The organism is Paraburkholderia humisilvae (genome assembly GCF_902859855.1).
Classification (GTDB): domain Bacteria; phylum Pseudomonadota; class Gammaproteobacteria; order Burkholderiales; family Burkholderiaceae; genus Paraburkholderia; species Paraburkholderia humisilvae.
Genome location: NZ_CADIKH010000020.1, coordinates 1 through 115,343 on the forward strand (window position 1 = coordinate 1; position 115,343 = coordinate 115,343).

99 protein-coding genes, 1 tRNA gene and 2 riboswitches (1 of these 102 running past the window's edge) are annotated in these 115,343 nt (G+C 63.4%); of the genes, 34 read left to right on the forward strand and 66 right to left on the reverse strand.

Translation table 11 applies throughout. From position 1 onward, the window contains the following. The first annotated feature begins 973 nt into the window (after positions 1 to 973). The 6 genes from HV796_RS21240 (at position 974) to HV796_RS21265 (ending at position 7,508) form a co-directional block, all read left to right on the forward strand. Positions 974 to 2,536 (forward strand): class I adenylate-forming enzyme family protein, encoded by a 1,563-nt coding sequence (locus tag HV796_RS21240; RefSeq protein ID WP_175228480.1) that lies wholly within the window; start codon positions 974 to 976, stop codon positions 2,534 to 2,536. Positions 2,537 to 2,578: 42 nt separating this feature from the next. Then, positions 2,579 to 3,424 carry an enoyl-CoA hydratase/isomerase family protein gene (locus HV796_RS21245; protein WP_175228481.1) on the forward strand — a complete coding sequence of 282 codons (846 nt, stop codon included), beginning with the start codon at positions 2,579 to 2,581 and terminating at the stop codon, positions 3,422 to 3,424. A 67-nt stretch (positions 3,425 to 3,491) separates the two neighbouring features. Further along, entirely contained in the window at positions 3,492 to 4,598 is a 1,107-nt protein-coding gene (locus tag HV796_RS21250) for a CaiB/BaiF CoA transferase family protein (protein WP_175228482.1), read from the forward strand. A 148-nt stretch (positions 4,599 to 4,746) separates the two neighbouring features. Continuing rightward, on the forward strand, positions 4,747 to 5,061 hold the full coding sequence (locus HV796_RS21255) for a hypothetical protein (RefSeq protein WP_175228483.1): 315 nt from the start codon (positions 4,747 to 4,749) through the stop codon (positions 5,059 to 5,061). 125 nt (positions 5,062 to 5,186) lie between these two features. Then, the gene (locus HV796_RS21260) at positions 5,187 to 5,717 is read left to right on the forward strand and encodes a TonB family protein (RefSeq protein ID WP_175228484.1); all 531 of its coding nucleotides are present in this window, start codon (positions 5,187 to 5,189) and stop codon (positions 5,715 to 5,717) included. 483 nt (positions 5,718 to 6,200) lie between these two features. Beyond that, on the forward strand, positions 6,201 to 7,508 hold the full coding sequence (locus tag HV796_RS21265; protein ID WP_175228485.1) for an MFS transporter: 1,308 nt from the start codon (positions 6,201 to 6,203) through the stop codon (positions 7,506 to 7,508). Positions 7,509 to 7,682: 174 nt separating this feature from the next. On the opposite strand, the gene HV796_RS45425 is transcribed toward HV796_RS21265, so the two are convergent. Next, entirely contained in the window at positions 7,683 to 7,814 is a 132-nt protein-coding gene (locus HV796_RS45425) for a hypothetical protein (protein ID WP_281369812.1), read from the reverse strand. 654 nt (positions 7,815 to 8,468) lie between these two features. After that, positions 8,469 to 9,569 carry a lipopolysaccharide heptosyltransferase I gene (gene waaC, locus HV796_RS21270; protein WP_175228486.1) on the reverse strand — a complete coding sequence of 367 codons (1,101 nt, stop codon included), beginning with the start codon at positions 9,567 to 9,569 and terminating at the stop codon, positions 8,469 to 8,471. 309 nt (positions 9,570 to 9,878) lie between these two features. Here waaC and HV796_RS21275 point away from each other — a divergent pair, with 309 nt between their 5' ends. After that, positions 9,879 to 11,348, forward strand: coding sequence for a chloride channel protein (locus HV796_RS21275; protein WP_175228487.1), 1,470 nt, complete (start codon positions 9,879 to 9,881; stop codon positions 11,346 to 11,348). 432 nt (positions 11,349 to 11,780) lie between these two features. Here the strand turns inward: HV796_RS21275 and HV796_RS21280 are convergent, their stop codons facing one another. The 17 genes from HV796_RS21280 to HV796_RS21360 all read right to left on the reverse strand — a co-directional run bounded on the left by HV796_RS21280 (position 11,781) and on the right by HV796_RS21360 (position 33,197). Continuing rightward, entirely contained in the window at positions 11,781 to 12,104 is a 324-nt protein-coding gene (locus HV796_RS21280; RefSeq protein ID WP_175228488.1) for a YXWGXW repeat-containing protein, read from the reverse strand. 275 nt (positions 12,105 to 12,379) lie between these two features. Further along, positions 12,380 to 12,634: a cell division topological specificity factor MinE gene (minE, locus tag HV796_RS21285; RefSeq protein ID WP_175228489.1), complete on the reverse strand. Its 255-nt coding sequence runs from the start codon at positions 12,632 to 12,634 to the stop codon at positions 12,380 to 12,382. A 13-nt stretch (positions 12,635 to 12,647) separates the two neighbouring features. Continuing rightward, entirely contained in the window at positions 12,648 to 13,463 is an 816-nt protein-coding gene (gene minD / locus HV796_RS21290) for a septum site-determining protein MinD (RefSeq protein WP_175228490.1), read from the reverse strand. An 86-nt stretch (positions 13,464 to 13,549) separates the two neighbouring features. Next, on the reverse strand, positions 13,550 to 14,362 hold the full coding sequence (minC, locus tag HV796_RS21295) for a septum site-determining protein MinC (protein WP_175228491.1): 813 nt from the start codon (positions 14,360 to 14,362) through the stop codon (positions 13,550 to 13,552). Between the two features lie 224 nt (positions 14,363 to 14,586). Continuing rightward, a complete protein-coding gene (locus tag HV796_RS21300; RefSeq protein ID WP_175228492.1) occupies positions 14,587 to 15,120 on the reverse strand; it encodes a GNAT family N-acetyltransferase in 534 nt (177 codons plus the stop codon). A 215-nt stretch (positions 15,121 to 15,335) separates the two neighbouring features. Then, the gene (map, locus tag HV796_RS21305; RefSeq protein WP_175228493.1) at positions 15,336 to 16,121 is read right to left on the reverse strand and encodes a type I methionyl aminopeptidase; all 786 of its coding nucleotides are present in this window, start codon (positions 16,119 to 16,121) and stop codon (positions 15,336 to 15,338) included. A gap of 103 nt (positions 16,122 to 16,224) precedes the next feature. Continuing rightward, a complete protein-coding gene (locus HV796_RS21310) occupies positions 16,225 to 17,457 on the reverse strand; it encodes a monovalent cation:proton antiporter-2 (CPA2) family protein (protein ID WP_175228494.1) in 1,233 nt (410 codons plus the stop codon). A gap of 73 nt (positions 17,458 to 17,530) precedes the next feature. Then, positions 17,531 to 18,163, reverse strand: coding sequence for a PqiC family protein (locus HV796_RS21315; protein ID WP_175228495.1), 633 nt, complete (start codon positions 18,161 to 18,163; stop codon positions 17,531 to 17,533). A 35-nt stretch (positions 18,164 to 18,198) separates the two neighbouring features. Next, the gene (locus HV796_RS21320) at positions 18,199 to 19,815 is read right to left on the reverse strand and encodes a PqiB family protein (protein ID WP_175228496.1); all 1,617 of its coding nucleotides are present in this window, start codon (positions 19,813 to 19,815) and stop codon (positions 18,199 to 18,201) included. Continuing rightward, positions 19,799 to 21,133: a paraquat-inducible protein A gene (locus HV796_RS21325; RefSeq protein ID WP_175228497.1), complete on the reverse strand. Its 1,335-nt coding sequence runs from the start codon at positions 21,131 to 21,133 to the stop codon at positions 19,799 to 19,801. The genes HV796_RS21320 and HV796_RS21325 overlap by 17 nt, the downstream gene beginning before the upstream one ends. Further along, a complete protein-coding gene (locus HV796_RS21330; protein ID WP_175228498.1) occupies positions 21,130 to 22,701 on the reverse strand; it encodes an efflux transporter outer membrane subunit in 1,572 nt (523 codons plus the stop codon). The genes HV796_RS21325 and HV796_RS21330 overlap by 4 nt, the downstream gene beginning before the upstream one ends. A gap of 1 nt (position 22,702) precedes the next feature. After that, on the reverse strand, positions 22,703 to 26,038 hold the full coding sequence (locus HV796_RS21335; protein ID WP_175228499.1) for an efflux RND transporter permease subunit: 3,336 nt from the start codon (positions 26,036 to 26,038) through the stop codon (positions 22,703 to 22,705). Between the two features lie 13 nt (positions 26,039 to 26,051). After that, on the reverse strand, positions 26,052 to 27,380 hold the full coding sequence (locus HV796_RS21340; protein WP_175228500.1) for an efflux RND transporter periplasmic adaptor subunit: 1,329 nt from the start codon (positions 27,378 to 27,380) through the stop codon (positions 26,052 to 26,054). A gap of 310 nt (positions 27,381 to 27,690) precedes the next feature. After that, positions 27,691 to 28,077 (reverse strand): response regulator transcription factor, encoded by a 387-nt coding sequence (locus HV796_RS21345; protein ID WP_175228501.1) that lies wholly within the window; start codon positions 28,075 to 28,077, stop codon positions 27,691 to 27,693. A gap of 164 nt (positions 28,078 to 28,241) precedes the next feature. Next, on the reverse strand, positions 28,242 to 28,916 hold the full coding sequence (locus HV796_RS21350) for a response regulator transcription factor (RefSeq protein ID WP_175228592.1): 675 nt from the start codon (positions 28,914 to 28,916) through the stop codon (positions 28,242 to 28,244). 8 nt (positions 28,917 to 28,924) lie between these two features. Then, positions 28,925 to 30,100 carry a two-component system sensor histidine kinase NtrB gene (locus HV796_RS21355; RefSeq protein WP_246355968.1) on the reverse strand — a complete coding sequence of 392 codons (1,176 nt, stop codon included), beginning with the start codon at positions 30,098 to 30,100 and terminating at the stop codon, positions 28,925 to 28,927. Positions 30,101 to 30,827: 727 nt separating this feature from the next. Then, complete coding sequence (locus HV796_RS21360; RefSeq protein WP_175228502.1) at positions 30,828 to 33,197, reverse strand: PAS domain S-box protein; 2,370 nt, start codon at positions 33,195 to 33,197, stop codon at positions 30,828 to 30,830. A gap of 591 nt (positions 33,198 to 33,788) precedes the next feature. Between HV796_RS21360 and HV796_RS21365 the strand changes: the two genes are divergently transcribed. Continuing rightward, positions 33,789 to 34,484, forward strand: coding sequence for a DUF3800 domain-containing protein (locus tag HV796_RS21365; protein WP_175228503.1), 696 nt, complete (start codon positions 33,789 to 33,791; stop codon positions 34,482 to 34,484). A 56-nt stretch (positions 34,485 to 34,540) separates the two neighbouring features. Here the strand turns inward: HV796_RS21365 and HV796_RS21370 are convergent, their stop codons facing one another. Then, complete coding sequence (locus HV796_RS21370; RefSeq protein WP_175228594.1) at positions 34,541 to 34,921, reverse strand: transcriptional regulator; 381 nt, start codon at positions 34,919 to 34,921, stop codon at positions 34,541 to 34,543. Between the two features lie 340 nt (positions 34,922 to 35,261). Here HV796_RS21370 and HV796_RS21375 point away from each other — a divergent pair, with 340 nt between their 5' ends. The 11 genes from HV796_RS21375 (at position 35,262) to HV796_RS21425 (ending at position 44,383) form a co-directional block, all read left to right on the forward strand. Beyond that, positions 35,262 to 36,662, forward strand: coding sequence for a replication initiation factor domain-containing protein (locus tag HV796_RS21375; protein WP_175228504.1), 1,401 nt, complete (start codon positions 35,262 to 35,264; stop codon positions 36,660 to 36,662). Then, complete coding sequence (locus tag HV796_RS21380; RefSeq protein WP_246355969.1) at positions 36,586 to 36,840, forward strand: hypothetical protein; 255 nt, start codon at positions 36,586 to 36,588, stop codon at positions 36,838 to 36,840. The genes HV796_RS21375 and HV796_RS21380 overlap by 77 nt, the downstream gene beginning before the upstream one ends. Before the next feature lie 2 nt (positions 36,841 to 36,842). Beyond that, positions 36,843 to 37,046, forward strand: coding sequence for a hypothetical protein (locus tag HV796_RS21385; RefSeq protein WP_175228506.1), 204 nt, complete (start codon positions 36,843 to 36,845; stop codon positions 37,044 to 37,046). Between the two features lie 108 nt (positions 37,047 to 37,154). After that, the gene (locus HV796_RS21390; RefSeq protein ID WP_175228507.1) at positions 37,155 to 38,216 is read left to right on the forward strand and encodes a ParB/RepB/Spo0J family partition protein; all 1,062 of its coding nucleotides are present in this window, start codon (positions 37,155 to 37,157) and stop codon (positions 38,214 to 38,216) included. A 295-nt stretch (positions 38,217 to 38,511) separates the two neighbouring features. After that, complete coding sequence (locus HV796_RS21395) at positions 38,512 to 38,673, forward strand: hypothetical protein (RefSeq protein WP_175228508.1); 162 nt, start codon at positions 38,512 to 38,514, stop codon at positions 38,671 to 38,673. 47 nt (positions 38,674 to 38,720) lie between these two features. Next, positions 38,721 to 38,966: a hypothetical protein gene (locus tag HV796_RS21400; RefSeq protein WP_175228509.1), complete on the forward strand. Its 246-nt coding sequence runs from the start codon at positions 38,721 to 38,723 to the stop codon at positions 38,964 to 38,966. Between the two features lie 158 nt (positions 38,967 to 39,124). Further along, entirely contained in the window at positions 39,125 to 40,597 is a 1,473-nt protein-coding gene (locus HV796_RS21405) for a hypothetical protein (RefSeq protein ID WP_175228510.1), read from the forward strand. Positions 40,598 to 40,605: 8 nt separating this feature from the next. After that, positions 40,606 to 40,899: a DUF2523 family protein gene (locus HV796_RS21410; RefSeq protein WP_175228511.1), complete on the forward strand. Its 294-nt coding sequence runs from the start codon at positions 40,606 to 40,608 to the stop codon at positions 40,897 to 40,899. A 7-nt stretch (positions 40,900 to 40,906) separates the two neighbouring features. Next, complete coding sequence (locus tag HV796_RS21415) at positions 40,907 to 42,016, forward strand: zonular occludens toxin domain-containing protein (RefSeq protein ID WP_175228512.1); 1,110 nt, start codon at positions 40,907 to 40,909, stop codon at positions 42,014 to 42,016. Beyond that, on the forward strand, positions 42,013 to 43,386 hold the full coding sequence (locus HV796_RS21420; protein ID WP_246355970.1) for a type II secretion system protein GspD: 1,374 nt from the start codon (positions 42,013 to 42,015) through the stop codon (positions 43,384 to 43,386). Before HV796_RS21415 ends, HV796_RS21420 begins: the two co-directional genes overlap by 4 nt. Positions 43,387 to 43,816: 430 nt before the next feature. Continuing rightward, the gene (locus tag HV796_RS21425; protein ID WP_175228513.1) at positions 43,817 to 44,383 is read left to right on the forward strand and encodes a hypothetical protein; all 567 of its coding nucleotides are present in this window, start codon (positions 43,817 to 43,819) and stop codon (positions 44,381 to 44,383) included. Positions 44,384 to 44,624: 241 nt separating this feature from the next. Here the strand turns inward: HV796_RS21425 and HV796_RS21430 are convergent, their stop codons facing one another. From HV796_RS21430 to HV796_RS21445, 4 genes are all read right to left on the reverse strand, one after another. After that, entirely contained in the window at positions 44,625 to 45,209 is a 585-nt protein-coding gene (locus tag HV796_RS21430) for a recombinase family protein (protein ID WP_175228596.1), read from the reverse strand. 94 nt (positions 45,210 to 45,303) lie between these two features. Further along, positions 45,304 to 45,394 (reverse strand) — tRNA-Ser (locus HV796_RS21435). 238 nt (positions 45,395 to 45,632) lie between these two features. Then, complete coding sequence (serS, locus tag HV796_RS21440) at positions 45,633 to 46,931, reverse strand: serine--tRNA ligase (RefSeq protein WP_175228514.1); 1,299 nt, start codon at positions 46,929 to 46,931, stop codon at positions 45,633 to 45,635. A 104-nt stretch (positions 46,932 to 47,035) separates the two neighbouring features. Then, positions 47,036 to 48,349, reverse strand: coding sequence for a replication-associated recombination protein A (locus tag HV796_RS21445; RefSeq protein WP_175228515.1), 1,314 nt, complete (start codon positions 48,347 to 48,349; stop codon positions 47,036 to 47,038). Positions 48,350 to 48,505: 156 nt separating this feature from the next. Between HV796_RS21445 and cytX the strand changes: the two genes are divergently transcribed. Further along, positions 48,506 to 49,822 (forward strand): putative hydroxymethylpyrimidine transporter CytX, encoded by a 1,317-nt coding sequence (gene cytX / locus HV796_RS21450; protein ID WP_175228516.1) that lies wholly within the window; start codon positions 48,506 to 48,508, stop codon positions 49,820 to 49,822. 95 nt (positions 49,823 to 49,917) lie between these two features. Here cytX and HV796_RS21455 read toward each other — a convergent pair whose 3' ends face one another. Beyond that, positions 49,918 to 51,060: an acyltransferase family protein gene (locus HV796_RS21455; protein WP_175228517.1), complete on the reverse strand. Its 1,143-nt coding sequence runs from the start codon at positions 51,058 to 51,060 to the stop codon at positions 49,918 to 49,920. Positions 51,061 to 51,542: 482 nt separating this feature from the next. Continuing rightward, entirely contained in the window at positions 51,543 to 52,538 is a 996-nt protein-coding gene (gene speB / locus HV796_RS21460) for an agmatinase (RefSeq protein WP_175228518.1), read from the reverse strand. A 159-nt stretch (positions 52,539 to 52,697) separates the two neighbouring features. Between speB and HV796_RS21465 the strand changes: the two genes are divergently transcribed. Then, the gene (locus HV796_RS21465) at positions 52,698 to 53,630 is read left to right on the forward strand and encodes a LysR family transcriptional regulator (protein WP_175228519.1); all 933 of its coding nucleotides are present in this window, start codon (positions 52,698 to 52,700) and stop codon (positions 53,628 to 53,630) included. 7 nt (positions 53,631 to 53,637) lie between these two features. Here HV796_RS21465 and lolA read toward each other — a convergent pair whose 3' ends face one another. Both lolA and HV796_RS21475 read right to left on the reverse strand, forming a co-directional pair. Further along, complete coding sequence (gene lolA / locus HV796_RS21470) at positions 53,638 to 54,390, reverse strand: outer membrane lipoprotein chaperone LolA (protein ID WP_175228520.1); 753 nt, start codon at positions 54,388 to 54,390, stop codon at positions 53,638 to 53,640. A gap of 77 nt (positions 54,391 to 54,467) precedes the next feature. Beyond that, complete coding sequence (locus tag HV796_RS21475) at positions 54,468 to 56,783, reverse strand: DNA translocase FtsK (RefSeq protein ID WP_175228521.1); 2,316 nt, start codon at positions 56,781 to 56,783, stop codon at positions 54,468 to 54,470. Positions 56,784 to 57,270: 487 nt separating this feature from the next. Between HV796_RS21475 and trxB the strand changes: the two genes are divergently transcribed. Next, positions 57,271 to 58,272 carry a thioredoxin-disulfide reductase gene (trxB, locus tag HV796_RS21480; RefSeq protein WP_175228522.1) on the forward strand — a complete coding sequence of 334 codons (1,002 nt, stop codon included), beginning with the start codon at positions 57,271 to 57,273 and terminating at the stop codon, positions 58,270 to 58,272. Positions 58,273 to 58,447: 175 nt separating this feature from the next. Here the strand turns inward: trxB and HV796_RS44205 are convergent, their stop codons facing one another. Further along, complete coding sequence (locus HV796_RS44205; protein ID WP_377692267.1) at positions 58,448 to 58,624, reverse strand: methyl-accepting chemotaxis protein; 177 nt, start codon at positions 58,622 to 58,624, stop codon at positions 58,448 to 58,450. A gap of 171 nt (positions 58,625 to 58,795) precedes the next feature. Here HV796_RS44205 and HV796_RS21490 point away from each other — a divergent pair, with 171 nt between their 5' ends. Beyond that, complete coding sequence (locus HV796_RS21490; RefSeq protein ID WP_175228523.1) at positions 58,796 to 59,077, forward strand: DUF4148 domain-containing protein; 282 nt, start codon at positions 58,796 to 58,798, stop codon at positions 59,075 to 59,077. A gap of 97 nt (positions 59,078 to 59,174) precedes the next feature. Here the strand turns inward: HV796_RS21490 and HV796_RS21495 are convergent, their stop codons facing one another. Both HV796_RS21495 and HV796_RS21500 read right to left on the reverse strand, forming a co-directional pair. Next, positions 59,175 to 59,732 (reverse strand): cytochrome b/b6 domain-containing protein, encoded by a 558-nt coding sequence (locus HV796_RS21495; protein ID WP_175228524.1) that lies wholly within the window; start codon positions 59,730 to 59,732, stop codon positions 59,175 to 59,177. Between the two features lie 37 nt (positions 59,733 to 59,769). Further along, entirely contained in the window at positions 59,770 to 60,033 is a 264-nt protein-coding gene (locus tag HV796_RS21500; protein WP_175228525.1) for a PepSY domain-containing protein, read from the reverse strand. A gap of 261 nt (positions 60,034 to 60,294) precedes the next feature. Here HV796_RS21500 and mdtD point away from each other — a divergent pair, with 261 nt between their 5' ends. Further along, positions 60,295 to 61,689 carry a multidrug transporter subunit MdtD gene (gene mdtD, locus HV796_RS21505; RefSeq protein ID WP_175228526.1) on the forward strand — a complete coding sequence of 465 codons (1,395 nt, stop codon included), beginning with the start codon at positions 60,295 to 60,297 and terminating at the stop codon, positions 61,687 to 61,689. Between the two features lie 10 nt (positions 61,690 to 61,699). On the opposite strand, the gene HV796_RS21510 is transcribed toward mdtD, so the two are convergent. Both HV796_RS21510 and HV796_RS21515 read right to left on the reverse strand, forming a co-directional pair. Further along, positions 61,700 to 62,908 (reverse strand): hypothetical protein, encoded by a 1,209-nt coding sequence (locus HV796_RS21510; protein ID WP_246355971.1) that lies wholly within the window; start codon positions 62,906 to 62,908, stop codon positions 61,700 to 61,702. An 8-nt stretch (positions 62,909 to 62,916) separates the two neighbouring features. Beyond that, positions 62,917 to 63,168, reverse strand: coding sequence for a hypothetical protein (locus HV796_RS21515; protein WP_175228479.1), 252 nt, complete (start codon positions 63,166 to 63,168; stop codon positions 62,917 to 62,919). A gap of 204 nt (positions 63,169 to 63,372) precedes the next feature. Here HV796_RS21515 and HV796_RS21520 point away from each other — a divergent pair, with 204 nt between their 5' ends. Then, positions 63,373 to 63,876: a universal stress protein gene (locus HV796_RS21520; protein WP_175228527.1), complete on the forward strand. Its 504-nt coding sequence runs from the start codon at positions 63,373 to 63,375 to the stop codon at positions 63,874 to 63,876. Positions 63,877 to 63,917: 41 nt separating this feature from the next. Here the strand turns inward: HV796_RS21520 and HV796_RS21525 are convergent, their stop codons facing one another. From HV796_RS21525 to HV796_RS45430, 8 genes are all read right to left on the reverse strand, one after another. Continuing rightward, positions 63,918 to 64,625 (reverse strand): DUF899 family protein, encoded by a 708-nt coding sequence (locus HV796_RS21525; RefSeq protein WP_175228528.1) that lies wholly within the window; start codon positions 64,623 to 64,625, stop codon positions 63,918 to 63,920. Positions 64,626 to 64,717: 92 nt separating this feature from the next. Further along, positions 64,718 to 65,377 carry a glutathione S-transferase family protein gene (locus HV796_RS21530; RefSeq protein ID WP_175228529.1) on the reverse strand — a complete coding sequence of 220 codons (660 nt, stop codon included), beginning with the start codon at positions 65,375 to 65,377 and terminating at the stop codon, positions 64,718 to 64,720. A gap of 182 nt (positions 65,378 to 65,559) precedes the next feature. Continuing rightward, positions 65,560 to 66,810, reverse strand: coding sequence for a Zn-dependent hydrolase (locus tag HV796_RS21535; RefSeq protein WP_175228530.1), 1,251 nt, complete (start codon positions 66,808 to 66,810; stop codon positions 65,560 to 65,562). Positions 66,811 to 66,850: 40 nt separating this feature from the next. Further along, positions 66,851 to 67,561, reverse strand: coding sequence for an MgtC/SapB family protein (locus HV796_RS21540; RefSeq protein ID WP_175228531.1), 711 nt, complete (start codon positions 67,559 to 67,561; stop codon positions 66,851 to 66,853). Positions 67,562 to 67,744: 183 nt separating this feature from the next. Continuing rightward, complete coding sequence (locus tag HV796_RS21545; RefSeq protein WP_175228532.1) at positions 67,745 to 68,620, reverse strand: SDR family NAD(P)-dependent oxidoreductase; 876 nt, start codon at positions 68,618 to 68,620, stop codon at positions 67,745 to 67,747. Between the two features lie 100 nt (positions 68,621 to 68,720). Continuing rightward, a complete protein-coding gene (locus HV796_RS21550; protein WP_175228533.1) occupies positions 68,721 to 69,626 on the reverse strand; it encodes a ketopantoate reductase family protein in 906 nt (301 codons plus the stop codon). A gap of 70 nt (positions 69,627 to 69,696) precedes the next feature. Beyond that, positions 69,697 to 70,659, reverse strand: a complete 963-nt coding sequence (locus HV796_RS21555; RefSeq protein ID WP_246355972.1) for a YihY/virulence factor BrkB family protein — start codon at positions 70,657 to 70,659, stop codon at positions 69,697 to 69,699. A 150-nt stretch (positions 70,660 to 70,809) separates the two neighbouring features. Next, on the reverse strand, positions 70,810 to 70,935 hold the full coding sequence (locus HV796_RS45430) for a hypothetical protein (RefSeq protein WP_281369814.1): 126 nt from the start codon (positions 70,933 to 70,935) through the stop codon (positions 70,810 to 70,812). Positions 70,936 to 71,136: 201 nt separating this feature from the next. Here HV796_RS45430 and HV796_RS21560 point away from each other — a divergent pair, with 201 nt between their 5' ends. Further along, positions 71,137 to 71,652, forward strand: coding sequence for a Dps family protein (locus HV796_RS21560; RefSeq protein WP_175228535.1), 516 nt, complete (start codon positions 71,137 to 71,139; stop codon positions 71,650 to 71,652). A 157-nt stretch (positions 71,653 to 71,809) separates the two neighbouring features. Here the strand turns inward: HV796_RS21560 and HV796_RS21565 are convergent, their stop codons facing one another. The 3 genes from HV796_RS21565 to HV796_RS21575 are packed head-to-tail and all read right to left on the reverse strand — an operon-like array spanning position 71,810 to position 77,676. Further along, positions 71,810 to 73,312 (reverse strand): efflux transporter outer membrane subunit, encoded by a 1,503-nt coding sequence (locus tag HV796_RS21565; RefSeq protein ID WP_175228536.1) that lies wholly within the window; start codon positions 73,310 to 73,312, stop codon positions 71,810 to 71,812. Then, complete coding sequence (locus tag HV796_RS21570) at positions 73,305 to 74,504, reverse strand: efflux RND transporter periplasmic adaptor subunit (protein ID WP_175228537.1); 1,200 nt, start codon at positions 74,502 to 74,504, stop codon at positions 73,305 to 73,307. The genes HV796_RS21565 and HV796_RS21570 overlap by 8 nt, the downstream gene beginning before the upstream one ends. Beyond that, the gene (locus HV796_RS21575; RefSeq protein ID WP_175228538.1) at positions 74,494 to 77,676 is read right to left on the reverse strand and encodes an efflux RND transporter permease subunit; all 3,183 of its coding nucleotides are present in this window, start codon (positions 77,674 to 77,676) and stop codon (positions 74,494 to 74,496) included. Before HV796_RS21575 ends, HV796_RS21570 begins: the two co-directional genes overlap by 11 nt. An 886-nt stretch (positions 77,677 to 78,562) precedes the next feature. Between HV796_RS21575 and HV796_RS21580 the strand changes: the two genes are divergently transcribed. Both HV796_RS21580 and HV796_RS21585 read left to right on the forward strand, forming a co-directional pair. Next, positions 78,563 to 80,431, forward strand: a complete 1,869-nt coding sequence (locus HV796_RS21580) for a phospholipase C (RefSeq protein WP_175228539.1) — start codon at positions 78,563 to 78,565, stop codon at positions 80,429 to 80,431. A gap of 183 nt (positions 80,432 to 80,614) precedes the next feature. Beyond that, a complete protein-coding gene (locus HV796_RS21585) occupies positions 80,615 to 82,057 on the forward strand; it encodes a cytochrome-c peroxidase (protein WP_175228540.1) in 1,443 nt (480 codons plus the stop codon). A gap of 106 nt (positions 82,058 to 82,163) precedes the next feature. Here HV796_RS21585 and HV796_RS21590 read toward each other — a convergent pair whose 3' ends face one another. The 4 genes from HV796_RS21590 to HV796_RS21605 all read right to left on the reverse strand — a co-directional run bounded on the left by HV796_RS21590 (position 82,164) and on the right by HV796_RS21605 (position 84,379). Further along, complete coding sequence (locus HV796_RS21590; protein ID WP_175228541.1) at positions 82,164 to 82,604, reverse strand: DUF3331 domain-containing protein; 441 nt, start codon at positions 82,602 to 82,604, stop codon at positions 82,164 to 82,166. Positions 82,605 to 82,632: 28 nt separating this feature from the next. Further along, a complete protein-coding gene (locus tag HV796_RS21595) occupies positions 82,633 to 82,818 on the reverse strand; it encodes a hypothetical protein (protein WP_175228542.1) in 186 nt (61 codons plus the stop codon). A 46-nt stretch (positions 82,819 to 82,864) separates the two neighbouring features. Next, complete coding sequence (locus HV796_RS21600) at positions 82,865 to 83,827, reverse strand: helix-turn-helix domain-containing protein (protein WP_175228543.1); 963 nt, start codon at positions 83,825 to 83,827, stop codon at positions 82,865 to 82,867. 291 nt (positions 83,828 to 84,118) lie between these two features. Then, positions 84,119 to 84,379 carry an H-NS family nucleoid-associated regulatory protein gene (locus HV796_RS21605; RefSeq protein ID WP_175228544.1) on the reverse strand — a complete coding sequence of 87 codons (261 nt, stop codon included), beginning with the start codon at positions 84,377 to 84,379 and terminating at the stop codon, positions 84,119 to 84,121. Between the two features lie 1,190 nt (positions 84,380 to 85,569). Here HV796_RS21605 and HV796_RS21610 point away from each other — a divergent pair. Continuing rightward, positions 85,570 to 87,705 (forward strand): PAS domain-containing sensor histidine kinase, encoded by a 2,136-nt coding sequence (locus HV796_RS21610; RefSeq protein ID WP_246355973.1) that lies wholly within the window; start codon positions 85,570 to 85,572, stop codon positions 87,703 to 87,705. Continuing rightward, the gene (locus HV796_RS21615; RefSeq protein ID WP_175228546.1) at positions 87,702 to 88,400 is read left to right on the forward strand and encodes a response regulator transcription factor; all 699 of its coding nucleotides are present in this window, start codon (positions 87,702 to 87,704) and stop codon (positions 88,398 to 88,400) included. The genes HV796_RS21610 and HV796_RS21615 overlap by 4 nt, the downstream gene beginning before the upstream one ends. A 33-nt stretch (positions 88,401 to 88,433) precedes the next feature. On the opposite strand, the gene ptsP is transcribed toward HV796_RS21615, so the two are convergent. The 10 genes from ptsP to HV796_RS21665 all read right to left on the reverse strand — a co-directional run bounded on the left by ptsP (position 88,434) and on the right by HV796_RS21665 (position 99,484). Continuing rightward, on the reverse strand, positions 88,434 to 90,395 hold the full coding sequence (gene ptsP / locus HV796_RS21620) for a phosphoenolpyruvate--protein phosphotransferase (protein WP_175228547.1): 1,962 nt from the start codon (positions 90,393 to 90,395) through the stop codon (positions 88,434 to 88,436). 73 nt (positions 90,396 to 90,468) lie between these two features. Then, a complete protein-coding gene (locus HV796_RS21625) occupies positions 90,469 to 90,846 on the reverse strand; it encodes a PTS glucitol/sorbitol transporter subunit IIA (RefSeq protein WP_175228548.1) in 378 nt (125 codons plus the stop codon). Positions 90,847 to 90,865: 19 nt separating this feature from the next. Beyond that, positions 90,866 to 91,924, reverse strand: coding sequence for a PTS glucitol/sorbitol transporter subunit IIB (gene srlE, locus HV796_RS21630; protein WP_175228549.1), 1,059 nt, complete (start codon positions 91,922 to 91,924; stop codon positions 90,866 to 90,868). Positions 91,925 to 91,964: 40 nt separating this feature from the next. After that, positions 91,965 to 92,519 (reverse strand): PTS glucitol/sorbitol transporter subunit IIC, encoded by a 555-nt coding sequence (srlA, locus tag HV796_RS21635; RefSeq protein WP_217477971.1) that lies wholly within the window; start codon positions 92,517 to 92,519, stop codon positions 91,965 to 91,967. A gap of 156 nt (positions 92,520 to 92,675) precedes the next feature. Next, positions 92,676 to 93,137: a transcriptional regulator GutM gene (locus HV796_RS21640; RefSeq protein WP_175228550.1), complete on the reverse strand. Its 462-nt coding sequence runs from the start codon at positions 93,135 to 93,137 to the stop codon at positions 92,676 to 92,678. A gap of 217 nt (positions 93,138 to 93,354) precedes the next feature. Continuing rightward, entirely contained in the window at positions 93,355 to 94,707 is a 1,353-nt protein-coding gene (locus HV796_RS21645; RefSeq protein ID WP_175228551.1) for an acetoin dehydrogenase dihydrolipoyllysine-residue acetyltransferase subunit, read from the reverse strand. Position 94,708: 1 nt separating this feature from the next. Beyond that, positions 94,709 to 95,707, reverse strand: coding sequence for an alpha-ketoacid dehydrogenase subunit beta (locus HV796_RS21650; RefSeq protein WP_175228552.1), 999 nt, complete (start codon positions 95,705 to 95,707; stop codon positions 94,709 to 94,711). Then, a complete protein-coding gene (locus HV796_RS21655; RefSeq protein ID WP_175228553.1) occupies positions 95,688 to 96,752 on the reverse strand; it encodes a thiamine pyrophosphate-dependent dehydrogenase E1 component subunit alpha in 1,065 nt (354 codons plus the stop codon). Before HV796_RS21655 ends, HV796_RS21650 begins: the two co-directional genes overlap by 20 nt. Positions 96,753 to 96,780: 28 nt before the next feature. Further along, on the reverse strand, positions 96,781 to 98,112 hold the full coding sequence (locus HV796_RS21660) for an NAD(P)H-dependent oxidoreductase (RefSeq protein ID WP_175228554.1): 1,332 nt from the start codon (positions 98,110 to 98,112) through the stop codon (positions 96,781 to 96,783). 382 nt (positions 98,113 to 98,494) lie between these two features. Then, positions 98,495 to 99,484: a sugar-binding transcriptional regulator gene (locus HV796_RS21665; protein WP_217477973.1), complete on the reverse strand. Its 990-nt coding sequence runs from the start codon at positions 99,482 to 99,484 to the stop codon at positions 98,495 to 98,497. Positions 99,485 to 99,639: 155 nt separating this feature from the next. Between HV796_RS21665 and HV796_RS21670 the strand changes: the two genes are divergently transcribed. After that, positions 99,640 to 100,518: a hypothetical protein gene (locus HV796_RS21670; RefSeq protein WP_175228555.1), complete on the forward strand. Its 879-nt coding sequence runs from the start codon at positions 99,640 to 99,642 to the stop codon at positions 100,516 to 100,518. A 63-nt stretch (positions 100,519 to 100,581) separates the two neighbouring features. Further along, entirely contained in the window at positions 100,582 to 101,250 is a 669-nt protein-coding gene (locus HV796_RS21675) for a hypothetical protein (protein WP_175228556.1), read from the forward strand. A 54-nt stretch (positions 101,251 to 101,304) separates the two neighbouring features. Here the strand turns inward: HV796_RS21675 and HV796_RS21680 are convergent, their stop codons facing one another. The 7 genes from HV796_RS21680 to HV796_RS21710 form a co-directional block, all read right to left on the reverse strand. Next, entirely contained in the window at positions 101,305 to 103,698 is a 2,394-nt protein-coding gene (locus tag HV796_RS21680; RefSeq protein ID WP_175228557.1) for a xanthine dehydrogenase family protein molybdopterin-binding subunit, read from the reverse strand. After that, positions 103,695 to 104,183 (reverse strand): (2Fe-2S)-binding protein, encoded by a 489-nt coding sequence (locus HV796_RS21685; protein WP_175228558.1) that lies wholly within the window; start codon positions 104,181 to 104,183, stop codon positions 103,695 to 103,697. The genes HV796_RS21680 and HV796_RS21685 overlap by 4 nt, the downstream gene beginning before the upstream one ends. Beyond that, on the reverse strand, positions 104,180 to 105,592 hold the full coding sequence (locus HV796_RS21690; protein WP_175228559.1) for a cytochrome c: 1,413 nt from the start codon (positions 105,590 to 105,592) through the stop codon (positions 104,180 to 104,182). The genes HV796_RS21685 and HV796_RS21690 overlap by 4 nt, the downstream gene beginning before the upstream one ends. A 143-nt stretch (positions 105,593 to 105,735) precedes the next feature. After that, a complete protein-coding gene (locus HV796_RS21695; protein WP_175228560.1) occupies positions 105,736 to 108,882 on the reverse strand; it encodes an autotransporter family protein in 3,147 nt (1,048 codons plus the stop codon). 315 nt (positions 108,883 to 109,197) lie between these two features. Continuing rightward, positions 109,198 to 109,614 carry a universal stress protein gene (locus HV796_RS21700; protein WP_175228561.1) on the reverse strand — a complete coding sequence of 139 codons (417 nt, stop codon included), beginning with the start codon at positions 109,612 to 109,614 and terminating at the stop codon, positions 109,198 to 109,200. 12 nt (positions 109,615 to 109,626) lie between these two features. Continuing rightward, entirely contained in the window at positions 109,627 to 110,838 is a 1,212-nt protein-coding gene (locus tag HV796_RS21705) for a cation:proton antiporter (protein WP_175228562.1), read from the reverse strand. 219 nt (positions 110,839 to 111,057) lie between these two features. After that, a riboswitch (Fluoride riboswitch) is annotated at positions 111,058 to 111,118 on the reverse strand. Between the two features lie 68 nt (positions 111,119 to 111,186). Beyond that, positions 111,187 to 111,510 carry a DUF190 domain-containing protein gene (locus HV796_RS21710; RefSeq protein ID WP_175228563.1) on the reverse strand — a complete coding sequence of 108 codons (324 nt, stop codon included), beginning with the start codon at positions 111,508 to 111,510 and terminating at the stop codon, positions 111,187 to 111,189. A gap of 447 nt (positions 111,511 to 111,957) precedes the next feature. Continuing rightward, positions 111,958 to 112,026, forward strand: a riboswitch (Fluoride riboswitch). Positions 112,027 to 112,048: 22 nt separating this feature from the next. Between HV796_RS21710 and HV796_RS21715 the strand changes: the two genes are divergently transcribed. Together HV796_RS21715 and HV796_RS21720 are read left to right on the forward strand one after the other, a co-directional pair. Next, positions 112,049 to 113,638, forward strand: a complete 1,590-nt coding sequence (locus HV796_RS21715; protein ID WP_175228564.1) for a MutS-related protein — start codon at positions 112,049 to 112,051, stop codon at positions 113,636 to 113,638. A 107-nt stretch (positions 113,639 to 113,745) separates the two neighbouring features. Further along, positions 113,746 to 115,164 (forward strand): MutS-related protein, encoded by a 1,419-nt coding sequence (locus HV796_RS21720; protein WP_217477974.1) that lies wholly within the window; start codon positions 113,746 to 113,748, stop codon positions 115,162 to 115,164. Between the two features lie 127 nt (positions 115,165 to 115,291). Here HV796_RS21720 and HV796_RS21725 read toward each other — a convergent pair whose 3' ends face one another. Next, positions 115,292 to 115,343, reverse strand: the 3' end of a protein-coding gene (locus HV796_RS21725; protein WP_175228566.1) for an FUSC family protein. The gene runs 1,133 nt beyond the window's last position; 52 of the gene's 1,185 nt are visible here — the last part of the coding sequence; its start codon lies beyond the right edge, outside the window; it ends in the stop codon at positions 115,292 to 115,294.

Sequence of the window (115,343 nt, forward strand, 5' to 3'; positions counted from 1 at the left end):
ACAGGCACCCGCATAGCGCGTTGAAATACCGCTCGCCGCGCGAGTTCCGACGTAGGACCGATTCATCAACCTTAGTGTGAGATGGTGTCCGGAAGTACGGGGGCAAATCCAGTCGGTGCTGCGTGGGTGTACCTGCTGATGGTCGTATCGTTTTGATTGTTGCATTGCGTTGCTAGTCCCAAACACGGACACCTATCCCAATTCGGGACTAGTCGGAATGGCCGCTTACCGTCACTCCACCGTTACCGAAACGTTCCTTAACCGTTATCGCAGTAATATCAGCGTGACAGCCCCAACCCTTCACCGATGCCTACACTCGCCCACGCCCAACGCATAAACAGACGAACATCGATGAAGCTGTGGCCTAAGGCGGCCAATTCGCGAAATTAATTGCAAATACGCAACTGGCTCACATCGGCAACGCCGCTCAATTTGACAAGACCAACGGAACTGGACGGGTAGACAAGATAAATTCAGGCCAGTACGCACAAGACGAGCGCGTCATGCATGCTTCGTTCGCGATCATAGTTGCTGCCACTCTCACCGCACTATCGAGCACAAGGGCACTCGGACTTCTGTCAGCCCGATCGTATGCAAGGAACCAAGACCCATACCGCGTGCCTCGCCGTTACACATGTACCGAAAGAGGCACATCTTGCTCCGCGCTAGTAATCTGCGATTAGAGACTGTCGCCGGGCAAGCCTAGCTTCGTCGACTATGCGAGCTTCACCTGACTTGCCCTCGGAAGAACGCCGCGCTCTCACCCGCCGCACGTCCCAGCCACGCAACGCGTGGCACTCCACCTGAACTTTCGCGTGCCACCGCACCCGATCCCAATCGGCAGCACCACGCTACCCCCCATTGTTCATCGATCACGATAAACCCACACAAACAATTTGATTCTCGTTATATACGGCCGGATATAACATAAAGCTCTTCATGATCAGCAGAGACACAATGAGGAGATAGACTCATGACGCAACTGCGAGTGGGCGATCTGGTCATTCGGAATGCAGAATTAATTCCGGAATCAGTCGCGCTCATCGAGGACGAACGCAGCATCAACTGGCGGCAACTGAACACCGACACGAACCGCCTCGCCAATGCATTAACGAGGCTTGCGCCAGGCAAAGGCACGCGAGTCGCCACGATCATCCGTAACGGCGGCGCCGCGATCGAAACGATCTTCGCGCTATCGAAAGCGGGATGTGTGTCGATTCCAGTCAACTACGGCCTCACCCCCGCCGAGATCGGCGTGCTGCTCGACGATTCGCAACCCGCGCTGCTCATCGTGGACGCGGAGTTCGTCGAGCGCTTGCACGACGTGATCGCGCGTCCTGGCGTGCGAATCATCGTGCGTAACGACTACCCGCTATTACCCGGCTGGCTCGCGTACTACGACCTGATCGAAAACGGCGCACCGCATAAACCCGACGTAGTGATCTCTCCCGACGACATCCGGATGATCCGCTACACGAGCGGCACCACGGCAGCGCCCAAGGGCTGCCTTGGCACCCATCGTCAGATTCTTTCCAGCATCGACAATTTTCTGACACAGATTTCGGTACCGGCAAACGGCCCGTTCCTGCAGATGCTGCCGCTTTTTTCCGGCGCCGGTATCTGGATGTCGCTCGCGGCCGCACGCCACGGCGTAGGCAACGTGATGCTGCCCGAGTTCAATCCGCAAGCGGCGCTGCGCAAGATCGCACAGCACAACGTCGCCCACGCGTGCGGCGTGCCGACCATGCTGAGCCGCCTCGCCGACGAGCTTGGCCAGAACCGCTATCGGATCGATTCGCTGCAACTGATCGGCTACACCGGCTCGAAAATGCCGCCCCGCATCATCCGGCGCGTGCTCGAACGGTTCTCCTGCGACTTTTACCAGGGCTTCGGCGGCGGCGAAATGGGCGGTCTCGTCTCCTACCTGATGCCCGAAGATCACCGTGCGGCGCGCTCCAACGCAGGCGCCGAACCCCGACTCGCGTCGGTTGGCCGCCCCGCGCGTTACGCGGAAATCCGCATCCGCAGTCTGCAGGACGGCACACCGCTGCCGGTCAACGAGCCCGGCGAGATCACCGTGCGTTCGCCGAGCAATTTCTCCGGCTATCTGAATCGCCCCGAAGACACCGCGAAAACACTGCGCGGCGAATGGGTCCATACCGGCGATGTCGGCTACCTCGACGAACACGGCTATCTGTTTGCCGTCGACCGCGCGAAAGACATGGTCGTCACAGGCGGCATGAACGTGTCATCGGCCGAAGTCGAAGCCGTGCTCGTCGAGCATCCCGCAGTCAAATCGGCCGCCGTGATCGGCCTGCCCAGCGACGAGTGGGGCGAACAGGTGACCGCGGTCGTCGTGCTGCGCGAAGGACAGCAAGTCACCGAAGCCGAACTGATCCGCTTTTCGCGCCAGCAACTGGCCGGCTACAAGGCACCCAAGGCGGTCCATTTCGTCACGTCGTTCCCGATGAACAGCGTCGGCAAGATCCTCAAGCGCGAACTGCGCGACACACTTGCTGCGCGCAAGCCGGCCTGACGCCGCTTGCACCCCGCTTCCCCATTTCTCACAGGAGACAACATGCAGTGGCAACTGAACCGCGCCGCCGGTCCGCGCGGCTACCTGATTGAAACAGACGCCTTCGAAACGATCGAGATCACCATGCCCGAGGAAGGCGTCGCGAAGTTGACCCTCAATCGCCCCGACAAGCTGAACGCATTCAACTCGGCGATGATCGGCGAGATCCGCGCGGCGATGTGGCGGCTCAACTACGACGACAGCGTTCGCGTGATCGTGATCACCGGCGCGGGCCGCGGCTTTAGCGCCGGGCGCGACGTGAAGGAACTGCAGGGCGAGCGCGGCATGCCGCTGCCGCAATACCGCGCGTATGTGCGCGCCAACCACGACATGCTCAACGATCTCGAGGCGATCGAGAAACCGGTCATCGCGGCCATCAACGGTGTCTGCGCGGGCGGCGGTGTCGAACTGGCTGCGTCGTGCGACTTCCGTTTTGCGTCGACGCAAGCGACCTTCCTGCTGCCGGAGATTTTCATCGGCGTGATTCCGGCGTCGGGCGCCTGCTCGCGCATGATCCAGATGATCGGCATCGAGAACGTCAAGGATCTGGTGATGACCGGCCGCACCGTCGACGCCGCCGAAATCCGCGAGATGGGTTTCGTACGTCGCGTGGTCGAACATGACGAACTCGAAGCAAAGGTGGTTGAGTTCGCCCGGATGCTGATGCGCGGCGCGCCACAGGCGATCGGGATCGGCAAGCACGTCACCAACACCTGCCAGAACGTCGATACGGAAACCGGCCGCATGATCGAACGACTCGCCCAATCGTCGCTTGTCGGCACCGCCGATTCGACCGAAGGCGTGCGCTCGTTCCTCGAAAAACGCCCACCCAGCTTCACGGGTCGGTGAACCCCTGTCGCGTCGGCCGTCAGCACAAGCGGCCGGCCCCTCTTCTTTTCGCTACAAGGTCGCTTCGTTGAAACTTTCCGGCATCCGCGTTCTGGACTTCTCCCGCTTCATGGCCGGCCCGCTGGTCTCGTCGATCATGGCGGACCATGGGGCCGAGGTCATCAAGATCGAAGCCCCCGAGGGCGACCCCGTACGCGCCGGGCGGCGCAGCCGTGACGGACAGATCGCGGGCGACTCGTTCGCGGTGCTCAATCGCGGCAAGCAGAGCGTCGTGCTGGATCTGAAGCAGGCATGCGACCGCGATGCCGCACGCCGGCTGATCGCCACGGCGGATGTGCTGGTCGAATCGTTCAGCCCCGGCGTAACCGCGCGTCTTGGCATCGACGCGCCGAGCGCACAGCGTCTGAACCCACGCCTCGTCTACTGCTCGATCAGCGCTTTCGGCCAGCATGGGCCGTTACGCGACACCGCGGCGCACGACCCCGCCGTCCAGGCGTTGACCGGCATCCTGCCGCGCGACCGCGACGGCCGGCCGGTCATTCCGACCGTATCCGTCGCGTCATGGTGCACCGCGCACAGCGCGCTCGCCGGCATCCTGATGGCGCTGATGACCGCGCGTGCGACTGGGCTTGGCGATCATCTCGACATATCAATGCACGATGTCGCATTAAGCGCACGGCCGAATGCGGCATTCGCCGCGCTATCCGGCAATGCGCAGACCGGCGAAATGACGCTCGGCTACGCGATGCTCGAACCGTACGAAACAGCCGACCGCGCGTGGCTCTGTCTCGGCGCAGGCGAAGCGCGCTTCGCTCGCCCGTTGCTCGACGCGTTGCAGCGGCCGGATCTGATCGATATCGCACTCGGCAAACCGGGCGGTGCGCAAAATCCGCTGCGCGAATTTCTGACGCAGCGCTTTCGCGAACGCGCGCGGGTCGACTGGCTGGGCTGGCTCGACGCGCACGGCATTCCCGCGATGCCGGTGCTCGACTATCGGGAAGCGCTCCAGCACCCGCACGCCGAAGCACGCGGCATGCTGCTGACCGACGCCGACGGGCACCGTCATCTGAACACGCCGATCCGCTTCTCTCGCGAACCGGGCACACCGGCACTGCAGGCGCCGATGCTCGGCGAGCACACGCAGTCGGTGCTGAACGCGCTCAACGACACCTGAGCCGATCGGGCGGACGACGCCCACACGTTGCCAAATCACGCCAGCCAGCCGTTTGCAGCCGCCCCGGCAACGTCAGCCAACCCCCTATACAATTGAAGCAGAACCCTTCCTTGCATCGCCTTTCCCAGTCAAAAGGAAGGAGGCTGCAATGCTCAAACTTCTTCTCATTGCCGGCGCTGCCGCGCTTCTGACGGGCTGCGTCGCCGCCCCTCCGTACTATGGCTATCCGTATGGTCCATACGGCGCGTACGATCCCTACTATGGCTACGCGTATGGCCCGTATCCGTATTACTACCCTTACTATCCGTACCCCGGATACGGCGCCGTCAGCATCGGATTCTGGGGCGGCGGACATTGCTGCTACTACGGACACGGCGGTTACTACCATCATGGCGGCTATTGGCATGGTGGCGGCGGGGGCACCGGCTGGCACGGCGGAGGCGGGGGCGGCAGTCGTCACTAGCGCGATCCGGCGCGACGCGGACCATCGTTCGCTGCCCCTCATATCCGTATGAACATCAATTGAATCGCCGTGCGTGTCGACTACGATCCTGATACCGGCTGTCCGCCGCCCGTCAGGTGCCGAAGATGTCCGATCGCATCCATCACCGCCGCGCAACCCTGCCCGGCACCCGCTTCGTCACCGCATGCGCGCTGCCCGTCGCGCGGGGCGCGGCGTTGCTGCTAGGGCTCGCAATCTGCGCCTGCACCATTACGCCGCCGCAAAGACCCACTGCGAGCGTGCCGCTCGAAGCGATCAACAGCGGCACCCTCGACCAATACCGCGTCGCCGTTGCACGACGCATTCTCGAACGCAATCCGTCGTACGTGCTCCAGGGCCATCCTCAGGCGATGCTGCGCTCGCTGGTGGTGGTGTCGTTCGTCGTCGACAGTCGCGGGCAAATCGTTTCGTCGTCGGTCTATCGCACGAATGGCGACGACGAGGCGGAAAGCACCGCGCTCGCGACGCTGCGTCGCTCCGCACCACTGCCACTACCACCGGCAAAATTGCTTGACCGGGCAGGCCACCTCGAATTGTTCGAGGACTGGCTCTTCAACGACAACGGCAAATTCCAGTTGCGCACCTTCGCTGCCCCGCAAGCGCAAAACTTCGAGTGACACGAGTAAAGCAAGCGAAGGAAAGCCAACCGAAACCCGGTGTTTAATGTGCCGACGCTTCGCTGTCGATATAATTTCGCCACGCCCCGCCGGAGCTTTCCGGCACCGCTTTCGCCGCACGGTCATCCGCCCGCGCCGAACAGCCCGGTCGCCGCGTAGCGCGTTATCCGCGCGTTCGCCCGCCCGACTTGCATCGACTGGCATGCTGCCCGAACCGGCAGTAGTCCGACACGGTTGCCGTGCGGCAATGGCACCCGCGTTGCAAGCTGCGTGACTCACGCGTCGGCGTCGCACGAGCGCTGCCTGCGCACAACCTGTCGCCGTCCGGGTTGGAGGCTTCTTCGGCCACCTCATCAGCCCCATCCGGTATCGCCACACTAACAAAAGGTGCATCGAAGCCAAGGCCGGCACCGCGCGTATCGTGAACCGCAAACCGAGCGGGCGCGCACGCGGTCGCACCATCAATATTGGAGAGTGTTAAGCATGTCCTCACCGCCGGTTTCAACCGCAGGCCCGCAACTCGGGCAACAGCAACGCACGGCGCGCATCATTTTCGCGAGCTTCATCGGCACGGCAATCGAGTTCTACGATTTCTACGTGTACGCAACCGCTGCGGCACTGGTGATCGGGCCAGTCTTTTTTCCGCACGGCTCGGCAACCGCGCAGGCACTATCGGCATTCGTCACTTTCGGCATCGCGTTCGTAGCGCGGCCAATCGGCTCGTTCCTGTTCGGCCACTTCGGCGACCGCATCGGCCGCAAGTCGACGCTCGTCGCGTCGCTGCTGGTGATGGGCGTGTCGACCACGCTGATCGGCTTCGTGCCCGGCTACGATTCGATCGGCAGCCTCGCACCGATCCTGCTGTGCGTGCTGCGCTTCGGGCAAGGTATCGGCCTCGGCGGTGAATGGGGCGGCGCCGCGTTGCTCGCCACCGAAAACGCGCCGGCCGGCAAACGCGGCTGGTTCGGCATGTTTCCGCAACTGGGGCCGTCGGTCGGCTTTCTCGCATCGAACGGCCTGTTCTTCGGGCTTGCGTTATCGCTTAGCGACGAACAGTTCCGTAGCTGGGGCTGGCGTGTGCCGTTCATCGTCAGCGCGGTGCTGGTCGCGCTCGGCCTCTACGTGCGGTTAAAGATCGCGGAGACGCCGGCCTTTCGCGCGGCGATCGAGCGGCGCGAACGGGTACGCGTGCCGGTTGCGACGTTGCTCGCGCGCTTCTGGTGGCCGACGCTGCTCGGCGCGCTCGCGATGGTCGTGTGCTACACGCTGTTCTATATCTCGACTGTGTTCTCGCTGTCGTATGGCGTGTCCTCGTTGCATTTCACACGTCAGGGCTTCCTCGGCATGCTGTGCGTCGCCGTCGTCTTCATGGCGCTCGCGACGCCGTTGTCCGCATGGGCGAGCGACCGGTTCGGCCGCAAGCCGGTGTTGATCGTCGGCATTCTCGCCGCGTTCGCATCCGGCTTCGCGATGGAACCGCTGCTCGGCAGTGGTTCGATGCCGCTCGTGCAGCTGTTCCTGATCATCGAGCTGTTCCTGATGGGTGTCACGTTCGCGCCGATGGGCGCGTTGCTGCCGGAACTGTTCCCGACCAACGTCCGCTACACCGGCGCCGGTGTGTCGTACAACCTCGGCGGGATACTCGGAGCGTCGGTCGCGCCGTATATCGCACAGCTGCTTGCGGCGCACGGCGGTCTCGCATGGGTGGGCGGCTATGTATCGGTGGCCGCGCTCGTCAGCCTGTTTGGCGTACTCTGCATGCGCGAGACGCGCGATACGCGGCTCATGTAAAACGCGGCTTTACAGAGGCTTCACCCGATGTTTTGCAAACGGCCTCGCAGGCTGATGCGAGCTTGAAGAAAAAACCGGGCGCGTCTTCGCGCCCGGAACCACGCATCGCCGCCGCAGCCGGCATTACGCCGCCTCCCTGTCGGTCGTTACGCCAGCCGCGCGCGATGCACTGCATCACCGGTAGTCGTAGTCGTGGTGATGATGGTATCCGTCGTCGTACGGCACGAAGATGCAACCTCCTAGTGCGGTAGCCAGCAGCGCACCAGCAATCAGCGTGGCAATCAAGCGCTTCACTTCGCGTTTCACGTCTTTCTCCTGTCGAGTCAGTATCGTTATTCGAGCGGACCTCGAATGCTTCCGATTGAACACGAACACCTGAAGCAGGACCGTTGCAATTTGTAAGCAGCTTGGGGGCATCTGTTACACGGCCGGCGCTCTTCAGGAACCTCATTGCGAAGCCCATGCAAAACGACGCTTGCAACTGACCCAGCAGCATGCCTCTGCCGCTATCGACTCGGATCGCAGCGCCGCGCGACCATGGTGTGCGCGTCAAACAAAAGCGACAGATTTAACAAGCCTGTAATGCGCATTGACGCGTCTTGCGCGCGCCGCGAAGGATGCTCATGTCAGATTGAACTTGGTGCGCGCGGCGCAGTCTGTATCCATGCAGTGCCTGATTGTTTGTTCATTGCAGTGTTTCCTCTCCGCCCGCGTGACAACGCGAGCGTTCATGGGGCGTAGCGATTCAGTCGCGCGACGAATCAGGCGACTGCGCGTTACGCCTCTTTTTCTTGCCTCTTTTTATTTCTGGCGTGCGCGCGAAGCAACGTCGCGCGAAACGTATCACGTGCGATTGCCGGTTAGCGACTCGTGCTTAGCGATTCGTGTGATTGGCGTGCGCCAATCGGCACACAAGAGCTGACCTACTACGACGGCGGCTGATCGGCTGACGGCCGGAGCTCAGGTGGCGGCAACCGGGCGCACCGGCCCGCCGCCCGGTTGGCCTGGTTCGCCCGGGTGGCCAGACGGTGAATCGCCTGGCTGCTTGCCAGACGCGTTGCCCTGGCCGCTTTGCTCACCCTCACCGCCCGCAGGCGGGCTGCTGTGCACGTAGTCGATCGCCTCGATCGCGCGCTCGACCGGTGGCACCGAGTGGCCATCTCCGATCGACGTGGAACGATAGGGCGCTTCATTGCCGAAGTGCGTAGGCGACGTCGCGATAAAGATCATCACCGTGCGTTTGCCGAGCGCGTGCGCGAGATGCACGAAGCCGGTATCGACGCCGATCACGAACGACGACGCATCGATCAGCTGCGCGACACCGGTTACGCTCAATGGCGGCAGCACCCGCGCCTGCGGCACCTGCTCGACGATCTGCTGTGCTTCGTTGCGCTCACTGTCCGACCCCCACGGCAGCACCACATCAAAGCCGCGCTGCACGAGTTCGGCGGCCACCGCGACCCAATGCGCGATCGGCCATTTCTTGTCATCCTTCGAGGTCGCGTGAAACAGCACCGCAATCGGCTTGCCGCCTGAATCGACGACAGGCTGCGCGGCAGGTGGAATACGCAGGTTATAGACCGCGGGGCCTTCGGCTTTATACCCGAGCGCATCGGCGACGGTATCGCGCATCCCCTGCCAGGCATTGACGTCGCGACGCGGCACGAAGCGGCCCGTGTACGCAAACGCCGCGCCCTGCTCACCGAGATTTTTCGAGTGATAGCCGAGGCGTGCTTTCGAGCGCGTGAGGAACGCGATGATCGCGCTCTTGTAGACGCCGTGAATGTCCAGGACCACGTCGTAGCGGTACGCGCGCAATTCGGCGATCGATACCGCGATCGCCTTGAAGTCGGCCCAGCGCCGCGCCTTCTTGAAGCGTCGCAGCGGTGCGCATAGCACGCGATCGACGCTCTGGTTCCAGCGCGCCACTTCCGCGTGCGCTTCGTCGCAAGCCCAGTCCACCGCCACGCCCGGAAACGCGCGCTTCAGATCGGCCACGACCGACTGCGCCTGAATGACGTCGCCCAGTGACGTGACCTTGACGACAAGAATTCGCTTCATTGATAAAAGACCCGCCCTGTTTCCTGCGGTGATTGCGGCCATATTGAGCGCGAAATCGCTCGCTGTGTAAAGGTAACCTTGAATTCTAGCCGACCCGCGACGGCAGGTATCGGTAGCGCGGCACGCGCATGCGCGATCACGAGCAGCGCATGCGCAATGGGCAGGCAGCGGGCAGGCAGAGCCATTTGACGCGCCCTGTGCGCCAGTCCATTCTATTTCAACCAGCTTTCACCCACGCGAAACAGATCGTGCGCCGCTATAATTCACGCTCCGCAACCGTACGCCTGCTCACGCATCCGCGTTTACGCCATGCTTAGGACACCCACGCCGCTGTCCTCGAACGTTGTCCGGCACACGAAGCGGCTGTGGCGCCAGTTCGGGATCTTCTGGCTCGGCGCAATCGCCGTCGGGCTCGCCGCGGTGTACTACGCGCGGTTGATCGACTGGGGTTACCACACGTTCATCGAGCAGCAGCGGGAACGTCCGTGGCTGCCGCTGCTGGTCACGCCGGCACTCGCGGCCGCTGCCTCGTGGCTCACGCGGCGTTTCTTTCGCGGCGCGGAGGGCAGCGGCATCCCGCAGGTGATCGCCACGCTGCACACGAGACCCGGTGAAACGGGCGCGCGGCTCCTGACGTTCCGCATCCTGTTCGGCAAGATTCTCGTGTCGTTCATTGGCATTCTCGGCGGCTTCACGATCGGCCGCGAAGGCCCGACCGTCCAGGTGGGCGCCGCGCTGATGTTCAACCTGCGGCGGCTCTACCCGCGCTCGACCGCCCTGATCGAACGCCAGCTCGTACTCGCCGGCGCCGCCGCGGGCCTGTCGGCCGCATTCAATACGCCGCTCGCCGGTATCGTGTTTGCGATCGAAGAACTCACGCGCAGCTTCGAAGCGCGCGCGAGCGGCGTGCTGATCACGGCGATCATCATCGCCGGCGTGATCGCACTCGGGCTGAACGGCAATTACACCTATTTCGGCACGATCAATGTCGGCACGCAATTCCCCGATTCGCTCGCACTCGCGGTACTGCTCACCGCGGTGGTAACCGGTATTGCGGGCGGTGTCTTCGGCTGGCTGCTGCTGAACACCTCGCGTTGGCTGCCTGCGCCGCTGTGCAAGCTCAGTGCCGAGCGTCCGGTCGCGTTCGCCGCGCTATGCGGGCTCGTGATCGCCGTGGTCGGTCTGATCTCCGGCGGTACGACCTTCGGCAGCGGGTACTCGGAAGCGCGCGGGCTGCTCGACGGCCACGAGCAGTTGTCGATGTTCTATCCGCTGCTGAAGATGGTGTCGATGGTCGGCTCGTATTTGCCCGGCATTCCGGGCGGGATTTTCGCGCCGTCGCTGTCGATCGGCGCGGGGTTCGGCAACGTGCTGCATACGGTCTTCAACAGCATGCAGTTGCAGATGTTGATCGCACTCGCGATGGTCGGCTATATGGCCGCCGTCACGCAATCGCCGATCACGGCGTTCGTGATCGTCGTGGAAATGATCAACGGGCACGCGCTGGTCATCGCGCTGATGGCGACTGCGCTCGTCTCGAGCCGCGTGTCGGCGTTCTTTACGCCGCCGCTGTACGAGTCGCTCGCGCGGCGCTATATGGCGCCGCTGCCGTCTGCTGCTGCTGCGGCGGCGGCCGGACACCATCAGAACCTGCCGGAGCCGCTCGAACACGCGGTATCGGACACGACCGACGACCAGGCATCGGCGGATAACGCCACGACAAGCGATCAAGGCACGGATACGCACGCAGACGCGGATACCGACCCGCCACGCCGGTGAACGGCGACGGGCAGCGGGGCTCAATACACGACGACTGCCGCAGGCCGGTAATAGACAGGTCGCGCCGGTACGACGACGCAACCTGCGAGCGTCATCGCCAATAGCGCGACCGCGATGAGTCGGGTTTTCATCGAAGGGCTCCTTGAGTGCGGGAATCGAGCACTGCATCGGTTGCGGCAGTGCTCGCGATATCGCCCGAACGAACCTGAGTGAGCGATATCGCTCGACCCGCCGCGCCGCGTCAAGCGAGCCGGCAGGATCGCGCGTAACGCTTGCGAGCGGCGAGGCAGCGCGGCCGGCTGGCGATGCACGACCGCTCGCGCGATGATGCACGGGGCAGCGCATGACGTGCCTTCACGCGAGCCGTCAGACGAGCCATGCGGCGCGCCGTATGGCAAGCGGTTCGGCGCGCCATGCTTCGCCGCCGCCCGCTCAGGCCCAGCGTCCGGGTATCCATCGCCAGTTCGGGCCATGCGCGACCCAATGTCCAGGAATCCAGTGATAGCCGGCTCGCGCAACCTGCCAGTGCCCCGACACCCACACATAGCGGTCGCCCTGCCAACGCCAATGGCCGTGATCCCATACATATCCGGCACGCGGCGGCGGCAATGGTTCATAGCGCACGGGCGGCGGCGCGCCCGGCGCAACCACGACGACCGCCGCTGACGCGGCTTGCGGCAACGCCAGTGCGGCAGCCGACGCGCCCGCTGCGGCGAACGCGAACTGGACAAGCAGCAAACGATAGGACGTTTTCACTTTTCACCTCTCCCGGTAAGCGCCGAATCGCGGCGTTATCGCTTCAATGCATGAGGTGACGTCGAGGCTGACAGCGCGCGTGTTACCGCATGCGCTGAAGTGCAACGGATTATTTCGACTGCTGACGAATTGGCGAGCAACGATGAATCGCCGTGTCAGCAAGAGGCTTGCGAGTCCGGCTTGCGGCGCGCTCGCGCCGCAAGCCGGAGGCAATGTATGAAAAAAAGAGGAACGGACGCAACGCGGGGTGAGCCCACCGGGCCCAACCCGACCGATCAGGCCTGCGGGATCTCGATCTTGACCTCGAGCACTTCAAGGTCATCGTGACGCTCGAGATTGACGCGGATATCTTCGTCCGAAATTTTGACGTACTTCGAAATCACGGCGACAAGCTCACGTTGCAACGCCGGCAGATAATCCGCGGGCGCACGACCGCCAGCACGTTCGTGCGCGATGATCAACTGCAGGCGTTCCTTCGCTACCGACGCGGATTTCTTCTTCTCGCCCAGCAAAAACGAAAGAATCGACATACGTGCGCCTCCCTTACTTGGTGCCGAAGAGGCGCTGCAGCAGGCCTGGCTTCTGGTAATCGGTAAAGCGAAGCGACTTCTGTTCGCCGAGGAAGCGCGACACGATGTCCTTATAGGCTTCAGCGACGTCGGTCCCGTCAAGATGCACGGCCGGCAAGCCCTGGTTCGACGCGTGCAGCACCGCTTCAGACTCCGGAATCACGCCGATCAGCTCGATGCGCAGAATTTCCTGGATGTCCGACAGCGACAGCATTTCGCCCTCGCTGACTCGCTTCGGGTTGTAGCGCGTGATCAGCAGATGCTCCTTGATCGGCTCCTTGCTTTCGATCGCGCGCTTCGTCTTCGACGACAGAATGCCGAGAATACGGTCCGAGTCACGCACCGACGACACCTCCGGATTGGTCACGACCAGCGCTTCGTCCGCGAAGTGCATCGCGAGCAACGCGCCCGACTCGATGCCCGCCGGCGAATCGCATACGATGAACTCGAAGTCCATCGCGATCAGGTCGTTGATGACTTTCTCGACGCCTTCCATCGTCAACGCGTCTTTATCGCGTGTTTGCGAAGCCGGCAGGATGAACAGGTTCTCGCACTTCTTGTCCTTGATCAGCGCCTGGTTCAGGTTGGCTTCGCCATGGATCACGTTAATCAGGTCGTACACGACGCGGCGCTCGCAGCCCATGATGAGGTCGAGATTGCGCAGGCCGACGTCGAAGTCGATCACGGCGGTCTTGTGGCCGCGCAATGCGAGGCCCGACGAAAAGCTCGCGCTCGTGGTCGTCTTGCCTACGCCACCTTTGCCCGAAGTCACCACAATGATTTTTGCCATTGGCCTTTACCCTGTATCCGTCGATTTCGTGAAATGAGTTGTCCGGCATCCACTGACGCACGTGTTGCGCGCCTACCGCGGCGCCCCTACGTGAGACGCAGCGGCTCGATCATCAGTTTCTCTTCGTCGAGCCAGATCTGCACCGCCTTGCCATGCACATCGCCCGGCAGCGGGTTCTCGGTCGTACGGTAGATGCCCGCGATCGAGATCAGCTCCGGCTCGAGACAGGTGCAGAAAATGCGCGCGTTGTGATTGCCGTGCACGCCGGCGAGCGCGCGGCCGCGCAGCGGTGCATAGATATGAATGTTGCCTTCCGCGATGACCTCCGCGCCGTGGCTCACGAGACCGAGCACGACGAGGTCGCCCTTCGCGTAGATGCGCTGCCCCGAACGCAGCGGCTTGTCGATGACCATCGTCTGCGACGCAGCACTCGCCGGACCGATTTGCACAGGCTCCGCCGGTTGGCTGGCCGCCGGGGCGGCATCGCCCGACGCCGGCGTGGCGACCGGCGCGGATGAAGCCAGAGCCGTTGTTTCCGGCGCGTGCGCGGCTTCGTCGCCTGCCGCCTTCGCGGTCGGACGCCGGTCGCGCGCTTCGAGTAGCGGCAGACTGCTGTCGCTGGCCCAGTCGTGCTGCGCCGCATCGGCCACGACGCCAATCGGCCGCATCCGCACGCTGTCGAGCAGCGCGGCGATCTCGGCAAGCGGCACGCGCTCGTTTGCGGCGAGGCGGCGCACGTCGATTGCGACGACGTCATGGGCGAAAAATTCGGGGGTCGCCTCGAAGCGGCGCGTCAGCTCGGCGCGCATTTCGCCGAGGTCGGTGGTTTTCACCACGAACAGAAGCGTGTCCACCGTACCGCTGCGCAATTCGAAAAATGGCGATTTCCTGGGCGACATAGCGTTCGGCAAAAAATTTTGCGTATTTTACAGGGGTCCTGGCGCGCGTCGAACATTTTTGCCAATAAACGGCGCACGCCGCGAAGCAACGCGAGCGACGCACGTGGGACGACGCACGCGATCGCCGTACAGACACTGCGGTCGCCAAAAAGAACAACGAATGGAGAAAACGCACGGACCGCACAGCAGACGACGCCCCAACCGCGCGCCGCCGGGCACTCCGCTTACCCGGCCGGCGGCGCGGATGCGGACGTCACATGGCGCACCAGTTGCGTTTCCCACTGGTTCTGAGCGCGTGCAGTCGGCCGGTGATCGCCGGTGGGACCGAAACCAAGGCGCTCATAAAAGCGCATCGCGTTGCGGTTGCTGTCGGCGATCCATGCGTACACTTCGGTCGCGCCGCCGAGCGCGAGCCACTCGCTCGCGGTATTGACAAGCAGCTCGCCGCCGCGCAGATGACGCACGGCCGGCGCAACCCACAGGTCGCTCACGAACGCGCGGCGCGCGAGTGTATCGTCGAAGCACGCATCGATCAGGCCCGCCGGATGGCCCTCGGTGTAAAGAATGAAAGTCGTGGATGTGGTGGAAGCCGCATTCAGCGCGGCCTTTGCATCGAACGTGGTGGCGTCCGCGGACAAGGTTTCCTCGAGCGTATCCCCGAACGCGTAAGGCGCCTCCCGTAACGATGCGGTACGGAGTTCGCGAAAGACATCGCCCTGCCTGGCGGCAATGCGCGCAACGGTGAGTGACGGACTCATGCAGACGTAGATTCCCGGACCTGAAAGCGTAAAACCATAAACCCCAACCCAAACCCGATCGTACCCGCACGAACGAATCGCGCGAAGCCGCACCGCCCGCTTCGACCTGACCCTTTCCGCTCAACGGTATAGCCTAACTGAACCGCCGTACGAGTCAAATCCTTATTTGAGACATCGGCGCACGCACTCACACCGCCGCCGCAGCGACAGACAGATCAAGGCGCATCGTAGCGGCCGGTGCCGTCAGGCCACGGTGTCAGCACTTCAAAGCCGTCTCCCGTGACTGCAATCATATGCTCCCATTGCGCGGACAACGATCTGTCCTTGGTCACGACCGTCCACCCATCGCGCATCACAACGGTGCCGGCGCGGCCCGCATTGACCATCGGCTCGATCGTAAACACCATGCCCGGTTTCAGGCGCACCCCCTGTCCCGGCTGGCCGTAGTGCAGGACTTGCGGGTCTTCGTGATACACCTTGCCGATGCCATGGCCGCAGTAGTCGCGCACGATCGAAAAGCCGTCGCGTTGCGCGACCTTCTGGATGGTGTGGCCGATATCGCCCAGCGTCGCACCGGGCCTCACCTGACGAATCCCCGCCACCATTGCCTCGTACGTGGTGTCGATCAGTTGCTGCGCGACCTTGCTCGGCTCGCCAACCGTATACATGCGGCTCGTGTCGCCGAAATAGCCGTCCTTGATCACCGCGACGTCGATATTGACGATGTCGCCGTCCTTCAGAATCTCATTGCGGTCCGGAATGCCATGGCATACGACCGAGTTCACCGACGTACAGATGGTTTTCGGAAAGCCCATGTAACCAATGTTCGCCGCAATCGCATGCTGCGTATCGACGATGAATTCGCGGCACAGCGCGTCGAGCTCGTCAGTCGACACCCCGGGTTTCACGTGTTCGCCGATCATCACGAGCACGTCGGCCGCGAGACGGCCGGCAATGCGCAGCTTCGCGATGTCATCAGGAGTCTTGTAGGTAATGGCCATGTGCACAAAATCGGGGCGGTGCGCGCCATACGGCCTGCGGCTCGCGCGGCGCGCACCCGGTTATCGATCAGCCATTGTACCGAGTCTCAACACGGCGCATTTCCTAGCGCGGCGCATCCGGGCTATCCGGAGGGCTCACCTGGGCCGTCCCGTTTTGTCCTATGGTTGCGCCCGCAACCGTCGACGGCGCCGGCAGCAGGCGCCGGAACGGCAACAGTAGCAGCGGCGTCGTGATCATCGACAGCACGACCGCAAGCGTCACGATGGCCGACGCGCGCGGCTCGACAACCCGCACCGCAAGCGCCGAAGACATCACGACAAACGCGAACTCGCCACCCTGAGACAGCAGCAGCGCGAAGTACGCGCGTTGCTCGCGCGGCACGTCAAAGCGCCGCGCGAGCAACCAGAGCGCCGCGGCCTTGATGCCCACCACCGCCGCGACGACAATCAGTACACGGCGCGTGTCGTGCGCGAGCACATTGAAGTCGATCGACATGCCGATCGCGATAAAGAACAGTCCGAGCAACAGGCCCTTGAACGGCGCAATATCCGCTTCGACCCGCTGCTGATAGCCGGAATCGGCGAGCAGCACGCCGGCCAGAAACGCGCCAAGCGACGCCGACAGATGCACGCTGTGAAAGAGCAGCGCGACACCGATCACCCAAAGAAGCGCGAAGGCGGTGAAGATTTCCGGCGCGCCGGTGCGCGACACGATGCCCAGGCCGCGCCGCAGCGCCACCCGGCCCACCACCACGACCGCCGCCAGCATCGCGAAGGCTTTGCCGGTCGCGAACCAGTTCTGCGCCGCGCTTCCGCCCAGCTCGAGCGGGCTCAGGAGCGGCATCAACGCGATCAGCGGAATCGCCGCCAGATCCTGAAACAATAGGATGCCGAACGCGGCTTCACCTGCGGGCGTGCTCAATTGCCCGCGCTGCTGCAATTCCGACACCGCCATCGCGGTCGACGAGAGCGCAAGCGCGAGACCCGCCGTCAGCGCGATTTGCCAACGCGAGCCGAACAGCAGAAAGATTGCCGTCAGCAGCCCGGCGCATAGCACCATCTGCATGCCGCCATAGCCGAAAATCGTCCGTCGCATCGCCCAGAGCCGTCCGACATGCATCTCGAGGCCGATCACGAACATCATCAGGACGATGCCCAGTTCCGAGAAGTGCAGGATCGCATCGACGTTACTCACCAGCTTCAGCACTGCCGGGCCGATCAGCACACCCGCAAGCAGATAGCCGAGTACCGCGCCAAAGCCAAGCCGGATCGACAGCGGCACGACGACGAGCGCCGCGCCCAGGAACACGACGAGATGGAAAATCACGCTTTTCATGGGCGTGGACCGGTAGGCACAGCCGCTTGATCGGCAACGCCGGGGTACGCGCGGCGCGGGCGCGGCATGCGCATCAGGACGGCAGTGCGCTACGGATAGCCGCCGCTATATCGCGACTCACCGCCGCCAGCGCGCGGCTGTGAGCGGCGACCAGCGCGTCATTGCTGGCCGTTCCGACCGGCTCGCGCGCGACGGTTCGGCCGGACACCGGCAACGGCTTGCCGGGCACGCGCACCACCCACTGCGCATCGATCGTCACGGCGTCGCCCGGCACGGAATCGAACCGCACGATGTCCACCCGCACGCGGCAGGCCTCCTGGACAAGTGCCGCTTGCGCCGCGATCGACACGCGTTCGGCGCCGAGCAGTTGCCCGAGGTCGGCCGCGATCGTGCGCGCAATGCCGCTTTTCAGCGGCTCGCCCCAACGCGCGAACTCGTTGACTGCGACTTCGTTATCCGACACGCGCGTGACGAACTGCGGCCGGTCCACCAGTTCGGGCACCGTCACGGGCCCGACCACGACGGCTGTGCGCAGCGGCGCGCCGGTGCGCTCGAGCGACGCGTCGGGGCTGAGCGTGTAGAACGACGAATTCGGCGACTTGCAGCCGCCGAACGCCACCAATGCCACCGCCGCGATGAGTGCGAGTACCGGCGCCGCCGCCCGTTCACGCGCCCCGCGCGGACCACGCGCACGAGTGCCTGTCATCCGTTCACTCACACGACGCAAGCGCATCGAACGCATCACTTTCCGTCTCCCGCTTTGCCCCGGAGCAAGGCCTCCGGATGCCGTTCGAGATATTCCGCGAGCGAACGCAGCGCCGCCGCCGTGCGCGACAGCTCGCGAACCGCATCGGTCGTATCCTGCTGCAGCGCCGAATCGGGCTGCAATGCGGAATTCGCCGAATCGAGCGTGGTGCGCGCCGCTGTCAACGTGTCGCGCGCCTGCGGCACCAGGTCCGTGTTGAAGCTTTGCAGCAGCGTATCGGCACGCGCAAGCGTCTGCTGCGCGTTCTTGCCGATCGACTCAAACGGAATCTTGTTCATCCGCGCCATCAGTTCCGAGACCGATTCCTGCAGCGATTGCAGGCCGCTCGGCACGGTCGGTAGTTCGGGCGGGTCGCGATCCCAGTTCACTTCCGCTTTCGGCGCGTTCGGGAAGAAATCGAGCGCGATATACAGTTGGCCCGTGATCAGGCTGCCGGTCTTCAGTTGCGCACGCATGCCGCGCGACACGAGGAAGTCGGCCATCTCGCGCGGGGAGCGCGTCAGCCTGCCGCCACGCGGCTCCGACTCGTAGCGCGACGTAAAGCGCTCCGGATAGAACTTCACCTGGACCGGGATGCTGAACTGCCTCGTGACCGGATCGAAGCGCGTATGGATCGCCGCCACCTCACCGATCTGAATACCGCGGAAATCGACCGGCGCACCGACCACGAGCCCGCGCACTGACTCCTTGAAATTGAACACGTAGTCCACGACGATCCGATCGTGCGTCTTCATCGCTTCGGTACGGTCGCTAAAGAGCTGGAACGTCGTATGCGCGGGCGCCGGTGACTCGTCGGGCGCGTCGGGTGGCGACTGGAACGCGAGGCCGCCGATCAGGATCGACACAAGCGACTGGGTATTGACTTTCACGCCCTCGGTATTGAGCGATACGTCGACCCCGCTCGCGTGCCAGAAGCGCGTGTTGGGGGTGACGAACTTGTCGTACGGCGCGTTGACGAACACGCGCAGCGTGACGCCCTTGCCGTTCGGGTCCAGTTCGTACGCGACCACCTGTCCGACCTGCAGGCGGCGGAAATAGACCGGCGTGCCGACATCGACCGAGCCGAGATCGTCGCTCCTCAGCACATACTCGTGCCCCGGCACATCGCTGGCGAACACCGGCGGCGTCTCGAGACCGACGAAATCGCGCCGCCCGCCTTTTGCCTTGCCGATATCCATGCCGATGTAGGCGCCGGACAGCAGCGTGCCGATACCCGACACGGTGCCGCCCGATACGCGCGGGCGCACGACCCAGAAGCGCGTATCGTCGACCAGCATGTTGGATGCATCTTGCGTGAGTTCGGCGGTTGCCACGACGCGCGAGTAGTCCTTCGACAGCGCGACAGATTTCACGACGCCGATATCGACGTCCTTGAACTTGATCTTGGTCTTGCCCGCCTCGAGGCCTTCGCCGGTCTTGAAGCTGATCGTGATGGTCGGGCCTTGCTCCAGAATTGCCCGCGCCGCGAGCCAGACGCCGATCAGCACCGCGATCAGCGGCACGAGCCAGATCCACTGGACGCGCCAGCGCGAACGCGGCACGGCGAGCGCGTCCGGAAGGTCGGGCGGCGGTGAGTCAGGAGGATGCGCCATGAGCGGGTTGCCTCGTATCCCAGATCAGCCGCGGATCGAACGACATCGCGGCAAACATCGTTAGCACGACGACCGCGCCGAACGCGATGGCGGCCGGGCCTGCGGTGATCGTCGCAAGGGCATTGAACTGCACGAGCGCGGTCAGGATCGCGATCACATAGATGTCGAGCATCGACCAGCGGCCGACCAGCTCGACCAGCCGGTAGATCCGCGCACGTTGCACCGGCTGCCAGCGCAAACCCAGGTTCGCCGAGCCGGCGAGAAAGGCGATCGCGAGGATCTTCAGCATCGGCACGGCGATGCTCGCTATGAATACCAGCACCGCGAGCGGCCACGAGCCGGACGTCCACAAATAGACGACGCCGCTCATGATCGTGTCCTTCTGTGCACCGAACAATGAACTGGTGTGCATCACCGGCAGCAGATTCGCCGGCAGATACAGCACCAGCGCGGCGAGCAGAAACGCCCATGTGCGCGCGAGGCTGTTCGGTTTGCGCACGTGCAGACGGCTGCCGCAGCGCGCGCAGCGCACGTCGTGACGATGCGCACCCGCGAGCGGCGGGGACAGCAAGCCGCAGTCGTGGCACACGCAGCGTCCGCAGCCGGCGGCGGTGCGCGCGGGAAACGCCGGCGCCGCCGCGTTGCCGCGCGCGACGATCTCGGGCTCCGCTACTTCGGGCGGCCCTTCGAGACGCGCCCACAGATCGCGCGGATCGAATGCGGCCGCTGCCGCGGCCAGCAGCAGCATCAGCGCAATGAACGACCACAGCGCGATATCGGGAACGACGCTCGCGATATGCGCGAGCTTCACGAGCGCCACCAGCAGCCCGAGGATCAGCACCTCGGTCATTCCCCACGACTGCGCGATATGCAGCAGCCGGAATACCCGATCCGCGCGATACGGCCGGCGCCCGAGACGCAGCGGCAACAACAGCCAGACGATGCCCGCCGCCTGCAGCGCGGGCATCAGCAAGGTCGTGACGAATATGAGCAGCGCGAGCGGCCACATCCCATCGCGATACAACACGTGGACCGAGCCGAACAGCGTGGTCTCGACAAGATCGCCGTTCACCGACAGCCCGACAATCGGAAATATGTTCGCGAGCACAAACAGCGCGAGCGCGGCAATCGAGTAGGCCAGCGCGCGGTCAAGGCTGCCCACGTGACGCCGGTACAGCGCCGCGCGGCAGCGGCAGCAGTGCAACACACCGTTAACCGGCAACGGCCGCTCACGCTGCAGCAGATCGCACTCGTGACAGGCGATGACACCGCTGGAACGAGCGAGGTCGACTTCCGGCACGCCGCGCGGCGTGTTCATTTGACGTTCTCCGCAGGCGCTGCGCCGGATGCCGGCTGGGTGCCATTGCCATTGCCATTGCCATTGCCATTGCCATTGCCATTGCCATTGCCATTGCCATTGCCATTGCCTGCACCGGCACCGGCGTCGGCGCCGGTGAGCGACGATTGTTGCGTCGTCATCTTTTCCGCATCGACGACCCATCCGCCGCCCATCGCCTGGTACAGCAACACATACGAGGTCAGCACCGCCTGGCGGGTTTGCGTCTCGCTCAGCTCCGAGTTGAAGAGACTGCGCTCCGCATCGAGCACTTCGATGTAGCTGGTATAACCGCCCTCGTAACGCAACCGCGCCATGGTCGAATAGGTGCGCAGCGCCTCGACCTGGCGGCCCTGAACCACCAGTTGTTCACGCAGCTTCTGCGATGAGATCAATGCATCGTCGACTTCCTGGAACGCGGTCTGGATCGCCTTCTGATACGTGTATAGCGCCTGTTGCTGCAGCGCTTCGGCCTGTTTCACCTGCCCGCTGATGTTGCCGGCGGTGAAGATCGGCTGCGTGACCGAGCCAGCGAACGCCCATATTTTCGACGGCCCCGTGAACAGATTCGAGAACTGGCTGCTCTCGGTGCCGAAAAATCCGGTCAGCGAAATCGACGGGAAATACAGCGCGCGCGCGGCGCCGATCTGCGCGTTCGCGGCAATCAGATTCTCCTCAGCCTGACGAAGGTCCGGGCGCCGCTGCAGCAGGTCCGAAGGCAATCCCGCCGGCACCGGCGGCGCGCCGAGCGCCGCCAGTTCCCGGCCGCGCAGAATCGGCCCCGGGTTATGGCCGAGCAGCACGGACAGCGCGTCCTCCTGCTGCGCAATCTGTGCCTCGAGCTGCGGAATCGTCGCTGCGGACGCTTCATATTCGGACTGGCTTTGTGCAAGTTCCATCTGCGACACCTCGCCGCCATGGAAACGCAGCTCGAACACGTGCACCGACTCGGCGCGGCTCTGTGTGGTTGCCTTCGCAATTTCCAGTTGCCGGTCCAGACTCAGCAGGGCGATATACGATTGCGCAACCGATGCGACCAGCGCCAGGATCGTCGCGCGTCGACCTTCTTCGGTCGACAGCAGATTCGCGCGCGCCGATTCGGTCAGGCGTCGGTTGCGCCCGAACAGATCGATTTCCCAAGACGCGTTGATCTGCCCCTGGAAGTCGTTGAAAATCGCCCCATTCGAAAACACCGGCGTCGGCCCGGACTGGGTCACACGCTCGCGCGCCGCACTAAAGCCGGCGCCGACCTGTGGAAACAGCGCAGAGCGCGTGCTCCAGAACTGGCCGAGGAACTGGTCGACGCGCGCGGCGGCGACCTTCACATCCTTGTTGTCGGCGAGTGCGGTCGCGATCAGGTCGTTGAGCACCGGGTCGTCGAATTGCGTCCACCATTCGGTGTTCGCGAGATCGGCGGCTTCGCCTTCCTGGAAGCGGAACGTCGCTGGCGTGTCGATCGCCGGCCGCTGATAGTTCGGACCGAGCAGACAGCCGGACAGGCTGAATGCAAGCACCGACGCGGCGGTAAGCGTATGTAGTGAATGTCGCATGTCATTCACCCTCGCGACGGGCAGACGGCGTCACGTGCGAACCGCCCGGCCCGGCCGCGCCCGCTGACCCGGCATGACCGCCCGTACCCGGCTCCGCAGGCGGCGCAGCCGGGCCGCCGGAGCTCGGGCCGCCCGAGGCTGGACCGGCACCTGGGCCAGACGTTGGGCTCGAAGGCGGCCCCGACGGCGGCACATCGCCCGCCGTGCCGGCCTTCTTCTTGCCTTTACGCTTGTCGGACAGCGTCTCGAGCACGTAGTAGAACATCGGGATAAAGAACACTGCGATCGCCGTCGCACCCAACATCCCGCCGATCACGCCGGTGCCAATCGAATGCCGGCTGTTCGCCGACGCACCGGTCGCGATCGCAAGCGGCACGCAGCCGAGAATGAACGCGAGCGAGGTCATCACGATCGGACGCAGCCGCTCTTCCGCCGCGGTCATCGTCGCATCGAACACCGACTTGCCGGTATGCCGGTTCAACACCGCAAACTCGAAAATCAGAATCGCATTCTTCGCGGCGAGCGCGACCAGCATCGTCAGGCCGATCTGGAAGTACACGTCGTTGTTCAGTCCGCGCAGCAGGATCGCGAGCAACGCGCCGAAGATCGCGAACGGCACCGCCATCAGCACGCCGACCGGCAGGTTCCACTTCTCGTATTGCGCGGCGAGGATCAGGAACACCATCACGAGGCCGAACACGAACACGAGCCCCGACGTGCCGCCCGCCTGCTTCGCTTCAAACGCTTCACCGCTCCACGCGAGGCTGTAGCCCTCCGGCATCTGCGCACCGATGTCCTCGAGCGCCTGGATCACCTGCCCGGAGCTGTAGCCTGGCGCCGCGTTGGTCGTGATCTTGACGGCCGGATAGTTGTTAAAGCGCGTGATCAGGTCCGGTCCGGTCACGTACTTGTAGGTCACCACCGACTTCAACGGCACCATTTCATTCGAGCTGCTGCGCACGAACACCTGTGTCAGGTCTTCCGGCCTCAGGCGATAGGTCGGTTCGGCCTGCAGGATCACCTGCCACAGCCGGCTGTTGCGATTGAACTGCGACACGTACAGCGAACCGAACATCGTCTGCATCGCGCTGTAGACCGCCTCGACCGGCACGCCGAGCGTGGTCGCCTTGTCGCGGTCGACGTTCACCAGCAATTGCTGCGACGACGCATTGAACGTCGAGGTGACGCCGGACAGCTCGGGCCGTTGCTTCGCCTTCTCGACGAAGTCGTTGACGACCGCCGCATACTGCGCCACCGTCGCATCGCCCTTGCTCTGGATCCACACCTCGGTGCCGCCGGTCGTGCCGAGGCCCGGAATCGCAGGCGGATTCAGCGGCACGATAATCCCTTCCTTGACCTGCGACAGCGTCTTGTATGCGTTGATCAGCACCGCCCGCGCATTTTGCGTGCGGATGTTCGCCCGCGTATAGCGTTCGTCGAACGGCTTGAAGCCGATAAAGAACGTGGACGAGTTGTTCTTCGTCTGACTGTCGAGCAGGCTGTAGCCGTCGACGATAGTCACGCTGTCGACCGCGGGCTCTTTCATGAAGTAGTCAGTCACGTGTTGCGACACCTCGCCGGTGCGGTCGAGGCTCGCCGCATCGGGCATGATGATCGCGCCGAGCAGATAGCCCTGGTCCTCCGGTGGCAGGAACGCGCCCGGAATCGTGCGCATCATCCATATCGCGAGCACGATCACGCCGGCAAAAATCAGCAGACCGATCGCGAAGCGTTTGATGATCAGTTGCACTGCACGCGTGTAGCCGGCCGTCATCCGCGCAAACTGGTTGTCGAACCAGCGGAAAAAGCCACGCTTTTCACCGTGCCCGGGCTTAAGGAGCAGCGCGGCGAGCGCCGGCGACAGCGTCAGTGCGACGAAGCCGGAGATCACCACCGAAATCGCGATGGTGATCGCGAACTGCTTGTACATCTGGCCGGTAATGCCGCCGATAAACGCAACCGGCACGAACACCGCGCACAGCACCAGCACGATCGCGACGACCGGCCCGGCCACCTCGTCCATCGCCTGCTTCGCGGCAGTCTTCGGATCGAGCTTGAGCACGGTCATGTTGCGCTCGACGTTTTCGATCACGACGATCGCATCGTCGACGACGATGCCGATCGCGAGCACCATGCCGAATAAGGTCAGCATGTTGATCGAGAAACCGAGCGCGGACATCCCCATGAACGTGCCGACGATCGACACCGGCACTGCAAGCACCGGAATCAGTGTCGCGCGCAGGCTCTGCAGGAACACGAACACGACAATCACCACCAGCACGACTGCTTCGAAGAACGTGTGGACCACGTCCGAGATCGACGCGCGCGTGAACTCGGTCGTATCCATTGCGATCTTGTAGTCGATCCCTTCCGGGAACGTCTTTTTCATCTCCTCGAGCGTCTTGCGCACCGCCTTCGAGACGTCGAGCGCGTTCGCGCCCGGCTGCTGATAGACGGCGATCACGGTGGCGGGCTTGCCCTGGAACCTGCTGCGGATCGAATAATCTTTCTGCCCGAGCTCGGCGCGGCCGATGTCTTTCAGACGCACGATCGCGGCGCCGCCGCTTTGTGCGCGGATGATGATGTTCTCGAACTCCGACGGCTCCGTGAGCCGTCCGGTGGTCGTGACCGCGAACGACTGCTCGACCGGACCGCCCGTCGGCGACTGCCCAAGACGGCCGACCGCGTACTGCTGGTTCTGGTTGGCCACCGCGGTCTGCACATCGGCGGCGGTGATGCCCAGTTGCGCCATCCGGTCAGGCCGCAGCCAGATGCGCATCGCGTAGTCCGGCGTGCCGAAGATGCTCGACTGGTTCGCGCCGGGAATGCGCTTTAGCGCATCGAGTACATAGATGTTCGCGTAGTTCGCGATGTAGGTCGAATCGTAGCGCTCGGTCGGCGAATAGATCGCGATCACCATCATGAACGCCTGCGACTTCTTCTGCACGGACACGCCCTGTGCCTGCACGGACTGCGGCAATTGCGGCAGCGCGAGGTTCACGCGGTTCTGCACATCCACCTGCGCGAGCTCGGGGTTCGTGCCGATCTCGAAGTACGCGTTGATCGTCAGGTTGCCGGTCGACGAGCTCGACGAGCTCATGTAGATCATGTTGTCCGCGCCGTTGACCTGCTGCTCGATCGGCGCGGCGACGTTGTTCGCCACCACGTCGGCGCTCGCGCCCGGATACGTGGCGGTCACCGTGATCTGCGGCGGCGTGATGTCCGGATACTGGGCGATGGGCAGCGATAGCATCGCCAGCGCGCCACCCAGCGTGATGATGATCGAAAGGACCGATGCGAAGATCGGCCGGTCGATACAGAAGTGGGAGATATTCATCGGGTCGGCTCGCTCACCTGATCACGCTGTCGCCTGCTCTGTTTCGTGCGCCGCCGTCTGGCCGCCGCTGGGCGAGCTGCACACGTGGCGGCTGCTCATGCGGCGCCAGGCTCGCCCCCGCGGCCGATGCCGGCGCGCTAGCTGCCGGTTTGTCCGCGCTACCGCCGGGCGCCGCTGTGCCGACGACCTTGATCTGCGAATCCGTGTTCACGCGAATCGCGCCGTCGACGATGACCCGCTCGCCGGTTTGCAAGCCTTGCGTGATGAACCAGTCGTCGCCGTGCCAGTCACCCACTTCGACGACCCGCTGATGCGGCTTCGATTCCTTGTCGAGCACCCACACGAAGTGGCTCTTCGAACCCTGCTGCACGGCGCTCTGCGGGACAAGGATTGCGTTTGGCCGCACCGCGCCGGACACCCGCGCACGTACGAACTGGCCTGGACGCAATACGCCCTTGGGATTCGCAAACACCGCGCGCACCAGGAACGTGCCGGTCTCGGAACTGAACGCGGGGTTCGTGAAATCGATATGGCCCACATCCGGGTAGGTCGAACCATCGGCCAGGATCACTTTCACGTCGAACTTATTGTCCGTCGGAAAAATCAATTGTCCCTTCTTGATCTGTTCGCGATAGCGCAGCAACTCATTTTCGGAAATGCTGAAGTTCACCCAGATCGGATCGAGCTGGTACACGTAGGTCAGCAAACCACCCTGGGTCGGTGTCACGTAGCTGCCCTCCTGCTGGCGCGCATAACTCGACACGCCAAGTAGCGGCGACTTGATGATCGTGTAGCTCAGGTTAAGCTCGGCGGTTTGCACCTGACCTTGCGCGGCAATCACCGCGGCTTCCGCTTCCTTCTCGTTACCGATCGCGTCGTCGAGATCCTTCTTGCTCAACGCGTTTTGCGCGGCAAGCGGCACCACGCGCGCGAGATTCGCTTTTGTGACCGTCAGCCGCGCCTGCTGCTGTGCGAGTTCGCCCTTGGCCGTCTGCAACGCCGCTTCGAACGGCTTGCGGTCCATGATGAACATGGTCTGCCCCGGACGCACGAGGTCGCCCTCGGTGTACATCCGCCTATCGAGAAAGCCCTCGACACGTGCGCGGATCTCGACCTGGCGCGAGCTTTCCGTTTGCGCGGTGAACTCGAAATCGACGGGTGTCGCCTTCGCTTCGACCGTGACGATCGTCACTTCGACGGGTGGCCGCTGCGCTTCGGCCGGCGGCTTCTTGCATCCGGCGAAGAGGGCCACGGCTGCGGCAAGCGGCAGCCACCAGCGTGCGCGCCGGCCCCTGATCACGGCACGCGACCGCTGCACGTCGCGCTCAAACGATCGATTCATTATGTTTGCTCCGCCTGATCGTTATGCTCATCAAATGGTGTAGCCGCGGCAGCCGGAACCGCCCGTACGGGTGCTGCCGGCACAGGCGCGATTCGCATCGCTGGTTTCATCTCTGTCTACCCTTGATCTGTCTCATTGCCTCCCACGCCCATCTGGTCCGCCGCCTGTGCGCAGCGCATGGACGCGCCTCGACGCTCGCCGTCCAGAAGAAGGCAAGTGCGATGCTGTCATATTGGAAGTGCCCAGGATCGAAGACAATTGGACCTTGGTCCAATAGCTGTTCCGACAAGCCAGAACGCCATCGCCTATGTCAACGCGGCGCCTCGATCTTCAGCGCCGCGCACACGGTGCGGATGAAAAGTGCGTCGTTGAACGGCTTGCGCAGATACGCAACCGCGCCGGCGGCAAGCGCTTCGCCGCGCACCCCTGCGTCGTCGTGTGCGGTGATGAAAATCACCGGCACGGCTTGACCCGCCAGCTGCCGCTGGACCTCGAGTCCGTTCGAACCAGGCATCTGCACGTCGAGAATCACGCAGTCGGGGCGATACGAGGGCATGGACGACAGAGTGTCCAGAAATTCGTCGCCGCTCGCGAACGTGTCAGCCACGATCCCGACGGAGCGCAACAATCGTTTGATCGCCCGGCCCACCGATGCATCGTCGTCAACCACCACAACGAATGGTTTGGCAGTGCCCATTTGAATAGTCCGGTGACCGGCAACGCGCATGCAGACGTCTGCGAAGGCGTTCCCAGCAATAGACTATGAGACGGCGCGCCACAGCGATATTGGACCTTGGTCCAGTACGGCGGCCGATCGGAAGGGATGCGAAGGAGTCCGGTGTGTCTTGTCGCGTCGGGCGGTCAATCCCGCGCATCCAGACTGTGCGTAGCGCCGGCTCGCGCGACCTTGTCGGCCACACGCACCAGTTCGGCAAGCGAGCTCACTTCCATCTTCTGCATGACGCGCGCGCGATGCGCCTTTACCGTCTTCTCGACAGTGCCGAGTTCGCACGCCACCTGCTTGTTCAGGCGGCCTAGCACGACGAGATCCATCACTTCGCGCTCGCGTGGCGTGAGCCGTTCGACGCGGCTGCGCAGTTCGTGCAGTTCGCGCAGACTCTGCAAGGCGTCGGCGGAACGGGCAAGCGCCTGTTCGATCGCGCGCAGCAGGTCGGTATCGCGCACCGGCTTGGTCAGGAAATCCGCCGCGCCGGCCTTGAGTGCGCCGACGGTCATCGCAATATCGCCGTGGCCGGTAAGAAAAATGATCGGCAACGATGCGGGCAGTTCGCGTTGCAACTCGAGTCCGCTCAAGCCGGGCATTTGCACATCGAGCACGATACACGCAGGCCCCTCCTCGTGCGATAGCCCTGCGTCGAGTCCGCCAACCGGCACCCGCGCGAGGAACTCGTCGGCCGCGCCATAGGCGGCGACCCGGTAGCCCGCCGCCTGGATCAGACGGGTCAGCGCGCGGCGCACGCTCGCTTCGTCGTCGACCACATACACGGTTGCATCGCGCTTGTTCCGCTCGTTCATCATGATCATCACGCCGTTTCCGGCATGCTCCATGGCGGCAACACGACGTAGAACGTCATGCCCTTGTCGGCATTGTTTTCGGCCCAAAGCCGCCCGCGATGCATCTCCACGATCGAGCGGCTAATCGACAGACCGAGACCCATTCCGTGCGCTTTCGATGTGACGAATGGCTTGAAGATCCGCTCGAGCCGGTCGGCCGCGATCCCCGGCCCGCGGTCGCGAATTGCCACGCGCACATTGCCGTCGCGATCGAGTCCCGCAAACGCGGTCACCCCACGTTCGAGCGTGTCGCCATCACTTACCGCATCGAACGCGTTGATCACGAGGTTAAGCACGACTTGCTGCAACTGAATCTTGTCGCCGCGTACCCGAGGGAGGGCATCGTCAATGTCGACCGATAGATGCACGCCACGCACGATTGCATCGCTATGCACAAGCTGCATCACGTCGCGCAGTACGTCGCCGACATCGAGTCGCACGAGCTCCAGTTCGTCTTTCTTCACGAATGCGCGGATCCGGCGAATCACTTCGCTCGCGCGGCAGCTGTCGTCGACGATGTCCTTGAGAATTTCGCGGACCTCGGCGAGATCGGGGGGATCGAGATCGATAAAGCGTTGCGCCGCCTGAACGTTGCTCAGGATCGCAGTCAGCGGCTGGTTCAGTTCATGCGCGAGCGAACCCGCGAGTTCGCCGAGCGTCGACACGCGCGTCAGATGCGCGAGTTCCTGGCGATCACGCTTGAGCTCGTAGCGCTCGGTGCGGTCGGTGATGAACGCGAGCGTAGCGACGCAATCGCCATCACGCACCTCGCTCGCCACGACTTCGGCCGGAAACAGGGTGCCGTCACGGCGTTTCGCGTGGATCTCGCGGGTTCGTACGGCCTCGTGTGCGTCAGACACTTCCGGCACGCAGAGCGGATGCGGCCGTTCGTGCGCGGTGCTCAGCAGATGGGGAACGAGCAGTTCCGCCGGTAGACCGGCCAGATCGCAGCGTCGATACTGGAAGAGCCGTTCGGTCTGCGCATTCGCGCGCGCGATCCGCCCTTGCTGATCCACGATGATCGCAGCGACCGGCGCATGCTCAAGCGCCGCGAATACGTGTGAGACGTCCGGGATGGCGCTGGTGGGCTCGCGCGTGAAGACCGCGCGCCACGCACGCGTGAACGGACCCATGCGCGGACCCACGCGCGCATCCGTGCGGCGCGTAACCCGCGACGCAACGCCCGCCCGACCCGTCGGATCGACGCGCGTCACTGACGAAACATGAAGCAATGGTTCAGCCGCGTTGACCGCAATGCCTCGTCGAGGGTCACGCAAAGGGGCCAACGACGGAGCCCATGATCGAACCGACCACGGCGCCAGGCCTGGGCCCAACAACCGGTTAAGACGAGCCGCAACCGCATTCGCGACGGCAAAGATGGCAATCTTCATGGCTTACGTTCCTCGTCGACGCTCGCACAAGACAACCTGATTTGCCTGCCTGGTGACCGCGCGCGATGCCGGCTGGGAATACGGGCGATGCAGATGCCGGCGCCGACCATTCGACGCGTCGATCATTCGAAACACTGACGACTTCAACAACTTGTTCTGATTGCGTTTAACTGGGAACTGGGATTTCGATTCGATGCGCGCACCCATGCAGCGCACATCGCTAGAACGTTCGCTATCGCGTCCAGTACGATAGCGCGGAGCATTGACATTGCTATTCGGATTGCTCAAGAAAAAAATGCAACTTAATCGTAGGCACAAACTTTCGGTTAGTAAAGGGATTCCTCCGTCGAAAAGCCATACGATTACAAAGTTTCCCAATTCTGCGTGCGATTGCAGCTATCTCGCGATTTGCGAATCCTATTTATTCTTAGATTGAATGCGATATTTCTGGAAAATTCTTAACCGTACGCAGAACGTATGGTCAATGATTTGAAGTGGGGCGCGACACGCTGTCCAGCAATTCGTTCAGCACGTCGATTTCCAGCGGCTTCACCAGATGCGCATCGAAACCTGCGGCGAGCGATTGCTCGCGGTCGCTTGCCTGACCGAAACCGGACATGGCAACGACGCGCGTGAGCGACAGCTTCGGATTCGAGCGCAGTTCGCGCAGCAGGCCGAACCCGTCCACGTTCGGCATTGCGAGGTCGGTCAGGACCAGATGCGGCACATAGGACTTGGCGGCCGCAACCGCGCTCTGGCCATCGTAGGCAACGCGCGCCTCGTGTCCCTTCATCTCGAGCAGGACGGCAAGACTGTCTGCCGAGTCGCGGTTATCGTCGACCACCAGTACGCGCAGCGCTGCACTGTACGGGGTAGTCGCGATGGAAGACGGCGTGTCATCGTGATCGTGCCCCGCGCCGGGCGCGAGCGGCAGTCGCACGGTGAACGTGCTGCCGCGCCCGCGGCCAGCGCTGGATGCAAGGATGGCGCCGCCATGCAGTTCAACCAGCGAGCGGCACAACGTGAGCCCGATACCGAGGCCCGTGTCGGTCGGGTTCTGCGCATGCCCTTCCTGCATGAACAGGTCGAAGATCGAATCGAGCGCGCTTTCCGGAATTCCGCGCCCCTGGTCCTTCACGCGCACCACGACCGAGCGGCGCTCGGTCGCGACATGAATCGAAATCTGCGTGCCGTTCGGCGAAAACTTCGATGCGTTGTTCAGCAGGTTCTGCAGCACCTGCACGAGGCGGGTCAGATCGCCGCGCACCGCGAGCGGCGTGGCCGGCATCACCACTCTGATCGTTTGCCCGCGCGCGTCGGTAAACGGCCGGGCAGCCTCGATGCTGCGCGTGACCACATCCTGTATATCGACTGGCGCGATGCGCAGATCGATCTTGCCGGTCGTGATACGGCCGATGTCGAGCAGATCGTCGACGAGACGGGTCAGATGGCCGACCTGGCGGTCGATCACGTCGCGGCATTGGCGCAGCAGCGGATCGGTGTCCGGGGCGAGCTGCATCGCGCTTACCGCGTTGCGCACCGGCGCAAGCGGATTGCGCAGCTCGTGCGCGAGCGTGGCGAGAAACTCACTCATCCGGCGGCTCGACACCTCGAGTTCCTCAAGCCGTTTGCGTTCGCTCATATCCCGCGTGACCTTCGCGAAGCCGAGCAGACGTCCGGTGCTGTCGCGCACGGCGGTGATCACAACATTGGCCCAGAACATCGAACCGTCCTTGCGCACCCGCCAGCCTTCGTCTTCGACGCGGCCGAATCTGGCTGCAATCTCGAGCTCGCGCTGCGGCTTGAGTGCGGCGTTGTCGTCGGCGCTGTAAAACACCGAGATCGGCCGGCCGATGATCTCGTCACGCTGATAGCCTTTGATCTGCGTCGCGCCCGAGTTCCACGTCGCGACATTGCCATCCGCATCCAGCATGAAGATCGCATAATCCTTGACAGACTCCACCATCAGACGGAACCGTTCCTCGCTTTGCCGCAGCGTCTCTTCCTGCGCGCGCCGCGTGGTGAGGTCGCGGGTGACCTTCGCGAAGCCGCGCAGTCGCCCGTCGGCGCCACGCAACGCGGTGATCACGACGTTCGCCCAGAACTTCGTGCCGTCTTTGCGGATACGCCAGCCTTCGTCTTCAACCCGGCCGAACTGTTCCGCCAGCACCAGTTCGCGCTCGGGTTTGCCCGCTGCTTTATCCTCAGCCGAGTAAAACGTCGAAAAATGGCGTCCGATGATCTCGTCGGGCCGGTAACCCTTGATGTGCTGCGCCCCGGCGTTCCAGCTCATCACATGGCCGCCTCGATCGAGCATAAAGATCGCGTAGTCCTGGATATCCTGGACGATCTGCGCGAAACGTTCGGAGCTTGCGTCGATCAGTTGCGCGTCGTCGATGACCGACGCGTCCTCGCACGCTGTGAACATACAGTTGAAGCCGGCAAGCTCCCCTGTCGGATCCGTCGCCGCGCTAATCGCCACGCCTGCGCGTATCGGCGTGTTGCCGATGCGCCGCAGCCGGCGCTCGCCGTCGATGCGCCCCTGGTACGCGGCGCTGTTCAGATCGCGTTGTGCAAGCGCATCCGCGGCAAGCCCACCGTCGGTCGCCGCGCCGGCGTACAGGAACGACAGGTGGCGCCCCGACACATCGGCGCGCACATGGCCGGTCAGGCGCTCGGCGGCGATATTCCAGCTGATCACGCAGCCGTCGCGATCGAGGATTGCCAGCGCGCAATGGTCGTTCGCTTCGACGAGCCCCTTGAGTGGTCCGTCGGTCGATGAAGCCGGGTCCGCCGGCGCGCAATGTTTATCGCCAGCAACGAATGCGGTTTTCCGGTCGCGGGTTGCCATAAGGTTGCCGACCTTGAAATATCGGAGGAAAGGGGACGACACCTATGTTATGCCTGATCGGGCTATAAACGGTATCGCGAGACTCGGTCATCACTATGACATCGCGAGCAGAATACATACCCGGCTGCTGATGCCTGGAGTAGCGAGTTCGCTTCGGGGCGAGAGGTTAGAGAGATGCGAGGCGTTGAAGGGATGTGCGTTGGGTCGGGTGAAGGTCGCAGATCAACGGACCCGATGCATCAGACGTCGCATTCGCACATACCGCCTGAAGATTTGAACGGAATATCAGACATTCCTATGAGATCCTAATTTCATATTTCGTGATCGAGAATTCGATTGGAGCATAACTGTAAATGTATTGGATTTCTTATCAAGAGATCGATAATTTAATCCGCCAGAAAATATTTTTTATTCAACGATTGTGAATCGCGACGCTTACGTGCATACTGAAGTTGTAGCGGCGTTGCGATTTAAATATGCCCGGGCAACCTGCGAAAATTTGGCGCCTGCAATCGTAAGCGTACTATTCGGTACGCCAGGTCCGGGTATCGCACTATCCGATAGCCTCCCTCCGGGGAGGCTATTTTTTTCTTGTGGGCCCATGGCGTAACGATCTACCTCGATGAAAGTGGATGTCTTGGCTGGAAACTGACCGAACCGTATCTTCGCGGAGGGTCGAGCCAATACTTCACGTTGGCAGCCGTCGTCATTCCCGATGGACGGGAGTCTGTACTCAATCGAGTCGTTCGTGGCCTGTATAAGAAACGCGGCCGTGCCGCGAAGAATGAGTTGAAGTCTGTTGTGCTTTCCCGCGGGGAACACGAACGTTTCGCGCTGGCGCTGCCGGAAATCCACGAGAAACATCCCGATATACGCTTCATGGCCATCACCGTTCGGAAGGAGAATGTTAACGGCGCATTCCGTCGTAATCCTAATGGTCTGTATAACTTTATGGTGAAATGCCTGCTTCTCGACCTCATGCGCGAGCACGAATCCGTGTGCTTCATTCCAGACAAACGGTCGATGAAGGTTGAATACAAGCACGGGTTGCACGAGTACCTGTCAACCGAACTCGCATCGATTTGCGATACCGCGCTACAAACAACACCTTGGAAAAGCAAGGATTGCCTGCCGCTGCAATTCGTCGACATTCTCGCGGGTGTCGTGTGGGCACATCATGAGTATGGGAATGCTTCGGCGTATTGGCTAGCGGAGCCGTATTTGACCGAGAAACATTTATTCATCGGGAACCCGGTGCGCCACGAGCAACTAATCGAGTTGTATTGAAGTGCGGAGACAGATTGTGCGGGGCCAAACGAAAACGGGCCGCAGGGGCCCGTTTTTCATTGATGCTCTGGCGGAAAGGGTGAGTTCCGAACCGTATGCGTCTGCGAAGCCTGTGCGTCATGGCTCGACAGCATCGCCAAACAGGTCCCCAGTGTGAGGGTCACGGTCGCGGCTACTCCGGCCGCGCGGAGGTTTCCCAGGGCGCGTGCCCAAACTGATTGGTGCTTGTCGTCCAGTTCGAGTTCGATTTGCGCGAGCGTTTCGAACGGCGGCAACTCTGCCAGTTCTGCGAGCAACATGATTGCGCCCGCGTCGGGTTTGCGCTTGCCTGAACGCCAGGTGGACAGGCAGGACTGATGGAACCCGAAGTGGTCGGCAATAGCGCCGAGCGAGCCCTGCTTGCGCTTCGCCGCATCTAGAAGTTCAGCAATCGTCATATTTTGCCCCTTGACAAATTTGAACATGTGTTCAAATAATTCGCCCGTTCGTTTGAACAAACGGTCAAATGTTTGCGGAATCGATCAACACCGCAGTCTAGCAGTTTCGGCAGAAAGGTAAACCGGAGCGTTTCCGGATCACGAAAACCAAGGAAAACGGGGTGGCTGTGTCTGCATACCGGGTGCATGCGTATTCAAGCATCGGGACGCGGGTCGCGACAGTGGAGGTTCGCGCCGCGTCCGCAGCAAAGGCGCGCGACAAGGCTCGCGCCGCTCTCTACCGTCAAATGCGTCAGCCAAACCGCTTGACGCTGGTTCCTGTGGAGGTCACGGCGTAACCATGGGCAAGCTAAAAGACACTCTTCTGAGCAATCCCATTCGTAGTACTAATGGCGTCTCCGACCGGAGCGCCGCCGCGCACGCCCGCAAGGATGAGGACGTACGCGGCGGCGCGTCGGGCGAATGCCCCCCCACGACTAACAGGGGGGGAATGGACATAGCGCCGCTCGCGACAGTCGAACGGTTGCAGATGGTCGTCACGGAATCCGGTGAGATCAAAACAATTGCTGTACGGGTGCCGACTGGTGGACAGGTTGCAGTAGTCGACACCTTGCGCTTCACGGTAGGTGAGGAAACATGGTCAAAGACTGCTCGCGAGCAGCTTGTTGGCGACGAACAGTATGTGCGGGAGGCCAGTCGCTATTTCGAGGAGATTTTCGGGTTCGGCGTGACAGCGGACCTCAAGCGTCGACGCGATTTCTACCTGAACGCGTGGGAGCTTGGCGACGGATACGGTTATATCGCCTTGGGCGGGTCAAGTCAGCGCGCGACGATGCTGGTCAACGTCACTGGCCAGGGTTGCATTGCGGCGAAGCCAGGATGGGAGGGCCGGTTACACGACTTCCTGTCGAGGGTAGCACGGCGTCCGACGATCACGCGGGTGGACCTTGCGCACGACTGCATGGAGGGCGAATACACGGTGGATCAGGCCGACGCCTGGTATGACGACGGACTGTTTTCGGCTTCGGGGCGTGCACCGAGCCACGAGCATCGCGGGGACTGGAAGAATCCGACCGGCAAGGGCCGTAGCCTTTACGTTGGGTTGCGCCGCAATGGCAAGCTCTGCCGCGTCTATGAAAAGGGGATGGAGCAAGGCGACGAGTCGTCACCGTGGGTGCGCTTCGAGGTCGAGGTGCGCAATAACAAGCGCGTGATCCCGCTCGACGTGCTGCTTGACCCGTCAGGTTATTTCGTCGGCGCCTATCCGTGCCTGCGGTTCTTTGAACAGGGGTGTACTCCGCAGCGTATCGAGGTCAAGCGCAAAGCCGCAGAGATCAACGTTGACGCGAGCCTACGCAATATCCGCGCTTCGTACGGCAAGTACTTCGGCGTCTTGCGCCCGCTTCTCGGCGATGAGGCTGTGCTTGACGCAATCACGAACGCCTCGGGAGAATGGCCGGAGCGCCTGAAGGTCCCCGATTACGAGCTATGCGACGCGCCGATTCATAGGCGTGATCCCGTTCGCGCGTTTAACGATTTAGACCCCTCCGATGACGGCTGGCCGGGGGAAGAGGTCTTTATGTCAGCCACTACATTTGATAAGGATTGCCATGAAATTCGTGAGTCAGGTGAAGGTTCTGGGGATGAAGGCGAGCAAGGGCGAGATGGACAACGGCACGGCGTTCGATTCGACGAAGGTTTACACAGAGACGCAACTGGACGAGTCGAAGGGAACTGCTAAGGGGTTCGCGGTCGGGGAATTCACGCTCGGTACGTCGGCGGAGTTCGACAAGTACAAGCACCTGCCGTTTCCGTTTGAAGGCGAAGCGGAATTCGAGATTGTCACGAATGGCAAGACGCAGAAGACGCTCATGCACTCGCTCAAGCCGCTTTCGCGCTCGGCCAGCGCCAAGGGGTAACCGTGAACGGCGCGGTGGTGTACGTGGTGCAGGAACTGTTGAGCGGCGAGTTCTTGTGTCCGGCCGATGGCGACGTGAGCTTTACGCCTCGGCTTCGCGATGCGGGCGGCTTTGGTGATGCGGACGAAGCGGTGCATGCGGGTCGTGACCATTGCGACGGTCCGTTTGACGTGGTGCCTGTGATCTTTCTTCGCCGCGTTCACTAAGGCCCTTGTGACGGGGCTAAGTTGGGGGCGGTGGTGGGGATAGATTGCCTCAGTACGGGTCGTGAAGTCTGCGGCCCACTTTTTCGCATGCGAAACATGGGGATCGTGATGGCGGGAAGAACGAGAAAAGCGGCGGTCGTGCCGCTGAATGGGGATGTGTTTCCGGTGTCGGATGGCCCGGCGTTGCAGTTCGTGGCGCTGGACGTGATCGACATGCCGGAACAGGTGCGCACGGTATTCGATGAGCAGACGCTTGCCGAGCTGGCCGCTGATGTGAAGGTGCGCGGGATTTTGCAGCCGGTGCTGTTGCGTACGCCAGTTGATGGCCGGTATCGGTTCATCGCGGGTGAGCGGCGGATTCGCGCGGCTCGTATGGCTGGCCTGTCTGCGGTGCCCGCACTGGTGGGCGACGTGACCGATGAGGCTGCAGACGATATGCAACTCGCGGAGAACATCCAGCGCGAAGAACTGAGTTTGCAGGACGAGGCAAACGCGATTCGGCGTCTGTATGACCGGCTCGGGAAGGTGGACCGTGTTGCGGATCGCGTGAAGAAGTCGAGCGCGTGGGTCTCAAAGCGGCTTGCGCTGACTTATGAGGGCTTCGACTGGCGCGCGAGAAAGCTGCTTGAGGACGGCGTGACTGAGGACGTTGAACTGCTGCAATGCGTCGCGAAAGTGGGCGCGTTGAGCCAGTCACATGCGACGGTGCTCGACATGAATATTCGCCAGGGAAAGGTTGGGCGCAAAGAGGCCAGGGCGGTGCTCGCGGAACTGAAGAAATCGTCCGTGGCTCGCAAGGTGCCTTCGAGTGAAGAGGATGACGCCGGGGTCCGTGCTGTGGCCAAGCCTGAGTTTGACGGCCGGATCGCGCTGTGGGAACTGGCGGACAACCTGCGGCACGAGGAATGTCCTCCGGCCGCTGAGCTGGTGGATCTGTTCTCCATCGAACAGCGGACAGCGATTCTGGATGTGTGTCGCGACGGGTTCGAACTTGGCGCGTCGTGCGCGGGACTCGAAGCGTTGGCGCTAGTGCGACGCATAGCGGGGCTGCAGGTCACGGAGCATCTTGAAGACTGGACGCTTGCGGCCTTCACGCTGGGCGCGTTCGGGATGCCGTTCGAGCTGGGGACGCTGCTGGCTGAAATGCGCATCGCGATCCGCAACGGCTGATTTCGCATGCGAAAGGTGGAGGCGAAATGCTGAGTTGTCCATTTGACGCGCTGGACCGGATTGCGGGGTGTCTCACGCTGCTGACAGCGGTTGTTCTCGTCGCCGGCGTCGTATGGATGGCGCGAGCAGTGAGCGACTGGCTCTCGGTGCGCCGTTTCAGGCGCTGTGCACGGGTGACGCGATGAGTACGGGTATCGATGTAACGGTATGTGTGTCAACGGCGTCCGGTTCGTCTGTCGTGACGGCTAACGGCAACGCGCTTGCATGTACGGCGAGTGATGGCACAGCGGGGACCGTGGCAGTAACACACCTCGCGCTTGTCGATAGCCCTGAAAGCGCGCCGTTTGACTACGTGACGGCTGGAGGTTTCTTTGCGCTGGCGTTCTCCATGGTTGTCGCTGTCTGGATGGTGAGCGCGGGCGTAGGTGCGGTGCTCGACCTGATCCGTCGCGGTTGAGCCCAACGTTGCCGGGCGTTTCCCGGTTTCTTGTTAAAGGGAGTTGTATGAAGGCGAAGCTGTTGGCATTGAAGAAGCTCGGCGCTCGTGTGGGTGCCGCTGTTGTCACGGGTGGTGTGGCTGTTGCCGCAAACGCGCAGACGAGCACTGCGCCGGACTTCTCGCAAATCACGTCGTCTGTGGACTTCAGCACGGTCATTACGGCAATCATGGCCGTGGCCACCGTGATGGTCGGTGTGTATGTCGCATGGCGCGGTGCGAAGTTTGCATTGCGTGCGGTTCGCGGCCTGTAAGTCTGCGCGGCTGCTGTTGAACCGGGGAGCCGCGTGGCTCCCCTTTTCACATACGGGGGATAGGTGTCATGGCGTCAACGGACTGCTGGTATCTGGCGATGTTCGCGTGGGGCATCGTGTGCGGATGGGCGTGTGTGACCGGGTTCAAGGGGTAAGGCATGGACAAGCGTAAGGGCGTTTGCTTGTTGCTCGCGTTGCTGGTTGCCGGTCGGGTGCAGGCGGGACAGGTGCTGTCGTTCGATGAGCAGGGGCGCATTACCGCGTCAGTTAACGATTCATCCACGAACTACACCTACGGGAAGTTCCAGACTGAAACGTCAGGTCTGCTCTACAAGAAGCTTGGCGTCAAGGGCATGTCACCAACTGATCCGGCCGTGACCAGGACCGTGCAGGGCGTAGAGCAGGTCGCGGCAGGCGTCGCTGTCGGGCGGTTGGCGTTCGGGGGCGGCTGGCTCGGTATCGTCGCGGGCGCGGTGATTAACGCTGTCGTTTTCGCGGCTGTTGCATTGGGCCTGGACAACCTGGTGAAGTGGCTGTTTGGCTCGGGCAATAGCGTCACTGCAACGACCACCGGGACGGTTGCGCCCCCTGACGGGTCTTTTTTCTACTTTAGTGATACCCGCGTGTGGCCGGAAAAGTGCGGCCAGCTGCTTGAGAAGGATTTCCTGACAGATACGGCAGCGGCGAATGCGGAACTCGCGGCGGGTGGCAAGAGCGGGGCACCTGTAGTGTGCAGTGGGGTTGATCCGGCGAAGGTCGTTCAGTACATCCTTGATAGTTGTGATGGCAACGGCAACTGCACGACGCATGGAATCAATCCGATCGATGGCAGCACCATTAACAATGGTTTGAAGTTCCAGAAAAGTTTCGGCATTCCACCGAATCTGGTTGACGCTCCGGCTGGCGGCGACGGTTCACCAGTCATCTCCGACTATGAGACGGCTGTTGCGAATCTGCCTGAGTCCGAGAAGTCGCAACCGGTCAATCCCGAGCTGGCGGCTGACGTGGTGAACGCGCTGTGGCAGCAGGCTTCGCAGTTGCCAGGTTACGCCGGCGTGGCCTATGACCCCAGCAACCCGGTGACTACACAGGAAGCGGCGGACTGGCAGGCCGCCAACCCTGCGTATACGCCAACGGTCGGGGATGCGGTGGGCACGGGGACAGGTTCCGGTACGCAGGGACAGACGGGTTCGGGTGGCTCGGTTGGCGCATTGCCAATCAATAACTCGCCCGGCTCGGCCGATCCTACCCCCGGAGTCAATCCGGGCACCGATACGGGCACAGAACCGGGTGATGGCACGAGTCCGCAGGACGGTCAATGTGGTGCGCCGGGTGAGCCTGCGTGCGAGGTCGATTGGGGCACGAATCCGGGCACACCTGAACCGACGCTGGAGAGCACGCCGACCATTGACATGATTCTTGGGCCGATCGTCAACATGCTGCCCGGCTTCAGGTCGTTCCAGCTTCCCGCACACACGGGCACGTGTCCGGTTGCGACGTTCTCCATTTTCGGCAACAGCTACACGATGGACCAGCACTGCACGCTGTTCGAACAGAACCGCACTGCGATCAGCGCTGCGTTCGCGCTGGTGTTCCTGCTGGCATCGGTGTTCATCGTTCTTACCGCGTGAGGTGATTCATGTTTCCGATCCTGATGGCGGCTGCGTGGTCCGCGCTGTCGTGGCTGTTCCGCTCGGTGCTGGTCAAGTTCGTGTTCTATTTCGCGCTGTATTTCTTCGTCACCGAGTCGGTCTCGTATCTGCAAGGGCAAGGCATGCTGCCAAGTGCTGCATCGCTGTCGCAGGCGTTTGGCGCGGTGGGTACGGGGGTGTGGTACTTCCTCGATCTGTGCTCGGTCAGCTACGGCGTGCCGCTGGTGATCGCGGCGTATGGTGCGCGCTTCATCATCCGTCGTATTCCGCTGATCGGTTGAGGCGGGTATGTCGATCAACGCGTACTGCGGAATCATGGGTTCCGGCAAGTCGTATGAAGTGGTGTCCGGGCCGCTGCTCGAAGCGATCGCGGCGGGTCGTCGTGTCGTGACCAACGTTGATGGCATCAGCGAAGAAGCCGTGCATGCGTATCTGGTTGAGCATCGCAAGCTGGATGCGTCGAAGCTCGGCGGCATCGTGCATGTGACGACCGAGCGCATTACGGAGCAAGGCTTCTTCCCGGTCGAAGTCGAAAGCGCGGACGGGGCGACGGTCACACCGGGGCTGGTCGAACCGGGTGATCTGGTGGTGGTCGATGAGGCGTGGAAGCTCTGGGCCGCCGGCGAGAAGCTCTCGAAAGAGCACGTCGCGTTCTTCCGTATGCACCGTCACTTCGTCAATCAGGACTCGGGCCTTGCGTGTGATGTGGTGCTGATGGTGCAGTCGGTCGGCGATCTGCACCGGATGCTTAAGCCGGTGCTCGAACTCACGTTCGTGATGCACAAGCTCAAGACGCTGGGTGCGCCGAACCGCTATCGGGTCGAGCAGTACGACGGCTGGAAGCAGAACGCGAAAACGCGCGTCGCGACCTATTACAAGAGCTACAAGGCGGAGATTTTCCCGCTCTACAAGAGCTACGCCGGTGGGGCAGGACAGGAGGCCGTGGTGGATGCGCGGCAAAATCTGCTCATGAGTCGCAAGCTGTGGTTTATGGCGGCGGCGGTGGTCGTGCTGATCAGTTGCGGCCTGTGGTTTGCGTATCGCTTCTTCACGCACACGGCAAAACCGGCGAAACACGCTGCGGCATCTGTATCGGCGTCAGGTGCCGTTCCCGCGGGGCCGGGTGGGGCGTCGGGTGTCGCTGCACCTTCAGCCGCGGCGAAGGTTCCGGATGTGTCCGATACGTGGCGTGTGATGGGCCGTGTCGAGTCGGGCGATTTGCAGTATGTCGTGCTGGTCGATGGCTCGGGACGGATGCGGGTGGATTCGCCCGGTGCATTCAACGGTCTGGGCGCTGCGATCGCCGGGCGTGTCGATGGCCAGCGCGTCACAACGTGGTCCGGGGCGAAGCCGTCAATCGCGCCGTCCTCTCCTGTTCCTGTGGGTAATTCGAAATGAACATCAGGCGTCTGCTTGCGCTTGTACTGATGTGGCCCGCACTCGCGCTGGCTGACAGGCAGCCGGCATCGGTGCCGCCGTTACCGACGCTGGCCGCGCTCGGTAGCTCGCCGGATGCTGTGGCGCCGGCGTCGCCTGTTACGCCCGTACAAGCGATGGTGCAGCGCTCGAAAGGCAATTCGTTCGATCTGCGGTTCGCTACGGTGTCGTTTGTGGTGGACTTCGTGTACGAAAACGCGGTGAAGACGCCGCACGTGATCGGGCCGGATGTGCTCGCGGATCAGCGGCAGGTGTCATTCCGCTACCGGGCTGGCGATGGTGATATGCGGGGCTTTCTCGTGTCGTTTCTGGACTCGCTGGGCTATGCGGTGACGGTGCGGGATGGTGTCGACTTCATCGGCAAAAAGCCCGATGCCGATCGCCCGAAAGAGGTGCGTGAACCGTTCGTGTACGTGCCGCACTATCGCAAGGCTGACTACCTGATGCGGATGGTGCAGCCGCTTGTTGGTGGACGATTCACGACCCAGCGCGGCATTTCGGCGGGCGGCAGCGCAGCGCTGCAGGGCAAGGGCGACCTGTCGCAGGACGTACCGCCGCAGTCGGCCGCCGCGATGATCGATCAGAGTTCGGACCAGCTCGTGTTCGTCGGCACGGCCGATGAGGTGGCGACACTGCGCAAGGTGTTGCCGGTGATTGACGTCGCGCGCGGCAAGGTCAACCTGCGTGCGTGGGTGTACGAGGTCAGTGATACCACGCAGGCTCAGTCGGGCTTCTCGCTGGCCGTGAAGATCCTCGGCGTGGGCCTTGGCATCAGCAACGGGTTTGCTGATCCGGCGCAATCGGTTGTCTCGCTGCATGCATCAAGCGGCTCGAACACGATCGATGCGGCGATACAGGCGCTGGACTCGGACAGCCGTTTCAAGGTGCTCACGCGGCCAAACGTGACCGTGCTATCCGGCGAGCGGGCGCGGCTGAATGTCGGGCAGGAGGTGCCGACGCAAGGCAACGTGAGCTTTCAGGGGACGAGCGGAACACCGGTGCAGTCGGTCGTGTATCAGGACGCGGGCGTGATCTTCGATGTATCGCCGATGGTGATGAGCGACACGATTGACCTGACGGTTGATGAAGAGATTTCCGACTTCGTGCGCACCACGACCGGGGTCAACACGTCGCCAACGAAGAACACGCGCAAGCTGCAAACCGTCACGTCAATGCAGGACGGCGACGTGGCGGTGATTGGTGGGCTGATCCAGTCACACGACACGCGTGCAACGTCGGGCGTGTCGTTCCTGCCCAGGTGGATGAACGGGCATAACAACGCGAATGACAACACCGAAATCGTGCTCGTGCTGCAGGTGCAGAAAATCTAGCGGTGGTAGTGCTGGAGGACTGTGAATGCGATGTACAGCAACGCGCCCACGCCGACCCATGCGAGCGCAATTACGAATTTCGGGGTGCTCCGTCCGGTGTGAAGGTGTCGGAGTGCAGGGTGAACCGGTTGGTGCCTGGACGGCCGGTAGCCTTCCCTGCGATTCAGTTCGTCCCGGTACCAGTCGCGATCCTGTATGCCCATGTTGGCCTTTCTGTTATTTGGCGCGGGGGATTCTAGCAGTGCCTGCATTTGGTTGCCTGGCGGGGCGGCGAATATGCGACCCGCATCAGGGCGCGGAATTTGGAGAGCTTGTTTTTTCGTTACGTGTACCGGAATAGTTATTATTTGTTATGCGTAACGAAATATGTTGATTTTGTGTTACTCGTAACGTAAAATAACAGGTATTGAACATGCGGAAGAGGCGCACAGTGATTCAGGCAGAAGACACGAAAACAATCCCGTTACCGCTATCAGGCGTAACGGAAAAGCGTGGTCGTGGGCGGCCGCGTAAAGATGGTGCGCTGACGAACGCACAGCGGCAGGCGGCGTACCGGGCACGGCGCAAGGTCGCGGGCAATCCCGTTACCGTAACGAAAAAGATTCCGGCTGCGGCGGATGGTTACGACGAACTGGTGCTGGAGAACGAGCGGTTGCGGGAAAAACTGGCTGGGATGGCGAGGAAACCAGAGGCTGTGATGGTCGCCGGGGCCGGGGCAGTTGTGCCGAAGGTCGGATCAGGTGTTGTAACGGTGACGGATGTTTTGCGCGAGCCGCCCGTTGTTGCGCGTTTGGGTAGTCGTAAGCTGTCGTTCAGCGTGGATGACACGGTGCGTATTGCGCTCGACCGGCTTGCTGCCGATGTGGGTATTTCCAGGCGTGACGCTTTTGAGCGGCTTGTGATTGCGGCTGATCTGGCGGTTATGCGCTCCTTCATGGACGAGAGTTCATTTAATAGTTATCTCGACCGGAAGCGTAACGTTAAATCTCGTACGTAGGAACGGTTGGGCGGTACGTCTAGCGTCAGGAGTGTCCGGGCCGTGGTCGCAGCGATGGTAGGGCGTGGGAGTGTCTGCAAAGTCAGGGCGGTTATCGCGCGGCTCAGCGCGGCCACCCGGACCGAGTAGCGGGTATCGGCACAGGCGCGGAACGCAGGCAGAGAGACGGAGCGCTGTCACGCCTCCCTGCTAGGCCGGTTTTTCTTGCCTGCGTGCTGGAGAGGGCTGCGAACGAAGTCACCTAGTCGTTAAGCAACCGGGGCTGCGCTGACTGGTCCGCTCTATACACGGCCCGCTTGATACTCGACAGGTGCACGCCGTATTCATGTGCAAGCGCGGTGAGCGTGTAGCGTCCCGTACGCCATTGCGCAACCGCCCGCCTTTCGTCGTCAGCCTCCAGGCTGCGTGGTCGGCCAAGACGTATCCCACGTCGTTTCGCGGCCTGCATACCGCTCTTGGTCCGCTCACGAATCATTTCCCGCTCGAACTCAGCAAACGCGCCAAGCATCTGGAGCATAAGCCTTCCCGCCGGTGTGTTCGTGTCGATGTGCTCGGTCAGGCTCTCGAAGTCAGCGCCGCGCTCTTGCAGGCGTTCGATGATGCCGAGCAGATGTTTTAGCGATCGCGCGATGCGGTCAAGCTTGTACACGACGAGCGTATCGCCGCGTTTGAGGTTTCGGAGGAGTTTGTCCAGGACTGGTCGGCGCAGCGTGGCACCCGACCGTTTTTCTTCGTGCACCAACTCGACGCCCGCTTTGGTCAGTGCGTCGAGTTGTGCCCGTGTTTCTTGCTCTTGTGTTGAGACTCGTGCGTAGCCTACTCTCATTTTTTCGTGAAAGCCGAATGGTCTGACCATCGTTTTACGAAAAAATAAATCGGCTGCGAAGTAGCTGCGCAATTTGCGCAAGAATCTTCTTTCTTGGCGGAAAGGGTGGGATTCGAACCCACGGTACGGTATAACCGTACACCGGATTTCGAGTCCGGCGCATTCGACCTCTCTGCCACCTTTCCTTGGATTCTGCAGAAGCTTGAAGCGGCCGTCACAGCGCTTCAAGGCAAGTACCTGACCGGACCTGCTACTGCTACCGACGTGCTATGTGAACCACTTCGCCAAGCGGGTCGCTGCTCGGCGAAGCGAAGATTATAGAACAGTTGAATTCGGTTTCCAAGCCTTTTTTGTACCGCAGCGGGCGATCACATTGAAGATGCCGCGCGACCAGCAGCCAATGCCGCAAGCACCCCGACCGCATCAACCTGCCGCCGGCACCTCAAGGCGCTCGACACCGCCGAGATAAGGTCGCAGCACGGCCGGCACCGTCACCGAACCATCGGCATTCTGGAAGTTCTCCAGCACCGCAACCAGCGTGCGCCCCACCGCGAGGCCCGACCCGTTTAACGTATGCACGAGTTCCGCTTTGCCTTGAGCATGGCGAAACCGCGCCTGCATCCGGCGCGCCTGAAACGCCTCGGTATTCGAACAGCTCGAGATTTCACGATAGGTGTTCTGCGCAGGCAGCCACACCTCGAGGTCGTAAGTCTTCGCCGCCGAAAAGCCCATATCGCCCGTGCAGAGCGTAATCACGCGATACGGCAACTCGAGCTTCTGCAGAATCGTCTCGGCATGGACGACCATCTGTTCGAGTGCGTCATACGAAGTCTCCGGCGCAACGATCTGCACCATCTCGACCTTGTCGAATTGATGCTGGCGAATCATCCCGCGCGTGTCGCGACCATATGAGCCCGCCTCCGAACGGAAGCATGGCGAATGCGCAGTCAGCCTGATCGGCAGCGCACGCGCGTCGACGATGCTGTCACGCACGGTATTGGTCAGCGAAATTTCCGACGTCGAGATCAGGTACTGCGTGACCGTATTCTCGCCACCGCCCTTTTCGACGCGGAACATATCGTCGGCGAACTTCGGCAGCTGGCCTGTGCCGTACAGGATCTCCGGGTTGACGATGTACGGCGTATAGATTTCCGTGTACCCGTGCTGCTGGGTGTGCGTGTCGATCATGAACTGCGCGAGCCCACGGTGCAGCCGCGCAATCAGGCCACGCAGCATCGTGAAGCGCGCGCCCGCGAGCTTCGCGCCCGTTTCGAAATCGAGGCCAAGCGGCGTGCCGACATCCACATGGTCTTTGACTTCGAAGTCGAACTGGCGCGGTGTGCCCCAACGGCGCACCTCGACATTGCCGGTTTCGTCGTTGCCCACCGGCACGCTATCGTGCGGCAGGTTCGGCACGCCGAGCATCAGGTCCGACAGGCGGCTCTGGACCACGTCAAGCTGCACCGCCGATGCCTTCATCTCGTCACCAAGCCCGCTCACCTCGGCCATCACCGCCGACGTGTCCTCGCCACGCCCTTTCATCGCGCCGATCTGCTTCGACAAGCTATTGCGGCGTGCCTGCAGCTCTTCGGTGCGGGTCTGGATCGCGCGGCGCTCCGCTTCGAGCGCGGAGAACGCAGCGACGTCGAGGATATAGCCGCGGTCGGCAAGGCGTTTCGCAACGCCTTCGAGATCTTTGCGCAGCAACTGGATGTCGAGCATGACGAGGGGGAAGTTCGTTGTGTGAAGCTGCGATTTTAGCGCACCGGCGTGAACCTCCGGTGTGCGCCGACACCGCCTGCAGCGCGAGCGGCGCCAGCCAAGGCTCAACCTTTCTTCGGCTTATGCTCGCTGCGCCACGCGTCGTCGAGTTCGGCAAGGCGCGCAAGCTTCTCGCCGATCTTGCCCTCGAGCCCGCGTGGCGTCGGCCGATACCAGTGCGGCTCGCGCATCCCGTCCGGCAGATAGGTCTCACCGGCCGCGTAGGCATCCGGTTCGTCATGCGCATAGCGGTACTCGTGGCCGTAGCCCAGCTCCTTCATCAACCGCGTCGGCGCGTTGCGCAAATGAATCGGCACCACGCGCGACTGGTCCTTGCCTACAAACGCGCGCGCCTCGTTATAAGCCATGTAGCCCGCGTTCGATTTCGGCGCGATCGCCAAATAGATGATTGCCTGCGCGAGTGCGAGCTCGCCCTCCGGCGTACCGAGGCGCTCGTAGGTTTCGGCGGCGTCGAGCGCGATGCGCGCGGCGCGCGGGTCGGCAAGGCCGATGTCTTCCCACGCCATGCGCACGATACGGCGCGCGAGATAACGCGGATCGGCGCCTCCGTCGAGCATCCGGCAGAACCAGTACAACGCGCCGTCCGGATTGCTGCCGCGCACCGACTTGTGCAACGCGCTGATCTGGTCGTAGAACGCATCGCCGCCCTTGTCGAAGCGGCGCAGATTCTCCGCAAGCGCGCTGCCGAGCAGCGCGCCGTCGATTTCGGTGGTCTTCTGCTGTGCCGCGGCCCGCGCGACGATCTCCAGATTGTTCAGCAGCTTGCGGCCGTCGCCGTCGGCCGAACCGATTAGCGCATCGCGCGCTTCATCGGTGAACGTGAGGCCGCCCAGCTCGTGCTGCGCACGCTCGAGCAGTTCGCGCAGTTCGTCCGCGTCGAGGCTCTTCAGCACATACACGGCGGCCCGCGACAGCAGCGCACTGTTCACCTCGAACGACGGATTCTCGGTCGTCGCGCCGACGAACACGAACAGGCCCGATTCGACGTGCGGCAAGAACGCGTCCTGCTGGCTCTTGTTGAAGCGGTGCACTTCGTCGACGAACACCAGCGTCTGCCGGCCATGCGCGCGGTGCACCTGCGCGGTCTCGACGGCTTCGCGAATGTCCTTCACACCCGACAGCACCGCCGAGAGCGCGATGAACTCCGCGTGAAACGCATCGGCCATCAGCCGCGCGAGCGTTGTCTTACCGACGCCGGGCGGCCCCCAAAGGATCATCGAATGCGCTTCGCCGGACTCGAACGCGACGCGCAGCGGCTTGTTCGGGCCAAGCAGATGCTTCTGGCCGATCACTTCATCGATCGCGCGAGGCCGCAGACGCTCGGCGAGCGGAACATTGGCACGGGTTTCTTCGAACATGGCGTTTGGGATAATCTCGGCTTTTTCGGCGCAAACTGAGCAAGTTCGCCACCCTGGTCTCGCATTATGACAGCCGCCGCATCCCGGCGACGGCGGGCGATTCCATGCGGCATCGCGCCGCAACGATACCAACGAAGACAGAGAGGAAGACATCCCATGACCCAGGACCCGCTTGCCGAACACATCGGCTCCACCTACGCGCCGCTTGCGCCCGTCCCCGACGCGCGCCGCGCATTTCGCACCGGCGATGCGTTCGCGTTATGGTTCTCGCTCGGCATTGGCCTGCTGGTCGCGCAGGCCGGCGCGCTGCTCGTACCCGGCCTGTCGCTGCCGCATGCGCTGATCGTGATCGTGATCGGCACCGCGCTCGGCGTGGTGCTGCTCGCGCTCGCCGGCGTGATCGGCACCGATACCGGGCTCGCGGCGATGTCGTCGCTGCGGCCGACGCTCGGTGTACGCGGCGCATCGGTGCCCGCGGTGCTCAACGTCATCCAGCTGGTCGGCTGGGGGTCCTTCGAAGTGATCGTGATGCGCGATTCCGCGAACGCGCTCGCGAAACAGGCATTCGGCGTGTCGATGCCGCTCGTGTGGACCGTGCTCTTCGGCGTGCTGGCGACGTTGCTCGCGATCAGCGGCCCGCTGTCGTTCGTGCGGCGCTTTCTGCGCACATGGGGCATCTGGCTGCTGCTCGCGGGCGCGGGCTGGCTGACGTGGGCCGTGCTCGCGAAGCAGGATTTCGGCGCGCTGCTGCATCGCCCCGGCACCGGCGAAATGCCGGCGGGTGTTGCGATCGATCTGGTGGTCGCCATGCCGCTATCGTGGCTGCCGCTGATCGCCGACTACACCCGTTTTGGGCGGCGCGCCGGCGAAACGTTCCGCGGCACGCTGCTCGGCTACGGCATTGCGAACGTCTGGTTCTATGCGCTCGGCGCGATCTACGGACTCGCGGCGGGCGGCGGCGATGCGCTGCTCACCAACGCACTCGCGCAGGCAGGCGGCGGTCTTGCGCTGCTGCTGGTGCTGATCGACGAAATCGACAACGCGTTCGCCGACATTCACTCAGCCGCGGTCTCAACCGGTACGTTCTGGGCGCGCTCGAGCGTGCCGCTGCTGTCGGCGGCATTCGGCGCGCTGTGCACGCTGATCGCCGTCGTCGTGCCGATGGCGAAGTACCAGAACTTTCTGCTGCTGATCGGCTCGGTGTTCGCTCCGCTCTTTGGCGTCGTGCTGGTCGATCACTTCATCATCCGCAAGCGACGCATCGATGCCACGGTGCTCGCCGACCCGCAAGGCCGCTACGGCTACTCAGCGGGCTGGCACGTGAGCGCGTTCATCGCATGGGCGATCGGCATCGCCGCCTATCAGGCGATCAACCAGTGGCTGCCGAACCTGGGCGCGACACTGCCCGCGCTCGCGATCGGCGCGTTGTGCTACTTCGCATTCGTGTCGACACGCCGGCAGGCGTTCGCGTAGCGCGCGACCAGTCGGCGGCGGCGCAGGCTGCTGCTGCGCCAGCTGCTGCGCTGGCTGACGCAAACGACACCACTGGCCGCTGCTGCCGTGCACGTTCAATACGTCTGATTCGCACGCGACGCCGCGTCGGTGGTTCGACGCGCCGTCAGGAACTGCCCGAGCATCACCGTGCGACGTTCGACCAGATAGTGCATCAGCGTCGCCACTGGAATAACGAGTGCGGCCGCAGTCAGGATCGTGCGCCACATCGCGTTTTCGGCGGGCATCAGGTGAAGCACCGTCAACAGCACGATCGTGTGCGTCAGGTACAGGCTGTATGAAATCCGGCCGAGGAACGCGATCGGCCGCGCTTCGAGCACCGCCGCGAAGGTCGCGGACACGAGCGATGTGCAGATCAGTCCCGCAGCCCCCGCGGTCACCAGCCAGTCGAACAGGAACTGGCCGACCGCGCCGGACGTCAGCGACAGCACCGAGCGCGACACGAAGTACAGCCCCAGCGAAGCGCCCAGCACCACGCGCGTGCGGCCTTCCTTCAACAGCCAACGGCGCCACGTCGCGCGATGCACGGCAAGCGCCGCGCCGACGATGAAGATGCCGAGATAGTGCAGCGTCATCGCCCAATCGCCGTTGAAATTCGCACTGTTCGGATCATCCCCTTCCAGCAATACCAGAGCGAACGACAACAGCGAAATGCCGACGGCCACACTGACCGCGACACGTCCCGATACCCGCGCGACCCAATAGACGACCAGCGGCATCACCAGCGAAATTCGCAGCTCGTAAATGAGCGACCAGATGACCGGGATCATCTGGCCTGCCTTATAGCGCCCGATAAACAACAAATGGTCGGTGATTTCAGTCCCCGTGAACGGACCGCTCCAGACCCCATCGGCCCACTCGCCCGCCCATTTGATCGGCTTAACGTCCACCGCGTCAACAATCCAGAAGGTCGCGACCAGCACGACCAGAAATGGCAAATAGATCCGACAAATCCGCTTGATCAGGAAATCCTTATATGAAATGCCGCGACTCGAGCGCAATTGCAATGTCAGAACAAAACCGCTCAGTATAAAAAACAGAATAACGGCTTCATGGCCGAGCGCAATGACACGTATAGGCGATCGCGGAATCCATGCAAGCGGTCCAATCAGGACGAAATGACTAATAACGACCATCAGCGCAGCGACGCCGCGTAACGCATCGAGCTGGTGGTAATGCTGGCTATTGGAACGGCTCATCTCTTTCTTCCGATAGATACCCGCGGCAGGGAACAGGCGCGAAAAGGCGCGCAATTGAGCGCGCCAGCAGATAAGAGGGGTCTGAAATGCACCTGCCCAAGGTGCCCAGTAATGGTATGTTTAAATGGCCAGATGGCAGAGGTGAAGGTCTGTATAACTTTCTAATACTTTTATTTTTTTATGTTTTTGTCGAAGCGAATTCGACGCCGGCGGCGCGCTTTTTGCGGTGCTTGCCGATTGCGTGTCAACCCGTTGATTAACCGGTAGCATTGGCCGATAAAGCCATTGTGAAACAATTTAAAATCACTGTGAAACATCTGAGTATTGCCGAATGCAATAGTGTCAAATTAAATATCTCTGAATTAATTTTGCCTTTTTGTTGCGCCGGAACTTCGCGCATCACGCAAGGTATTCGCATCGCATTGCCGATGCGCGAAGTCGCTCTGTCGCTGCACGCAAGGCACACAGCTGTCTCTGCTCGGTCAACGCACTCTCGCAGCCCGATACTCGACGCCTGGCAGCACGCACAGCAGTTCGAATGCGAGGTTCGCGCCGAGCAGCGCCGTCGTGCCGAACGGGTCGTACGGTGGCGCCACTTCAACGAGATCCGCGCCGACCACATTCAGCCCGCGCGCCCCGCGGATAATCTCCAGCGCTTGCGGCACCGTCAGCCCGGCGATCTCCGGCGTACCCGTGCCCGGCGCAAAAGCCGGGTCGATTCCGTCGATATCGAACGTGATGTACACCGGCGCATCGCCGATCCGTTCGCGTACACGCGCCATCAGCGGCGCGAGCGACTGGTTCCAGCACGCTTCGGCCTGCACCACTTCGAACCCCTGGTCGCGGCACCAGTCGAAGTCCTCCGCCGCATAGCCAGTGCCGCGCAAGCCGATCTGCACGACCCGTTCGCAATCGAGCAGCCCCTCTTCCACCGCGCGCCTGAACGGCGTGCCGTGCGCGATCTTCTCGCCCATCATCGTGTCGTTGACGTCAGCGTGCGCATCGACATGAATTAACGCGACCTTGCCGTGCCGTCGGTGCATCGCGCGCAGGATCGGCAGCGCGATCGTATGGTCGCCGCCGAGCGTGATCGGCTTCGTGCCGTGCGCGAGGATCTCGTCGTAAGCGGTTTCGATGCGGGCAATGGAATCGTGCAGGTTGTACGGATTGATCGCGACGTCGCCGAGGTCCGCTACGCGCAGCGAATCGAACGGCGCAGCGCGCGTCGCCATGTTGTATGGCCGCAGCAGGACCGACTCGCTGCGGATCTGCCGCGGACCGAAGCGCGCGCCAGTACGGTTCGACGTGCCCAGATCGAACGGCACGCCGACGAAGCACGCGTCGAGGCCCTGCGGAGAACCGGCGTTCGGCAAACGCATCATCGTCGCGATCCCGCCGCAACGAGGCATCGCGTTACCCGACAGCGGCTGTGGGCGCTCGCAGGACAGGTCCGGGGAGATGAAGGATGATTGATTCATCGTAGTTCACCCATGAAGAGCGACGGAATGGACCCGGCACGCTTGAGCCCACTGTGGAAGAAAGCGACCGGGAGATTGCCTATTCTTGTGCGTTCGTTGCCAAGATAAAATGCAATCTCAAAAACGTTCACATCGTAATTCATCGATGTATTGCGTCCCATGCTGACTCCATCTGCTCCAGCCGCACTGACCGACCTCGATTTGCGCCTGATCCGCGTATTCCTCGCGATCGTCGACGCGGGCGGCGTGTCGTCGGCGCAAGCGACGCTCAACATCGGTCAGTCGACGATCAGCGCGCAACTCGCGACGCTCGAAACGCGCCTCGGCTACCGGCTTTGCGAACGCGGCCGCAGCGGCTTCAGCCTGACCGCGCGCGGCGAGCAGTTCGTCGACGCGGCGCGCACGCTGCTTGCCGCAGTCGATACGTTCGGCGCGCAGGCGCGCAGCGTGGGGCGCAAACTGGTCGGCACGCTCGCGATCGGCATGATCGGACACACGCCGACGTCCGCGAGCGCGCGGATCAGCGACGCGATCGCGCGCTTTCGCATGCGCGACGAATCGGTGCGCTTCGCGATTCTGGTCCGCTCGCCGGGTGAACTCGAGGAGCTGTTGCTGCGCGACCGGATTCAGGTGGGCATCGGCTACTTCTGGCACCGCGTGCCGTCGCTCGACTACCACGAGCTGTTTACCGAAGAACAGTTCGCCTATTGCGCAAAGGGGCACGCGTTGTTCACTCGAGCAGGCCGTATCAGCCCCGCCGAAGCCGCGCAATATCCGTGGGCTTCACGCAGCTACCCGGTGCCGGAGGCCGAGGCGGCGCTGCCGCACCCCGTGACCGCCGTCGCCGACAATATGGAAGCCGTCGCGATGCTCGTGCTGTCGGGCCATCACCTCGGCTTTCTGCCGGGGCACTTCGCCGAGCCGTTTGTGAAGGAGGGGATGCTCGCCGCGCTGAACCCGGCGCGGATGCGCTATCGGGTCGCGTTTCAGATGGTGGCGCGCACGCGGCAACATCGAACTGAAGTGGTCGACGCGTTCATCGACGATATGAAGGCCGCGCACGCATCGCGCGGCGCGGCGAGGTCAAGCTGAATAACGGCTAGCCGTTGATCACATCAGCGCCCTTGGGCACCGTGAATTTGAACGCATCCGCAGGCAGTGGCGGATTCTTCTGGATATTCGAAAACTTCAGCAGCGTCACGTTACCGAACACGTCGTGCAGTTCCATCGCCTCGAGGTTGCCGTCGCGAAAGCCGATGCCGATGCGCTGGAACTGCGTGTCTTTCGATTTCGGCACCAGTTCGAGCCAGTCGATGCCGGCTTTCACCCCCGCGTCCTTCAGCGTGAAGTTCTGTTCGAGATCATTGCTGCCGAACAGGATCGCCGCCGGACTCGCACCCAGCGCACCACCAAGCGAACGCACCGTGACCTGATTCAGGTCCTTGTCGTACACATACAGCTTGTCGCCGTCGGCCTGCAGCAGTTGCTCGTACGGCTTCTGGTACTGCCAGATGAACTTGCCGGGCCGCGCGAACGAGAACGTGCCGCTCGATACGGTATTGCCTTTCAGCGCCTGGGTCGACAGCGCGCCGCTCGCGCCCTGCGCGTTGCTCGGTGCGCGGACCTCGGTCTGCACGAACTCGCCGCGCGCCGAATGCACCTGCGAGACGAACTGCTTCAGCTGATCGGTGCCGCTGGCGAACGCCTGAGACGCGACCAGTAATGCCGTGCAGGCCGCGACCCAGCGCACGCCAGCCGACGCCCACACGCAGCGCCCCAGCAAGCACAGCAGGCCGCCGCGATCTCGGAAATGATCAAAGCGGGCGTTCCGCCCGCCGACGTAGTGCTGCATAAATCTCTCCGTGGATAAGACAGGAAGCGCGGCCCGAACGGTCGTGCGGCCGGCGATCAGTGAACGTCAGCCGGACATCAGTCGGCCTCACGCGCCGGTACGAGAATTTCACGGTTACCGTTCGACGACATCGCCGACACGAGGCCCGATTGCTCCATCTGTTCGAGCAGCCGCGCCGCGCGGTTGTAGCCGATCCGCAAATGCCGCTGCACCAATGAAATGGACGCGCGGCGATTCTTGACGACGATCTCGACCGCCTGATCGTAAAGAGGGTCCGACTCGCCGCCGCCCGCTCCGGTTCCCGCGCCTTCGGCCGACCCTTCGTCGCCTTCGCCGGCGGCGCCGCCTTCGAGAATGCCCTCGATGTAGTTCGGCTCGCCTTGCTCCTTCAGCTTGTCGACGACGCGATGCACCTCGTCGTCGGACACGAACGCGCCGTGCACGCGAACCGGCAGGCCACTGCCCGGCGGCAGATACAGCATGTCGCCCATGCCGAGCAGCGACTCGGCGCCCTGCTGGTCGAGAATCGTCCGCGAGTCGATCTTCGACGACACCTGGAACGCCATCCGTGTCGGCACATTGGCCTTGATCAGGCCGGTAATCACGTCGACCGACGGCCGCTGGGTCGCGAGAATCAGATGGATGCCGGCCGCGCGCGCCTTCTGCGCGATACGCGCGATCAGCTCCTCGACCTTCTTGCCGACCACCATCATCAGATCGGCCAGTTCGTCGATCACGACGACGATATTCGGCAGCCGCGACAGCGGTTCCGGATCGTCCGGCGTCAGGCTGAAAGGATTCGGAATCTTCTCTTCACGCTTCGCCGCGTCGTCGATCTTGTTGTTGTAGCCGGCGAGATTGCGCACGCCGACCTTGCTCATCAGCTTGTAGCGGCGCTCCATCTCGGCGACGGTCCAGTTCAGCGCGTGGCCCGCCTGGCGCATATCGGTGACCACCGGACACAGCAGATGCGGAATGCCCTCGTAGACACTCATTTCGAGCATCTTCGGGTCGATCAGGATCATGCGGACCTGCTCGGCGCTTGCCTTGTACAGCAGCGACAGGATCATCGCATTGATCCCGACCGACTTGCCCGAGCCAGTCGTGCCGGCGACCAGCAGGTGCGGCATCTTCGCGAGATCCGCGCACACCGGATTGCCGCCGATGTCCTTGCCGAGGCCCATCGTGAGCGGCGACGCGGCATCCGCGTAGACGGTCGAGCCGAGAATTTCGGAGAGGCGCACGGTCTGCCGGCGCTGGTTCGGCAATTCGAGCGCCATGAAGTTCTTGCCCGGAATCGTCTCGACGACGCGGATCGACACGAGCGACAGCGAACGCGCGAGGTCCTTCCCGAGATTGACGATCTGGCTGCCTTTCACGCCCGTCGCCGGCTCGATTTCGTAGCGCGTGACGACCGGCCCCGGATACGCGGCGACCACGCTCACGTCGACGCCGAAGTCCTTCAGTTTCTTTTCGATGAGGCGCGACGTGAACTCGAGCGTGTCGGCAGAAATGGTTTCCTGCGTGGCGGATGCCTGATCGAGCAGCGCAATCGGCGGCAGCGTCGAGTCGCCGGGCAGATCGGTGAAGAGCGGCACCTGCCGTTCCTTTTCGACGCGCGCCGACTTCTCCGGCGTGATGACCGGCGGCACGATCGTCACCGGCTCGTGCTCCTCGATCTTCACGCGACTCTGCTCAACCTTGCCTTCGCGCTTGACCGCGGCCGCTTCGCCGGCCTTGCGGTCGCGTACCGCTTCGCGGCGCAGCCTCGCGAAGGTCACCGCCGAAATGATCGACTCGCCGACGCGCTCGGCCACCGACAGCCACGAGAAGCGGAAATACAGCGACAGGCCGATTGTGAGCGCGAGCAACAGCGCGAGCGTGCCGCCGGTGAAGCCGAGCGCATGCGACACCGCGCGTGCGACCGCCTCGCCGACCACACCGCCCGGCGCACGCGGCAACTGCACCTTCAGCGACCACATGCGCAAGGCTTCGAGGCCGTTGCTCGACAGCAGCACGAGCACGAACGCGCCCGCTTCGGCAAGCCACGTATGATCGCGCGGCGCGTCTTCGTCGAGTTCCGCGTGCCGGGTGATGCGGCGATAGTTCGCGGAAATGCGCCGCGCGATCAATACGACCCACCAGTAGGCGGAGAGGCCGAACAGCAGCAGCAGGATGTCGGAAGTCCAGGCGCCGACACGGCCGGCCCAGTTCGCGATGTGATCGACCTGCGCCGCATGCGTCCAGCTGGGATCATGCCGGCTGTAGCTGACGAGAGCCATCAGCAGGAAAACGCCGAGCGCGACCTGCAGAATCCAGCGGATTTCGGTGAAAAGGCGCGACATCCGGTGAGGCAATGCCTGCGCACTCGCGGAATAGGTAGCTTTTGCCATTGATCCTTAGCGTGTGCGACCGGTGCCCGGCCAGCACGGCCGCGCCCGTTTGGGCGGGGCCCGCAGCGCGCCGGTCGGGCCGCCGGTCGTTGATCGAGGGCTATTGTAAACGCACTGCTGCGCGCAAGGCTGTAAATGACGGTAACCGACAACACCTGGCGCCGGTTCCGATCGGTTCAGTGGACAAAACGGCGCAAGCGGGCGGCAAACCAGTGTCGATCGCGCATACCGTGGCGCCCCTCGGTGGTATCAGGCAGCAACCCGGCAGAAACCCGCAGCGGCCGCGCCGGTTTCACCCGCGCGCCCGGCCCCGGCGCTGCTGCAAGCGCGCGCGTTCCCCCACGGGCCTATCGGTCCGATCGCAAAGCTTGATGAAGCGGCGAGAGGTCGCGGCCTTTATAATGCCGGTCTAACTCCTATCTACTGTGCAACAGCGGCCATCCGGCTTCGCACCCGCAAAGCCGGACGCTTTTTACGGATTTCGATCATGCCAGCCTCCTCGACAAAACACGCAAAGGTCCTGATTCTCGGTTCCGGCCCGGCCGGCTACACGGCGGCGGTCTATGCGGCGCGCGCCAATCTGTCGCCGGTGCTGGTCACAGGTCTCGCGCAGGGCGGGCAACTGATGACCACAACCGACGTCGAAAACTGGCCCGCCGATCCAAGCGGCGTGCAGGGTCCGGAACTGATGCAGCGTTTTCTCGAACACGCGGAACGCTTCAAGACCGAGATCCTCTTCGACCATATCCATACCGCGAAGCTGAACGAAAAGCCGATCCGGCTGATCGGCGATTCCGCTGAATACACGTGCGACGCACTGGTCATCGCAACCGGCGCGTCCGCGCAGTATCTCGGCCTGCCGTCCGAAGAACTGTTCATGGGCCGCGGCGTGTCGGCCTGCGCGACCTGCGACGGGTTCTTCTACAAGCAGCAGCATGTCGCGGTGGTCGGCGGCGGCAACACCGCGGTTGAGGAAGCGCTCTACCTCGCCGGTATCGCGAAGAAAGTCACGGTGATCCATCGCCGCGACAAGTTCCGCGCCGAGCCGATCCTGATCGACCGCCTGCTGGAGAAGGAAAAGGAAGGCATCGTCGAAATCAAGTGGAACCAGGTGCTCGACGAAGTGAAGGGCAACGACGGCGGCGTCAACGCGGTGCGCATCAAACACACCCAAACCGGTGAGACCACCGATATCGAACTGCAGGGCCTGTTCGTCGCGATCGGCCACAAACCGAACACCGACATTTTTGAAGGGCAGCTCGAGATGAAGAACGGCTACATCGTCACGAAGAGCGGACTGCAAGGTAACGCGACCGCAACCAGCGTGCCGGGTGTCTTTGCCGCCGGCGACGTGCAGGATCACATCTATCGGCAGGCTATCACCAGCGCGGGCACCGGCTGCATGGCCGCGCTCGATGCGCAGCGCTATCTCGAGAGCATTCACGAGTCGATCGGCGAGCGCGCGATGAGCGCCGAAGCCGAACGCTGATCCGCAACGGCGCGGGCGCCGCGCCTGTTTTTCCCCGCGGTTCGTAAGGGCTGTTGCCTGACAAGGCATCAGCCCTTTTTGCATCTGACGCATCGGCACGCGATCCGGAACACGCCGACCATCCTGCTCATTCGCTCGGCCTGCTCGCGCAGCGACGCCGCCTCGACTGCGGCATTCACGCCAGAATATTGGTCCGAAATTCAATTCCCTCGATCACACCGATGATGTCGGCAATCTGCTGCGAGCTGCCGTTGATCTCATCCATCGTTAGCACGACCTGCGAGATTACGTCGTGGCCCGTCTGCACGACACGCGCAGCATCGCGCGCAAAAATGGGTGACGCTTCGCTCAACGATCGACACCCGAAGCGAGTGCGATTCGACCGGAAGCATTCGTTTCCTGAGATGTTGTGAAAGAGGCCACGCTATTCTCGATTCGAGACCCGTGAGGACAACGCTCGAAGACAACGAGACGGCGTCGTGCTTGTTGTGTTCGCAACCGCTTGAAGGAAAGGAGAAGATTGATGAAGAACATCCGTCTCGTCACAACAGTATCCGTCTGCGCGCTCGCAATCGCCGCCACGTCTTTTTCAATGAGCGCTCATGCGCAATCATCGGAAACCACGCGCGCACGGGTCAACGCCGAACTGGCGCAACTACAGTCAGCCGGTTACATCGGCGAAAAGGTGACCTATCCGAACCGGCTGCAAGCCACGCAAGCGCGTATCCAGGCGCTGAACGCGGCGCAGTCGAACAATGCGGCCGGCGGTTATGGCAGCGCCCCACGGGGTAGTGCGCCGCAGTGAGGTGACCCAGTCGATCCCATCAGAACGGGGACCTATCGGTCAACCCGCAAAGGTTCAGGCAGCCAACACGCGACCCGTCACGCTGCCTTCGCGAACCTTAGCGCTCGCGTTCCGCCGTGTTCCCGGTATGCCGCGCATGTCGACGCTTGTAACCGGTTACCATCGCGGCAATCAGATTCTCGCGCGTCCAGACACTCATCACGACTGCCGCCGCGATATGAATACACACGCACGCTTCGAGCGCGATCGCGAGTGACGTGTGAATGACCTGCGGCCAGTCTTCGCCCCAGAATGCATCGAGCCGCATCAGCCAGCCGGTGAATGCCAATGCAAGCACAAGTGCCCACAGCACGAGCGCCATCACACCGCCAAGCGGGTTGTGCGACAGATGATGCAAGGGCCTGCCTGCTGCAAGCGAACGCCAATATGCATGCAGATGCGAGCGCGTGGGCCACCACGCGGAAAAGCGCGCATAGCGTGTGCCGACTAAACCCCACACGATACGCAATCCCACCAGAGCCGCGGCCGCATAACCAAGCTTGCGATGCAGCGGATCGGTCGGGCCGAACAGATCCCAGATAACAATGCCCGCGACCGTCCAGTGCGTGAAGCGCACCCACCGATCCCAGATTCTGATTCGAGCGGCATCGGACATCGCGGGCGTAGAAAAGAGAGGCGCGTTCAGTCGAGTGTTAATCGATTTCCGACTTCACGACATCAAGCGTTTTGGTGTCGAAATAGATTTCGACCTTCTTGCCTTCCTTGTTGCTGCCGTAAATCTCATAGCAGTTGCCGTCGACCTTGAACTTCCTGATCTTGTAGCCCTGCCCTTCGAGTTGCGCGCGCGCGTCGGACTCCTTCATCCATTGGTCTTTCGGATGCGCGGTGCAGTCCGCTTTCGCGAACGCCGCGCCGGAAACACCAAGCGCCGCAATCAGCGTCATCAGCTTGAGCATCTGCAACCTCTTCGTTAGTTAATCGAAAGATTAATGTGCCATGGATAAGAACAATTCTCAATGAGACAATTCAACAACGGGTGAGAGATACGTCCTGGCGTTCGAAATGTGTTAAGCGGGTTTTCCATAAACGCGTTTGCCACTATCATGTCCGGACTTTCGCCGATGTCGCGTCGTCCCGCCCACTCGTGAGGCCGGTCCCAAGCGACGCACCTTTCGGCTAGCCTACGGCGCGCCAGACGCCCGCCCAACCGCTTCCAGATGAACAAAGAGTCCACGCACACCGCGTTGTTGTGGATCGTCGCCACCGGCTTTTTCATGCAGGCGCTGGACACGACGATCGTCAACACCGCCTTGCCTTCCATTGCCCGCAGCCTGGGCGTCCCCGCACTGGCCATGCAGCCGATCGTCGTCGCGTACACGCTGACGATGGCGCTGCTCACCCCCGCATCCGGCTGGCTCGCCGACCGTTTCGGCACGCGTCGCGTCTACTTCATCGCGATCCTGCTATTCGTGATCGGTTCGCTATGCTGCTCAAGCGCGCACACGCTCAGCCAGTTGATCATCGCGCGCGTGCTGCAAGGCGTCGGCGGCTCGATGCTGCTGCCAATCGGACGGCTCGCGGTACTACGCACGATTACCGGCGAACAATACGTGTCCGCGCTCGCGCTGATCTCGGTCGCGGGCCAGGTCGGCCCGATCCTTGGCCCGACGCTCGGCGGCTGGTTCGTCCAGGCGTTTTCGTGGCACTGGATCTTCCTGATCAACGTGCCGATCGGCGCAGTCGGCCTGATCGCGGTGAGCCGCTATCTGCCCGACGGCGCATCGCGCGATGCACCACGCTTCGACCTGACCGGTTGTGCGATGTTGTCGCTCTGCATGGTCGCGTGCTCGCTCGCGATCGACGTGCCGATGCGAACGCATCGCGTCGACTGGTCCGTCGGCCTCTTCGTGCTGGGCGTCGCGGCCGCGCTCGCTTACGTCTTATACGCGCGGCGCGCGAGCCATCCGCTCTTTCGTCTCGGCCTCTTTCGCGAACCCAATTTCAGCGTTGGACTGCTCGGCAACCTGATCTGCCGGATCGGCTCGAGCGCGGTGCCGTTCCTCGTGCCGCTGATGCTGCAATTACAACTCGGCTACACGCCTCTGCATTCAGGGCTGATGATGCTGCCTTCCGCGCTCGCGGGCACCATCGCGAAACGGTGGATTGCGCCACTGATTCGCCGCTTCGGCTATGAAGCGTTCCTGCTCGTGAACACGTTGATCGTCGGCGGGTCGATCGTTGCGTTTGCACTCTTTTCACACGGCACGCCGCTCGCGGTCGAGATCGCGGTGCTCGCCCTCTTCGGCGCGGCAAACTCGATGCAGTTCGCCGCGATGAACAGCGTGACGTTGAAAGACCTGTCGATTGCCGACGCGGGCAGCGGCAACAGCCTGTTTTCGATGGTGCAGATGCTGGCGATCGGCCTCGGCGTATCGATCGGCGGCGGTCTTGTGAACCTGTTCACCGATCAATGGGGCTCGGCCGCGTTGGGCTTCCGGTTGAGCTTCGTGTGTGTCGGCGTGATCACGCTGGTTTCGGCGCTGGTGTTCCGGCGCATCGACAAGGAACCGGCACGCCCGGTGCCGCTTCCGACACGCGCGGCGCAGCGTTGACGCACACGCGCTATCGTCCGCAACGATCCGCCGCGGAAGCGGGCCGCATTGCCTTCAGATCGAAATCCGCTTCCTTGGGTCCCTGCTGCGTCAGCGTGACCCAATGCAGCGCAGTCGGCGATCGAACCAGCCCGATGCTGCCCACCTCACCCCATTTGACCGGTGAGCGTTGCGTGCCAGCCAGCTCGATTGAACCCGGCGCGAGCTTCAGATCGAGCAGGCGCCCATCCTGAGCCGGCGCATACGCATGGTCGCCGACCACGGCGATGCTGGACTCGCGCACCGACGCGGGCATGCAGGCGAGCGTCGCGGTCGTCGCACCCGTTTCGTCGAGCAGTTGCGCAAAGCCCTTGCCGTCGAAGCCGGTCGCGACCACCAGAAAACGATCCAGCGCCGGCACGTACGCAGCCGCATACGTGTAGTAACGCAAGTTCGGCGACAGCACGCGCGCGTCACTGAGCGTTCCATCGTCCGCATTGAATATCGCGGACTTCAAGCGTGCATAGGTCGCGCCCGGCACGTACTGCTGCCAGATCAGCAATGCACGCGTCGGCGACCCCGCGATCATCGGCCACCACTCGCGCACACGCGGCGCGACGTCGACCGACCGCAGCAACGTGCCGTCCGCGTCATAGGTCTTCAGGTAAACGCCGTTGCCCGTACCGAGATTGTCGACACCGCCGCCATCGACCCAATCGTCCGAATAAAACACCACGAAGCGCGAGCCGACCGCCGCCGCATGCCCGGAATGCCCGCCCGATTTGACGTCGACCGGGTACGGCTTCACCGCTTGCAGATCGGACGTATAGACGCCGTAGCGCTGGCTCACTTCGTTCGGCGTGTTCCACCCGTCCTCGAAGGTGACCATCACGCGGCCGGTGTCGTTCTGCGCGATCGACACCGGTTCCTGCGCTTCAGGACGGCTGATGAAAATACGCGGCGTGTCGAGACTGGTTTGCTGCGGCGACCAGTGCGCAACATACACGTCGTGCGTCCAGTTGCGGTCGCGCCCAGGGCCACGCGGCGGCAAGCCTGAACTGCTGAAGAATACCCACGTGCCGCCTTGCCCATCGCTTGCCGCGCCGATGCCATGCATATACGAGCGCGGATCGACCGCCGCTGCCCGCGCGCGGCTGGTGCCCTTCGCAGCCGTCGCGGACACGGGGAAAAACCACACACAGACGCCGAGCAGCGCGGCGACGGCCAGCACCTTTCGCATGTCGGAACTCACTCGACGGTGAAGGACTTCGCGAGATTGCGAGGCTTGTCGACATCGGTGCCTCGCGCACAAGCCGTTTGATACGCAAGCAGTTGCAACGGCACGACATGCACTATAGGCGACGGCGGCCCATTGTGTGCAGGCAAGCGGATCACGTCGACGTCTGCCGCATCAAGCAGTGCACGACACTCACGACGCACGGTCTCGCCGCGGCAAGCGACGATCGCCGCGCGATGCAAACCGCGGCGAATCGATACCACGGCATGCCATGCGCTCTGTGCGCTCGCACACAGAGCGCGAAGGCCGTGAAAATTTATCTTCTCGCTCGCGATGCCCGGTTCGATTGATTGTCGGGGCCTCTAATTTTTCGCTAATTCGCCGCGCGGATCATGCACCCACGGCTTAAGCAAGCCGACCGGCAAAACCCGAGATCCATGCGGTACGACATGTTGGCGAGGCCCCAAATGTACGAGCACATTCTGGTAGCAGTTGGCACCCGTTCCGATTCCATCACGCTGGAAGCGGCAATCCGGCTTGCGCGCGAAACCGGCGCACGGCTCACCGCACTACATGTCGTGGATCCGGTGCCGCCGTATGCGGGTGTAGCCACTTACGACTTCAGCGTCACGCTCGACGCGTTCGAAGCGTATGGGCATGCGGTAGCCGAACGCTGCGTCGCGGCCATCCATCAGGCCGGCTGCGAAGGGGACGCGCGCACCATCGTGCTGCCGATGTGCGGCAGCACGATGGGACGCGCGATCGCCAGGCATGCGCGCGAAATTGGCGCAGACCTGCTGGTGATCGGCAATCGCAAGCGATCCTTCTGGAGTCTGTTCCGCGAGAACCTGTATAAGGAGTTGCTGCGCCACACCGACACCCCTGTGCTGGTCGCAACCGACGCGCTGCCGGCCGCCTCGGGCCGCGCACTCGCGCTGCGGCCGCGCTACGTGGAGACCGTCGACGCATGATGTGGCATCCGTCAGGCGAGCGCAGCGCGCAGCACATGCAATCAGCGATACTCGAGCTTCGGATACCAGTCAGTGCCGCGCCCTTCGGGTGTCAGGTCGAGGATCGTCCACAGCGGCATCGGGTCCGGCGCGCCCCGCGGGTCCTGTCCAGGGTCGGCGGTCGCGAAGCCCATTTCGCTACCCCAGAAATGCTGGATCGTGCCGGCGCGGCGCGTAAACACATTGAGCGCGGGTTCATCGCCGCCTTCCTCTGAAATCGCGTGGTAGTCGCGGCTGTAGTGGCCGTTCAGGTCCGAATACAGCTTCAGGTCGCGCCAACCGCGCGCCTTCGTAAACGCGACGATCCGCTCGAGCGGCGAGCGCGCGATCACGGCCATCGCGACGCGTTGCTGAACATCGGCCGCCTCGCCGTCCCACGCGCTCAGCATCGACGTGCACATCGGGCAAGGACGCTCGCGCTGCGGACCAAACATATAGCTATAGACGACCAGCGTCTCCTTGTCTCCGAACAGACCCGCGAAATCGACCGGACCCGGCTCGCCCTCGAAACGATAGTCGCCGGTCACCGCGCCACCAGGCGGCAATGCGCGGCGCAATGCGGCGACCCGCTCGATATGCCGGCGCAGTTCGATTTCCTCAGCGAGCAGTGCGGTGCGGGCGCGCCGATAGTCGGCGCTTTCGTTCGGGAACGTCATCGTGTTGCGCCGTGCGAGTTCGACGGCGGGAACCAGGCTTGTGGCGTTGGCCATATGCATCTCCTCAGACGGGACCCGTTGAACCGGGCGACGCCGCTCGCGCGGGACCGGCCGGCAACGGGCATCAGGCACGCATCGATCGGATCTCAGTCGCGCTGCGGTGCGCCCAGCGGGAAAAGCGGCCGGTACGGCCGCGCTTCATCGACAGCACGCGCGAACGACGGCCGCGCAAGCAGCCGCTGCCGGTATGCGATCACATGCTCAAACGCCGCGCCGATCCGATGCGTCCAGTCCGCATAGAACAGCGCAGGCGCGGCCGCACAGTCGGCCAGGCTGAAGTGCTCGCCGGCCGCCCACGTGCGCCTCGCCATCGTACGATCGAGCCAGCTGTAAGCGGTGTCGAGCATATGGCGCGCATCGGCGACGCCGCGCGCGTCACGCTCGGCCTCGGGCCGCAGGCTATCGAAGACGATTTTCTGCTGCGGCGTCGACACGTAAAGATCGAAGAAGCGGTCCATCTCGCGCACCTCGAGCGCCGCGCGGCGATCGTCGGGGATGAGCGTCACCGGGCCCGGATAGTGCAGGCCCAGATACTCGATGATGATGGTCGACTCGGTGACCGTGCGTCCCTCGTCGACCAGCAAGGGAAAGCGCCTGATCGGCCAGAGCGCGGCGAATTCTTCGAGCACCTGCGGGTTATCCGGCGACAGCGTGCGCCATTCGAACGGCGTGCCGTTCTCATACAGCGCGATCAGCACTTTCTGGCAGTACGACGAGAAAGGGTGGGCGTAGAGCTTCAGCGTCATCGTGGGTCACCTCCAGGTGAACGTGCAGGTTCATCAAGTGTTCTGACTAACGACGAACGAAGCGGGACGAAATCGACAATCGCCCGAAAAAATCCGCAAAACGGGGCGCGCCGGCCCCCGTCCAGCCCGGGGGTTCGGCCCGGGGTTCGGTCCGCAGTTCAGCCCCGCCGGCTCCCGCAAACCTACCGGTTCCCTGCCGCCTCCAGCAGGATCGACGCCGCGGCGGCAGCGGCCACCTGGCACCCCAGCACGATATGTTCGTCAGCGGTGTCTTCGATGAAGTCGTGACTAACGCCCCCGATACTCGGTACGAATAGCATGCAGGCCGGCAGATGCGCGGCGAATAATTGCGCATCGTGCGCGGCGCCGCTCGGCATGCGCACCCAGCGGCCTGGCGATACAGCCTGCGCGGCGCGCGCGACATGCTCCTGCATGGCCGGGTCCATTGTCACCGGTTCGATCGCTGCGTCGAGCGTCTCGAGCACGACGCCGACCGGCCCGCGCGCATCGAACTCGCGCACGAGCGCGGCGAGCGCCGTCTCCATCGCACGCAGCCGGGCTGCGTCGCCATCGCGGAACTGCAGATACAGATCAGCCTGACCCGGCACCACGCTGAGCGAGCCCGGATCGAGGTCGATACGGCCGACCGTCCACACGGTATCGGCATCGGCAAGCGCGCGAAACGCGTCGTCCATCCGCGCGATAAACGCGACCAGCGTCGCGCCGGCGTCGCGGCGAATCGACATCGGCGTCGTGCCCGCATGGTTGCGCTGACCGGTAAAGCGCACGCGCAGCTCGCGCATCCCGACGATCGTCGTGACGACGCCGATTGCATTGCCGCTCGCTTCGAGACGGCCGCCCTGCTCGATATGCGGCTCCAGATAGCCGATATGCCGTGCGCGCTCAAGACGTACGCGCGGCCGGCCCGCCAGCCCGGCCGCCTGTAGTGCGTGGTGCAGCAGTTGGCCGTCACGGTTGCGCGCGCAACGGATGGCGTCGTCAACCGATGCGTCGTGCTCGCCGCCGATGAAGCTGCGGCTGCCGAGAAATCCGGAGAACGTGCCCTCTTCGTCGATCCACGACGCGACGTCCAGCGCGAGATGCCGGGTATCGTCGCTTTCGGCAAGCGCGCGTGCGACTTCGAGTCCGTAGATCACGCCGAGCGCGCCATCCAGCCAGCCACCGGTCGGCTGCGTATCGGTATGCGAGCCGATCAGCAGCGCGGGCCCCGGCTTGCGCGACCGGCCCAATACATTGCCGACGCCGTCGATCTGCGCGTCGAGCCCCGCATCGTTCATCCGTTCAACGAGCCAGCGGCGCGCGTCGATGTCGATCGGCGACAGCGAAAGGCGCACGACACCCGGCCCGGTCGCGCCGAAGCTGCGCAGTGTGCGCAGGTCGCCGAGCAGGCGCTCGGGGTTGATGGTCGGCACAGGTCATTTCTCCTTTAGCGTGGGTAGGGACAGCGCACCGTCATTCCGGCGTCGGCTCGACCTCGGTACCGGACCAGCTGATGCTCGACACGCCCTTTTCCATGCTGATACGGCTGGCCATCAATTCAAGCTTCGCCTGATCCTTTGGATGCATGCGTACCGTCGCGGTGACTTCGACGCGCGGCGGGGCGCCCTCGACGTCGCGGCTCGTCAGGCTCTGGAACGACAACGGTTGCGAGTACATCGAGTTGGACAACAGCGTGCGGATATGAATTTCGTCCTCCTCGCGGCACACGACGGTGATCACGTACTGGCGGATCAGATCCGCGCTCGCCACCGGCGTCGCGTTGATCATGCGGCTCAGGTCGCGCAGCACGGTATTGGCCGCGAGCACGACGAGCGTACCGGCGAGCGCCGGTCCGTAGTGGCCGCTGCCGCACAGCACGCCGACCGCGGCCGCGCACCACAGCGTGGCCGCGGTGTTGATGCCCTGGATCGAGCCTTTGTCGCGCATGATCACGCCGCCGCCGAGAAAGCCGACACCGGACACCACATAGGCGGCGATCTGCGTGACGCCGGCGCTGCCGTTGCCCGTCAGCACACCCAGCGTCACGAACAGGCACGCGCCGCTCGCGACCAGCGTGATGGTGCGCAGCCCCGCGGTGCGCTGGCGCATCTGCCGCTCGAGGCCGATCGCGACACCGCATGCGAACGCGGCCAGCAGCCGCCAGACGAAGTCGGCAACAATCATGTGTGCAATGGGTATGAATAAGATGACGGCGCGGCGTGTGACGTCACGTCACGCGAACGATAGCCTGGAGTCGGTGGGTTGCGCCAGTGCGCGGTGCCGCGACGCGCAAAAAGCAGACGCGGGCGGCCACGATGGCCGCCCGCGCGGGACAATTGAAAGACGCTGCGTCAGCGTATCAGGCGCTCAGCGCTGCTTGATAAATGCGTCGAATGCGGCCGCGTAGTCCGGATGCCAGCGCGACAGCGCCGGCCGGTTCTCGACAATGTCACCGGCCGCCCACAAAATGCGCCGCTCGTCGAGCGAGCGCGGCACGTCGTTGTCCGGGCACAGAATATAGAAGTCACCCGCCGCGAGCCGCTGCATCATGAAGTCGACGGTCTGCTCCGGCGTCCACGCACCCGCCGGCTTTTCGGTGCGCTCGCGCCGCGTCAGGTCGGTGAACACAAAGCCGGGAATCAGCAGGTGCGCGCTGAGCTTACTGTTCGCGGTATTGCGCAATTCATGCTGAAGCGCTTCGGTGAACGCTTTCAGGCCCGCTTTCGCGACGTTGTAGGCGGGGTCGCCCGGCGGCGTCGTGATGCCCTGCTTCGAGCCCGTGTTAATCACCAGCCCAGGCCGGCGCCGTTCGATCATCTCGGGCACGAAAATCTGCGCACCGTGAATCACGCCCCACAGATTCACACCGAGCACGCGCTGCCAGTTGTCGTCGGGGCCGAATATCGTGCTGCCCGGCTGAATGCCTGCGTTGTTCATCAGCACGTCGGTGCCGCCGAATCGCTCGCGCACGGCTACCTGCAGACGGCGCACGTCATCGGCGCGGCTCACGTCGGTCGGCTGCGCGAACACGTCGTCCTTGCCGTGCGCGGCCAGTGCGGCGACTTCGTCGACCGCGTGCGCGAGGCGCTCGGCGCCAAGATCGGCGATGCACACGCGCAGTCCGAGTTGCGCGAAACGCCTGGCGGCGGCAAGGCCAATGCCGGCAGCGCCGCCGGTAATAACAGCGACGGCACCTGGTGTGAAAGCGGAATGAACGGTGGGATGGGTGGCGGAATCAGTCATCGGGAACCTCGTGGGCGCGGGGGCCGCGACACCGGTGCCGCGGTCCCGGTTCAAGTCAAGCCATGTGGCCGACGATGCTAGCACGAAGCATCGCCACGCATCATGCGACCGCGTCGCCCTCGCGGCTTTCAACCAGCTTGACGAGCGTATGCAGCACGCGATTGACCGGCGTCGGCACACCACGCGCGGCGCCACGCCGCACGACATATCCGTTCAGATGATCGATCTCGCTGCGCCGGCCACGTGCGAGATCCTGCGCGGTCGACGAATACTGCGTAGCCATCGTCGCGGCGATGCGTCGCACCGCCGCGTCGACGTCGCCGGGAATCACGACCTGATCGGCCTGTGCGACCGCGACGCACTCCGCCACGACATCGCGCATCACGTCCGTCACGCCGTCGCGTTGCACGAGCTCGCCGTACGGCAGGTGCGCGAGCGCGGACAGCGCGTTATAGGCGCAATTAAGGATCAGCTTCGCCCACAGCGCGCCGCGCACGTTGTCGGAAATCTCGGTCGGCACGCTGGCGTCGATCAGCGCGCGCGCCACGGCATCGCTCGTAGCCGACGGCTCGATGACCAGTTCGCCGCGGCCGTTATGCTTCACATGGCCGGGCCCGGCCATGCCGGCCGCGACGTAGACGACGGCCGCCGCCACTTCCTGCGCAACTTGCGTGCGCAGACGTTCCGCGTTGTCGACGCCGTTTTGCAGCGAGACAATCAGCGCATCGGGCGCGAGATGCGGCTGCAACTGCTGAGCGGCGCTTTCGGTATCAGTGGACTTCACGCAGAACAACACGAGTTGTGCTCCGGCTGCCGCGTGTGCATCGGTGCTCGCCGCGACGCGCACGCGTTCATCGAAGCTTTGCGTCTCGAGCCGCAAACCGTGCGCGCGAATCGCGTCGACATGCTGTGCGCGGCCGATCAGCACGACGTCATGGCCCGCGCGCGCGAGCATGCCGCCGTAATAGCAGCCGACGGCGCCCGCCCCCATCACCGCGACCTTCATCTGTGCCCCCTCGAAGAACTTGCGATGTGCGATGAAACAGAAACGGTAGCACAACAGCGCACCCGGCGAGCTACCCGGTTCGCAGCGGCGCGGGCGGCCCGGGCGGCCTGTTTGGTGACGAGCCGCCCGCCGCAACGCTGAGGTGCTCGTATTCGGCAATCAGCTGCGCGCCGAACAGCAGTAAGGTCGCGAGGGCTTCGAGGCTAAACAGCACGACAATCGCGGTCGCGAGCGAACCGTAGACGACATTGACCTGCGACAGCGTCGCGAAGTACCAGACCAGCACACGCCGCGTAATCTCCCACAACAGCGCGGCGGTGACCGCGCCCATCAGCGCATGACGCAGCGTCGGCCGACCGACCGGGATCACAAGATAGATCGCGGTCAGCACGAACACCTCGCCCGCGACGCCGAGCAGATAGAGCACCGTGCGCACCGCGCCGGTCAGCGAAACAGCATGGCCGAACAGCACGATATGGTCCGTCGCAACGGCCTGCAGGCTGCTGGTGACAAGCGTCACAATCAGTACGCCAATACCGAGCGACACGCTAAAGCAGTAAGGGACGAGTGCCGAAACGAGGAAATGCCGGCGCCGGATGGCGACGCGATGCACGAAGATAATTGAAAGCGCGTTCTCGAGCACGGTGAACGCAAGCGAACTGAAAAAGATCATCGTGACGAGCAGCACCCAGCCGACCACCACGCGATGCGCAACGAAGTTCGCGAGTTCGTGCACAAGCGCGTTCGATTGCCCCGGAATCAGCCATTCAAGCAGACGCGCAACTGCATCGAGCAAGCGCTGCTCGCCGACAAAATGCGAGAACGCAATCGCGACGAGAATCAGCAGCGGAACGATCGACAGCAGTGCGTAGTACGCAACCGCACCCGCGAGCAGCAAACCCTGGTTCGCGCGAAAGGCTTTCAATGCGCCGAGCACGAAGCGCGCCGGATGGGTCGCGACGAAGCACAGCGCGTCATTGCGTCGCGCATTGCGCAGCGCGTCGTGCAGCGCGTCGTGCAGCGTCGTCATCATGCGCTCCCACGGTGAAGGGCCAATACACCGGCAAGCGACAGCGGCTACGCGTTTGTAAGGCTTACGTGGCGCGCATGAACGCGCTCTTCACGCTCATCCGCGCGGTGCGATGTCGGTATTGCACGGTGTCGGTCTATGTGCGGCCCACTATCATCCCAACTGTCGCCCCCGCTTCGCACGCGGTGTCGCGGCCTTGCCGGCGGTCTCGTCCGCGTCGTCCTGCGGCACAGCGTCTTCGAGCTGGCGCTTTTTCGATTGATCAGCTGAAACGGACATTGGCGCCCACACGTTTGACCGCACAGCATCTGCCATACCCAACCACGCCTGACGAGCCGCAGCAACGGCGGTAACATGAAGGCCGACACGCGCTGCAATGCGGGAGATGTGGAACACAAACTGCTTGCACCGTGCGATTGCGCCGGCACAACGTGCCGGCGCCACTCCGTTCATCACGCGACTCAATCGAGGAAAATCCCCATGGCTCACACCACTGAAAGCAAGCCTGTCAAAGCCGCGTTGCACACACCGTCCGGACTTTCGCAGCAAGCCACGACGCGGGTAGCCGAGGCGCTCAACCCGCTGCTCGCCGACACGTTCGCGCTCTATCTGAAGACGAAAAATTTTCACTGGCATATGTCCGGGCCGCATTTTCGCGACTACCACCTGCTGCTGGATGACCAGGGCGAGCAGATCTTCGGCATGACCGACGATATTGCCGAACGCGTGCGCAAGGTCGGCCAGACAACGTTGCGCTCAATTGGCCATATCGCGAAGCTGCAACGCATTCGCGACAACGATCAGGCATTCGTCTCGCCCGAGGACATGCTCGCCGAGCTGCGCGACGACAATCTTGCACTGGCTGCGTGGATGCGCGAAGCGCATCAGGTCTGCGACGAAGCGGGCGACGTCGCGAGTGCGAGTGAACTGGAAAACTGGATCGACGAAACGGAACGCCGCGCGTGGTTCCTGTTCGAGGCGACACGCAAAGAGTAAACGACGCCGCGCACGACGCGCGAACGGGCGCACCGACGCAAACGTCGCGTTGCGCCCGTGCACGCAAGCGCGCGTGGCCGATGCTGACGGCCGCTCACGCGCCACGCGACCCCCCCCACGGTTGTGAGCGTGAGACGTCGCTATCGCGGCATCAGCGTCACTTGCCCGCGTTTTGCGGCGCGTGCTCGTCCGCCGCCGCGACGAGCGCCGGCGCCGTCGCCGCCTGTTCGAGCTGATCGGTCGACCAGCCGCCGCCCACCGCGCGAATCAGCTGCACATTCGCACTCAGCTGCCGCGTCTGGATCTGAATCGCCGACACTTCGGCATCGAGCGCGGCAGTCTGCGCGGTCACCACATCGAGATAACCGACCGCGCCCTGCTTGTACTGCGTCAGCGCAAGCGATAAAGCGCGCTCGGCCGCCGCGGCCGCGTCGCGCTGCTGCTGCAGCGCCGTGCCGAGATCCGTCAGCAGGGACAGATTGTCTTCGACCTGCTGGAATGCGCCGAGCACGACACCGCGATAGCGCGCGCCGGCTTCGCTGGTCGCCGCCTTCGCCGCGTCCAGCTGACCGCGCCGGAATCCGCCGTCGAAAATATACTGCGCGAGCTGCGGACCGATCGCCCAGAAGAAGTTCGGTGCACTAAAGAAGTTCGAATAGTTCGAACTCTGCAGACCACCCGCCGCAGTCAGCGTAATCGACGGGAAATAGGCGGCACGCGCGACGCCGATCTTCGCATTCGCCTCCGCGACGCGCCGCTCGGCCGCGGCGATATCCGGCCGCCGCTGCAACAGCACCGACGGCACGCCCACTGGAATGGTCGCCAACGGCAGCGATGCGGTCGATTCAGGTAGCGTGAACTCGGAGGCGGACGCGCCGACCAGCACGGCAATCGCGTGTTCGAGCAGCGCGCGCTGCGCGAGGGTCTGCGACAGCTGCGACTGCGCGGACGACAGCTGCGTTTTGGCACGCTCGACATCGAGCCCCGCGACAATGCCGCCGCCGTGCAGCGCCTCGGTCAGCTGCAGCGCCTTCGTGAACGCGACGACGGTTTGCCGCAACAGCGCGGTCTGCTGATCGAGCCCGCGCAACTGGATGTAACTATCGGCAAGCTGCACCTGCAGGCTCAATTGCACCGACGCGAGATCCGCCTGAGTCGCCAGCGCTTCATCCTTGCCGGCCTTCACCGAATCGCGCACGCGGCCCCACAGGTCGAGGTCGTAGTCGATTTCACCGCCGAGCGTGATCGCGTTGTAGTTGTTCGGACCGCCGCTGCGCAACGGCCGCGTCGCCGATTGCCGCTCACGGAACGCCGACGTATCGGCCGTGATAGTCGGATAAAGTCCCGCGCTCACCTGCGTGACGAATGCCTGGGCCTGCTGATAATGCGCGTACGCCGCTTCCAGGTCGGTGTTGTTTGCGAGCAGCCGCTTCTCGAGGTCGTCGAGTGGCGGCTCGCTATACATGTTCCACCAGCCGTCGCGGTTCAACTGGTCGCCGGGCTTCGCGCTGACCCACGGCCCGGTGGTGCGGTACTCCGCGGCGATCGGCGAATCCGGCACCTTGTAGTCCGGCGCGAGCGAACAGCCGGCGACGAGCGCCGCAGAGACGGCGACGGCTACGGCCACGAGCGGCGCAGTGCGCATGACAACCTTACCCATGAGCCGCCTTCTTGCCGTTGTTCGCGATTTCGACCTTGTCGCCCTCCGCCAGACCGTCAGGCGGCGCATCGATCACGCGATCGGTCGGTGCGAGGCCCGCACCGATCTCGACCGAATCGCCAAGGTCGCGCGCAATCGTCACGCGTTTGTACACGACGCGGTTATCGGCGCCAACCGTCGCGATGCGCAAACCATGGCTGTCAAACAGCAGCGCGCTGGCGGGCACGCGCAGCGCGTCCGGCGACACCGGCAGCTTGAACTGCACGCTCGCAAAGCCGCCCGGCAACAGCTTGCCGTCGTTGTTGTCGACCAGCAGCTGCACCAGCGTCGAACCGGTGGTCGCATTCACCGCGTCGGCGGATGCGACGACGCGCGCGGTAAACGCCTGGTTCGGATACGCGGGCACGGTCAGTGTCGCGATCGTGCCGCTATGGACGATCGGCGCGTAGTTCTGCGGCACCTGCACGTACACACGCAACTGCTTCACGTCGGACACCTGGAACAGTTCCTGGCCCACGCCGCCGCTGCCCGCGTTGATCAGCGCACCGATATCGGTATCGCGCGCGGTCACGACGCCGTCGAACGGCGCGACAATCCGCGCGAAGCCCTTGGTCGCGACCAGCCGGTCGAGGTTCGCCTGCGCGGCGTCGACCAGCGCCTTCTTCGCCGCATAGTCGCCGTTCCGTGTATCGACGTCCTGCTGCGCGACCGCGTCGGTGCCCAGCATCGCGCGCCAGCGCTTCGCGGTGATCTCCGCGAGGTCGGCATTCGCCTTCGCGGTCTGCAAGTCCGCTTTCGCCTGCACGAGCTGCTGGTCAAGCTCCGGCGTCTCGATCACCGCGAGCAGTTGCCCCGCCTTCACGTGCCCGCCGATATCGACATTCCACGACTTCAGATAGCCGCTCACGCGCGCAAAGATCGGCGCACGCGAAAACGCCTGCAATTGCGACGGCAGGGTCAGCGTCGGACCGTGCGCGTCTTTCACCGGCGCGACGATACTGACGGTTTGCACCGCTTGCGCATCGGTCCAGCTGGTCAGCTTGTGCGAATCGGACGCGCGCACCGCAAGACCGGCCCCGACCACGACAACGACCAGCACGATGCCGACAACGCCGGCGGTGACCAGCCGGCGACGTGGCGGTGTCCCCGCATATTTGGATTCAAAACCGGGTTCGACGGATTCAGACGACATGAGCAGGACCTCCCGAGGCGGATGCCGGGCTTGCCGCGCGCTTGTCGCGCGCGTGAATAAGGCTAAACACAATAGGAACGAAGAAAAGCGTTGCGGTGGTCGCGAACAGCAGGCCGCCGATCACCGCACGGCCGAGCGGCGCATTCTGCTCGCCGCCTTCGCCGAGCGCGAGCGCCATCGGCAGCATACCGATGATCATCGCGAGCGCGGTCATCAGCACCGGACGAAAGCGCGTAAAGCCCGCTTCGATCGCGGCCTTGAGCGGATCGCCGTGCTCAGCCAGACGCTCGCGGCAGAAGCTCACCACCAGAATCGAGTTCGCGGTCGCGACCCCCATACACATGATCGCGCCGGTCAGTGCCGGCACCGATAGCGTGGTGTGGGTCGCGAACAGCATCCAGATAATGCCCGCGAGCGCCGCGGGCAGCGCCGACACGATCACGAACGGGTCGGCCCACGACTGGAAGTTCACAACGATCAGCAGATAGATCAGCACGACCGCGCCGAGCAGACCGAACAGCATGCCGCCGAACGCGCTGTTCATCGTCTGCACCTGGCCGAGCAGCGCAACAGTCGAGCCTTTCGGCAGCGCCTTCGCGTGCTGCGCGACGATCTTCTGGATATCGGACGCGACCGCGCCGAGGTCCCGATCCTGCGTGGCCGCGTAAATCTCGACCATCGGCACGATGTTGTACTGGCTCACGACCGAGCTGGTCGCGGTGCGATCGAAGGTCGCGAGGCCGCCGAGCACCTGCGCGTTGAGCGGCGTACCCGCGGTGATCGGAATATTGCGCAGCGCGGACAGCGAATCGAGCGTGTATTGCGGCGTCTGCATCACGATCGGGTACGACACGCCGTTCGCATTGTTCAGCCAGTAGGTCGGCGCAACCTGGCTCGAGCCGGCAAGGTTCACGACGAGACTGTTGGTCACGTCGCGTTCGGTGATGTTGAGCAGTTGCGCGCGCGTGCGGTCGACGTTCACATTGAATGTCGGAATCTGCTGCGATTGCTGGATGCGCGCGTCGACCACGCCCGGCACCTTGCGGATATCACGCAGCACCGCATTCACATACGCGTAGTTGCCGTTCAGGTTGTTGCCGCGCACCTGCAGATCGATCGGCGCCGGCGAACCGAAGTTCAGGATCTGACTGATGATGTCCGCCGGCGGAAACGAGAAGGTCTCGCCCGGATAAAGACGCGGCAGCACTTCGCGCATCCGGCGCACGTATTCGGCGGTCGGACCGTGCCCTTCCTTCAGTTCGATCTGGATGTCGCCGTCCTGCGAGCCGATCGTGCCGGTGTTGTTATACGCGGTGTTGATGCCGCTGACCGGCTGGCCGATGTTGTCGACCACGGTGCCGAGTTCGTTCGGCGGAACGATCGTGCGCACCGTGTCCTCGATGTTCGCGAAGATTTCCGACGTCCTCTCGACCCGCGTGCCCACCGGTGCGCGCACGTGCATCAGGATCTGCCCGGCATCGACCGACGGGAAGAAGTTGCGGCCAAGAAACGGCACCAGCGCGAACGACAGCAGCACGAAAGTCAGGAACGCGATGATGAACGGCTTGCGGTGCCCGAGCGCGAGGATGAGCAGGCCGCGGTAGCTCGCACGCACCCGCTCGAAGCGCGCTTCAAACCCCTTCTGGAAACGCCCGAGCGGGCCGGACGGCGCGTGCGCTTGGTCGGTGTTGTGCGGCTTGAGCAGGTAGTTCGCCATCGTCGGCACGAGCGTACGCGACAGGATGAATGACGACACCATCGCGAAGATCACCGCTTCGGCCATCGGCACGAACAGGAAGCGCGCGACGCCGCTCAGGAAGAACATCGGCACGAACACGATGCAGATACACAACAACGACACGAACGCCGGCGTGACGATCTGCGCGGCGCCATCGAGAATCGCATCCTCAACCGGTTTGCCGTGCTCGAGGTGCCAGTTGATGTTTTCGATGGTCACCGTCGCGTCGTCCACCAGAATGCCGACCGCGAGCGCGAGGCCGCCGAGCGTCATGATGTTGAGCGTCTCGCCGAGCGCCGACAGTGCGATGATCGAACCCAGAATAGACAGCGGGATCGACGTTGCGATGATGACCGTCGAGCGCCAGCTGCCGAGGAACAGCAGAATCATCAGGCTCGTCAGCACCGCGGCGATCACCGCTTCGCGCGCGACGCCGCTCACGGCCGCGCGCACGAACAGCGACTGGTCGCCGATCGGGTCGATCTGCAGATTGTCCGGCAACGCCGCGCGCGCATCGTCGACGTGCTGCTTGATGCCCGAAATGATCGCAAGCGTCGATACCGAGCCATTCTTCAGCACCGACATCAGCACCGAGCGGTGGCCGTTCACGTGCACGATGTTGGTTTGCGGCGGCGCACCGTCGCGCACGTTCGCCACATCTCGAATATAGACAGTCGTGCCGTTCACCGCCTTGACCGGCAGATCGCCGAGGTCGCGAATCAGGGACGGCGCATTGTTCAGCTGCAGCACGTACTCGTGGTCGCCCATCTTCGCGGTGCCGACCGGCGTGGTCAGATTCTGCGTCGCGAGCGCGTTCGCGACGTCCTGGGCGGACAGGCCGCGCGCCTGCAGCTTCGCGGGATCGACGTCGATCTGCACCTGGCGCGTCTTGCCGCCGAACGGGTACGGAATCGCCGCGCCCGCGACCGTCACCAGTTGCGGCCGCAACTGGTTCAAACCCAGGTCGCCGAGGTTCTGCTCGGAAAGGCCCTTGCCCGACAGCGCAAGCTGGATGATCGGCACCGTCGACGCGTTGTAGTTCAGGATCAGCGGCGGCGTGGTCGCCGGCGGCAGCTGCTTCAACTGCGTCTGCGCGACGGCGGTGACCTGCGCGTTCGCGGTCGCGATGTTCACGCCCGGCTGAAAGAACACCTTGATCACCGCGAAGCCGTTGATCGACTCCGCCTCGATGTGTTCGACGTCGTTCACGGTGGTCGTGATCGTGCGTTCGAAGGTCGACGTGATCCGGCCGGCCATCTGATCCGGCGGCAGCCCCGTGTACTGCCACACGATACTGATCACCGGAATGCGGATGTCGGGAAAGATGTCGGTTGGCGTCTTCAGCGCGGCCAGCGGCCCGATGATAAAGATGGCGATCGCCAGCACGACAAAGGTGTATGGCCGCCGAAGGGCAATACGTACCAAGCCGAGCATGAATATTCCTGGTAGAACGGTTACAGGGAAAAGCGCCTGATAGACATCGCAGCAGCCCATCGCTGCGTGCGCGGTATATCGCTGCGGCCCGTCGCAAAGCCGGAAAAGATGATTCCGCGCCGCAATTCATCACTGCGGCGCAGACGGATCGATGTCGGCATCGTGCGATCACCGCGTACGCAGTGATCGCCTGGACGGGGGCGCGGGGTGATGCGCTCCACTTCTTCGAAACGGACCGCGAGTACGGACCGTTCCCAGTCTTGCTAATGATAAAAGACCGGCGACAAATCCTTACTCTTTCCTTTCCGAAAAATACACAAAGCATTACGCGCCTGATGCGCAGGCCATACGCCGTACCAACGCGACCCGCATCGACGAATTAAGCGGGAATGTACACAAACACTGAAGGTCTTGCATGGCGTGCCGCGCGTTCATCACTTCGCACGATGCTACTGCAGCCATATTTCACCAGTGACGAACCAGGCACAAACGAAGATGGCACGGCGGTTATTCCCGGCAGAACAGGCGTTTGCGCGCACGTCACCGGGCGCCGACCCAGATTCTTTCCCCGGCGATCCTGCAACAGAGTCTTTTTTATTACCGTTTATTTTTTTCCGCCCGACGGCAGACCGCCAACCCCGCGCCGCGCCTCGTCGTAAATCCGTATGAGTCGTACCAGATAAATGAAAACGAAATTTCCCGAAAGGCTTTCGAAACTTTTGCGCCTCTAAAACTTAATAAGGCAGTGTTTCAATTCGCGCTGTTTCATCCGGATCGGTCTGCAGGCCTGCGGCTGTACCAACTAGCAACAAAAAAGAATCCCAGCTCATACCACGCGAGAGAGGCGAGCTGGAACAGCGACGTTGAAAATTGGAGCCCCCCTTCTATGTTTCGCAAAGCGATCCTCCCCGTGTCGTTAGCCGCGGCGCTGCTTACGCTCGCCGCGTGTGGCAGCAGCGACGACAACAACAACAACAATCCGGCGCCCGCAGTCAGCCAGCAGGATGCGCTGACCACTGCGACGCCGATCAAGCACCTCGTCGTGATCTTCGGTGAGAACGTGTCGTTCGACCACTACTTCGCGACGTATCCGAATTCGGCGAACGTAGCAGGCGAACCGATCGTCACGGCTGCGTCCAACACGCAGACGGACATCAACACGCTGCAGCACGCGAACCTGCTCGGCGTGGCCAATCCGAACGGGCTTGCGACATCGCCGAACCTCGCGAATCCGGGCTCGGTCAACGGCGTCTCGACGACACCGCCGGCCGTCGGCGGGGTCTCGCTGATCGCCGCGAACGCGCAACCGTTCCGCCTCGACCGCACGCAGGCGAACACGAACAGCCAGAACCACAGCTACGGTCCGGAACAGCTCGCTGACGACAACCTGAAGATGGACGCGTTCCCGCTCTTCACGTCGGCCAGCGGCGTCATTTCCGGCAGCACGGGCGCGTTCGGTTCGAACGGCCAGGTGCTCGGCTACTTCGACGGCAACACCGTCACCGGAATGTGGAACTACGCGCAGAACTTCTCGATGAACGACAACGCATGGACTGACACGTTCGGTCCGTCGACGCCAGGTGCGGTCGAAGTGGTGTCGGGTCAGAACAACGGCATCCAGATGTTCACGACGACGGCTACGACGGGCACGGCTCTCGGCACGCAGGTCACGGGTACGACGTCGCCGAGCGGCAACGCGATTCCGGACGGCCAGGGCGGCTTCACGCTGATCGGCGACCTGGACCCGGCCGGCGATGCCTGCACGAACGTCGGCAACAAGACGGGCTCGACCGTGATGCAGTATGCGCCGGCGGTCAAGAACATCGGCGATCTGCTGAACGCGAAGAGCATCACGTGGGGCGGCTTCATGGGCGGCTTCAACCTGGCCACCGTCAACCCGAACGGCACGACCGGCTGCGCGCGCTCGACGTTCTCGAGCGTGCTCAATGCAGCGAAGGCCGACTACGTGCAGCACCACGCGTGGTTCCAGTACTTCGCGTCGACCGCGAACCTGACGCACCAGCGTCCGTCGTCGACCGCGATGATCGGCTTCACCGATCCGACGCTCGACGCCTCGGCAACGCCGGTTCACCACCAGTACGACTCGGATGACTTCTTCACGGCCGTGTCGGCGGGCAACTTCCCGTCGGTCAGCTTCCTGAAGGCGCCGGCCGTCGGTGACGGTCACCCGGGCAACTCGGACCCGCTCGACGAGCAGCAGTTCGTCGTGAAGGTGGTGAACTTCCTGCAGCAGCAGCCGGATTGGAAGAACACCGCCGTGATCATCGCCTACGACGACTCGGACGGCTGGTATGACCACCAGGCGCCGACGATCCTGAACTCGTCGTTCGACACGTCGCTGTCGATCACGGCAAGCAACAGCCCGTCGAAGCCGGTCTTCCAGGGCGCTGACCAGCTGACCGCAGCAGGCCAATGTACCGGCCCGAACGCGAAGCAGCCGGCAGGCGTGAACGGCGGTGTCGTGAACGGCCGTTGCGGCCCGGGTACGCGTACGCCGTTCATCCTGATCTCGCCGTGGGCGAAGGCGAACTTCGTCGACCACACGATGATCACGCAAGCGTCGGTCGTGAAGTTCATCGAAGACAACTGGCTCGGCGGTCAACGCCTTGGCAACGCGTCGTTCGATGCGACCGCGGGTGACATCCGCAGCATGCTGAACGCCACGGGCACCACGCCGACCGTGTTCCTCGACGAGAACCTCGGTACGAAGCTCGCTGCTGCACCGACGAACTGATCAGCAAGGTGAATGAAAGTCGCTTCCTGTCTCGCGCGGTGCCCGCTACCGGTGAGCGCCGCGTACGCGGTGCCGCGTAGCGGGAAGCACCGCCAGCCGTAACCGGTGTCGAGCCACCACCCAATGGGTGCTGGCTCGACATTTTTTTTGCGCTTTCCCGCGTTTCCAACCGTCCTGATCGCCATGAGTCTTCATCCGAACACCCTGCCGCCCACCCTGCCCGCCAGCGACGATGCGAAGCGCGGCGCCGCCAGACGCGCACTCAAGCGCGTCGTGGGCTGGACGCTCGCCGTTGTCGTGGCTGGATGCGCCGCGTTTGCCGCTTACGCGGCGGTCTACCCGGAGCGGATGCCGCTCGCGATCGGCACCGTCGTTGAAGACATCACCGGCGCGAATCCTCAACCGGTCCATCTTCTTTTGCCGCCGCAGGCGCCGTTGAGCGCCGTCGCGCAACTGGGCCGGCAGATTTTCTACGACACGTCGCTGTCCGCATCGGGCAAACAGTCGTGCGCGTCGTGCCATAGTCCGCAACATGCGTACGGCCCGGCGAACAATCTCGAAGTGCAGCTTGGCGGTCCGCACATGACCGACGTCGGTTACCGTCCGCCGCCGTCGCTCGCTTATCTGTACCGTCAGGCGCCGTTCAGCATCGGCCCCGACCAGAACGATATGGATGCCGCGCCGGTTTCGCTCCAGCAGCTCGCGGCCAGCGCGGCGGGCGTGCAGCGTGCGGTGAAGAGTGCCGGCGTCGCGCCGGCTGCGCCGGCGATGGTGCCGCAAGGCGGGCTCTTCTGGGACGGCCGCGCGAGCACGCTGCAAGACCAGGCGATCGGGCCGATGCTCAATCCGGTCGAAATGGCCAATGCGAGCGTCGAGGACGTCGCACACAAGCTGGTCGCCGCGAAGTACGTCGATCAGTTCAAGATGCTGTTCGGCAACTCGATCGCGAACCGTCCGGACCTGCTGGTCACTGAAGCGATGTTCGCGGTGGGCCGCTACCAGTACGAAGACCCGTCATTCCATCAGTTCACGAGCAAATACGACTACTGGCTGCAAGGCAAGGCGCACCTCACGCAGGCCGAACTGCGCGGTCTGCATCTGTTCAACGACCCGGACAAGGCGAATTGCGCCGGCTGCCACCTGAGCAAGCCGACCTCCGACGGCTTGCCGCCGCTCTTCACCGATACGCAATACGAAGCGCTCGGCGTACCGCGCAATCACAACCTGCCGATGAACCGGAACGCGAACTTCTATGACATGGGCGTGTGCGGTCCCTTCCGCGACGATGTGAAGGACCTCACGCAATACTGCGGGATGTTCCTCACCCCGACGCTGCGCAACGTCGCGACGCGCCATGTGTTCTTCCACAACGGCGTCTATCACGACCTGAAGCAGGTGATGGACTTCTATAACCTGCGCAATACGAGCCCGGACAAGATCTATCCGCACGACGCTTCGGGCAAGGTCGAAAAGTACGACGATCTGCCGGCGAAGTACCAGGCGAATATCGACGTCGCCGACGCGCCGTTCGACCGTAAGTTCGGCGACAAGCCGGCCATGACCGACGATGAGATTCAGGACATCATCGCGTTCATGAATACGCTGACCGACGGTTACAAGCCTTAACGCGAGCCTTAACGCGACACGGATCGCGCAACACGAGCAGACGCCATCCGCGGACGCGGGCGCTGGTGTGCCGGGCCATGCGGGCATCGCCCGCTGGAGGGTCCGCTCAGGCTGCTGAAAACCGGGCCTGAGCGCCGCCGTCAGCCGCCTCGTTGAGCACCGCGGCAAGAATCATCGCACTCGCGTTGAGCGGCGCGGGACGGCCCCGGCGCGGCTTGAACACCGGGTCGCCGACCTGAATCGCCTGCCCGCTCATCGCACACACGCCATTCACGCGCGCGCGCGCCGCATGCCACAGCTGGTCGCCGTATGAGCAGTGCGTCGCGTCGCGCCATGCGATCGTCGCGGTCGCGGAAGTCGGCCGCTCGATCAGGCACACCTGCGCGTCGAAGCGCTCGCCCGCGATCGGCAACCGGTAGTTCCTGCGTTCGAACTGCACGTGCAACGCCGCAAGCCGCGTGACCGCAGGGTCTGTACGACCCGACATCAAAGAGAGCAAACCGATGGTTTGCCGCCACGGATCGCACATATTCATCTTGACCAGCATGGATCACCTCGTTGTCAGGAAGTGCAGATCAACCGGCTTTGCGCCGGCCGCCGACGACGCACCAGTTGAGAAAGCGCGCGTGCCGGCGCGCCGCGACGCGTGGCGGTAGCGTGTACGGCTGCGGCAACGCCAGTGCAGCCGGTTTGCGATAAACGATCGGCTGCGCCGGTGCAAGCAACGCGTCGACGGCAACCGATGATTCAGGTTTGCTCATTGTTTTCATCTCCGGAATTTGTTGTTCGGCCGGACCACTCACCGGCTCATTGATGACTGACGTTCGTCTTCACCTTCCAGCAATACGGCGTATCGCCGACGAACCGTTTGAAAACAGCGGTGAAATGCGACTGCGAGCGAAACCCGCAGCTCAGCGCAACGTCCAGCATGCTGTGCTTCGAACGCGTCAACAGTTGTTGCGCGTGCTCGATCCGGCGGCGCAGCAAGTATTCATGCGGACGCAGTCCGGTCGCGCGACGGAACTGCGCAGCGAAATGCATGCGCGTGAGCCCCGCGCTCTGCGCCATGTCGGCAAGACCGATCGAGTCGGACAAATGGGCCTCGATAAACTCGATCGTGCGGCGCATGCGCCACTGCGGCAACGCGGCCGCTTCACGCGTTTGACGCGCGACCGCGGTGAAGTGGCGCGACACGAGCCGCGACACGATCGCGAGGCACACGCTATCGGTGAAAAGCTTGCCGGACGACGCATCGGTCGAATGCGACACCGCCAGCGCCTGCGCGAGACGCTCGAGGGTCGGGTCCCGCTGGATACGCGGATCGCCCAGCACGATTTCCCCGCCATGCGCCTGCCCGAACAGATCCTCGAAGCATTCGGCGAGCGCCTGCTGCGAAACGAACAGATGCAGCACGTCGGCCGGCGACTCGAAACATACGCTGACCGGCACCGACGGTGCGGTGACCTGCACGGCGCCCGCCGTCACGCGGCCGGAAACGATCGTACGTCCTGCGTACTCGAAACTGAGCGACGTGCATTTCAGGTTCAGCCCGATGCAGTGATATTCCGCGTGCCCCTGGTGCGACGCCTCGAACGACCCGGCTTCATTGCGCGTCCAGCGCGCGACGGTCATTTCGCCGTACGGAAGCAGATCGTGGGTCTCGTCGACCACGGGGTAGCGCCAGTGATGCTCGGGATGGATCGGGTTGCCGTTTATTTTGCGCACGGCGACCGTGGCGATTTCAGTCTGGTTAGTCGACAAGGCAATCATGAGCGGCCTGCACGAAGTGGGTGTCATGCGATACGGGAACAACGATCCCCGCGCTCACTCAAAGTTATCCGAACCGACACGGACGAACTAGCCCTACAAAGGATTGGCATGAGCCACTGTTGGTTTGGCTGACTCATCTGCAGGTTTAGTTTTCTAAACCGATTTGTGTACTGCGCGCATTCGGATTAGCCGATGCCGGTAATCGATGCGGCCAATCCGTGGTCTGACGTTAACCGATCGCCGCACACACACGAGCCCGTCGCACCTTGTCGCGCGCCGCCGCGAGCCCCATCACAGGCCGCTGGTCTGGAAATGTTCAATACACTGGCCGGCTGCCACCGCGCGCCGCAACCAGGTCGGCATGTCGCCCGATCCGGTCCATGTATTGCCATATGCATCCCGATAGCGAATGGCATTCAATTCGCGCCTGTCGTCGATCAGCGCCTGTTCGAGCGCGTCTAACGTAATGCCGGTTTCCTTCATCCGGCGCCGTATCCAGCGAATCAGGCGATCACGCGCCTCGCCTTCGAGAGGATGTACTGCGCGGGTCATGCAGGCTCCTGAATAATTTTGTGAAGATAATAAGGGCTCACCATCGGCTGCGAAAAGCGCGCGCAGGCATGCCCATTCAGACCAATTCGGAAAGGTTCAAGCCCAAATGTTGGCTGCGAATGAACGCACCGTTCGCGCACAGACGACGGCTGTTTCATTCCGGGCAAGCGGCGCTGCGCGCCGTCGCATTGTCATTGCGGCGAGATTACCGGCAGTCGCGGCCCATCCCTTTGCCGAACAGCACGTGCCACTTCGAATATGCACGTCCAGCGGTCACGCACGCGAAGCAGCTTCGCATCCCGTACGAACCCGCTAAGGCCTGTGGACCGCGCGATACCCGACGATCGCGGGGCAAGTATCTTGTGCGAACGGGCATGCGATGCACTCGAATCGTGCAATTTAGACAAATCGTCGATGCAACTAAAAGACGGCCATTACCCAATGACTACACTCATTCCGACGAGGTACGCGCCCGGCGAGGCGCAGGTAAACAGCAGGCGGAACGGGACTCAGCACGTTGCGCCCATGCGCGCCGGCGTGAATCGTCGACAGGCGTGTGAAGAGAAAGCGCGCATCGCCGAATCGCACGCGTGAGCGTCAGGAGGACGCTGCAGCGGGCGTCGAATCCATCGCGCGACGCGCCGCATTGTACGCATGCGTACAATGCGGTCCGCGCGCGTGGCTCACGAGCGGCCGCACCGTGAGCGGAATGTAGCGCCGCAGCAGTCGCGGGCTGCTGCATTGCATACGCGGTGCACGGCGCGGACACGTATTGCATCGGGCGTACACGCGGATGCCGCGGCTAGCGCCGCCGCGCAACGGCGGTGGTGCGGCACGCGCTTGTCCGTTTTAATTCATCTGTGTTTATCCGGCCGTGCGGCGCGCGAGCGCACTGCGAGGCCGTCCGACAAACCGACCACTGCCGATTTTGTCAAAGCCACCGAGGTATGCCGGGCCCTGCCCGACTTCTCGCCGGGCGCACGGCCATGCTATATATCGCGCTTTTGACGGAAAGCGGTGCCGGCATTCGCGGCAACGCGTCCGCCCCGAATACTTCTATCTTCTGTCACACCGCGCGGGTGCTTCGGGCACAGCCGCGGTGCGCTCTTCATGTTGCCGTGAAAGTCCACAGACGCGCATTTAAACAGGTGCGCCGCCCCGACGCTCGCGCGCTCCGGATCCTCGCAGCGGTGCTCGGGTCCGCTGTGTTCGCAGCCGACGTGTTGATACGGCGGCACTTCACGGTCGCCGTTCTGTATGTCCTCGTGATCCTGTTCGTCGCCATGACCGGATCGAGGCGAGCGACGCTCGCCGCCGCATGGACCTGCGCGGCGCTGACCGTGATCGCGCCTGCACTATCGCATTTCAGCTGCGTCGCCGGTGACGCCGGCGTGCGCAGCGCGTTGAGCGTCATCGCGATCGCGGTCACGACACTGATCGCGGTACGCCACCAGACGAGCAACGCGCACCTGATCGAGCAGATCCACCTGCTCAACCTGACCCATGACGCGATCGTGATCTACGACATGAAAGACCGCATCGCGTTCTGGAGCCACGGCGCCGAGGACCTGTACGGATGGCCCGCGCATCGTGCGCTCAGGCAACCGATTCACGAACTCACGCAAACGCGCTTTCCCGCCGCCAGCGCCGAGGTCCGCGAAGCATTGCTGCAAGTGGGCCGCTGGGACGGCGAAGTCGAACGCACGCGCCACGACGGCAAGGTCGTGATCATCGCGAGCCGACTTGCGCTGTTACGCGACGAACGCGGTAAACCACGCGCGGTGCTCGCGACCGACAACGACATTACCGGCCGCAAACATCTGCAAGCGGAATTGCAGCGCAAGCAGGACGAAATGAGCGCGATGCTCGAAGCGATCCCTGGCATGATCTGGGCCTCGACGCATGACGGCAAGGTCGAGCCCGTGAATCGCCGCTGGGACGCGTTCGACATCGCGCATGGCAACGCCGCACAAAACGGCCGCAGCCTGTGGCGCACACTCGTTCACCCGCATGATCTTCCCAGACTGGAAAATGACTGGCGCAGTGCAGTTGCGGGCGGCTCGCCGTTCGAGAGCACGGCGCGTCTGCGCCGCAAGGATGGGCTCTACCGCTGGATGCATCTATGCGCGGAGCCGCTGCGCGATACCGCAGGCCAGATCGTGCGCTGGTACGGCATCAATACCGATATCGAGGAATGCAAACGCGCGGAGGAAGCGCTCGAGCGCAGCGAGGCGTTTCTCGCCGAGGGCCAGCGCCTGTCGCGCACCGGCAGCATTGCGATGAAGCTCCCGGATGGTGAAATGCTCTGGTCCCAGGAGGCGTACCGCATTTTCGGCTATGCTGCGAACGTCGTTCCGAGCATGGATCTGATTCTCGCGCGCACGCACCCTGACGACATCGCGCTGGTGCGCCAGAGCTACCGGCAGGTACTCGCCGAAACTCCGTCAATCGATATCGAACACCGGCTGGTGATGCCAGACAGGTCCATCAAACACGTGCATTATGTCGCTCACCTCAGCGCCCGCCAGTCCGGGCGTTTCGAGTATGTCGGAGCCTTGATGGATGTGACCGAAACCAAACAGACCGAGGAGGCGCTCACCCGCTCGATGACCGAACTCGCGCATGTGACTCGTGTCACGATGCTCGGCGAGCTGACCGCGTCGATCGCGCACGAGGTCAGTCAGCCGATCGCCGCGATCGTCACCTGCGGTCATGCGGCGCTGCGCTGGCTCGACCGGCCACAGCCGGACCTGGCCGAGGCGCGCGAGGCGATCGACAAGGCGATCCGCAGCGCGAAGCGCGCGAGCGACATCGTTTGGCGCATCCGCTCGATGGCGCAAAAACGCGGCCCGTCGCATGCGGTGCTTGACCTGAATGCGCTCGTCGATGAATCGATCGAGCTCGTGCTGCATGAACTGCATGATCATCAGGTCGAACTCGACATCGACTATGTGTCGCCGCCGCCGCAGATCAGCGGCGACCGTGTGCAGTTGCAACAGGTTTTGATCAACCTCATCATGAATGGCACGCAGGCGATGGCGTCCGTCACCGGCCGCGCCAAACGGATGTGGGTCACGACGAGCATGGCCGATGCGCAGCACGCACACGTGATCGTCAAGGACTCGGGCACCGGCATCAGCGCGGAGCATGCCAAAAGGCTGTTCGAGGCCTTTTTCACGACGAAGTCCGAGGGCATAGGCATCGGACTGTCGATCTGCCGTTCTATCGTCGAAGCGCATGGCGGCCATATCTGGGCCGAGTCGCCGCCGGAAGGCGGCGCCGTGCTGCAATTTACCTTGCCCGTATACGATGGGAGACAGCAATGAGCAGTGAAACCGCCAACGAACCCGTCAATGTCGCGGACAACGCGATCGTCTACGTCGTCGACGATGACGAGTCGATGCGCGATGCCGTCAGCACGTTACTGCGTTCGATCGGCCTGAGAGTGAAGACCTTCTCGTGCTCGCAGGATTTCCTCGCGGCCGACCGGCCGGACGTGCCGGCCTGCCTGATCCTCGACGTGCGCCTCAAAGGGCAAAGCGGACTCGCGGTGCAGGAACAGATTGCCGCGCACCAGATCCGCATGCCGATCGTCTTCATGACCGCGCACGGTGACATTGCGATGTCGGTGAAAGCGATGAAAGCCGGCGCGCGCGATTTCCTCGCCAAACCGTTTCGCGACCAGGACATGCTCGACGCGGTCTCCGAGGCGCTCGCCGCCGATCAGCAGCGTCGCGCGGTGGACCTGTCGTTCGCGGGCCTGCGGCGCTGCTACGAGTCGCTGACGCCGCGCGAGCGCGAGGTGATGGCGCTGGTCGCGAGCGGCCTGCTGAACAAGCAGATCGCCGCCGAAATGAAGCTGAGCGAAATCACGGTGAAGATTTACCGCAGCCAGGCGATGAAGAAAATGGAAGCGCGCTCGCTCGCGGATTTCGTGCTGAAAGCCGAAGCGCTCGGCGTCAAGGCCGCGCTCGGCACGCCGTCGTTCGTCAGCGTCCGGACGTCGACGCCGCGGCCCTAGCGATCGCTGGCGCACGCACACGCGCGTGCGGGCTCACCACTCGCAGACGATCTTCTTCGCGCGCAGCACGCAGGCCGGGCTCATGCTCAGTTCGTCGACGCCCAGCCCGATCAGCCGCCCAATCATGTCCGGCTGCGCGGCCGCCTCGCCACAGACCGCGACCTCGATGCCGGCCCGGTGCGCCGCCTCGCAGACCATTCCGATCGCGCGCAGCACCGCCGGGTGATTGCTTCGATAGAGCGACGCGAGATGAGGGTTCGCGCGATCCGCGGCCATCACGTACTGAGTGAGGTCATTCGTGCCGATCGAGAAGAAGTCGACTTCCGGCGCGAGCAGGTCGGCGGTCAACGCGGCCGCCGGTGTCTCGATCATGATGCCGAGCTTCGGCTCGCCGAACGCGATGCCTTCGGTGGTTAATTCCTGCGCGCATTCGGCGATAAGCGCCTTCACGCAGCGAATTTCACTGACGTCGGCGATCATCGGCAGCATCGCATGCACGTTGCCGAGCGTCGCCGCGCGTAACAGCGCGCGCAGTTGCGGCTTGAACACGTCAGGACGGTCGATGCACATGCGCACGCCGCGCCAGCCGAGAAACGGGTTGTCTTCGTGCGGAAACGCAATGCCGGGCACCGGCTTGTCACCCCCCACGTCCAGCGTGCGGATCACCACCGGATGCGGTGCGAAGGCCTGCGCGACGCGGTGATAGATGTCGTACTGCTCCTGCTCGCCGGGTAGCGCGCGGCGATTCATGAACAGCAGCTCGGTGCGAAACAGCCCCACGCCCATCGCGCCCACGGCGCGCGCCGCGTCGATCTCGGCCGGCGCACCGAGATTTGCCGCGATCCGGATGCGCCGGCCCGCGCGTGTAACCGGCTCGACATCGCGATAGACGTCGAGCGCCGTGCGATGCGCGCGCGCTTCGCCGATCCGCGCCGTGAACTGCTCCTGAAACGCGGACGTGGGCTCGAACCACACATGACCGAGCGTGCCGTCAACCGCGACCTGTTGCACGCCGCGCAGACGGGCGTCGGGGACCGGCAGGCCGAACACCGCCGGAATGCCGTGCGAACGCGCGATGATCGCCAGATGCGAAGTCGCGCTGCCGCGTGTGCAGACGAGCGCGGCGATATTCGCCACGTTCGCCCGCGCAAGGTCGGGTGCGGTCAGGTCCGACGCGAGCACGACGCACGGCTTCGTCAGGCCGGCGAGGCTCGCATCCTGCTGGCCGGTCAGGCGCAGCACGACCTGGCGCGTGATGCCATGGATGTCGTCGGCGCGGCTGCGCAGATACTCGTCGTCGATCGTCTCGAACGACGCAGCAAGCGATGCACCGACTTCGAGCGTCGCGGCCGCCGCATCGCGGCCCGCCGCGATGCGCGTTCTGATCTCGCCCGCGAACTCGTCGCTGCGTGCGACGCTCATCAGCGCCTCGGCGATCTCGTCGTGATCGCCGATCGTGTCGAACGGTGGGTCGAGCGCGGCCAGTGCGTCGTCGAATGCGCGGTTAAAGCGCGCCTGCTCCGCATCGATTTCGTGCGGCTCGATCGATTGACGCTTCGCCTGCAACGGCTCGGGCAGATACACATACGCGTCGCCGCACGCAAGACCTTCGCTTGCCGGCACGCCAATCAGCGGCGGCGGGCCGTCCGGGCCGTCCACCGCTGCGAGCGGCACAGGCGGCGCCGCCTCGTCTGCTGCGCACACCGCCGCTTGCGCGAGCGTCGCAGACTGCGCGCCCGCCTCCGGCGAAGACAGGAACCGCGCCATCCGCTCGACCGCATCGCTTTCGTCGGCGCCATCCGCGCGCAGCACGATCTGATCGTGCTCGCGAATGCCGAGCAGCATCAACTTCACGGCGCTCTTCGCGTCGGCGCTGGTCGAACCGTGCAGCACCTGCAGCGAGCACGAGAACTCCTTGGCGAGCTTGGCGAACTGCGTCGCGGGCCGCGCATGCAGCCCTTCGCTCACCTTCACCACCACCGCTGTTTCGAGCATCGACCTCACCTTCCCGTCTGACATCGTGACCTCACGGCACGGACGATTAACGCAGCGCGTTGCACGCCTCGGTTCAGCGGTCCGCGATCTCGATCACCGTGCCGCTGCGCATGCATGCGAGCAGCTGGCTCGCGTCGACCGGCTGCGCGCAGATCTCGCCGGGCCGCTGCGCTTCGTTTGCGCCGTTGAAATTGATCACGACGTGACCCAGTTCGCTGACCTTGTTCCACGCGGTCGGCCCGACCGCCGTCACGAATGCGCTGATCTCGCCGATACGCAATCGCGAGCCCGCTTGCGGCGCCTGCTGCTGCGCCTGCTCGACCCGATGCAGCACCGACACTTCCGCCAGCTCCGGCGGCGCGCCGTCGGCGTACAGAATCAGTACGCCGCCTTCGAGCAGTTCCGCCACTTCGGGCCCGACCTCGGAGATCACCGTTTTGTAGTAGTGCATATGCCGTTTCCAGAGAAAATCACAGCGCGAAGCTCGCGGCCCACGCGATCAGCACCGATACCGGTCCCATGATCTGGCGGCTGATCAGCACCGCCGGCACGCCGACACGGATCGTGTCCGGCTTCGCTTCGCCCAGCGCCATCCCGACCGGCACGAAATCGCAACCGACCTGCGTGTCGTACGCGAAGAGCGCCGGCAAGGCCATTTGCGGCGGAATCGTGCCATTACCGATCGCGGGGCCGATAATCGCCGCGCCGATCACCTGCGCAATCACCGCGCCCGGGCCCAGCACCGGCGACAGGAACGGCAAACCGCAAATCGCCGACAGCACCACCAGGCCGATGATGTTCCCGGCGAGCGGCTCGAGCAGATGCGCGAGACCCGTGCCGATACCGGTCGCGTTGATGACGCCGATCAGCATCGTCACGAACGCCATGAACGGCAGCACGTTGCGAATCACCGTATCGACCGCTTTGCGCCCGCTGTTGAACAGCACGTTGACGACGCCGCCCATCGCGCGGCCGATCGATGTGATCAGCCCCACGATGCCGCGGCTTTCGCGGCCAGCGGGTTCGCCGGACTCACCCGGTGCGCCGGTCGTGGTGATCACCGCTGCGCCCGCGCCGCCGGCCCCCGGCATCACGAGCGCGTCGCCCGGGCTCGCGGGTCGACCCGCCGGTATGAATTCGCCGGCGTCGTCTTCGACCACCGACAGGTTTGCCGGCAGCACGCCGGATACGTACACGTCTTCGGTGATGAACTGCGCGAGCGGCCCGGACTGGCCGACCGGCGTCAGATTGATGGTGGGAATCTTCTTGCGCGGATAGACGCCGCAACGCGCAGTACCACCGCAATCGATCACCACCGCGGCCATTTCCGATTCGAGCGGCGGGTTGCGAAAACCGTCGACGACCATCGCGCCGGTCAATTCGGCCAGTCGCGTCGCGAGTTCCGGAATCTTGCCGCCAGTCACGGCGACGATCTTGTTGCGCTCCGGCGTCGGTTGAATATAAAGCGGACCGCCCCAGCCATTCGGCCCACGCACGACCTTGACGGTCCGATAAGCTCTTGTATCCATCGCTTGTCTCCCCTTCTGTCTGTCGATCGGCGGCGACCGGTCACAGTTTGATGTTTTCGCGACGCGCGATCACCCGCGTGATCGCTTCGGTGAGCATGCCCTTCAGCAGATTCACGAAGAGGCCGACGATCAGGTAGAACAATGCGAGCTTCGGAATCGAAAACGGCAGGGGCTGCGTTTCCGCGAGCTTCGTCAGCCCCGCGGCGACGCCGAGCCAGACAAACAGTTCGCCAGGATTGGCATGGGGGAAGAGCCCGGTGATCGGATGGCATAACGAAACGGCCGAATCGTAGAACGCGGGCTTGTGCCGTTCTTCGAGAAACACGCCGAACGTATACGCCATCGGGTTGGTCAGGAAGAACATCGCGAGCAGCGGCAGCAGCGTATAGCGGGTGATCACGTTCTTCGAAAAGAAGCGCGCGAGCCCTTGCACACGATGCTCGCCGATCAGCGCGATCAACGTGTAGACCGCGGTAAGCAGCACGATCAGCGTCGGCAGGATACCGGTGACGAAACCGATGAATACCTTGCCGCCCGCATTGAACACGCCGATAAACGCTTCGGCGAAATGCGTAAGCCAGTCGAGAATGAACACGGCGACTCTCCCAAGAGGTCCAACATATGCGCAGGAAGCTCCGTCGAAACGGCTAAGCGGCTAAACGGCTGCGGACGGAACCGGATGGTAAGGCTGACGACTATCGAACCAGTGAATCATCGAACTGCCGGGTGATCAGGGACACACGTCATCGGGTCACGCGGGCAGACCGGTCAGCGATGCGGCGCCCGCGGCACTGCCCACTTCGGCAGCTTCACCATCGCCGGCTTGCTGCTGTGCGGTGCGGTGCGCGCGTTCGAGCGCATCCGCGGCGGCGATCATGATGCTGCGGCGCAAGCCCGCGCCGGTGAGCCGGATGTTGAATTCATCGATCGAGAGGCCGGAAAATCCGTCATGCTGACGAAATCGGCTAAAGACGGTCAGGCCGGACATGCTGAGAAATTCGCGCACATGAAGTGCATCGTCGAGCACGACGATCGCGATCGCACCGCGCCCGAAGCGGACTTTGCATGCGCCGACACCGAGAAAACCGCTGTGCCAGCGGCGTGCGGTTTGCCGTAATGCGTCGCCGTAGCGGCGCATCTGAAACCAGGACGCCACCACCTGCATCGCCCAGAACACGGCTAAGGCGAGCAACGCTCCACGCACATAGTCCATCGTCGTCTCCGTCAACCGGCCCTAGGCCGGAAGGCCCCCTGCGTTCGCGCACAGCGCAGACGCGCATGAACATCATGCTCCCCAGATAATACAATTGTTCAATTCGGACTGAATTGGGGAAAACGCCAGTCGGTCTGTCAGACATTTCCGGCTGGTTGCATTGTCACCCTAATCGCGTGCTGCGTGCACCCCTTGGTTTCCCCGGTCCTCGTTGCGGTCAGCCGGCACTCGCGATGTTCTGCGCGACGATCACCGCCACCTCGTCGCGCGCCTCGAGTTGCGGCAGATGTCCGACTCGCGCGAAACGATGCACCGCGACGCGACCCGGCAAACCCTCCGCGTGCCGTGCGGGCAGGATGCGATCCTGCAGGCCCCATATCACACGCACCGGAACGGTCAGTGCGGCAAGCACGCCGCGCAGATCGAGACTTTGCGCGCCGTCCGGAAAGAAGGTATCGGCGAGCGCGGCAAGTCGCGCGCGGACTTCGGCATCCGCAAGCTGCTGCTCGGCGGTCGCGACAAACACGTCGTCCAGTTGTGACGGGTCAGCGAACAGCTCTTTCAACCATGCGGCAAAACTTGCGCGCCGCGACGCCTGGGTGATGCCGCGCATGAACGCTGCGTTGCTGTCCGGGCCAAGACCCGCGGGCGCTATCAAGGTGAGCGAACGGATCTTCGTTTGCGCGAGCGGGCCTTGAGCCGCGGCGGCAAGCGCGATCGCGCCGCCGAACGAATGACCGGCCAGGTGGCAGCACGTGACCCCTTGCGCGGCAAGCGTTGCGTCGACGGCCTCGACAATCGCGTCGATCGAGCCGGCACGTTGCGCGGAGGACTTGCCGTGCGCGGGCAGATCGAGCGCGAGCACGCCGCGCGTGGATGGCGCGGCGCGACCCAGCGCGTGACAGAACGGCCGCCAGCTATTGAGCTCGGCCGCGAACCCATGCAGCAGCACGAGCGGATCGCCGGTGCCTTCGCGCAGCCAGACGTAGTGCAAAGGCGCAGCGGCAGTCGGGACGGCCACGTTCGGGCGCACTGCGGATATCGATGCGAATGCGGATGCAGGCTCGCGCAACACATCGGTCGCGACGATGCGTCCGTGCGGTCCCGTGCCCGCGACTCCCTCGAGGCGCACGCTGCGTTCCCGCGCAAGGCGCCGTGCCGCAGGCGTCGCGCGCAGGCGGCCGCCGGTCCCGAACGGCGCGCTCGCCGGCGCGAACTCCACCGAAGCGGGTGTCGGCCGCGTCACGTCTTCGCCCGCGACCGCAGCCTGCGTTTCCCCTCCGGCCGCCGGCCCGGTCTCATTCACCACCGCCAGATCGGCGACCGCCTCCCCGTCCGCATAAATCCACGCGACCGGCGTGCCGACCGGCATCGACTCGCCGATCGCCGTGCGAAGATGGCGGATCACGCCGCTCGCCGGCGCATCGACCTCCATCGTCGCCTTGCTGGTCTCGATCTCGAAGATCACGGCGCCCGCGCGCACGGTATCGCCTTCGTGCACATGCCAGGCCGCAATCATGCCTTCGGTCATATCCATATCGACGCGCGGCAGGATCACCTCGGTCGGCATCTCAATGTCTCCCGCCGACGCTGCGGCGCGCGGCCGCGACAATATCGTCGACCTGCGGCACCGCGGCCTTTTCGAGCTCCGGGTTATAGGGCAGCGGACAATCGGCGCCGCCCAGGCGTATCACCGGCGCGTCGAGATAATCGAACGCATCGCTCTCGCAGACGATCGATGCGATCTCCGCGCCGATGCCGAGTTGCTGCACACCCTCATACACGCAGATCAGCCGTGATGTCTTCTTCACGCTGTCGATAATCGCGTCGCGATCGATCGGCCGCACGCTGCGCAGGTCGATCACTTCGGCGTCGATGCCTTCTTCTTCGAGCAACGCGGCCGCTTCGAGCGAACGGATCGCCATGATCGACGTCGCGACAAGCGTCACGTCGCGCCCCGCTCGCCGCAATGCCGCCTTGCCGATCGGCTCGGTGTAATAGCCCTCGGGCACCGGCCCTTTGCTCTTGTAAAGCAGCTTATGCTCGAAGATCATCACCGGGTCCGGGTCGTCGAGCGCGGCAAGCAGCAGCCCTTTCGCGTCGTGCGGCGTGCTCGGCTGGATCACCTTGAGCCCCGGCACATGCGCGAACCACGCTTCGAGGCTCTGGCTGTGCTGCGCGGCCGCGCCGGTCCCGGAGCCCGCCGGAAAACGCATCACGAGCGGCACCGATACCTCGCCGCCCAGCATGAAGCGCAGCTTCGCGGCCTGGTTGACGATCTGCTCCATCGCGAGCGTCGCGAAATCGGAGAACTGGAACTCGTAAATCGGCCGTGAGCCGGTTAGCGCCGCGCCGACTGCGATGCCCGCGCCGCCCAGCTCGGAGATCGGCGTGTCCATCACGCGCTCCGCGCCGAAGCGTTGATAGAGATCGCCGGTCACCTGAAACGCGCCACCGTACACGCCGATGTCTTCGCCCATCACGAACACGCGCTCATCGCGCGCGAGCGCAATCGCAATGCCTTCCTGGATCGCCTGCGCATAGGTCAGCTCACGCACGATCGCGTTCATCGCAGGCTCCAGCGGGGGTTGGCCATTGAGATCCGGTCTGCGTGTAGACATAGCGCGTCAGGTCCGCGCGCGACGGCGCGGCGCTGCTTTGCGCAAACGCGAGACCTGCTTCGATCTGCGCGTCGACGCTCGCGCGAATCGCCTGCGCTTGTGCCGCATCGAGCAGGCCATAACGCATCAGGTCCTGTTCGAAGCGCACGATCGGATCGCGCGCGCTCCACGCATCGATTTCTTCGCGTGTCCGATAGCGGTTGCGATCGCTTTTCGAGTGCCCGCGCAGCCGGTACGTTTCGCACTCGACGAGGCTGGGCCCCGAACCGCCGCGCGCCCGCGCGACCGCCTGCTCGCTCGCCTCGAGCACGTCGGCAAAACAGTTGCCGTCGACCGTGACGCCGGGCATGTCGTAGGCGGCCGCACGTTGTGCGATGTGCGGCACTGCGGTCGAGCGTTCGACCGACATCGACATCCCATACCGGTTGTTCTCGCAGACGAAGATCACCGGCAGTTTCCAGATCGATGCGAAGTTCAGCGACTCGTGGAACGCGCCCTCGTTGTTCGCGCCATCGCCGAAAAAGCACATTACGACCGCGTCCCGACGCTGCTTGCGGATCGACAGCGCCGCGCCGACCGCGATCGGCAAGCCGCCGCCGACGATGCCGTTCGCGCCGAGATTACCGCGCTGCACGTCGGCGATATGCATCGAACCGCCGCGGCCGCGGCAATAGCCGGTCTCCTTGCCGAAGAACTCCGCGAACATCCGCTTCGGGTCGGCGCCCTTGCCGATGCAATGGCCGTGACCGCGGTGCGTCGAGGTGATGTAGTCGGCGTCGGTCAGCGGCAGCGTCGCGGCGATCGCGCTCGCTTCCTGACCGATCGACAGATGCATCGTGCCGTGAATCAGGCCGCGCATATACGCCTGCTCGGCGCTTTCCTCGAAGCGGCGCACCAGGATCATCTTGCGCAACGCATCGCGCAATAACGCGGGATCGTGACGGCGATAGACGGCGGGCGCCGAGCCGGGTTCCGCAAGGGCAAGCGGTTGCATCGAGGTCTCCTTCGCGGGCTGTGCGGGTTCACGCGGGCACGGCTGCGGCGCCCAGCACCATTTCGTCCTGGCGGCGGCGCAGCGCGACGATTGCCGAGGCGCCGTCCACCGCGCAATTGCGGTACGTGAGCAGTTCGCCGCGCCGCACCGGCTGCGTGACCGAGCCATGCTCGATCAGACCGCACGGCACCGCCTGCTGCGCGCGCGCATCGGCAACCGTCATCGCCCATGCGCGATACGTGTATTCGCCGATCGCATCGAGCCGCTCGCCCGGCCGCAGGTCCTTCTTCGCGACCGCGCACACTTCGACGACCGGCACCGGCAGCGGCTCCATATCGGCGCGCCCGTACAGCACCGAACGCGCGCAGGTGAGCGGCACTTCGAGACTGGTCAGGTGATACGGCCGATAGAACGTGTAATAAGGACCCTTGCCGAGTTTCAGGTCTTCCATGCGCTCACGCAGCCGCGGATGCGCAAGTTCCGCGACAACGAACACGCCGGGTGCGACACCCTTACCGATCGTGTAATCGACGACGCCTTTGCGTGACAGGATTCCGCCGTCCGTCTTGGGACATAGCACGGTGTGCAGCTCGTCGAGCGTCGCGCACGGGCCGTGCATGCCGGGCACGTCGGGCACCAGCCCGGTCGCGTTGCCGATCGCGGCCATTTCGACCGCGGTCTTCGAGCCGTCGACGAACTCGACGAGCATCCGCGGGTTCATATTGCGGCGCTGTGCTTCTTCGGTATACGCATCGGGCGTCGCGTCGATATTGAGCGGATTGTTCTTGCCCTTGCCCGCCGCGACCACCGGATAGCCGAGCGCGCTGACGAACTGGATCAGCTCGATGGTCGAGCTGGGCTCATCACCCGCGCCCAGCGAATACACAACGCCAAGACGCTGCGCCTCACCCCGCAGATACGCGCCGATCGTCACGTCCGCTTCGACGTTCATCATCACCAGATGCTTGCCGTGCTCCATCGCGGCAAGGCCGATCTGCGCACCGACCGCGGGCTTGCCGGTCGCGTCGATCACGACGTCGATCAGGCCGCTCATGCAGACAAGCTGCGCGTCCTGCGTGATTGCAATGTCGCCGGCTTCGATTGCCTGCGCGAGCGCACCCGGGGTTTCGACCCGCCGATAGCCCGTATCCGCGCCATTCGCGACCCGCACCGCCGCGCAGGCGGCATCGACACGCAGATCGGCGATCGCGCCGATCGCAAGGCCGTGCATCTGGCGCACCTGGGTGACGATGTCCGTTCCCATTTCGCCGCTGCCGATCAGCCCGATCCGGATCGGACGGCCGCTTGCGGCGCGTTGTTCGAGGTCGGCGGCAAGGCCGCTGGGCGTGATGTTGTGCATGAACATGTCTCCGATGAGTCGATCGATCGGTCCTGCGAAACACGGGGTGCGAAATACGACTGTCCTCGACGCCTGCCTCGACGCCTGCCTCGGCACTTTTGTATTTTATGTTATCAGTTTGTTCACGAAAGGGACAAGGCCGTCCATGCGGAAAATGACGTGACGCTGGTCGGGACTAACCCCTGGATGCGGACGAGAGCGCGCGCATTGATCCCGCGTACGGCGGCCACGCGCGGTCGCGATGTCGTGCAAAAAAGATCAGAAACGGAGCGTGAATCAGCGGAGGAAGGACGCAGCGGCATGGGCCCCGGCGGCAGCGGCGGCGACATGCTGGAAAGCGGATCGCTCCGCCTTGAGTGTTGGTGTTGGTGTTGGCGTTGTCCTAAGCGCCGCCGGACAGCTTCAGCACGTCTTTCGCGGTGTATTCGTCGGTGATCAGCACCGTCGGCTTGAGCAGCTTCAGCGCGCCGGCCAGTGCATGAACCTTGCTTGCGCCGCCGGCCGCCAGCACCCGCACCGGTACTTTTTTGATGATCTCGAGCGGCACCGACATCACGCGCTGGTTGATCGGGTGGTCAACGAGCTTGCCGTTCGCGTCGAAGAAATTGAACAGCATGTCGCCGACCGCGCCCGCCTTCACGACCGACGCGCGGTCCGCATTCGTGATGAACTTCGATTGATGCGAGGTCTGGTCCGCACCGGTCCCCGCGGCGCCGAGCAGTACCGCGTCGAGCGATTTCGCGAGTTCGAAAATATCCGCGAGACCGCAGCGTTCGATCAGCGTCTGGCGCGTCGCCGCGCTATCGACGAGCAGCGGCGCGGTCATCAGATAGCAATCCGCCTGAAACAGCGTCGCGAGCCGCCATGCAAATTCGGCCGGATTGAACTTGCGCGCCTTGATAATGCCGCCAAGCAGCGACACGATCGACAGCCGGTCGACCGCGCGCTCCTCGATAAACCCGAGCGCGCTGACCAGTGTACGACCCCAACCCACACCGATGCGCATGTCCGCGCGCACCAGCGACGATACGTAGGCGCCGGTCGCCGCCGCGATCGGCAAGGTCGCATCGGCGCCGCGCGCGGACAGCGGCACGACGATCGCCTCGTTGATATTGAAGCGGCTCTCGAGCAGACGCTCCGCCTCGACGCACTCAGCGAGGCGATCGCCGATCGTGATCTTCACCTCGTTGCGTTCACGCGCGGCGGCGAGCAGGCGGACCACCGTCACGCGTCCGACCCCAAGCTTCTGCGCGATTTCGTTCTGCGTCATTTCCTCGACGTAGTACATCCATGCGGCGCGCAAACGCAAACGCCGGCTCGGATTCTGCTCGTCGGTTTCAACGCTGGCAGCGGAAGTATTCGCCTTCGGCAAGCTCGGCTCCTATCATTAAAAAGTCGGCATCGACGCTGAACAGTTGTGCTATCTTAACTTCAAATGTTTCACGTTTGAGGCTTCTTCACCGCGATCGCATTACCCGGCTTTCGTCAGCTCGGCGGATTCATCCGGGTCAGACCATCGAGACAGCCATGGAGACGAAATCGCTGCTGCCGCAGCAACTCTCCCGAGACATCAGCCAGCTTGGCATCGCGCTGAAAGACTGCGCGAGGCAGTTGCGCTATGCGGCTCGCAACGTGCCGGGCCCGCTGCGCGGCGCAGGGTCCGGCGCGTCGCACGCTGCGCATCCGGCGCCCGCGCGGCTCGCGTTGCCACTGCCCTCGCTCTCTCCGCTGTCGCTCGAATCGGTCGCGCATCTCGCCGACGATCTGCTCGAAAGCGCCGAATCGTTTGCCGGCCACGCGGTGCCGCCGCTGCAGGACCATTGGAAGTCGCCGGTGCCGCTTGCGTCGCTCACCACGTATCTCGGCGCATCCAGCGGCGATACGAAAGCGCAGCGCAAATTCTCGATGTCCTACTACGCAGCCGCCAAGCGGATGATCATGCAATGCGGCGCAACCGACGTGCTGATCTTCGAACATCGCGTCAGCCACGCGCTCGATCATGCGCGCGCCGCGCTGGCGAGCGCCCGCGAACCTTCGATCCAGTCTTCGTTCGCGGGCGGCACGACTGCGGTGAGCGCACTCGCGCGGCCGTGCGCGCAGCTTGCGGCGTCGCTGATCGACCTGCAACCCGTCCGCAGCACGCGCTTCGATACGCTGCCCGACGTCAGCGCACCATGGTGGCTCGTCACCGAGCCGAACACGTACGTGTTCCTGATGCTGACGGTCGCGTCGCTATGCAAGGAAACCTGTCCGAACGGCATCGTCACCGAGCCTGACGCGGTGCTGCGCTTTTTCGCCGATGTGATCGGCGCGCGCGAAACGGCATTGCGGACCGCATTGAAAGAGCATGACCGGGTCAGTGCGCTCGCTGCGGAAATCGGCCATATCGTTTCGCATCTGTACTGATTACCGACTCACTCATTCGCTGATCGCTGGACGCGGGCCCGCCTGCCCGCAAAGGAGCCGCGCATGTTTCAGGCGCCGCGCAACAGCCACGTGCAGCCGCCACGCGCGTGGGAGCACGTGCAGAAATTGACGTTATGCCGCCAGTTGCTGCAGCAATGCTGCGACGAGTATGGCGCGCGTCACGGTATCCGCCTCGAGATCGACAGCCGCCAGTTCACGGCGGCCTTCTTTGCATGGATCGATGCGGTCGCCCATAACGACGACTATCGTCAACGCAACCCGCGTGACTTTTTCCAGTTCGCGTATGGCGTGCTGCTGCGCGATCTGCTGCACGAAAAGGCCGTACGGATCGTGCAAAACCCGGTCGAAGACCCGCTCGAAAACCCGCCGGGGAATCCGGTCACGCATGCGGCCGGGCATCGGGCCGCGCAGCCGCCGTCGCCGGACGATCTCGCACACTGGTGGCCGGCCGGCTACATGCTCACGTACTTCTGCATCGGCATGTTGAAGCGCACCGTGCGCGAAGAATGCGGACTGTCGCTGGAACCGGCGGATGCGCTGTCGCAACCGGCGGTATGGCAGTCGTTTCGCGAGAACATCGTCGAGGAGCCGGGGCTCGCGATCGCGTACTTCGACAAGTTCATGGGCATCGAACCGAACTGGCGTGAACCCGGGTTCGTCGCGAACCGGCCCGGCTCCGCACGGCCGTTGAAAAGCGTACGGCCGGTGTAAGCCATCCTTCGTGCGGCGCGCGCGGCCAATGCGCGCGCTGCTAACCCACCACGTTCAGGCCAACGCCGCTTTCAGGCGTTCTCCCGCCAGCGGCATATCGCGTATCCGCGCCCCGGTTGCATCGGCGATCGCATTGGCGAGCACCGCGGCAGCCGGTCCCTGTGCCGCTTCGCCGACACCGAGAAACGGCAGCCCCGGCCGGTCGATCAGATGCACGTCGACGCGTTTGGGCACCGACGAAAAGCGCATGATCGGATACGCGCTCCAGTCGAAGCTCGTGATGCGTCGCGTGTCGAACGTGGTCGCTTCGTAGAGCGTCCAGCTGCTCGTCTGCAGAATGCCGCCTTCGACCTGATTGCGCACGCCGTCCGGATTCACGATCTGCCCGCAGTCGACGGCCGCGACCGCGCGTTCGATATCGACGCGGCCGGTATCGTGGTCGACGGTGATCTCGATCGCAATCGCGCAATACGCCATCAGATTCTTGTACTTCGCAAACGCGAAACCGACGCCGCGCGATTGGCCGCCCACGCCCGCACGTGCCGCCGCCGCGCGCGGCACACGCTTTTGCCAGCCAAAGCGCTGCGCGGCGAGCTGGATCACATCGCGTGCGCGCGGATCGTCGAGATGCTTGAGACGGAACTCGACCGGATCGGCCTGCGCGGCAAGCGCGAGCTCATCCATCAGGCTCTCGATCGCGAAGATGTTCATATGTGCGCCCAGCGAGCGCATCGCCGACACGCGAATCGGCATGTCTGGAATGAAATGGTGCTGCACATGCATGTTCGGCACGCGATACAGCGGAATGCTGTTGCGATCTCCGCCGCCTTCGGGCATCGGAATCGGCTTGGGCGGCGCCGGTGTAAACGGTTGCGCGAGCAACTGCGCCGACAACAGGCGGCCTGCGTTTTCGATCCGGTTATTGTGCGTGTTGCTCCATAGCTCATAGCGCCAGTCGACGATCGTGCCGTTCGCATCGAGCGAGACGGTGGCATGCGTCGTCATCGCCGGGCCGAACGGCTCCCAGGTGTGTTCCTGCTCGCGCATAAGCTGCACGCGTATCGTGCGGCCGGGCAACGCACGCGCGATCAGCGCGGCATCGCCGGCGACGTCGTCCGCGCCATTGTGACCGTAGCAGCCGGAGCCTTCGACGTGAATGCAGCGCACCTGGTCCTTCCGCAAGGACAGCATCTCCGCGATCCCCGCGCGCAACGGAAAGACGCCTTGCGTATGCGACCACACGGTCAGCGAGCCATGGTCGAAACGCGCCAGTGCGCACGACGGGCCAATCGACCCGTGCGTCATATACGGCTTGCTGTAGCGCACCTCGAGCGTGCGCGCAGCGGGCGCGGCATCGCCGGTCTGATCGGCGACCTTGATTTCTTGCGCGGGCAGCTTCATCAGCGTTTCGTGGATCGTCGCCGGATCCGGCAGCGGTGGACCCGCGTGCCATTGCGCGGCAGCCATCAGCTCGCGCATCGCGACGATCGCGCGCCATTCGTCGTCGGCGACCACCGCCAGATAGCTGCCGTCGCGCACGACCTTCAATACGCCCGGCAATCGCTCGATGCGCGCGCCGTCGACCGACGCGAGCGTCGCGCCATACGCGGGCGGGCGCACGACGCGTGCGTGCACCATGCCAGGCAGCCGCATATCCTGGATATAGCTCTCGCCGCCGGTCACCTTGCCCGGAATGTCCACGCGCTGCAGCGTGCGGCCCACGACGCGAAACTGCGCGGGCGGCTTCAGCGGTACGCCAGGCTGCGCGGCGCGGTGCAGGTTGGTGCCGCGTACCGCGTCGCCGTACGACAGACGGCGGCCGTCCGCTGCGACGATCTCGCCGCCTTGCGTGGTGAGCGTCGCCGCATCGACATGCAGTTGCGCGGCGGCGCTTTGCAGCAGCAGCGCGCGCACCTGCGCGGCGGCATTGAAAATCGCCGTGCCGCTATCGGCGACCGAATGGCTGCCGGCCGTGTAACCTTCGTTCGGCGTTTCGCCGGTGTCGGCGGTGATCAGCGTGACGGCGTGCGGCTCGATATCGAGCTGTTCGGCCGCGAGTTGCAGAAACGCGGTGCGAATGCCGGTGCCGAGTTCCGCCTTGCCGGTGCATACCGTCACTTTGCCCGCGGGGTCGATGCGAATCCATGCGTCGAGTTCCGGCGTCGTCTTCAGGCTGCCTGGCAGTTGCGGGGCGGTCGCGGTGAAGGTCCCCGCTTCGGTCGTGGTCGTGTTCTGCGCAAAGGCGTCGCGCGGCCGCGGCAGCAGCGTGAAGCTGACGACTAGCGCGCCCGCCGTCAGGAAGCGGCGACGGCCGGCATCGGGCACCGTGTCACGCGGCGCGTCCTGCGAGCGGCGCAGCGCAACCGGCGCCGCATCGGGTGTCGCGTCCGGCCTCGCATCCGGCCTCGCATCCGGTATCTTTACGCGGTCCAATCCGCCGTCGTTCATGATTGCACTCCCGCAGCCGCGCGCTGCGCGCTCGCATCGGATGCCGCTTGCCGGATCGCCGCGACAATCCGCATATGCGTGCCGCAGCGGCACAGATTCGGCTGCAGATGCTGGCGAATCTGTTCGTCGGTCGGTGCGCTCACGCGCTCGAGCAAGGCCTGCGCGCGCATGACCATCCCGGCGATGCAGTAGCCGCACTGCGCGGCCTGCTGCTCGATAAACGCGCGCTGCAGCGGCCCCGGATGCTCGAGACTGCCGAGCCCCTCGATCGTGCGCACCGCGCGCTCGCCGCACGCGGCGACCGGCAGCAGGCACGAGAACACCGGCTCATCACCGACGATCACCGTGCAAGCACCGCACTGTCCCAGACCGCAGCCGAACTTCGCGCCATTCAGTTGCAACTGGTTGCGCAGCACATAGAGCAGCGGCGTCGACGGATCGACATCGACGGTATGGCGCACCTGATTGACGGTCAGCGTAATCATGGTTCTGCGGTCTCCTTTCGAATGCGCGCGACGACCGCGGCGTCGAGCCCCGGCCACGGCCCATGCGCGCTAAAGCGCGCACGCGTGTAGTTCGCGAGATCGGCGATCTGCGCGTCGGTGAAGGTTTGCGCGAACGGCGGCATGAAATGCGCGGCAGCGCTGCCGTGCCAGTCGATGCCGCCCAGCATCATGCGCACCGCGTTGCGCGGACTGTCCGCGTTCACCGCGGTGCCCTGCGCGAGCGACGGACGGTCACCGTGCGTCGACATCGGCGCGACGATGCTGTGGCACGAAGCGCAGGCGGCATTGAACAGCGTCGCGCCGGTCGCAAGCGCCGCGGGTGGCGCGAGTTGATCGAGATCGGCGGGCTGCGGGTTGGTCGATATGGCCGTCGATGTTGCTGCTGAAGTTGCCATCGAAGCGTTGACCGTCGGTGTGGACGCAGGCGTTTGCAGCGACATCAGGTATGTCGCGATTGCGTCGACATCGTCTGGCGGCGCCTTCGCAAGCGACTGCGTGACCGGCAGCATCGGTCCGGCCGCCGCGCCGTGCTCGCTGGCGAAACCAGTGCGCAGATAGGCGACGAGTTGCGCGTGCGTCCACGGCGTCGGCGCCTGCGACAGCTTGGTCAATGCGGGCGCGTCCCAACCTTCGAGCGTGCCGCCGGCGAACGGGGCATCGCGCTTTTCCGCGCCGAGCGTGTTGAGCGGCGTGTGGCATGCACCACAATGCGCGACGCCGTCCACCAGGTAGCGGCCCAGTTGCCATTGCACCGCATAGGCGCTGTCGGCGCTCGCCGCGCCGCCGGCAGCGGCGGCGGCATCGCCAAGCGCGGCCGATGCGGCGCTTGGCGCCATTGCCGGCGCCGCCACGGCCCGCCCGGGCCCACGCGTCAGATACAGCATGTTCCAGCCCGCGATTAGCGGCCGGAAATTCAACGGGAACACCAGGCGGTTCGGCGGCGCCGTCGCGTGCACCGGCGCGCGCGACATCATGAATGCGTACAGGTCTGCGATGTCCCCGTTGGTCATCCGCGTGAAATGCGGATACGGGAATGCCGGATACAACAGGTGCCCGTCGCGCGAGACACCGTCGCGCATCGCGCGCCTGAACGCATCGAGCGACCAGTCGCCAATACCGGTTTGCATGTCCGGCGTGACGTTGGTGCTGTAGATCGTGCCGAACGGCGTCTCGAGCGGGCGGCCGCCCGCGTAGGGCTTGCCGTGCGCGGCAGTATGGCAGACGATGCAGTCGCCGAGTGCGGCAACGCGCGCGCCGCGTTTAATCTGGATCGCATCGGCGGACTGCGACGGCGGCGCGCTCACGGGATCGATGACGGGCTCCCATGCCTGCGACAATCCGGCGGCGGCCGCAAGCACGACCGCAACGAAGACGACCTTCCCTTTCATCTGGCCTCCAGCAGCGGCCTCGTGACCGACCAGGGCACACTCTTTCAGCGAGCCTCCGTCGCGACGCCACCGCATGCGTAGTTGACCCGTATGATGCGTCCACTGAACAAAAGTTGCTCGACATACATTCAGGTCAAACCCGCTTACCAGCTATAGCGATATCCCACCTGGCCGAAAATCTGCCGACGATACTCGCCGCCGATGTTATGCGCATAGCTGACGTTCGCGTACAGCATCGACGCGTTGCCCATCGTCGCCGATACGCCGAGGCCGAGCTCGTACCACGTCTTTGACAGATGATCGTCGAACGGCGTCGCGCCAACGGTGGTCGTGCCCGGCGACAGGAAGTCGTGCAGGATATTCGCGGAGAAGTACGGCGTCGCGCTGCCCGTCTTCGCATCGTTCGACAGGTTCGCGTCGAACACCCGGAAGCCGATGCGGCCGCGCAGCGCGTTGGTCGTGTTGGACGAGACATCGGACACACTATCGGAAAAGCCGTTCAGATGCAGGTACTGATAGAGCAGTTGCGCCTGAGGCTCGATTGCAATCGGCGTCGACCCGATCGCGAACGGCTTGCCGACTTCGCCCGATGCACCGGCGCCGAATCCGTTCTGCGTGGCGCCGTCGCCGAACACGTCGCCGTATTTGTTGCGGTAGTGCGTGAACTGGCCGACGCCGTCGAAGTAGGTGCCATCCGCCAGATACTTCGTCCAGTAGCCACCGATCGATTGCGCCTGCGTTTCGACTGAACCCGTGTTGTTCGTCAGGCTCGGATTGATGCTGCGCGCGCTGTCTTCGAAGGTCGCCGACGACGAACCGAACGAAACCGTCACGCCCGCATGCGTGCTGCCGCCCTGCGCGCCGCGCGCGAGTGTCCAGTCCTTGCCGAACTGCGCGAAGAAGGTGCGCTCGTCAGCCGAGAAACGCCCGGAGCTGTTCGCATCGACATTGTCGCCGCCGATTCGCGCCCAGATACCGTTACGCTGATTCTGATTCACCGGCGTGCGGTTCTCGACGTTCGCGATATCGCCAACACGGTCCTGCAGCTGACCCAGCAGGGTAAAGCCGTAGTCGGCATTCAAAAGCGGCGTCATCGAATAGCCGACCACGCCGGGACGATACGCAACCGGCGCGTTCGACGCAGCCGCGCCACCCGGCGCTGCTTCGGCGAAGTCCGTCGCCACGCCTTGCGCCTGCGCGGTGGCGGCGGCATTAGCGGCGGTATCGCCATCTTCGAGTGTCGTGCGCAAATACCAGTTGTTCGCGCCTGCTGCTCCGCCCTTGTACAGCAGATATTGATACGCGCCGCTTTGCACCGGCGCCGACAGCCTGAAGCTATTGGCCGCCGACGTGCCGTTCACCTGCACCAGCTCGATGCCGTCGCCGTTCGTCTGCACGCCGTTGCGCGTGACCGCGACGTGCACATTGGTCGTGCCGCCCGCATTACCGCCAATCACAAGATGCGACGCAATCCCGCCGGCGTTGACCTGCTCGTTCATCAGCAACAGCCCGTTCGTGCCGGTGTAGTTACCGTCGATCGTGAACGTGCCCGGCCCCATGCCAGCGAAACCCGGCAGCGCGGCGGCCACGACGATCCTGCCTGCGTTGTTCACCGAGCCGAGCGCGGTGCCGTACCCGCCCAGCGTCGCGCCAGCCGAGACCTCGGTGAGACCGCTGCCGATCGTCGCGCCGCGATGCGCGGCATCGCCCACCGCGAGCGTGCCACCCGCGTCGATCGTCGTCGTGCCCGTATAGCTGCTGACACCGTTCAGCGTCACGTTACCCGCGCCGATCTCGACGGTTGCGAAGTTGCTGATCGCGCCGTCGTAGGCGAACGCCTGACCCGCGCCCGGCGCGATCGTCAGCGAGCTGGTGCCGGCGCCGCCGGAGATGTCGCCCTGAATCGACGCCGAGCCGCCGAGAATCTGCAGGCTGCTGTTGCCGCTGCCGAGATCGACCGCCTTGCCGCTCTGGTCCGCGATGATCGCGCCATAATCGATCACCGTCGCATCGTTCGCGCCGGTGAACACCGCCGCGGCCGTCGGGCCGCCGCCTTCGAGCACGCCGCCGACGAGGTTCTCGATGGTCACGGTGAAGTTGTTGCGGGCACCGGTCACCGCAATCGCCGAGTCCGTTTGCCCGCGAATCAGGCCGCTGTTGACGACCGTCGTATTGGCGAAAATGCCTTCGGTCGGAATCGCGTCGCCCGTGTCGGGGTCTTTGTCGAGGCCGGCGAGGGTGATGCCGCGGCCGATGCCGCCGTTCACGTTGTCGCCCTCGATGCGCCCCGAGTTGACGATCGTGCCGCCGCCCACCGTCACGCCTTCGCTGGCGTCGTTGAACGCCCGGGTCGACACGATCGTGCCGGTATTCGTCAGGTTGACGAGACCGTCGACGTCGACACCGTCACCATCGCCGTCGATACCGTTGCCGATGATCGTCCCATGGTTGACGATCGTCACGACTTCGTTCGCGTTGAACCCATCGATATTGATCCCCGAGCCGTCGTTACCCTGGATCAGCCCGCCGAGATTGTTCGTGACGTTCAGCGTGAACGTGTCGGTTGCGGTCGCGGCGCCGCCGGTGATGCCGTGCCGTGCGCCGATGATCGAACCGGTGCCCGCCTGGGTCGCGGTGCCGGTCGTTGCATTGACAACGGTCACGCCGCTGTTGGCCTGCAGATCGACGCCATCCGAACTGTCACCAAGGGTGGCCGCATTGTTCGTCGACTTGATCACGCCGTCGTTGAACACGAAACCGTTCACGCCGGGACGCACCGCATCGGCTTCGGTGGCGAGAATCTGTCCGCTGGCGAAATTGTGCAGCACATTGCTGCCGGTTGTGATCGCGTTGAAGTCGATCGCTTGCGAACCGCCCGCCGACGCATTGTTCGAGTTCAGCGTGCCGTAATTGTTGAAGACGATATTACTGTCCGACTTGTTCATCTGAATCACGTCGGAGTCGTTCGTGAAGATCGTCGCGCCTGCGTTGTTGGTGACCGTAAGCGTCAGGCCACCGGTGTTGTCGCGAATCGCACGGCCGGTGTCGGCGTCGATCGTGCCGTTGTTGACGATCGTCGCGTTGCCGGTCACGGCAATCGCGGTCGTGCCGCCCGACACATCGAGCGCACCGCCTGCTTCAACAGTACCCGTAAGGCTGTTGCCGAGGGTTTGTCCTGCCGTTTGTGTTTGTCCGCCTTGCACATCGAAAGCCGCGGGCGGCGATGCCGCCCATGCCTGGCTTTGCTCGAATAACGCGAAGACACCCAGAACCACGATGGTTTTTTTCATTTTTGCTTTTAATGGCACAGAGAAAGACGGCGAATTGAAAGTCGGCTGAATTGAAATCGCCCGCCATTCTTGGGTGACTCGATGACAGTTCAGTTACAGCAGCGCGCGTGACCGCGTGTGCCGGCCCATCTGTCGGTTACGTTTTATTACGCCGGCATAACGCGGCACGCGGCAGACGGTTGATACGCAGGCAAAGAGAAAGGTTTGCGCGAATCAACATGGTATTGCGTGACGGCGAACGCAGCCCCTGTTGTTCCGATGCGCGCCCGCGGATCGAGCGCCTGTGTACTCATTCAGAGTGGACGTCAAATTCGTTCAACGCACGACCATCACCGGACAGTGTGCATACGCGATGACGAGCCGCGACACCGAGCCCAGCAGCCAGCGATGAAAAACGCCACGCCCACGATGGCCCGTGACAATCAGATCGGCCCTCAGTTCTTCCGCGCCAAGGACGATCTGTTCCGCAGGGTGCCCGACGCGCACGTTGAAATGGGCAACGACGCCCGCTGCGCCAACCCGTTCTCGCAGTTCGGAGAAATGCTTCTCGAAGAACGCTTCAGCCTGTTCGAGCAACGCTTCGGTTTCGATATCTTCAGCGATTTCAGGCGGCCGTTCGACCGATAGAACATGCAGATTCGCCCCGTATTGATGGGCCAGGTCCAGGGCGTAATCGAAAGCCTTGTCGGCCGCGTTCGAACCATCGTAAGCAATCAGGATTGTGTGGAACATGATGCCGTCCTTTCAGTCCGGTTCGTCGACGGCGACTTCCGGCCTCACGCGCTTTCCCTGTCGCACCGACGATTCGCGCGGCACCAGATGCCACGGAAGGAAGAACGCATTGGCGATGAGCGTCGGCACGACGGCGCTACCGATGACGGTGGCAATGAGATAAGAGTACTGAGTCTGCGTGATGATGCCGTGCGACAGTCCGAACAGCGCCGAGATGCTGCCGAAGGTCAGGCCCGTCGACATGAGCAGCGTCGTGTACATCGACTCGGGGTGCGGGGATCGGTAGAACTTCGTGACGGGGAAGACGCCGCAAAACTTCGTCACCATCTTCGCAACCAGCAGGATGACGAAAGGCAATGGGAGCGCGACAAGCGCCGGCACGGACACGAACGAGCCGGCGCGGATGAAGTAAAACGGCGTGAGCAGCCCGAAGGTCAGCGTGCGCAAGCGCCGGATCAGCACGTGATCCTTGCCGACGGTTCCCGCCAATACCATCCCGACCACATACGCGGGCAACACCGCTTCGCTGCCGGCCCACGTTGCGAGCGCACCAAGACCGAACAGCACCAGCAGCAGGTATTTGGCCTCCAGCTCGGACGGGCGGTTGCCGTACCGCGCAAAGAAGCGCGGGGTGAGCCATGGAAGCACGGCAAAGGCAACCAGCGCCACGCCGAAGAAAATCAGGGTTCTGAGGGTGAACGGGGAGAAGATGAAACCGAGAGCAAGAACGGTACCCAGATCATTGACGAAGCACGCCGCCAGCACCGTTTTGCCATACCCGGTTTTGTTTAGCCCGAACTCCAGCATGACTGCGTACACGACTGCAACCGATGTCGTGGAAAGGGCGACGCCGGCGAGCCAGCTCGAAGGGCCGCTCCAGTCGAGTACATAGCGGGCCACGGCCGCGCAACCAAGAAACGGCGCGAGGAACCCGATCAACCCCACAGCCGACGCCTGTTTCCATTGCGTGCGGAACACGACCGGATCGAGTTCGGCCCCCGCGAGGAAGGTCAATACGATCGCGCCCGTGCCGGCCAGAAACTGTATCCAGGATGCGTTCGTACCCAAGGCCGCGCCTCCCACAAGCGCGCCGATGGCGAGTTGCGCGACCGTGCCCACCACGATCTCGGACAAGGCGGTCGCAACGCGAAACCAGATCGATAGAAGCGTTGCAGTCAGCGCCAGGCCCAGCCACAGCGCCGCAAGCATCCAGACATCTTTCATGTCCGCCTCCCGCCCGCAGGAAGCCGATCATTCTCCGCGCATCGCCACGGCGCAACCGCGCGCGTCAGCGGCAGGACGACGACAATGGTCGATCGATGGGGGAAAGGCAAAAGAGGGGATATGGCCGTCATATGCACTCCGCGATACCCGCATATTGGGCCAGCGGAAGCGCACCGCGCTTGCCGATGGCCTGCTCACTCCGCGCCTATGAACGGGCGGAAACTCGCAGGCATCATCAGCCCTGAGGCGGTTGAAGGAGAATGCCATCTCCCTGCTACGTGAATGGCAGTATAGGGCGAATTCGTGCCAGTGCAAACGCGCACCGGCGCGGTCTCAGGCATATGCGGATTACGTTCTCTGTTCGCCTAGCACCCCGTACTCGACCGGAATCTTCACATAGAAGAGATGCACGCCCTCCGCGCGTAGCCGTTCGAAGAGCCGATCCGCTTCTTCGGCGCTCACCGCCATGACGACCGACAGAGGTTGATCCGCCAGTTCGAAGAATCGCGCCGAATGGATGCGATGGTGATGCCCGATGCCCTCGGCTCCGGCAATCAACGTCGCGCCGCACAGCCCCATTTCGCGTGCGAGACGGACCAGCCAGTCGCCAACGGGCTTGCCGTGGTGACGACGATCCTGCTGGGTGAAAAAGGTGATCTGATAACCGTCCATGAGCGTGCTCCTCAGCGGGCATTCCGCCAGTGCCATGACGCGACGCCCGCCAGCGTCATCAGCAGCTATCCGACCACGTGTGACCCCGATCGCGCCCGCTATCCGACCTTGTTGCAGCAACCTGACAGCTTCGGCGGGGAGCGTCGAAAAGGATAACAGGACGCCTCAGTATTCCAGATCATCGGCACTTGTCCTGGTGGCTTGCTGCGCCGTCCCGGCGGGCACCGCAATTCCTGCGCAGCCGGTGCCGTGCGTTGCGTTCAGGAGTCCACAGGCATCATCATCCGCAAACATGCGGCGCTTGTCTGTGCGATGCGATCTCCCTGATAAAAATAATAGGCGAAGTCGCGCTTGCGTTGCGAAACAGGCGGCAAATCTGACGGCCGACGCGGATCAGGCCCAACAGAAGCCTCGCACGCTTGCCGAACCTGCTTTGCCTTCGTATAGTGTCTGTCAGGAGATGGCATTCCTCCCGCTCGACGAACCGCCGCAACGGCTGATGATGCCTATGCAACCCGACTGGTTGTAGAGGTGTCTGATGGGCGAACGACCTGCTCCTGCATCGGTGTTGACGACACCGGAACCCCCGACGGGATGTTTCGACAGCATCCTGTATCCCGCCTCCCACCCTGCCTCGCCGCAACCCGCGGACGACGTCGCCGGTTTCTTCAGCGACCTCCTTCTCGACCAGATCGTGGAGGCCGTCACGGCCAGTTGGCAGGAGTACGGTCTGACGCCGATCTTTCACGCGCCACTGCACAACACCGATGCAATCATCTACCGTCAGGAAATATTCAGGGATCTCGAAGACGAACACGTCATGCGGGCAGTCAAGGATTTTTCCCGCCAGATGCGAGTCATGCGCGAGCGGCTTGACCGTGCCGGGAAGCGTTCATACGTGCAAGAGCGGCAATGGTGGTTTCTGGCGGCTGTTGACGCCTATTGCGATGGTGTCGGGCGACTGTATCAGGATCTCGACGCACTGGCGCTGTGCTCCCGGGGTTTGCGTGCCTTGCACGGATACCTTGGGGCTTATGTTGCGTCAGCAAGGTTCCGACGCGTTGCAGAAGAAGTGATGACCGTGAAATCCGGTCTGGCGGGTGTCCGGTATTGCGTACTGGTCAAGGGCGACACGGTTACAGTCAGCGACTATCGCGGCGAGCCTGACTACACCGCCCAGATCGAGGTCACGTTCGAGAAATTCCGGCGTGGCGAAGCGGAGAACTATCAGGTCGTCTACCGCGACGCTGACGCGCTCAACCACGTGGAAGCAGCGATTCTCGAAAGGGTGGCGCGACTTCATCCCGACATCTTCGGCGCGCTCAGCGCCTTCCATGCACGACATCGCGACTTTTGTGATGAACGGGCTATACGGTTCGACCGCGAGGTCCAGTTCTATATCGCCTATCTCTCGCACATCGCCTTCTGCCGACACGCGGGGCTCAGGTTCTGTTACCCGAACGTCTCTGCGACATCCATGGCCATTGAGAGTCGTCAGAGTTTCGATCTCGCACTGGCGACGCGTTTTGTCGCGGAAAACGCCCCGGTTGTGTGCAACGATTTCTATCTCTCTGGGCCCGAACGCATGTTTGTGGTGTCCGGTCCGAACCAGGGCGGCAAAACCACGTTCGCGCGCACCTTCGGACAATTGCACTACCTGGCGAGTCTTGGCTGTCCAGTGCCGGGATCGCAAGCGCATCTGTTTCTGTACGACCGCATCTTCACGCAATTCGAACGGGAAGAAGCCATCGCGAACCTGCGGGGCAAACTGCAAGACGATCTGGTTCGAATCCGGCACATACTCGACAATGCGACACCCGCCAGCATCGTCATTCTCAATGAGATTTTTTCTTCAACGACGGTTAGCGACGCGCTCTTCCTCAGCACGAAGGTGATGACCCAACTTTGCGGGCTCGGCGCGCTCGGGGTATGTGTCACCTTCCTGACCGAACTGGCTTCGCTGTCCGGGAGAACCGTCAGCATGGTCGGCAGCGTTGATCCGGATGATCCGACCGTGCGAACCTACAAACTGGAGCGGCGGCCAGCTGACGACCTCGCTTATGCGCTGGCGATCGCGCGGAAATATCGCTTGACCTACGACTGCGTGAAGGAACGCATCAAGCCATGAAAGCTCTGCTGATGCATCCTGATCGCGACTTCGATCCGGACCGCGAAATCGCCGCGCACGCCGACGACCTGGTTCAGGATCTGGCGCTTGACACGTTGCTTGACAGCATGGCGGCAAACGACGGGTTCTTGCGAAAGATTGCGCATGCAGCGTTGCTCGCTGCATGCGACAACGACACGGACACCGTATGCTACCGGCAAGCGATCCTGAAGGACTGTCTTGAACATCGCGCCGTCGTGGAGGAACTCTACCGCTTCACGGTCGACACGCTGGAAGCAAAGCGAACCCACTATTACGGTGTTTTCGGTCACTATCCTCCCGCGATCCTGCACGGTGCAATCGAGGTCCTGGGGATGTTCGTCGAGCGGCTTCGCACGCTAAAGGCGACAGCCGATACCCACGCATCCGGGTTCCGCTCATCAGGCCTGGAAAGATTCTTTGAGATGGTGAAAACCGAACTCAGTGACGACTACCTTTGCAGTATCCAGCATCATCTGAAGGAAGCCCGGTTGAAATCGGGGGTATTGATCAGCGCCACCTTGGGGGAAGGGAACCGTGGCCATCGCCACGTGCTTCGGGAGCAGCTCGACAAAAGGCCACGTTGGGTCAGGCAACTGATGGACCCGAGATCGCACGCCTATCGTTTCCGGATTCCCGAACGCGACGAAGCCGGCGCGCGGGCGCTGTCCGAACTGGAGGGTCGGGGCATCAATCTCATCGCCAACGCGCTTGCGCAGTCAATGGACCACCTCAACGATTTTTTTGTCATGCTGCGCACCGAGCTGGCGTTTTACATCGCGTGTCTCAGACTGCATGACCGGCTCAAAACGCTGGACGTCCCCTTATGCTTCCCGGACTTATATACCGTCGGCACACGCCGCCTGGCCTTCGCCGGAATATCAGACGTGTGCCTTGCACTCGAAATGGAGCACACCGTGGTTGGCAACACGCTCAACCTCGACGACAAGGACGTCGCGATTATCACGGGCGCGAATCAGGGCGGAAAGTCCAGCTTCCTGAGAAGCGTCGGTGTCGCACAACTTATGATGCAAAGCGGCATGTTCGTGGCGGCCGAATCGTACGCTGGCGAGCACTGCAACGCTCTCTTCACCCACTACAGACGTGAAGAGGACGTCACGATGAACAGCGGCAAGCTGGACGAAGAGCTCAATCGCATGAGCCGACTGGTCGACGCAATGTCGCCGGGCTCACTGGTACTGTTCAACGAGTCATTTGCGTCGACGAACGAACGCGAAGGCTCTGAGATCGCGCGCCAGATTGTCTGCGCGTTGCATGAGAAACACATCAGGGTTTTCTTCGTGACGCACCTGTATGCATTTGCACATGACCTGTACGAAACAGCGACGGCACGGGTACTGTTTCTGCGGGCCGAGCGACGGGATGACGGCACGCGCACCTTCAGGGTCATGCCGGGCCAGCCACTGCAGACAAGCTATGGCAAGGATCTCTACGACCAGACATTCGCCGGTAGGGATGGCGCGTCCAAGGATGTGCCAGGTGCGTGAACCGGCGCCTCCGACCATTTGAGCGCGGCCTTCGTCCTGACGGCCAACCCGGCCTTCCGGCTATGACACGGTGCCATCGGGACACCCGCGTCTAATTCCCCCCGCAGTTGGCGTGGCATCGCCTCTTTTACTTTTGCTCGCGATTCGCCCTCAATGGAAAAATCAGCAGCGCCGCAGCC

Coding starts and splice junctions, on each gene's coding strand:
- HV796_RS21240 (WP_175228480.1), top strand. CDS start 974: ATGACGCAACTGCGAGTGGGCGATCTGGTCATTCGGAATGCAGAATTA.
- HV796_RS21245 (WP_175228481.1), top strand. CDS start 2,579: ATGCAGTGGCAACTGAACCGCGCCGCCGGTCCGCGCGGCTACCTGATT.
- HV796_RS21255 (WP_175228483.1), top strand. CDS start 4,747: ATGCTCAAACTTCTTCTCATTGCCGGCGCTGCCGCGCTTCTGACGGGC.
- HV796_RS21260 (WP_175228484.1), top strand. CDS start 5,187: ATGTCCGATCGCATCCATCACCGCCGCGCAACCCTGCCCGGCACCCGC.
- HV796_RS21265 (WP_175228485.1), top strand. CDS start 6,201: ATGTCCTCACCGCCGGTTTCAACCGCAGGCCCGCAACTCGGGCAACAG.
- waaC (WP_175228486.1), bottom strand. CDS start 9,569: ATGAAGCGAATTCTTGTCGTCAAGGTCACGTCACTGGGCGACGTCATT.
- HV796_RS21275 (WP_175228487.1), top strand. CDS start 9,879: ATGCTTAGGACACCCACGCCGCTGTCCTCGAACGTTGTCCGGCACACG.
- minE (WP_175228489.1), bottom strand. CDS start 12,634: ATGTCGATTCTTTCGTTTTTGCTGGGCGAGAAGAAGAAATCCGCGTCG.
- minD (WP_175228490.1), bottom strand. CDS start 13,463: ATGGCAAAAATCATTGTGGTGACTTCGGGCAAAGGTGGCGTAGGCAAG.
- minC (WP_175228491.1), bottom strand. CDS start 14,362: ATGTCGCCCAGGAAATCGCCATTTTTCGAATTGCGCAGCGGTACGGTG.
- HV796_RS21300 (WP_175228492.1), bottom strand. CDS start 15,120: ATGAGTCCGTCACTCACCGTTGCGCGCATTGCCGCCAGGCAGGGCGAT.
- map (WP_175228493.1), bottom strand. CDS start 16,121: ATGGCCATTACCTACAAGACTCCTGATGACATCGCGAAGCTGCGCATT.
- HV796_RS21310 (WP_175228494.1), bottom strand. CDS start 17,457: ATGAAAAGCGTGATTTTCCATCTCGTCGTGTTCCTGGGCGCGGCGCTC.
- HV796_RS21315 (WP_175228495.1), bottom strand. CDS start 18,163: ATGACAGGCACTCGTGCGCGTGGTCCGCGCGGGGCGCGTGAACGGGCG.
- HV796_RS21320 (WP_175228496.1), bottom strand. CDS start 19,815: ATGGCGCATCCTCCTGACTCACCGCCGCCCGACCTTCCGGACGCGCTC.
- HV796_RS21325 (WP_175228497.1), bottom strand. CDS start 21,133: ATGAACACGCCGCGCGGCGTGCCGGAAGTCGACCTCGCTCGTTCCAGC.
- HV796_RS21330 (WP_175228498.1), bottom strand. CDS start 22,701: ATGCGACATTCACTACATACGCTTACCGCCGCGTCGGTGCTTGCATTC.
- HV796_RS21335 (WP_175228499.1), bottom strand. CDS start 26,038: ATGAATATCTCCCACTTCTGTATCGACCGGCCGATCTTCGCATCGGTC.
- HV796_RS21340 (WP_175228500.1), bottom strand. CDS start 27,380: ATGAATCGATCGTTTGAGCGCGACGTGCAGCGGTCGCGTGCCGTGATC.
- HV796_RS21345 (WP_175228501.1), bottom strand. CDS start 28,077: ATGGGCACTGCCAAACCATTCGTTGTGGTGGTTGACGACGATGCATCG.
- HV796_RS21350 (WP_175228592.1), bottom strand. CDS start 28,916: ATGAACGAGCGGAACAAGCGCGATGCAACCGTGTATGTGGTCGACGAC.
- HV796_RS21360 (WP_175228502.1), bottom strand. CDS start 33,197: ATGGCAACCCGCGACCGGAAAACCGCATTCGTTGCTGGCGATAAACAT.
- HV796_RS21370 (WP_175228594.1), bottom strand. CDS start 34,921: ATGACGATTGCTGAACTTCTAGATGCGGCGAAGCGCAAGCAGGGCTCG.
- HV796_RS21375 (WP_175228504.1), top strand. CDS start 35,262: ATGGGCAAGCTAAAAGACACTCTTCTGAGCAATCCCATTCGTAGTACT.
- HV796_RS21380 (WP_246355969.1), top strand. CDS start 36,586: ATGGACAACGGCACGGCGTTCGATTCGACGAAGGTTTACACAGAGACG.
- HV796_RS21390 (WP_175228507.1), top strand. CDS start 37,155: ATGGCGGGAAGAACGAGAAAAGCGGCGGTCGTGCCGCTGAATGGGGAT.
- HV796_RS21400 (WP_175228509.1), top strand. CDS start 38,721: ATGAAGGCGAAGCTGTTGGCATTGAAGAAGCTCGGCGCTCGTGTGGGT.
- HV796_RS21405 (WP_175228510.1), top strand. CDS start 39,125: ATGGACAAGCGTAAGGGCGTTTGCTTGTTGCTCGCGTTGCTGGTTGCC.
- HV796_RS21410 (WP_175228511.1), top strand. CDS start 40,606: ATGTTTCCGATCCTGATGGCGGCTGCGTGGTCCGCGCTGTCGTGGCTG.
- HV796_RS21415 (WP_175228512.1), top strand. CDS start 40,907: ATGTCGATCAACGCGTACTGCGGAATCATGGGTTCCGGCAAGTCGTAT.
- HV796_RS21420 (WP_246355970.1), top strand. CDS start 42,013: ATGAACATCAGGCGTCTGCTTGCGCTTGTACTGATGTGGCCCGCACTC.
- HV796_RS21430 (WP_175228596.1), bottom strand. CDS start 45,209: ATGAGAGTAGGCTACGCACGAGTCTCAACACAAGAGCAAGAAACACGG.
- serS (WP_175228514.1), bottom strand. CDS start 46,931: ATGCTCGACATCCAGTTGCTGCGCAAAGATCTCGAAGGCGTTGCGAAA.
- HV796_RS21445 (WP_175228515.1), bottom strand. CDS start 48,349: ATGTTCGAAGAAACCCGTGCCAATGTTCCGCTCGCCGAGCGTCTGCGG.
- cytX (WP_175228516.1), top strand. CDS start 48,506: ATGACCCAGGACCCGCTTGCCGAACACATCGGCTCCACCTACGCGCCG.
- HV796_RS21455 (WP_175228517.1), bottom strand. CDS start 51,060: ATGAGCCGTTCCAATAGCCAGCATTACCACCAGCTCGATGCGTTACGC.
- speB (WP_175228518.1), bottom strand. CDS start 52,538: ATGAATCAATCATCCTTCATCTCCCCGGACCTGTCCTGCGAGCGCCCA.
- HV796_RS21465 (WP_175228519.1), top strand. CDS start 52,698: ATGCTGACTCCATCTGCTCCAGCCGCACTGACCGACCTCGATTTGCGC.
- lolA (WP_175228520.1), bottom strand. CDS start 54,390: ATGCAGCACTACGTCGGCGGGCGGAACGCCCGCTTTGATCATTTCCGA.
- HV796_RS21475 (WP_175228521.1), bottom strand. CDS start 56,783: ATGGCAAAAGCTACCTATTCCGCGAGTGCGCAGGCATTGCCTCACCGG.
- trxB (WP_175228522.1), top strand. CDS start 57,271: ATGCCAGCCTCCTCGACAAAACACGCAAAGGTCCTGATTCTCGGTTCC.
- HV796_RS21490 (WP_175228523.1), top strand. CDS start 58,796: ATGAAGAACATCCGTCTCGTCACAACAGTATCCGTCTGCGCGCTCGCA.
- HV796_RS21495 (WP_175228524.1), bottom strand. CDS start 59,732: ATGTCCGATGCCGCTCGAATCAGAATCTGGGATCGGTGGGTGCGCTTC.
- HV796_RS21500 (WP_175228525.1), bottom strand. CDS start 60,033: ATGCTCAAGCTGATGACGCTGATTGCGGCGCTTGGTGTTTCCGGCGCG.
- mdtD (WP_175228526.1), top strand. CDS start 60,295: ATGAACAAAGAGTCCACGCACACCGCGTTGTTGTGGATCGTCGCCACC.
- HV796_RS21510 (WP_246355971.1), bottom strand. CDS start 62,908: ATGCGAAAGGTGCTGGCCGTCGCCGCGCTGCTCGGCGTCTGTGTGTGG.
- HV796_RS21520 (WP_175228527.1), top strand. CDS start 63,373: ATGTACGAGCACATTCTGGTAGCAGTTGGCACCCGTTCCGATTCCATC.
- HV796_RS21525 (WP_175228528.1), bottom strand. CDS start 64,625: ATGGCCAACGCCACAAGCCTGGTTCCCGCCGTCGAACTCGCACGGCGC.
- HV796_RS21530 (WP_175228529.1), bottom strand. CDS start 65,377: ATGACGCTGAAGCTCTACGCCCACCCTTTCTCGTCGTACTGCCAGAAA.
- HV796_RS21540 (WP_175228531.1), bottom strand. CDS start 67,561: ATGATTGTTGCCGACTTCGTCTGGCGGCTGCTGGCCGCGTTCGCATGC.
- HV796_RS21545 (WP_175228532.1), bottom strand. CDS start 68,620: ATGACTGATTCCGCCACCCATCCCACCGTTCATTCCGCTTTCACACCA.
- HV796_RS21550 (WP_175228533.1), bottom strand. CDS start 69,626: ATGAAGGTCGCGGTGATGGGGGCGGGCGCCGTCGGCTGCTATTACGGC.
- HV796_RS21555 (WP_246355972.1), bottom strand. CDS start 70,659: ATGATGACGACGCTGCACGACGCGCTGCACGACGCGCTGCGCAATGCG.
- HV796_RS45430 (WP_281369814.1), bottom strand. CDS start 70,935: ATGTCCGTTTCAGCTGATCAATCGAAAAAGCGCCAGCTCGAAGACGCT.
- HV796_RS21560 (WP_175228535.1), top strand. CDS start 71,137: ATGGCTCACACCACTGAAAGCAAGCCTGTCAAAGCCGCGTTGCACACA.
- HV796_RS21565 (WP_175228536.1), bottom strand. CDS start 73,312: ATGGGTAAGGTTGTCATGCGCACTGCGCCGCTCGTGGCCGTAGCCGTC.
- HV796_RS21570 (WP_175228537.1), bottom strand. CDS start 74,504: ATGTCGTCTGAATCCGTCGAACCCGGTTTTGAATCCAAATATGCGGGG.
- HV796_RS21575 (WP_175228538.1), bottom strand. CDS start 77,676: ATGCTCGGCTTGGTACGTATTGCCCTTCGGCGGCCATACACCTTTGTC.
- HV796_RS21580 (WP_175228539.1), top strand. CDS start 78,563: ATGTTTCGCAAAGCGATCCTCCCCGTGTCGTTAGCCGCGGCGCTGCTT.
- HV796_RS21585 (WP_175228540.1), top strand. CDS start 80,615: ATGAGTCTTCATCCGAACACCCTGCCGCCCACCCTGCCCGCCAGCGAC.
- HV796_RS21590 (WP_175228541.1), bottom strand. CDS start 82,604: ATGCTGGTCAAGATGAATATGTGCGATCCGTGGCGGCAAACCATCGGT.
- HV796_RS21595 (WP_175228542.1), bottom strand. CDS start 82,818: ATGAGCAAACCTGAATCATCGGTTGCCGTCGACGCGTTGCTTGCACCG.
- HV796_RS21600 (WP_175228543.1), bottom strand. CDS start 83,827: ATGATTGCCTTGTCGACTAACCAGACTGAAATCGCCACGGTCGCCGTG.
- HV796_RS21605 (WP_175228544.1), bottom strand. CDS start 84,379: ATGACCCGCGCAGTACATCCTCTCGAAGGCGAGGCGCGTGATCGCCTG.
- HV796_RS21615 (WP_175228546.1), top strand. CDS start 87,702: ATGAGCAGTGAAACCGCCAACGAACCCGTCAATGTCGCGGACAACGCG.
- ptsP (WP_175228547.1), bottom strand. CDS start 90,395: ATGCTCGAAACAGCGGTGGTGGTGAAGGTGAGCGAAGGGCTGCATGCG.
- HV796_RS21625 (WP_175228548.1), bottom strand. CDS start 90,846: ATGCACTACTACAAAACGGTGATCTCCGAGGTCGGGCCCGAAGTGGCG.
- srlE (WP_175228549.1), bottom strand. CDS start 91,924: ATGGATACAAGAGCTTATCGGACCGTCAAGGTCGTGCGTGGGCCGAAT.
- HV796_RS21640 (WP_175228550.1), bottom strand. CDS start 93,137: ATGGACTATGTGCGTGGAGCGTTGCTCGCCTTAGCCGTGTTCTGGGCG.
- HV796_RS21645 (WP_175228551.1), bottom strand. CDS start 94,707: ATGCCGACCGAGGTGATCCTGCCGCGCGTCGATATGGATATGACCGAA.
- HV796_RS21650 (WP_175228552.1), bottom strand. CDS start 95,707: ATGAACGCGATCGTGCGTGAGCTGACCTATGCGCAGGCGATCCAGGAA.
- HV796_RS21655 (WP_175228553.1), bottom strand. CDS start 96,752: ATGCAACCGCTTGCCCTTGCGGAACCCGGCTCGGCGCCCGCCGTCTAT.
- HV796_RS21660 (WP_175228554.1), bottom strand. CDS start 98,112: ATGCACAACATCACGCCCAGCGGCCTTGCCGCCGACCTCGAACAACGC.
- HV796_RS21670 (WP_175228555.1), top strand. CDS start 99,640: ATGGAGACGAAATCGCTGCTGCCGCAGCAACTCTCCCGAGACATCAGC.
- HV796_RS21675 (WP_175228556.1), top strand. CDS start 100,582: ATGTTTCAGGCGCCGCGCAACAGCCACGTGCAGCCGCCACGCGCGTGG.
- HV796_RS21680 (WP_175228557.1), bottom strand. CDS start 103,698: ATGAACGACGGCGGATTGGACCGCGTAAAGATACCGGATGCGAGGCCG.
- HV796_RS21685 (WP_175228558.1), bottom strand. CDS start 104,183: ATGATTACGCTGACCGTCAATCAGGTGCGCCATACCGTCGATGTCGAT.
- HV796_RS21690 (WP_175228559.1), bottom strand. CDS start 105,592: ATGAAAGGGAAGGTCGTCTTCGTTGCGGTCGTGCTTGCGGCCGCCGCC.
- HV796_RS21695 (WP_175228560.1), bottom strand. CDS start 108,882: ATGAAAAAAACCATCGTGGTTCTGGGTGTCTTCGCGTTATTCGAGCAA.
- HV796_RS21700 (WP_175228561.1), bottom strand. CDS start 109,614: ATGTTCCACACAATCCTGATTGCTTACGATGGTTCGAACGCGGCCGAC.
- HV796_RS21705 (WP_175228562.1), bottom strand. CDS start 110,838: ATGAAAGATGTCTGGATGCTTGCGGCGCTGTGGCTGGGCCTGGCGCTG.
- HV796_RS21710 (WP_175228563.1), bottom strand. CDS start 111,510: ATGGACGGTTATCAGATCACCTTTTTCACCCAGCAGGATCGTCGTCAC.
- HV796_RS21715 (WP_175228564.1), top strand. CDS start 112,049: ATGGGCGAACGACCTGCTCCTGCATCGGTGTTGACGACACCGGAACCC.
- HV796_RS21720 (WP_217477974.1), top strand. CDS start 113,746: ATGGCGGCAAACGACGGGTTCTTGCGAAAGATTGCGCATGCAGCGTTG.